Here is a 114,003-nt window from a genome sequence, read left to right on the forward strand (position 1 = left end):
GCGTAATCCGCGGCCAACGGTTCCGCGTACGCGGGCCGCTGCAGCAACGCATCCAGCGCCGGCGGCACGGCCACTGATTCGCCAATCAGCGGCTCCACCACTGCCTCGAACTTGGCCGGATGTGCGGTAGCCACCACCGCCCAGTCGCCCCTGGCTCCGCGCGCGCGCAGGTCCTGCAGCACCTTCACCGCCGTCGCCGTGTGCGGACAGAACAATTCACCACTGCTGGCGTGCGCCGCCGCAATCGTCGCGCGGATTGTCACGTCGTCCACCGCGAACGCGCGGAAGGCAGCGCGCAGCTCGGCGTCATCTCCTTGGTAAAGCCAGCGCAGGCGCTCGAAGTTGCTGGGCGCCCCTACGTCCATTGCGTTTGCAACGGTGGCCACGCTGGCCTGCGGCTGGTAGTCGCCACCATTGAAGTACGCCGGCAGCACCGCATTGGCATTGGTGGCCAGCACGATCTGCCCGATCGGCACGCCCAGCGCGCGCGCCAGCACGGCCGCCATCGCATTGCCAAGGTTGCCGGTCGGCACCACCAGGTTGAGCCGGCGACGGTGCGTCGCGTAATGGGACAACGCCGCATGCGCGTAATAACTCATCTGCGGCAGCAGGCGGCCGAGGCTGATGCTGTTGGCCGAACTCAACGGCACCTGCGCCTGCAGTTCGCGGTCGGCCAGCGCCTGCTTGACCATCGCCTGGCAGTCGTCGAAGGCACCGGCCACGCGTAGCGCCTGGATGTTGTCGCCGAAGCAACCGAGCTGGTGCGCCTGCCGCGGCGACACGCGGCCGTCCGGATACAGCACCACCACGCGCACGCCGGGCTGGCGATGGAAGGCCGCAGCAACGGCGGCGCCGGTATCGCCAGACGTGGCGACAACAATCGTCAGATCGCGGTCCTTGCCGGCCTGCAGCCGCGACAGTGTTCCGGCCAAGAAGCGCGCACCGATATCCTTGAACGCCGCCGTCGGCCCATGGAACAGCTCCAGCACATGGTCACCGTCGCCCAGTGGCCGCAGCGGCACCGGAAAGTCGAACGCCTCACGACAGATCGATGGCAGGGCTGCCTCCAAAGCATCACCGGCGAAGAACGGTGCCAGTAGATCCGCGGCCGTATCGGCCAACGTCGCACCGGCCCGCAGCTCACTGGCCGCGGGTAGCAACTCCGGTACATACAGTCCGCCGTCGGGCGCCAATCCTGCAGCGATCGCCGCACTGAGGCCAACAGCCGGGGACTGGCCACGGGTCGAAACAAATTGCATGGGTTGAGTATCCAGTAGAGGGGAAGGATTCAGCACAAGCGGGCTCCCGGTGCATCCAGCGGCGACACCCAGGCATCGCTGTCGAAACCGGCAGCGGCGAATGCCGCCTGCACCGGTGCGGCAGCGGCGCGGGCCTGGTCGGCATCCTCGAACCAGGCGAACACGCTCGGACCGGCACCGGAGATGCCTGCCCCCATTGCCTGTGCCGACAGCGCTGCATCGCGTGCTGCCTCGAAGCCCGCAATCAGTCCGGCCCGCCGTGGTTCCACCAGCACATCGCGTAGTCCAGCCCGCACCAGCGCCGCATCACTACGATGGCAACCACTGAGTACCAGCGCGAGGTTCGCACTCTGTGCCACGAATTCACCCAGCGCGTAGCTGCCCTGCAGCACCTGGCGTGCGCGGCGTGTTTCCAGCACCGCATGCGGATGCACCAGCAGGCTGTGCCAGGTTGCCGGCACCGGAATCGGCAGCAGGCGGTCGGCCGTGCACAGTGCAAGACCGCCCAGCAGCAGCGGCCCCACGTTGTCGCCGTGACGGCCACCGCTGGCCACAGCCTCGCCATCGAGCGCAAACGGGTACAGCGCTTCGCGCGACAGCGGCGTATCCAGCAGTGCGTTGGCGGCAACCAGCGCAGCGACGCACGACGCTGCCGAACCGCCCATGCCGGAACCGAACGGAATGCCCTTGTCGATCTCCACCGCGAAACCGAAGTCCAGGGCCAGCCCTGCGCGCAGCGACATCAATGCAGCACCCGCGGTGTTTCCAGCCGCATCCAGTGGCAGCTCGACGACGCTGCCGCGAATCGCTTCGATGCGCACCACCGGCTCATCGATGCGGCGCACGATCACGGTATCGCCAACACCGGCGATGGCATGACCAAGAATATCGAAGCCCACCGCCACGTTGGCCACCGAGGCGGGCGCGAACGCACGTGCGATCACAGGCGCGCTCCTTCGCCGGCAGCCACCCGCAGCAGGTCCGCGAACACGCCAGCCGCCGTGACTTCCGGGCCAGCCCCCGGCCCCTGCACCACCAGCGGGTTGTCGCAGTAACGGCGGGTGCGGAACTGCACCACGTTGTCGGTCAGCCGCAGGTTGGCGAAGGCGTGGTCGGCAGGCAGCTCCTGCAGGCCCACCGAGGCGCCGTCGGCACCCAGCTGTGCCACATAGCGCAGCACCGCACCACGGGCCCGCGCGTCCTGCAGGCGCTGCAGCAGGCTGGCATCGGACTCGCCCAGCCGCGCCATGAAGTCATCCACGCTGCCCTCGCGCAGCGGCGCCGGCACCAGGCTTTCCACCTGTACCTGTTCCAGGCTGAGCGCGTGGCCGGCCTCGCGGGCCAGGATCACCAGCTTGCGCGCCACGTCCACGCCCGAAAGATCATCGCGCGGGTCCGGCTCGGTGTAGCCCATCGACCGCGCCTGCGCGACCAGCTGCGAGAACGGCTGGCTGCCATCGAAGCGATTGAACAGCCAGGCCAGCGTGCCGGAGAAGATGCCTTCAATCGCCAGCACTTCATCACCGGTATCGACCAGATCACGCAGCGTGGTGATCACCGGCAGGCCTGCGCCCACCGTGGCCTCGTAGCGGAAACGCGCGCCACTGGCCGCCGCGGCGGCGCGGATGCGCTGATAGCGCGGCAGCGGCCCGGCGCCGGCCTGTTTGTTCGGGGTGACCACGTGGATGCCGGCCGCCAACCAGCCCTCGTAGCGCTCGGCCACATCGGCACTACCACTGCAGTCAATCACCACCGCATGCGGCAGGTGCGCGGCCAGCAGGTGTTCGGTGAAGCGATCCAGATCGCTGGACTCGCCCGCGTCCTGCAATGCCTCCCGCCAGTCGGCGTGCAGACCATCCACTTCCAGGCGCATGCGCGAACGCGAGGCCAGCGCGCGCAGGCGCAGATCCACATTGGCCTTGGCCAGCAGCTGCGGACGGGCCGCCAGCAGCTGGTCCAGCAGCGCGGCACCGACATTGCCCGGCCCGATCACACCGACCGCAAACGTCTGCGGCGACAGCCAGAAGCCTGCATGCGCCGCGCGCAGCGCACGGGTGGCATCGGCACTGTCCACCGCCACCGAGATGTTGCGTTCGGACGAACCCTGCGCGATCGCCAGGATGTTCACCTGCGCACGCCCCAGTGCCTCGAACAGGCGTGCGGCCACACCGGGCTGCCCGGCCATGCCGTCACCCACCGCCGCCAGGACGCTGACGCCCTCACCGACCTGGACGCGCTGCACTTGGCCCACCGACAACTCATGCGCGAACGCGTGCAGCAATGCCTCACGGCCGCGCGCTGCTTCGGCGGCGCGCACCACGCAGCAGATCGAATGTTCCGACGAACCCTGCGAGATCATCACCACCGACACCTGCGCCAGGCGCAGGGCGGCAAACACGCGCTCGGCGGTACCGGGAACGCCGATCAGGCCGGTGCCTTCCAGGTTCAGCAGAGCCAGACCGGGGCTCAGGGTCAGGCCCTTCACCGGCCCGCGCGGCGAGCGCTCGGCACTGATGCGCGTGCCCGGATGCGCCGGCTGGAAGGTATTGCGGATGAAGATCGGCAGGCCAAGGCGGATAGCCGGCGACATCGTCTGCGGGTGCACCACCTTGGCACCGAAGTAGGCCAGTTCGCAGGCCTCGTCGTAGCTCAGCGACTCCAGCTGCACCGCCTCAGGCACAAGCCGCGGATCGGCCGACAGCACGCCGTCGACGTCGGTCCAGATGTGCAGTTCATCGGCGTTGAACAGCGCGGCGAAGATCGCACCGGAGTAATCGCTGCCGTTGCGGCCGAGCGTGGTGATACGGTCATCGCGATCACGCGCGACGAATCCGGTGGCAACCAGGCGCGATTGCGGGTGCTGCAGGCGCCACTTGGCCAGGCGATCGGCACTGGCTTCCCAGTCGACATCCACGCCCAGTTCGCCATGCCCGACCACCAGCACATCGCGTGCGTCGAGCACCGCGCAGTCTTCGCCCAATGCACGCAGGTGGGTGCCAAGCAGCTGCGCGGAGAACACTTCGCCAAGCCCCTGCACGCGGTCCAGCACCTCGCGCGGCAGTTCACCGATCACCGCCAGCGCCGCCAGCACTTCGGCCAGCTGCTCGAAACGGGCGTCGATCCATTCCACGGTCTCGCCCACCTGCTCGCCCAACAGCGCCACGGCAGCGCCACGATGGCGCGCGCGCAGTGCATGCCAGGCCTCGCGCCAACTTTCGTCGCCCCTGGCCGCCAGCTGCGCCAGTTCAATCAGTGCGTCGGTGACGCCCTTCATCGCCGAGACGACAGTGACCTGCAGCGTTTCGGGACGGGCCCGCAGCAGGCGGGCAACATGGCGATATCGTTCGGCATCGGCCACCGAGGTGCCGCCGAACTTGTGCACGACAGTGGACGGCGCAGCCAGGTCGGCCGGGGCAACGGGATGAGCGGGGGCGTGGGAAGACATGCAGACCTCGGTAAGAGGCCCCGTCGCATGCAGGTGTCGAGTTTCCCCGCCACCTGTATGGTGCGGGGCCGTGGTTTTCGGGAGTTACACGAAGACGACGGGCCGCACCAGGGCAGTGGTGACGGTGGTGGTGGTAATGGTGGTGGTGGCGACCGGCGCAGTCGAACGGCCCGCGGTGGCGGGGGCGATCAGGCTGGCGTGGGCGGCATCAAGGACCATGACGCACAGAAAACACTGTGCGCCGGCCCGCTGTCAAGTGCTGCAATGCAAAAAATCATTGCCGCGATCATCGCCCAACGTGCCAGCATTTGGTTGCATCTGAGACCAAGCCGACATCAGCACGCTTGACGAGCGCATTCAGCCAGCATGTTCGGCGATCGCGCGCGGCGTGCGGTGCGCGTGCGCGCACATCATCACGCCGGCCACCAGGAACACGATCGCCAATGCTTCCAGCAGCGAAGGCCAGCGCTGTTGCCAGGCGAAGGCATACGCCAGCGCGAACAGCGTCTCGAACACGATCATCTGGCCCGTCAGGGTCAGCGGCAGGAGGCGGCTGGCGCGGTTCCAGAACGCAGTGCCAAGGATCGAGGCCACCACCGCCACGCCTGCACTGATCGCCCAGAAGCCCCCCCACTGTGCCGTCGTGTGGCTGCTGATGTGGCCGAAGAAGGCCATCGGCACCAGCAGCAGGGCCAGGCCGCCGGTGGTGACGCCGGTCAGCAGCGACCAGTCATAGCCGGACAGATCCGGCCGGCGCGCCAGCCAGCGGCTGTTGCCGATCGAGTACAGCGCCCACGAGAACAGCGCGCCGAATGCACACAGCAGGCCGATCAGGCGCTGCCGCCACGGGGTCGCCAGGTGCTCGGACATCAGCGCTTCCCAGCCAACCAGTGCCACGCCCAGCACGCACAGCCCAAGTGCCGGCAACAGCTGCTTCAGTGGTACAGCGCCCTGCTCGCGCACGCCAACCAGAGTGACCACCACCGGAATCAGGCCGACAATCAAGGACGCCGCCGCGCCACCGGCCCACTGCACCGCCGTCGCCAGCAGCAGGAAGTACACCAGATTCCCGGCCAGGCTCAACCACAGCAGGCCGATCCATTCGGCGCGGCCCAGCCGCGGGGCCAGCCGCTTCCAGCGCGGCAGCAGCAGGGCTACGGCGATCAGGCCGTAGACCAGATAGCGACCTGCTGACAGTTGCAGGGCATTGAACGACTGCAGCACGGCGGGCGCGAGGAAAACCACGCCCCACAGCGCGCCGGCGGCAACGCCATTGGCGATGCCCAGAGCCATCGGGTTGTTGCGCATTCGGGTTCTTCGGGGGGGAGAGAACGGGCCGCGCAGTGTAAGCGCTGGCCGACAGGCACTCTTGACCGAGGCTACTGCCCTGTCATCTCTGTAGAGCCGAGCCATGCTCGACTGCGATTGGCCACTGTGCAGACAAGGACAGCCGAGCGTGGGCTCGGCTCTACAAGTCAGCCGCCGCCCCTGCGCCACGCGGCCGGGGTCTGGCCACACTCGCGGCGCAGCGCGCGGGTCAGTGCGCTCTGCTCGGAATAGCCTGCGGCCAGCGCGATATCGCTGATCGGCGCCGTGCTGGTTCGCAGCTGATGCTTGGCCCAGCGTAACCGGCACGCGCTCAGCCAGGCCTGCGGGCTTAGCCCAAAATCACGCTGGAACAGCGCGTGCAACCGGCTCTCGCTGACCCCGACGAATCCGGCCATGCGCGCCACCGGCCACGCCTGGCCCGGATCTTTCTGCACCGCCGCGCACAGTCCCTGCATGCGCGCGCCACTGCCGGCCGGTGCAAACAGCTGCAGCAGCTGCGGCAACAGGGCCGGCACCGGCTGCCCAGCCTGCACCTCGGCCAGGCAGCGGCGCAGCCCCAGCGGCAGATGCAGCCAGCGCTGACGGCACAGATACTCCTGCGTGCCGTCATCAAGCACGCCCGGAGGACAGTCAACGATCACGAAACCATTGGGACCATCCGCCATCTGGTCATGCGCTTCGCCAGCGGCAACAAAAGCCCCCTGCAGCAGGTCCAGCCGACCACCGCGCCCTTCCATCTCGAACTGCAGCTCGCCCTGCAGCGGCAGCACCCATTGCGCATAGTCATGCCGGTCCAGGCCAGTGGCCTGTCCGTAGTGCCGCAGGTGGAAGATGGCGCCCATCCGGGCAGTGTGCGCGTGTAACAACGGCCGTGCAAACCGCTGCTATAGTCGATCCGTCATCCAACGCAGGGAGTGCAGGACATGACCCATCAGCACGTACTCGCGGTATTGGCCGCCAGCCTCGGCCTGGCGCTTGCTGTTCCGGCCCTGTCACAGGAACGCACCCCGCCCGCCCCGCACTGCATGGACGCGGTCGGCGTGCAGGAAGTGGAACAGGCCTCGCCGCGCTCGATCGCGCTGCGCGCGGCCTCCGGCCAGGCCTACCGCATCGACTTCAGCGAGGATTGCCCCGGTGTCCGCACTGCCACCACGCTGAAGCTGGAAGCACCCGCCGGCTGGGCCTGCGGTCGTCCCAGCGAGCGCGTGGTGGTCGATGGCCGCAGCTGCGCCGTCAGTGCGGTCACCCCGGTGCAGAACCGGGACTTCGCCGGCGTGGCCCGCGACAGTGACCGCCTGCGCACAGCCACCCTGCCCGCCGTGACCATCCGCGAACGCAAGGATATCCGCCGCGGCTTCGGCGGCTCGCCGTCGTACTGCTTCGCCACCCGCAACGTCCGCGCGTGGTCGTCCGACGCGCAGGGCATGCTGGTGGAGACCAATCCGCGCCGCAATGGTGGCCACCGCTACTACCGTGTCGAGCTCGGCAGCCACTGTCGCCAGCTTGATCGTGCGCCGCAGCTCAGCTTCCGCTCCGGCATGCAGAACGGCCTGATCTGTGGCAATGCCGGTGACCGCATCCTCACCGCCGATTTCGAGAACGGTGACCTGCGCAGCGATGGGCTGGCCCCGCTGCCGCAATACACGCGCGGCGCCTGCACGATCCAGGCGGTCTACCCGGCCTCCAGCCAGGCGTCGAATTAACCGTCGACGCCGAGGAAGGCAAAGGGTGCGCTGGGCACGAAGTGACCCAGCGCATCACCGGCAAAGGTGTTTCGCTGGTCCTTTCCAAGGTCGAGCTTGAGTACCTGCCCGCCGAAATCAACCTTGTTCAGGTCGACCCAGAAGGTGTTCGGGGTCAATGCCGATTCGAAGAAGTACAGCCGCCGCTTGTGGTCGGCCACGGTGCGCCAACGCGTGGATGAGATGTTCGGCTCACCTGGCGTGGTGATGCCGTACGGCACCGACGCGTTGCGGATCACGCTGAACACGCTGGCCAAGGCCTCCACCGGATCCTCGGCCTTGGGAATGGCGTTGATGTAGAACGACGCGCGCGCGAAGCGGTCGGACGAGCGGTTGGTACCCGGCAGCATCACCGTGCCACCGATCTGCTGCCAGTAGCTGTTGAGTGCCAGCTGCTGCTCGAAGATCGGCGAATTGGTCATCACCTGGTAGCGGCGGTCGTGATGGATCACCTGGCGGCCGCCGATGTATTCGACAATGGCGCTGTCGCCGGTCGCGTCGGACAGCGACAGATGCAGCGTTGCCTGCCGATCTTCGCCGGGCACCTTGTCGGTGACGATCGAGTATGGCTCACGCTTCAGCGCCGCCACCGCCTCGTCCACGGTCGCGAAATTATCCAGCACATACTGCGCCCACAGCGAGATCGCAAGGCCCGGCTTGTTGCCACGCTGCTGCGGATACTCCGATTCGACCAGCCACAGCAGGTTGGCCACTAGGCCCTTTTCGTTCATGCCATCGGTGGTAGACACGTCGTATCCGGTCGCCACCACGCTGCCATAGCGCGCGGTCCAGGCCAGCGACTTCGGACCGGCCTGGCCGGTGCGTGCAATACCACGCGGCAGCACGTAGAGGTTGGTCGCTACATCGACCTTCCAGTCCATCGAGCGCGCGGTGATCACATCACCGTTGTCGCCCAGGTACACCGCACGCGTGCAGGCCAGCGCCGGTGCTGCTGCGACCAGTGCAGCCGCAAGCAGTGCCATTTCCTTCCACTTCATCCGTGCCATGTCATTACGCTCCTTTCCCCGTGGTCCATGGATATGACCCCATGCGGGGTGACACAGCGGTGAAACCTCAGCGAAGCACGCGATCGTGGAGCCAGAAACCCGCAAGCATCGCCGGCACGAACCACAGCGCCTCGCGCGATCCCACCGCCAGCCCGGCGATGGCAGGGCCCGGACAATAGCCTGCCCATCCCCAGCCGATGCCGAACAACGCCGCGCCCAGCACCAGGCGCGGATCGATACCGCGCGCAGCTGGCAACTGGAAGCGCGTTGCGCACAACGGACGGGCGCGCCGCAGCACCCAGCGCTGGCCAACCGCGCTGACCAGCAGCGCAGCGGCCAGCACCCAGGCCAAAGTGGGGTCAAAATCGCCGGCGATGTCGAGGAAACCAAGGATGCGGCGAGGATCGGTCATGCCGGCCGACGCCAGGCCTGCGCCAAACAGTGCTCCTGCCGAGCCGGCAGCCACCGACACGCGGCTCATTCCAAGCCTCCACCGTGGCGGATCAGGAACGTGGTCAGCATCGCGCAGGCCATGAACACCAGCACCGCCAGCAGCGACCGCCTTGAGCCGCGGGCCAACCCGCAGACGCCGTGTCCACTGGTGCAACCATTACCCAACCGCGTACCGAAGCCGACCAGCAGGCCGGCGCCGACCAACTGCCACGCAGGCAAGGCGTCACGCAGCAGGACGCCGGGCGCTTGCCCTGGCGCGGCCTGCCACCACAGCACCAGCCCTGCAGCGGCAAGCAGGCCGAGCAGGAAGGCCCAGCGCCAACCACGCTCAGCCGGCGCGGCACGCACGCTGCCAGCGGCAATGCCACTGATGCCGGCCACCCGCCCGGTTGTGGCCAGCAACAGCACCGCCGCCGCACCGATCAACACGCCCCCCGCCACCGCGGCCCACGGCAGGGTCATGACCTGCCTCCGCCCGACGCGTTCATTCGTTTGCCTTTTGATTTAGTTTTTTCTAAATTAGCTTCTTCTAAATCAAAAGGCCAGCCATGGTCAGCACCGAGCTCGACAGCGCCGCGATGGCCGAGCATGCCGCCCAGGCCGCAGCGCTGCTCAAAAGCCTGGCCCATCCTGCGCGGCTGCGCGTGTTGTGCCGCCTTGTCGAAGGTGAGGCGCCGGTAGCGAAATTGCAGGAGTTGACCGCCCTGAGTGCATCGGCGCTTTCGCAGCATCTGGCGGTGCTGCGGGCGATGGAGATCGTTGCGACCCGGCGCGAAGCACAGGCGATCCACTACCGCGTGATTGAAGGCCCCGCACTGGGCGTGCTGCAGGCACTGCATGCCGCCTACTGCGGCCGCAGACCGCGTTGATGCTCAGCCAGCGTGCAGGAGTGGCTGCACGACGTTGTCGAGCAGATCCACCGGCGTCGGCGCTGACAGGTCCCCGTCCAACGCGCGGGTAAAACCCGACCAGTCGCTGGATGAGAGCTGGCGCAACAGCGCCTCTTCCACCGGCAACGCGCGCATCGACCAGTACGGAAACTGACGCTGACCGAGGCGGCCGCGTGCAAGCTCGATGATGTCGACATGACTGCCAGCCTGCAGGATGCGCTCGTAGACCGAGTCGATCCCGTCCGGCGGCCCCTCGATGTACTGCAGGAAACGTTCGCCGTCACACAGCAGCACGCCGGTCACGCCCGCCATCTTGTTGAAGCGGGCTGCATCTTCGACCAGCACCCGCAACCGTTCAGCGGAAAGATCCGGCAGCGCCTGGCTGACGTAGGCGATGGCGCGCAGTGGCATGGTGCTTCCTTGACAAGATGTACACCCACGGTAGCAGTTGCGGACGAGTCCGTCTCAGCACCCGCGGGCGTTTCCTGAAGAATTCAGGTTGCTGCTGCAGGCAGCCCCTCGACGCGCCTCGGCAGCAGGGCTTCGAAGACCACCTGCCCGGCCTCGTTGCGCGCGGCGATACGCCCCCCATGCGCGCGCACGAACTGATCGACGATGTACAGACCCAGCCCCAGGCCCTTGCTCTGGTGGAAGCTGGCCTTGAACGGCTCGAACAACCGCGGCAGCAGCGCGTCGTCGATCCGGCCGGCGTTGCTCACCCGCAGCAGCACGCTGCGGGGGTCGCGTCCGTCCACCTCCACCCTCGCCTCGCTGCCATGGGTAAGCGCGTTGCCGACCAGGTTGGCGGCAACCTGGCCGAGACGGTCCAGATCGCCCTGCAGCCGCGTATCACCATGCATGTCCAGGTGGATCCGGTCCGCCCCATGCGCGCTGCCCGCTTCGGCTACTACCGCGCGCGTCACGTCGGCCAGATCGCAGGCACTTGCCTCCAGCCTCAGGCCACCGCTGCGGATCCGCGAGAAATCGAGCAGCTGTTCAACCATCCGCGCCATCCGCAGGGTGCTGGCTTCCAGGTACTGAAGGGTCTGCTGCGCGCCTGCGTTGTCTTCCGGAAGCTCCAGCGCCAGCTTGTCGGTGCACAGCAGGATCGCCGACAGCGGCGTGCGCAGATCGTGGGTCAGCACCGCGGCCATTGTTTCGTTGAGTTTGAGCGCGCGTTCGAGCGCCTCGTTGCGCGCCTTCAGCAACTGCCGCTGCTGGTAAAGCTCGATGAAGACGTTGACCTTGCTCAGGATCACCTGCGGCGCCACCGGCTTGTGCAGGAAATCCACTGCACCGGTCTCGTAGCCTTTGAAGGCGCGCAGCGGATCGTCAGGCGAGGCGGTCAGGAAGATGATCGGCACGTCGCGGCTGCGATGGGAACCGCGCATCAGTTCGGCCAGGGTGAAACCATCGATCTCCGGCATGTGCACGTCAAGCAGGGCCAATGCCACCTCGTGCTCGAGCAGCAGCTCAAGCGCCTGAGCGCCGGAGCCGGCCAGCAGCAGGTTGACCCCTTCGCGCTGCAGCAGGGCCTGCATGGCTACCAGGTTCTGCGGCACGTCATCGACGATCAGCAGGTTGACCGGGGTCTGCGGCTGCGCAGGGTCCGGTGGCAACAGGTTCATGCAAACAACTCCTTCAGGCGGCGACACATCAGTTCAAGGGGCAGCACGGCATCGGCGCCGGCATGCTGCAGAGCGGAAGCCGGCATCATCGACGCCTCGGCCTCCTCGGGACATTGCAGCCAGGCACGGCCACCGGCGGCGCGCACCGCAGCCACGCCTTCACTGCCATCGCTGCTGGCACCGGTCAGCAGCAGGGCCAATACCTGCCCGCCGAACACTGCAGCAGCGGAGTCGAACAGTGGATCGATGGCCGGACGGGAAAACAGCACCGGCGCATCCACCGACAACGCCACCGATCCCTCGTCCTCCACCAGCAGGTGGTAATCCGGCGGCGCGAACGTCACCGTGCCCGGCTGCAACGGCTGCTTGTCTTCGGCTTCGCGCACCGGCAACGCGCAGTACGGCGCCAGCACCTCGGCGATGCGGCTGGCACGGTCACGCGGCAGGTGCAGCACGGCCAGTACCGGTACGGGCAGCGTACCCGGCAGTGCACCAAGTACCGCCTGCAAGGCGGCCACGCCACCGGCGGACGCGCCGATCACCAGCACGGCTGGACGCGCCGGCAACGCCATCAGGCCACCTTCCGGTACAGGCGATGCTCGCGCGAACAGACATCGAAGGCGTCATGGTGGCACCCGAACTGCAGCGACTCCTTGCTGCCCAGGCCAAGGAAGCCACGGTGCACCAGCGCTTCGCGGAACAGGCCGACGGCGCGGTCCTGCAGATCGCGGTTGAAATAGATCAGCACGTTGCGGCACGACACCAGGTGCACTTCGGAGAACACGGTATCGGTAGCCAGGCTGTGGTCGGCGAACACCACGTTGCGACGCAGCTGGCGGTCGAACACCGCACCATCGTAGGCGGTGGCGTAGTAGTCGGACAGCGACGCCGTGCCGCCGGCGGCCAGGTAGTTGCGGCTGAACTGGGCCATCCGGTCGATGCCATAGGCGCCCGCCTCGGCGGTGGCCAGCGCCGCCGGATTGATGTCGGTGGCATAGACGATGCTGCGATCAAGCAGGCCCTCTTCGTGCAGCAGGATCGCCAGCGACCACACTTCCTCACCGGTGCTGCAACCGGCCACCCACAACTTCACCGAGGGATAGGTACGCAGTACCGGCACCACCTGCTCACGCAGCTCACGGAAGTACGCGGGGTCACGGAACATCTCCGAGACCTGCACGGTGAAGAACTGCATGGCCTGGGCGAACAGTTCCGGCTCGTGCAGCAGCCGGTACTGCAGGTCGACCAGCCGTTCGCACTCGTAGCGCTGCATCGCCTGGCGCATGCGCCGGCGCAGCGATGACACCGCATAGCTGCGGAAATCGTAGTGGTAACGCTGGTACAGCGCCTCCAGCAGGACCTTCAGTTCCAGGTCGAACAGGGCCTGTTCGTTCATTGCCGCGAGCACCAGACCCGGCACAGCGAGACCAGCTTGTCGACGTCGATGGGCTTGGCGATGTAGTCGTTGGCACCGGCCTGCAGGCAGCGCTCACGATCATCGGGCATCGCCTTGGCAGTCAACGCGATGATCGGCAGGTCCTGCAGGTGACGCTGCGCGCGGATCTCGCGCATCGCGGCCAAGCCATCCTTCTCCGGCATCATGATGTCCATCAGCACGAGGTCGACCTCGCGCTCGGCCAGGCGGTCCACTGCCTCCTGTCCATTGCGCGCGATCTCCAGCGTCACGCCCAGCGGCTCGAGCACGCTGGACAGCGCGAAGATGTTGCGCACGTCGTCCTCGGCCAGCAGCACGGTGCGTCCATCGAGCACGGTGTCGCGCCGGCGCGCCTCGCGCAGCAGGCGCTGCTGGTCGGTCGGCAGGCTGGCCTCCACGCTGTGCAGGAACAGGGTCACCTCATCCAGCAGGCGCTCGGGCGAACGCGCGCCCTTGATGATGATGCTCTTGGAATAGCGGCGCAGGCGCTGTTCTTCCTCACGGCCGAGCGCGCGACCGGTATAGACGATCACCGGCGGGAAGCCCACATCATCGTTGCCGGCCATGTGTTCGAGCAGGTCGTAGCCGCTGCCGTCAGGGAGCGACAGGTCCATCACCATGCAGTCAAAGGTCACCGTGCTGAGCTGCTCCAGCGCGCCGGCAAGGGTTCCCACGGCGACGATCTGCAGCTGATCACGGCCCAGCAGCAATTCCAGGTTGTGGCGCAGTTCGCTGTCGTCCTCGACAATCAGCAGGCGCCGCACGTCGCGCTGGCTGGTCTGTTCCAGCTGCTCGATGGCGGACACCAGGCGCTCGCGCGTGGTCGGCTTGATCGCGAAACCGATCGCGCCAAGCTCACGCGCCACCTGGCTGCGGTCCATCGCCGAGACCACGTGCACCGGGATATGCCGGGTATCGGGGTTGCGCTTCAGGCGCTCCAGTACGCTCAGGCCGGACACGTCCGGCAGGCCGATATCGAGCAGGATGCCGTTCGGGCGCAGTTCGCTGGCCAGGGTCAGCGCCTCTTCGGCGGTCCCGGCCACCACGCAGTCAAAGTCCAGTTCATGGGCCAGGGCCACCAGTGCTTCGGCGAACGTGGCGTCGTCCTCAACGGCCAGGATCAAGCGGCCAGCGCGTTGGCGACGACCGCGGTCATCGGCCACGCTGGGCACCGTCGTGGTCGGCGCCACCGCGGCCGCTGCAGGTACCGGCATCGCCGGCACAGCGGCCGTGGCGGGCGCCGCCACGGGCGCCGCAGAGATGTCAGTGGCGTTCGATGCGGGCGCACCCTGCAACGGCAGTTCCAGGATGAAGCAGCTGCCGCGGCCCGGTTCACTGTCGACCTGGATGCTGCCGCCCATGCGCTCGGCCAGATCGCGCGAGATCGACAGCCCCAGGCCGGTGCCACCGTAGCGGCGGCGGGTGCTGCCATCGGCCTGGCGGAACGCCTCGAAGATGACCTGCAGCTGCTCGCGGGCAATGCCGATACCGCTGTCGCAGACCTCGAACCGGATGCGGCCCTGGCCGCCCGCACGCACGTGCAGGCTGACCTTTCCATGCTCGGTGAACTTCACCGCATTGGCCAGCAGGTTCTTCAGGATCTGCTGCAGGCGCTGGCTGTCGACCACCAGCTGGCTCGGCGCCAGCGCATCGGCCTCGATCTGCAGGGCCAGGCCCTTCTGCCGCGCCATCGGCTCGAAGGTCTCGCGCAGGCGCTGCAGCACGCTGTCCGTCACCACCACTTCATCGGCCAGCTCGACGTGGCCAGCCTCGATGCGCGACAGGTCCAGGATGTCATTGATCAGCGCCAGCAGGTCGTTGTTGGACGACAGGATCGCGCGCGCATACTTCACCTGTTCTTCGGTGAGCGTGCCGTCCTTGTTGTCGGCCAGCAGCTTGGCCAGGATCAGCGAGCTGTTCAGCGGCGTACGCAGTTCATGCGACATGTTGGCCAGGAACTCGGACTTGTAGCGCGAGGTTGCGGCCAGTTCGTTGCTGTTGCGCACCAGCTGGCTCTGCGCGACCAGCAGCGCCTGCTTCTGCGCCTCCAGCTCGTGGGTGCGCTCTTCCAGCTGGACGTTGCTCTGTTCCAGCTCGGCCTGCTGTTCTTCCAGATGGCTCTGCGACTGCAGCAGGCTGCGGCTCTGCTCTTCCAGTTCCTCATTGGCCACGCGCAGCTCTTCCTGCTGGGCCTGCAGCTCCTCGCCCTGGCGCTGGGATTCCTCCAGCAGCACCACCAACTGTGCGCGCAGCAGTGATGCGCGCAGCGCCATGCCGATGGTCTCTGCACAGCGCTCCAGCAGCTCGACATCGAGTCGATCCTGTTCGCCGGCGCGGGTGCGTCCCAGTTCAACGATGCCCACGACCGCACCATCGCTGCTGATCGGCGCCAGGATGCGCTCGCGCACCGGCAAGCGCCCCAGGCTGGTCTGCAGCTCAAGCACCGTATCGTGGCCGCCGTGCAGGTGACGGATGCGTTCATCCCGCGCCACCTGCCCGGCCACGCCTTCCTGCAATGCCAGCGACGCCGGCATGCCGGACGGCAACGCCAGGCCGCCGGTCAGCTGCAGTCGCCCGCCTTCCAGGCGGTAGACGGCGGCGACGTCTGCCTGCAGCTGGGCACCCAGGCTGGTTGCCGCCGCTTCGGCAATCTGCTCGGGACCCAGGTCACCGCGCAGGCTCGTGGCCACCGCGTTCTCCGCTTCCTGCAGCCACAGCGCCCGCATTGCTTCGCGACGTGCCTGGATGGCACGGGAGACGATCAGCGCAATCATCAGGAATGCGACGCCACCGATGCTGCGGTTGACGAACGAGAACGCCGAGTTGGAGCTGGCCGGCGCGACGTTGTAGCCAATGATCAGCAGGACGCAGGCAAGGACGGCCACGATGAACGGCGCCCGCGCACTGCGCTGGAACACGGTCACGCCCACGGCCAGGAAGTACGCCAGCCATACCGCATAGCCGAGCGGCACCACCAGCTCCAACGCGATGGTCGCGGCCAGCAGCACGGCGGAGGTCATCCAGATCCAGCGGTCACGCGTAGTCGCACCAGGACGCATGCAGGTCGGTTCCAGAACACAGAGGGTGGGTGATGGTACTCCGTGTCGTATTCAGCCGCACAGGACAAATGGCACGTGTCGCGCCTCCACGTTCCCTTCACACTTGAATGCCTAGTTTCACGTGCCTCTCAGGGGTAACACTTATTTTTACGTGGACGCTGCCGCCTCTACGACGTCCGTGCTGACGGACCCTTCCCGCCAACTGCGACTGCTGATCGACAGCGTGCGCGACCATGCGCTGTACCTGCTTGATCCTGATGGCATCGTCTGCAGCTGGAACCCCGGCGCGGAGCGCATCAAGGGCTATTCAGCCGATGAAGTGGTAGGCACCTACTTTGGTCGCTTTTACCTGGCCGCCGATCGCGAGGCCGGGGAACCACAACGCCTGCTCCGCCATGCAGCGCAGCATGGCCACGTTGCCAGTGAAGGCTGGCGGGTTCGGCGCGATGGCTCGTCCTTCCGTGCCAGTGTGGTGATCGAGCCGGTGGTTGAAGCGGGCGAGCTGCTCGGCTTCGTCAAGATCACCCGCGACATCACCGAGCAGTGGCAGGCACAGCGCCTGCTGCGTGATGCCCAGCGAGCACTGCGAAATACCCAGCAGTTCGAGACCGTCGGCCGTCTCAGCCGCGGCCTGTCGCACGAGTTCAACAACCTGCTGACCACCATCGGCAACGCACTGGACCTGCTGTCGCTGCGCGTGAACGGTGACGATGCGCGCGCCGCCGAACTGCTTGATGCGGCGCAGACCGCAACTGATCGCGGTGCGCTGCTGACCCGCCAGCTGCTGGCCTTCAGCACCGGCCAGACCCTGATCCGCGAGCCTCTGGACCTCAACGCGCTGATACAGCAATGGCTGCCAGGCCTGCAACGCGCCTGCCCGCCCACGGTGGTGCTGGATGCCCAGCTGGCGCCCGGCCTGCCGGCGATCAACACCGATGCGCTGCAGCTGCAGACGGCGCTGGCCAATCTGGTCGCCAATGCTGCCGACGCTACCCTCGAAGGCGGCCGCATCCTGATCGGCACCGCGCTGGAGCATCGCCTAGACCCGGATGCAGACTCCACGCTGCAACGTGGCTATGTCACCCTCAGCGTCTGCGATGAGGGCCACGGGATGGCGGCCGACATCGCAGAACGGGCGACCGAGCCGTTCTTCACCACCAAGGACATCGGCAAAGGCAGCGGCCTCGGCCTGAGCCAGGTGTTCGGATTCACTACCCAGAGCGGCGGCTTCGTCGACGTGTCCACCACGCCCGGTGTCGGCACCACGGTCAGCCTGCTGCTCCCCGCAATGGAGGACCCTGCCGATGACCGATGACCCGATCCGCGTATTGATGGTGGAAGACCAGACCGATCTGCGTGAAATGATCGGCCTGGCCCTGCGCGACCTCGGCATCGACGTGGCCACGACCGCCGATGGCCACGAGGCAGCGGAACTGCTCAAGGGCGAAGCCCGCTTCGACGTGGTGTTCAGCGACGTCAGCATGCCCAACGGCATGTCCGGCATCGAGCTGAGCGAGCATGTGGCGCGCGAACAGCCGCAGGCACGGATGATCCTGTCGTCCGGCTACGCCCGCTCGCAGCTGCCGCCGCTACCCGAGCAGGTCGAGTTCCTGCCCAAGCCTTATCGCCTGCGCCAGCTGGTGCAGCTGCTGAAGCAGGCGTAAGCCACGGCGCCCCGGCCAGGCGCGCCCTACGGTCAACCTTTCATCGCCCCCCGCTGGAACGAAGCCAGCAGCGTAGAGGCTGCCGCCGCCGGCGCCAGCCGACCACGTGCGAGTGACCAGGTAATGCCGTAGAAACAGGTCCAGTAGAAATCGGCCAGCCACACCGCACTGAACTCGACGTTGAACACGCCGGCCTTCTGGCCGCGCAGGAAAAAGGCCTCGAAACGCTCGCCGATCGGTGCCCAGCGTTCTGGCAGCAGATGCAGGTCACCCTGCCGCTGCTGCTCTTCCATCATCCGCGCGAACACCAGGGTCACCAGCTCCCAATCGGCGAGCAGCGTGGTGGTGACCTGCTCCAGCACATGCTGTGCATCCGCGCCATCGTCGAACCAACTGGCCGCTGCCTCCAAGCGCTCGAAGCCTGCGGCGAACAACGCCTCGTCGATCGCCTCGCGGGTCGGCGCGAACCGGTACAGGGTGGCGCGACTGATGCCGGCCCCCCGCGCCAGCTCACTGAGCGTGCAGCGCGGATGACTGACCAGGGTTGCCGCCAGGGCGTGGTGCAGGTCGCGGCGTGGGCGGGCGGTGGCGGGTCGCATGAAAGGGTCGGAAACCGGGGGTACGAACACGCTAGCATGAATCATCAATTAATAAACTGAATCAAAATTGATTCACCCGAATCAAAGATGCGCTACAACGGAGCTGCGTCCGGTGCACCCGGGTCGGTGCATGGCAGGGAACGCGTCACAGGCATCGAAGGAGAAAGGCCATGCTGCATCCACTGCGCGATATCGCTGTGCTGTTCGATGCCAGCGACACCGGACAACGCGTACTGAACATTGCCTCCCACCTGGCACAGGCACAGCAGGCACATCTGGTCGCAGTGTCCACTGCCCAGCATCCCACCGACATCGCCAACGGCTTCGCGCGTGGCGCCGGCATCGCCGCAGCGCTCGATCATGAAGCGCGCGCCGACGCGGCCTGTACCGCACAGTTGATGCAGAACCTGCGCGCACTGTCCGAACCACTGCAGATCAGCACCGAGCTACGCATCGTTTCGGATTATCTGGGCGGAGCCGACCTGGCCCTGCAATCGCTGTACTGCGACCTGATCATCGCCGGCTATCCGCGCACGCCCGGTGCCCCTTCTGGCTGGCACCCGCTGGGAACGCTGCGCCAGACCGGCGTGCCGATGCTGCTGGTACCGCCGCACTGGCAAGGCGATCAGGTCGGCCATCGCATCGTGGTGGCCTGGAACGCCAGCAAACAGGCGCGTCGCGCGGTGGCCGATGCGTTGCCATTGCTCGCGCGTGCACAGGCAGTGCACCTGCTGATGGTCGACACGCCCAAGGCCGAGGCCACACCCGGCGCAGAGATGGCCCAGCATCTGGCGCGGCACGGCGTTGAAGTGGAAATACAGGCGATCAACTCGAGCCAGGGCGGCATCGCCGCGACCATCCGCCAACACGTGCTGGACGCCGAAGCCGATCTGCTGGTTCTGGGCCCCTACAGCCGCAGCCGGGTGGTGGAGCGCGTGCTTGGCGGGGTCACCGAGGACCTGCTTGCCGAAGTGCCGGCGCCGCTGTTCGTATCGCACTAGTCCCACCCTGCCCCGCTCGGCGGTAGCCGGTCAGCGATTGACCGGTATGCCGCCGGAAATACCTGCACAGGTACGACGCATCCTCGAAACACAGGCGATCGGCAATGCGTCCGATCGGCAACTCGCTGTACGTGAGCAGCGCCTTGATCTCCAGCACCACCTGGCGGTCGATCAACGCCTTCGGCGTTTCATCGAAGCATTCGCGGGTGAGCTGCGAGAGATAGAACGGGGTAATGCACAGCGCCTCGGCGTAGGACTGCACGTCGCGCTGGCGCGTGCTGCGCTGGCCCACCAGCTCCCAGAAGTTCCAGGCCAGGCGCTCGCGTCGGCTGACCTGCGCGGGTACCCTCTTCTGCTTCGGCAGCAACGTGGCCATCTTCAGGAAGAAGCTCTGCAGCAGATTGCGCAGCATCACATGGCGGTGCCGTCCACCGTTGTGCTGCGCGTCCATCATCAGCTGCAGCCACCCCTGCAGCAACGGCACATCCAGCGGTGATGGCCTGCAGTGCGGCTGCTCGTGCAGGAACTGGAACAGCGCATTGGGCAACACATAGGCCACCTCCGATGCCAGCGCCTTGGGCATCAGGCAGACCATCGCCAGGAAGCCGCGTGAGCGTTGCCGCAGCAGTGCCAGCGTGTCCTCTGCCAACACCAGCACATCATGACGCTGCACCGCTACCTCGCGGAAGTTCAGCGCAAAGCGGGCGCGCCCCGAGACGCATACCAGTGCCGCCAGATAGGCGTGACCGAACGACAACGGGACGCCCTGCCCTTCGGCCAGCGTGCTGACCTCCATGCGCATGGATTCGTCCTGATCCAGAAGCTGGGGTACGCGGTCCATGGGCCGTTCCGGCTGGATTCCGGGCCCCAGCATACCCGGGCCTGACGGCGAGTTGTGAAAAGTACCGGAATCATCAAGGTCCCGCTCTGGGTGGGCCGGGCTTGGCGACCTAGCCTCTGCACTCTCCTTTTCCCATTGGAATCGACATGCAGCTGCACACCGAACGCTTGATCCTGCGCCCCTGGCGCGACACCGATGCCGCCGATCTGTACGAGTACGCCCTCGACCCGCGCGTGGGTCCGATCGCCGGTTGGCCGGTACACACCAGTGTCGAGGAAAGTACCGAAATCATCCGCACCGTCTTCAACCGGCCGGAGGTCTACGCACTGCAGAACCGCGAAGACGGCCGCGCCATCGGCTGTGTCGGGATCCTGATCGGCGCCGACAGCAACTTCGAGATCAGCGACCGCGAAGGCGAGATCGCCTACTGGATCGGCGTACCGTACTGGGGCCGCGGTTTGGTACCCGAAGCGGTGCGCGAAGTGATGCGGCATGCATTCATGCAGCTGGAGCTGGAAGCGCTGTGGTGCGGCTACTTCGCTGACAACCTGCAATCACTCACCGCGCAGAGCAAATGCGGTTTCCAGCATCACCATACCGAAGTGAACAAGTTCAACAGCTTCCTTGGCGATTACCGTACCGAGCACATCAGCCGCATCACCCGGGAGCAATGGTGTGCCCTGCAGGCCGCCACACCGGCTTGAACGGGATTCAGCCCGACCTGCGCTGCATGAACAGAAGTTCCGGCGTTGAGGACGCTTCAACCTGCTGGAAACCGAGATCGCGGTACAGGGCCACGGCGGCCGTGTTGTCACGATAGACGCGCAGGGTGAGCCGCTGGATACCGTCTTCGCGCAGCGCCTGTGCACTCAAGGCCTGCATGAGCAGCCGGCCAAGGCCGCGCCCGCGCGCCAGTGGGGAAACAATGATGCGGCCCAGGTGCGCGGTGCCGGCGTCGGTCATCCAGTACTGGCCAAAGCCTACACAAAGGTCCTGCTCGTCCAGCAGCGCCCAGCCCGGCCGCGACTCGAGTTCGAGCACCTGCGCGAACCGTTCCGGCGGCAAGGGAAACGGCACGCCTGGGCCCGCCCAGCGCTGGGTGGTTTCGGCGGATTCGGACCAGCGGGCGACGGCGGCGTAGTGGGAAGGCTGGACGGGGCGAAGGTTCGGTTGCATGACACTCATGGTGCGCCATTTGCACTGGGCAGACACGCTGCACGAGAAGGGTGCCATGGCCCTGTGGGCACGACTGGCGCCGGTGTGGTCTTTGTATGACCGGCTTGATGGGATTCGCGTCATGGCCTGCGCGGCGGCCCTGCTGGGGCTGTGCGGCCAGAACTGCCTGCCGCTGCCGTTGCAGGGGCTGCGGGGCGGTGAGCGCGAGGAGGTGGCAGCGGTGCTGGGGGGGCTGGGGTTGTTGTAGAAGCCCGGCGAGCGGTTGCCGTGCAGGTGGCGGGTGGTGACCCCGGCCCGATTCGAACGGGCGACCTTCCCCTTAGGAGGGGGACGCTCTATCCAGCTGAGCTACGGGGCCATTGGCAGCGGGAAAGGATACCGCGTCTGGCTGAATGGACCAAGCGGGCGTCGTTCTGCGCAGCCCACAAAGTGGATATGCTGCCCCGCCGCGACCCGTTGTGAACTGGATGTCCGACGTCTGGCGAACCCTCTCCGCCCTCGGCGACAGCCGCTGGCTGCTGCCGATGGCCCTGGTGCTGCTGATCACCCTGCCCCGCGCAGACGCACGCCTGAAATGGCGATGGCTGCTGGCCATCGCCGTCACCGCCGGCGTCACGCTTGCTTCGAAGCTGGCCTTCATGGGCTGGGGGATTGGCATCAAGAGCGTGCACTTCACCGGCTTCTCCGGGCACGCCGCGATGTCCAGCGTCATCTATCCGGTCGTTGGCGCGCTGCTGGCGGGGACCAGCAAGCTCCCCCGGAGAATCGGCCTGGTCATCGGCGTGCTGCTGGCCACCGCCATTGCCTGGTCACGAATCCCGTTGCATGCGCATAGCCTTTCGGAGGTCATTGCCGGGCTGATGCTTGGACTGGGCTGCAGCACGTGGGCAATGCACACCGCGGGCCCCTCGTCTCGTCCTAACGCAGTGGCAGCCGCTGCTGCCGTACTCGCGGGAATGGTCCTGCCCCTCGCCTTGCCCGATGTCCACACGCACCAACTCGTCATCGCGCTGGCAAAGCTCATCTCTGGCAGGGCCGAGATCTTCCAGCATTTCTGAGAACCGCCAACGCGACTGCACAATTTCTTCACGTTCCTTGACAGAGCAAATGAATAGCAGCCAACATAGCGGTGGAAAAATTTCCCTCACGGAGTAGGAGACCCCGTAGATGAAGAAGATGATTGCCGCCCTGGCCCTGCTGGGCCTGTCCTCGCCGGTGTTCGCCCAGGAAGCTCCTGTCGCCGCCGAAACCAGCGCCGAAGTTGCTGGTGCTGAAGCTGCTGGCGCTGCCGCCACCGGCACCCTGACCACGGTCGCTACCGTGGGCCTGGGCATTGCCGCTGCTGGCGTGCTGTACAGCGTTGCTGCGGACAGCAGCAAGGACGACGCGGGCAACAACGGCGGTACCGGCACCACCAACCCGCCGACCGGCACCACCGGTACGACCGGCACCACCGGCACCACCGGCACCAACTGATCGGTCCGCCGAAGCAGTAACCCCGCCCTCGCCGGGCGACGTTCGGCGAGGGCTTTTTCATGCCCGATCGGGCCAGGAACAGATTTCGATGGACTGCAAGCGTTTCGTAGCCACAATGACGGTGGCACTCACCCTGACCGGCTGCATGTGGGCGCCAGGCCAGCATCTTCGCTCGAGCACCTTCGCTCGCGATGATCAGCCCATTGGCAACGACCAGATCGAACTGATTCCGATCACGCCCAAGTTGATCGCCATGGAGCGCGCCACCCGCGATGTCGCGGCACTGCCCGCTGCCCTGACCCAGTATCAGCCGGGCCCCTACCGCATCGGTGCCGGCGACATTCTCTATATCACGGTCTGGGATCACCCCGAACTGACCGTGCCAGCGGGCCCGCAGCAGCAGCTGAACGCCGCAGGCCGCCTCGTGCAGTCCGACGGAACGCTGTTCTATCCCTACATCGGCAAGATCACCGCAACGGGCAAGACGCCCGGCGAACTGCGTGAAGAGATCTCCACCAAGCTGGCACGCTACATCGAAGCGCCGCAGGTGGACGTCTCCATGTTGACCTATGCCAGCCAGCGCGTCTGGGTCACCGGCGCCTCGCGCCAGGCCGCCACCGTTCCGCTGACGGTAACGCCGCTGACGATGGGCGATGCCATCAGCCAGGCAGGCCTTGACCCGGCACAGGCCGACCTCTCCGGCATTCGCCTGACACGTGATGGCACCACCTACACCATCGATCTCGATCGGCTGGGTCGCAGCGGCGGCGGTGACACCAATGTGTTCCTCAAGTCCGGCGATCACATCTACGTGCCCTATCTCGACCACAAGGAAGTATTCGTGGTTGGCGAGGTCAATCAGCCGGGTGCAATGAACTTCAAGACCGGCGAAATCTCCCTGAGCCAGGCCCTTGGACGTGCGCGCGGCCTGCTGCAGACCACGTCGAATGGCAACGCTGTCTACGTGATCCGCGGCTCGAACGACCTGCAGAGCACTCCGTCGCAGGTGTTCCATCTGGAAGCCAAGTCACCGACCGCATTTGCCGTGGCCAGCCAGTTCGACCTGCAGCCCGGCGATGTCGTGTTCGTCGGCGCCGCTGGCGTGACCCGCTGGAGCCGGTTCGTGAACCAGCTGCTGCCGTTCACCTCCATCATCAGCAACGCCGCCAGCGCGCGCAGCGACCTGGACAAGTAAGGTGGCCCGCACCATGAGCAGGATCGCTCAGGCCGCCACCCGACACGCAAACCGCCAGCGCCCCGTGGCGCTGGCCTTGCTAGTACTCATCACCGCAACCAGTTGCGGCGTTGTGGGCAAGACCAGCGTCAAGTCGGTCCAGATGGCGCTGCAGGGCAAGCCCGACGTGGAGCCCACGGCCGCCGAGGTGGCCGCCAATCGATTCCCGCAGATCAAGGTCACCGGTCCGGCAGGCGGCGCCGTCCTGGTGCTTGGCAACATCGACTCCGGCCGCCAGGCCTGGTACAGCTCCGAGCGAAGCATCGTCTTCCTCAGCGATGGTGTCGTCGTCGGAACCCACGGCAGCAGCCCGGAACTGCAGGACATGACGCTCGACGGGGACTCCCCCTTCCACGCGCTGCACCGGGTAGTAGACGGCACGACCGTGCAGCGCCGTTACGACGTCATGCCTGATTACCGGTATGGAATGAGCGTCACCGGCACTCTGACCACCCTGGGCAAAGAGAAGGTCCATATCCTGGAGAGCGAGCGCGAGCTGTTGCACGTGCGGGAGCGGCTTCAGGGCGACGGCTGGAAGCGCGACAACCACTACTGGGTCGATCCTGCCAACGGGTTCATCTGGAAGAGCATCCAGGCCATCGCACCCGACACCAGCCTTGAAGTTGTCCAGCTCAAGCCCTACTCGCAGGACCTGCAGAACCGATGACACTGCGACCGATCACCCTTGGGCTGGCACTGGCGCTGGCCTCCCATGCGCACGCCTCATCGCCGATTGGCGTCGAAGCGGTCGGCCATGTTCGCAATCCCGGCATGCACACGCTTCCCGCCGAGGCCCGCCTCAGCGCAGCCGCACTCGCTGCAGCGCCGGAAGAAGAAGCCTATATGCTGGGCGCCGCGCTTCTTCGGCAACGTGCACTGACGCCACAGACCCGCCTCAAAGCGGGCCTGCTCTTCGATCTTGAAACGCTCGCCTCTCAGCAGGACGCCCCGGAACTTGCCGACGCGGCCGCACAGCTGGCGCGCGAGCTCGGTGATCTGCCAGTGACCGGGCGCGAACCGCAGCTCCTTGATCCGCGGCGCCTGGAAGCCAGTGCATCGGAGAATCGGCCCGCGCTGGCGGGCGACCGCGTCGTCTACCCTGGCCGACCCGAAACCGTGCAGGTTGTTGGCGCAGTGGTACAGCCTTGCAAGCTGCAGCATCAAGCCACACTCGACGCACGAAGCTACCGCAACGCGTGTGCCTTGTTGCCAGCGGCGAGCCGAGATGATCTCTACGTCATCCAGCCCGACGGCAAAGTGCAGCAACTCGGCGTGGCCCTGTGGAACCGCAGCACGCCCGTGCACCTCGCTCCTGGGGCGGTGATTTACGTGCCGCTGGACGCCGCCAAGATCCGCACGATTGCCCCCGATGTCAACGAGGATGCCGCGCGCTTCCTTGCCACCCAGGTGCTGGATGCACCCGGAGTTTCATACTGATGCGCCATCGCTCCATGCCACTAGCACGTGCCAGCGTTGCCCTTCTCAGCCTGAGCATCAGCGCTGTATTACACGCACAAACAGCCCCTGCCCCCATCGCCAGCGATTGGGGCGGCGTTGGCCTGCTGCAGACCCCCACCGCACGCATGGCCGACGACGGCGAGGTAAGCTTCACCGCGAGCCATACCTCTCCCTACAGTCGCTACAACGTGGTGATGCAACCCCTGCCCTGGGTCGAAGGTGCATTCCGCTATGTATCGGTAGCGAACCGACGCTATGGCCCAGAATGGCTGAGCGGCAAGCAGAACTACAAGGACAAATCGATCGACCTGAAGGTTCGGCTGTGGCAGGAAAGTCGATGGGCGCCTGAGATCTCCGCAGGCTTCCGCGATATCGGCGGAACGGGCTTGTTTTCCAGCGAATACCTGGTTGCAAGCAAGCGGTTCGGGCCGATCGACGCCAGCGTTGGCCTAGCCACAGGCTACATTGGCAATCGCGGCGACTTTTCAAATCCCCTGAGGCTGATCAGTGATCGATTTGAAGAGCGGCCCCGCGTCAAGGGCACAGGAAACTTCAATAGCAAGGGAATGTTCCAGGGACCAGTCGGCATTTTCGGCGGCATCGCCTACCAGACCCCCTGGGAACCCCTACAGCTGAAGCTTGAGTACGATGGCAACGACTACAAGCGCGAACCACAGAACAACAATCAAACGCAGAAGAGCCCGATCAACCTGGGCGCAAGCTATGCCGTGAATCCCAACGTGCAACTGCATCTTGGCTGGGAGCGCGGCGACACAGCCATGTTCGGCATTACCCTGCGCGGCAATGTGGCACGAGCGAAATCCACGCCCAAGCTGCTGGATCCGCCCCCAGTTGCACGAGCATCCGCGGCACCCTCTGCGCAGTCAATCGATGACATCGACTGGCCCGCCTTGAGCCGGACCCTGGAAGAGAACGCCGGCCTTCGTGTCACGGGCATCAGCCGACGTGGATCGGAAGTCATCGTCAGCGGCGAACAGCGCCGGTTCTACTACCCGGCGCAGGGAGTTGGCCGTGCGGCGCGCATCCTGGATTCCGAACTGCCATCCGATACCACCTGGTTCACGATCGAGAATACCCGCTTGGGCGTACCTGTCGTGGAAAGCAGCATCGAGCGCAGCACCTTCAACAGCTACCTCGACAATCGTACCCCGCTGAGCGAACTGGCCGGCCACATCGAGCAGGCAGCACCTGCGCAGCGGCGCCGTGAGAGCCTTTATGCGGCGCCACTTCGGCGCTACGATGGCGCGTTCAATATTGGATACCAGCAGCAGTTGGGTGGACCGGATGGCTTCTTCCTATTCCAGGTCGCAGGCACCTACTCGGCCAACTTCCACTTCACGCGGAATACCTGGCTGAGTGGAACGGCCAGCTACAACGCATACAACAACTACGACCGCTTCCGCTACGACGCGCCAAGCAACCTGCCCCGGGTCCGCACCAACATCCGCAAGTACCTGACAACGGAAGACCTGACTCTGACCAACCTGCAGCTCACCAGCAATCATCAGCTGGGCAAGGACCTGTATGGTTCGGCCTACGCCGGCCTGTTCGAGGCCATGTACGGCGGTGTGGGTGGTGAGATCCTCTACCGCCCCCTCAATGAGCGCTGGGCCGTGGGTGCCGAGCTAAACTGGGTGAAGCAGCGCGATTTCGATCAACGCTTCAGCTTCCGCGACTACAGCAACACCACCGGCCACGCCAGCTTCTATTATCAGTGGGGCGATGAGCACAAGATCACCAGCATGATCAGCGCCGGTCGCTACCTGGCAAAGGACTGGGGCGCCACGGTCTCGGTCGCGCGCGCTTTCGACAATGGCGTCAACATGGGCGCATACGCCACCAAGACCGATGTTTCATCCAAGGACTTTGGCGAAGGCAGTTTCGACAAGGGCATCTTCATCTCGATCCCCTTCGACTTCCTGCTGCCACGCTCAACCCGCGCGCGTGCGACGTTCGCTTGGAATCCGCTGTATCGGGATGGTGGCGCGCGCCTGAGCCGGAGCTACGCGTTGTACCAACTAACTTCGGAGCGAGATCCAGACTTCTTCTATGACAGCATTGAAAAAATCGGCGATTAACTCATCACGGCAGAGCGACGCGATCAATGTGCGCAGTTCAGGACCCGGGACAACCCCCCAGGCGCAGATCTGATTACCATCAAGGCAACCGTCCTGAGGACGCATCGACGCGGCGTGAAATTTGACAAATCAAGCGGCGTTGCTCGAGCCGTCTCGTATTGCCGAATGCAGTAGCTCGCGACAGCCGCTTAGCTTGATCATGGAATGACGAAGCCTGTCATTGTACTCAGCACGGGCCGCTTGACTCCCCAGCAAAAGGTGAACCTGGGCAAGGACCTTTTCCTGATCAAACGAATTCACGTTGTGGACAAACTCGGGGATATCGAGATCTCCAAATGCACCAAAACCCTTTCTTTCGTAGGCAAGGTGCACTACATAGTGACCCGCAGCCAAGGCCATCAATGCCGCATGCAGACGCACGGCCACAACCACGCGCGGCTCTGCAGCACTACCCATCATCTCCGGACGAGGAATCAATCTGCGATAAGTAAGCTCACTCGTCGCCGGTCGGTCATCATTACTCCTCACCGTACTTTGAATATAGCTGTCATAGGTGCCGATCGAATTCGCAAGAGGTAGCAATCCTCCAGGCAAGCGACCATTGACATGGCGTACGGAAAGAACAGGCACATCAGCGACTGCCAGGCTCACTCCACGCTCAGACATACGACCGGCTGCCAGATCTGCAGCGCGAAGAGCATTTGGCAGGCCCATTTCCTTAATACTGCGGTCATCCCGAAGAAAAACCTTCTGCATTCGTCGAAGGACCCCGCGAAGAATCAGCCGAGAACCGAAATGTGCAGGACCAATACTTTGAGGCAGATATACCGCCCTCCTCGGTGCTCGCCAGGCAGCTGCAAGCAACTGGGGACCGTGCACCAACGCAGTCTTCAACGCCTCCTTCATTGATTTTGCCCGGAGATACCCCCCACCAACGGCGACAATCGCATCAAAGCGGTCCATTGACCAAAGAGCATGAAGATACTCACTCGGATAGCCGAAGCGACCCGGCTTCGATCTAACGAAGCGAACACCAGGAATCGACTCGAAGGACTCGGGGTAACTCGCCAAGACCACTGCCTCGATCGCTTCATCGTCGAATGCAGCTCTAACCGCCTTGAGAGTTTCAGCTACAAGCAGGCCATCACCCAGGTTTTCGGCACTGTAAGCGTGCAGGATCAGGACACTCTTCATTTAATCAACTCCCTATAGATATCCATATGCGCTGCAACGCTTGCGTCCCAGCTGAAGCGTGATGCCCAGCCGACACCATCCTTCGCACATCGTTTCAATTGGTCTCCATTTGAAAGTGCCTCTGTCAATCCTTGAAGTATACAATCCCGCCCGAGAGTATCATCGGGCAGTTTCAAGCTTGGCCCACCAACTTCTTTCAGCGATCCACGTTCAGACGTGAGCACGGCTGTACCGCTCGCCATTGCCTCAAGAACAGGAAACCCAAAACCCTCGTAAAGACTTGGAAACACGAATAGCTGCGCACGCTGCATAAGAGCGATCTTGTCTTCTTCACTGACAAACCCCACGTGAATTACATTCTTCGCGGCGCCTATCTGCTTCATCAATGTATCGAAGTTCCACGCAGGCTTTCCCGCGACAACCAGAGGCAACCCCAACTTTTTGAACTCGGCAGACTCAACCGCCTCCAGAAGCGGCTGGAGATTCTTTCTGGGCTCTATGTTCCCAACGTACAAAATGAACTCCGCCGGAATCATTGCTTGCAGGGAGTCAGAAAGATCTCGCGGACTAGAAAACTTGGCCACATCAATACCATGCGGAATCACCGAAATGCGATCCCGCTCGATTCCGAAGACTTCGCTTACATCATCCGCACTCGACCTCGACACTGTAATAACCCTATTCGTACTCGAGATCGCACGCTTCACGCGCGCACGCCAGACGGCTTCTTGGCGAGCAGTCCTTGCAGTTGATATCCAGCGACTGGCAACCCCATGTACCGTAACGACTGACGGAATACGGCTCACTTTGAATAGAGGCCCGGTATCGGCCGAATAGTGAATGACTGCCCCAACCCGCGCCAGAATTAATGGAGCAAGGGATTCCTTTGCCATTGTGAGGACGGGACTTTTAGAGTACGGAAGTACTCCAACCTCAACGCCTTGTAAAGTCAAACCTTCCGCGACTTTTCGGGTGTAGGTGGTATTCCCGCCTACGTGGCGCTCCAGAATGCGTCCCGGGAAGTAAACTTTCATTCGACCAGACTCCTATATGTATTAAGCAGAACCTTCCTCTGTTCCGCCCTGTTCATTCGCGCCAGCAACTCTGAGTTGGCACGCCTCAACCCCGCAATCTGTGCGGGATCCTCCGCGAGCCCCAGCAATAGTTGTACAGCGTCGCCAGTCCGATCCACCGCTAAAAACTGATCATCCTCAAAAGCGGGTATCTTGCGAACAATGATTGCGCAGCCGAGCGCAGCTGCATCCAGCACACTCAAGGGATAGCCCTCGTAGGCCGCACTATGAAGATATACTGAAGATGATTTCAACTCATCAAAAAGTCGGTCGGGTCCCAGCCAACCCGTAACACGAACACCAAGGCCCTCCAGTCGCCGCCGGTAATCCAGATCCCCGTCTCCGATCCAGACAAACTTGAACCGCTGATCGTTCCGCAACGCATCAGCAACTTCGGCAAAGAACAACGGATCCTTCTGGCGCGCAAGCCTACCAACCATAGAAACGGTAAACGGTATGGAATCCGTTCGCTCAGTTGGAGCGTGCAGTGAATCAGCAATCGTCGGTACATTCGGAAGATTGACGAGCTGCCCCTTCAAGCCGGCAGATTTAGCGAGGCGAACTTCATGATTGGTCAATGTTAGAACAACCTTGGAAGATCTGCTCAGAATACGCTCGGCAACCCTAAATACTGCCTTCGAAGCTCGGCCACGGTAGGGGTCGTCAAAAACGAAACAATGGGGTTGATATACAACCGGCGCCGGCATTGGAATAATTCGGGCAAACATTCCTGCCCAGCTCGAATGCGCGTGAATGACGTCTGGCATGTACTTCCGAGCAACCCTCGAAAGCTGAATCACTTTCGCGCACTTCCCTCCACGCAATTGTTCAGCCCCTGCAAAGCCAGAGCTAGCCGTAGGAGACTCCTCGCCGTCGAAAGCAAGAAAATGCTCATGCTCGGGGAGTAAGCCCGCAATCGACTCAATAGCCCGACTTACACCACCCGCGTAGCAATCAGCGACGTGAAGAACTCTCATCGCGCCCCTCCACTCAGCGCCACGATGTAGTTACGCACTTTGGGCCAATAGGCAAAAATGGAGAGTGCAGCAAACAGACCGGCGATGAAGTATGCCGCATAGCCAAGTCGATTTGAGAGAATCAAGTTGCCAAACATGAGGAAGAATAAAATAGCCGCGAGAATCTGAATATCAATAACTCTAAGAATCGCCTGCGGAATCTGTCCAAGCAACCTCGGCCCCGCGAGAGCAAGAAGGAGGACCGAGCCAAGCATCGCCAGCATATTTTTTATAGAGACCTCGCTACTAGCTACTCCACCGCCGCCACCATTGTAGAAGCCAACTTTAGTTTGAATGTTCTCCGCAAATATACCTGCATATCCGACCAGGGAGCCACTTGCCTCAACAACCTGTGACCCCAGGCTGAATCCCGTCAACATAGTTACAGGTGCCAGCAATAGTACAGCCATAAGCAGCTTTCGTCGGACTAAGAGACCGGGCTTCAAATACAGAAATGGCAACCAGAGAATGGATGTGATCTGACTAAAGAGCATTGCGACCGCAAAGAGTGCACGAGCGAGACGTGATCTTGATGTTGCCGCCAGAATGAAGAATTCCAGAGCAAAGGACTGCCGAAGCAGAAACGTGGTGATATCATGAAAGGACGGAATAAGAAATGAAACGAGCAGAATACAGGCAGGCACACGCCTAGAACGGGTCAATCCATAAAGCCGGTAGATAACCCAAAGCCACGATATACTCTTCAGGAAAACGAACTGAAAATAATTAAACCCAAGCTTCGACGACAAGTACATCAAAAGCGCGGAAACCACCTCCACACCAAAGGGCAGGTTGCTAAGCGAAATCGCATCATAACGCTCTCGATACATAATATTATCAAGCAGCATCGGCGTATTTTCCGCCGCCACCCATGAGACTCCAATGTACAGTGGCAGATAAAGAAGGAATAGCAGAAACCCCTCCCTAGCCGTGAATCTATACGGAATCTTCATTTTTCTATCCATCTCCTTACCAGCAGCCCACAACGTCGCGCCCAACCTCGCAGGTAGCGAACTGGATCTAGGAGCGGATTGTTCTCTGAGAAGTTCTGCCGCTCGCCCTCAATTGCACTTTCGAGCACCCTGTAGTCCTCAAGGACAACCAGTGGGTGGCAGTGCCTGACGAGCATGCCTTTGCTACTGAACATAGCCCAGTCATCAGCGGCCCCATCGATCGATGTGGTCGCCGCCCTCAGCCGCTGTGCGCCCTGGCGTGAGATCAGATAGGCTACCGCACCGCATGGCCATTGACGGAATGGCCTGCCAGTAAACGCACCGCTATTCAGACGACAATCGCGGGAGATTGGATTAAAAATTCCAATCCGAAACCGATCGCTCTGAGGGATCTTCGAGTAACCAATTACGACAATATCCGCGTCTTCTGCACCGCTACGCATCCGATCGGCGAGTTCCGCAACCACTGGAACGAACTCATCCATCAGATTCGCGTCATCTTCAAGCACAAGGGCCACATCATGCTCGGCAGCCAGCCCCGCGATCGCTCGATGACTCATTGCGCAACAGTATTCACCTGGAGTGAGCCTGCCGCGCCCCCCGATGAGTTCTCCCAGATCCGCGGGAGTGAGTGCATCGAATATTTGATAGGAAACCACACCATCCAGCCTCTCCCGGATGGATTTGCGCCGATCAATAGCACTCTTCAGGGAAAGCACATAAGTAGGCAGATTCGTGATCATTTGTTTATGCGCCTCCATGCACCAACTCTCGAGCTCATGACTACTAAAGTCACGAGCCCGATGAACTCACCCGCACCAACTGCCAGCATCGCCCCCCTATACCCATAGATCCCTGGCAGAACCGAAAGCAGCGCGAGGCAGATCACCGCAACCATCAAATTCGCTCGCAACGAATTACGCTCAAGGGAAAGAGGAACATTCACCTGGGTAGCAATGAAAACAGAACAAGAAATGAACCCCGCACTGGCTGCTACCAACAGCACATCAACCAGAGTGAACGCACCGGCAGCAGCGGAAAGAAGATTTAGAACTCCCGCCCCAAACATGATTCCAATCCCACCCATCACAGCCATGATGACCAAGAACCCGAGCAGACTTCGGCGGAACTGCTCGCCAGAAGACCCCCTAAGGACGGATCGAATTCCATTAGGAGTTTGATATCGACAGTACGCATTGGTAACTGCGCAAGCCATGTAGACGACCTGCTTGAGGATATTAAGCTTCGCAACGGCAACTTCACCAAGAGCGGCCTTGACGATCACCTGATCCAACTGCTGATAAGACGCTGCAACACTTCCACTCATAAGCAAGTGCCTAGCCTGGACGATCTGATTCCATGCGCCGGTAAGCCACACCTGCTCCGCCATCCAGCTTTGCTGACGACGCCACGCGATTACGAAGCCCATCACATTCGAAGCGATGAGAATCCCAGCCATGATGATGGCAAATCGACTAATCGCACCCTCTCCGATTACGAGAAGGTAGATCATCGCCAGGCCCACTCCCCGCACAACCGTATTACGAATCAAGATGGATCTATAGTCGTGCACCGCATAGAAGTACCAATCAACGTTCAAGCAAGAGCTTGCGAGCGCCAATGACAGCGGCCACGCCCCGACGATACGCCCTGTCGACATAACAAGCAGTAGAGCGCAATAGACCACCAGAGCACCGCAGACAAGTATCAACTGAGCCGCAAGGAGAGAGCGAAATACTGAGCGGACCCCTCCAGTCTCCTGAGCATGCACATAGGCGCGGCCGGCAAATGCCGAGAATGCAGTTATGGAAACAGTGAGCGAAACAGTGTAGGCAAGGAATGCACCCAGGTAAGACCCATAATCAGCCAGCGATGTCCGGCTGATTGCCAGTGGCAGTGCAACCAAGGGGAACGCCGCGACCACGAGATTGTAGAGCAGCGAATAGACAGCCTTTTTCATGCCGCCGCCATCTCATCGCTCCCGTACCAGGAATAGCTGGCCTGATGACATCGCACAAAACCGAGGGACGGATGTATCAACACCAATCAATTGCTCGACTTGTACTCGTAGTACCCGTAGCTGTAATAGCCCGTAGCGCGACGCTGTACCGCGTTGAAGATCGCACCCTTGATGCGCACGTTGTTCTGTTCAAAGCGGCGCTTGGCGAGCGCCAGCTCCTTCGCCTGGTTGAGGCCAAAGCGCGCCACCATCAGGCAGGTACCGGCGTGATGGGCAATGATCGCAGCATCGGTAACGGCCAGGATCGGCGGCGTATCCACAATGACCAGGTCGTACTGCGGTGCCAGCTCTTCCAGCAACGCGGTGAAGTTGGCGTGCATCAGCAGTTCCGACGGATTCGGCGGAACGTCGCCACGCGCGATGAAGCTCAGATTGTCCAAGCCCGGAAGGCTTCGCACCACCTGAGAACGATCAACCTTGCCCACCAGAAGGTCAGACAGGCCCGGGGTCTGCGCTGCACCCAACGCTTTGTGCAGGGTTCCCTTGCGCATGTCGGCGTCGATGATCAGCACGCGCTGCCCGGCCTGCGCGATCACCGCCGCGAGGTTGGAGGACACGAATGTCTTGCCGGCGTTGGGGCTCGCGCCAGAGATCAGCACGATGTTGTTCTTTGCTTCCAGGCGCGCGAAATGCAGGCTGGTACGCAGGCTTCGAACCGCCTCGATCGCAAGGTCAGCCGGATCCTTGACTGCCAACAGATGAAGCTTGCCGTCGGCGCGGAACTTACCGCGCACCGAATCGGTCTGCTGCTGCGAGCTCACCGGAATCGAGGCATAGACCGGCAGGCCAAGCTCTTCGATCTGCGAGGGATCTTCCACGCCGCGATTGAGCAGCTGCTTCAGCAGCACCAGCGCCACCGACAGGAACGCGCCCAGAACGGTACCGATCAGCACCACCACGGCCTTGCGCGGCTTGACCGGCGTAGTGGCATCGACTTCGGCAGCATCGACGATGCGCACATTGCCAACGGTGCCAGCACGGGCCACGTCCAGCTGCTGCGCCTGATTCAGCATGCCGGTATACATCTCATTGCTGACCTGCAGGTCGCGGGTCAGGCGCAGCAACTCCTGCTGCGCTTCCGGAAGCTGCTTGACCTGCCCCTGGAAGTTGCTCTTGCGTCCCTCAAGCTCGCCGATCTGGCGCATCAGCGCCTGGTAGGCCGGATGGTCGCGGGTGAACTTGCGGTCCATCTCCGCCTGCTGCAGGCGAAGCTGCTGGATGCTGGTTTCCACGGCCACCTCCTGATCCAGCAGACCCTTGGTCTGCAGGGTCAGATCCACGGAGTTGGCACGTGTCTGGTAGGCACTCAGCGCCTTCTGCGCAGCATCCACCTGATTGCGGACATTCGGCAACTGCTCCTTGACGAAGGTCAGCTGCGCAGAGGCCTCAGCCGAATTACGTTCGACATTCTGGCGGACGTAAGCCTGCGCCACCTGCTGCAGAAAGTTCTGCGCCAGGACCGGGTCGGCACTCTCATAGGCCAAGGTGAGGATGCCAGAGTCCTTGCCGGACTCGCTCACGGCAATGTCCTTCTGCAGATCATTGATGACCGTCAGATGGCGCTGGCGTGACACTTCGAAGCGCATGCCTGGATGCGCTCGCATCTCGGCAACCTGCGCGGTCACCCCCTTTCCGGTGGCGACCTTGCCAACCTGCCCCTTCAACAGCAGATTGTCCTCTTCGTCGAACAGTTCATAGCCGCTGTTCTCGCCGACGACCAGAGTCATCGGTCGTGCAAGCAACGCGCGCGGCACATCCAGCTGGAAGATCTCCAACTTCTCGCCGCCCCAGCCGAAACGGCTCATGCCAAAGCGCACGTCAGCCAAGGCGTCCGGATCGGCACGCTCCGCCTTGCGGGCAAAATAGCCGCCCAGCAGCGGGAATCGATTGGGTTCGATGGCGATATCCAGCTTCAGCGCGTCGACCGCACTGCCCACCACTGCACGTGAGGTGATCAATGCGATCTCGGTGGTTGCTTCTGCAGACCCCGTCCCCATGCCCAGCGACTGGCTGATATCGGACAGCCCCGGCAACGAAGGCACCTTCGATTCAACCTGGACGATTGCATCCGCACGATAGATCGGCGTGGCCAGCAACGCGTAGGCCACCGCAACCACGAAGAACAGCCCGGTAATGCCGACGATCCACCACTTGTAGTCGATCAAGGTTCCAAGCAGCTGGCGCAGATCGATCTCGTCGCTGTCTTCCGGTGTGGATGTACGGGCTTCAGTGGTCATGAATTAGGGATCTTCAATGCGGGAAAAGAGTTGCAGGACAGGACTTCGCAGCGGACTTCAGAGGTGCCGCGCCCAGCTCTCCACGCCCTCGGCCATCAACTTGTAAACATGCTCGAATGCCGGGCGTTGCTGGCGATAAGGATCGGGAATCTCCCGTTCCTGCTGCCATTTGCCAAGCAGGAAGGTCTTTCCGGACGCCTGGGGCGCGATCTCGGCGATGCGGCGCACGTGCTTGCGCTCCATGGTCAGCACCAGATCAGCAGCCCCCAGGATGGCGTCATCAATCTGGCGAGCGCGATGAGCCAAGCCATCCATGCCCTGCTCGACCAGCAACTCCTGCGCCGTAGCATCAATGCCATGTCCAACCAGCGCACCGAGACCAGCGGAGGACACCTGGATGCCCTTCCCCTCGACGGCCTGCCGCAGCATCACTTCTGCGGAGGGACTGCGGCAAATGTTGCCGACACATACAAATAGAACGTTCTTGAACACTGACCCGGATCCTGTGGCATTCCTTGCAGCACACCCGCCTAGCAATACAAAGGGCGGCGGCAGCCGCTCAGGATACCTTACAAATTCGTTACCAGCGATGAAATCGCCAGCAAATTCGTGGAATTACGTCTCACTTCCAACCTAAGAAGCTCAGTACGCTGACTTCTGTCCCAGCACCTTCAATGCCGTCAACACAATGATGCGAGCATCCAGCGTTGGGCTCCAACGCCTGATGTAGTCGATGTCGTATTGCACGCGCTTTTTCATCGAACGCAGCTCCGGCGTCTCGCCACGCAGGCCGTGTACCTGCGCCCAGCCGGTGATCCCGGGCTTGACATAATGACGATGCATGTACCGTTCGATCACCCGCTCGTAGTGGTTGTTGTGCTGGATCGCATGCGGTCTGGGCCCCACCACCGACATGTTTCCACCCAGCACATTGAAGAACTGCGGCAGTTCATCCAGGCTACTCCGTCGCAGGAAGGCACCAAACCGCGTCACACGCGGATCCCCACGCGTCGCCTGGGTAATCTGGCCCACGTCTTCAGCATGCACGCGCATGGAGCGGAACTTAAGCATCCAGAATTCCTTGCCACCCAACCCGTGACGCTTCTGGCGGAACAATACCGGCCCCGGCGAACTCAACTTCACGCCGATAGCCAATAGAACAAACAGCGGCGCCAACAGGATCACCGCCAGTCCCGCCACAACGATGTCCTCGATCCGCTTGAACAGGCGGAAGCGATGATCCGACAAGCCCTGGCGCACGCCGATCATCGGCACATCGCCCACCTGATGCACGCCAGGATTGAGCGCCCCCAGGCCAGTAGTGTCCGGAATCAGGCGCACCGGCACAGGAAAGCGCTCGATCTGCTTGAGCATGTCCTTGATCGCGGCCGCATGCCCCATCGGCATCGAAACCCAGACCTGGTCGAATTCGCCCCGGTGCTGATCCATGTACTGCGGAACTTCGGTCAGCTCGCCCAGCCGACAGGGCGCATCGCCACCGCGCCGGGTGGCAATATCACCCGCACTGGCGAAGTAGCCAACGACCTCCTTGCCAAGCTCCGGCTTGCCACGCAGAAGGCGATGCAGCTTCAGCGCTGGCGCACGCAGCCCGACCAGCAGGATGCGCTCACGATCCATCCCGCGCGAACGCAGGCGGTGAAGCTGCACCCTCAGCAGTACACGCAACAGGGTCATCGCAGCCAGCCCGAACGCGTACCACCCCACCAGCCAGCTGGAGGGAACCGCGTCGGCCACCCCGACGATTACCACATAGATCGAGAACAGAGCGAAAGTGGACGACCAAGCCAACAGCAGCAGCCAGAGATCTGCCAGGAGGCCTCTGATACGCCAGTTGCGATAGACCGGCGCTACCGAAAAGCAGACGATGGCGCTGAGGATCACCGCCCCGAACACGATTCGCTGGGACGAGTCCGGTGCGCCTGCGCCATAGAGCAGGATGTGAGAAAGCACTGCCATTCCTGGCAGTAGCAACAGATCACCCAGACGCAATCCCAGCTCGAGGGCTGCTCGGGCCTCGACACGACGGCGGCCAGCGCGGGCCCGCTCCGCGGGAAGGTCTTCTACTGATCCATGTAGCAAAAGGACTAAATAACAACGGAAAACTTATTTAAAGCATATAAATCAATTACTTATGCTTGAAATAAGACTTTCGACTTATGTGAGCCTTGTCAATTGATCCTCGAGACTCGCACTGCCTTTAGAGCCTTGCAGATCAGATCAGACACCTCAGCTGGAGAGACACCCAGCGCAGATGCCATTTGGCAGAATTCGAGAACGTCTAGACGACGTGATCCAGACTCTATTGAAGAAATGCGCTGTTGGGGCCACCCCAGATGGGCAGCAAGCTGAGTCTGACTGATGCCCAAGATCTCCCGATGCTCCCGAAGCTTTCCGACCAAACGGAGGTACGGGTTCTGATAGATCGTCTTCGTAGCCATCCGGTCCGCCTCAAGGAGCGGATGGAAATCTATGACCGGGGCACGGCATACATGAAAATCATGTAGACGACATCGTGCCGCCTTGGTAGCATCCGGACTGGTTAATTTGCCGGGGATCGAGTGATCTATGGCCGTAGCCAACAGACCCTCCTTCCTTCGTGGCCCGAGCTCGACTCACTTGTCGTATCGCTTGGTCCTTTCTACACCTGCGCCTGGTGTGCGCTTGAACGCTCCACTTCCGTTAGCGCGCCCGTTTCCTCAGACCCTGCTGTCGCCCAGCAACTCCTGCAATTCCTAAAAAGCGCAGGTGTTGTGACCGGTTCCAGTTCAGGCAACGGAGCCGTTAAGCGCTCTCTCTACGAACCGGTCAGTTGGTCCTACGTCGATGACCTGATTCTTCCTGATGACCTTGATGCAGCGCTCAAGGGGATGCTTGATGCTTGGCGCCCGACGCTTGATAAACACGCAAGACTTTGGATCTGGCGCCAGCTAGCGGATCGAGAGGCAAGCGCCTATCTCACATCATTGCTGCGCCGTCACCGTATCGGAGTGCACCGCGTAGATGAAATCCTGAGAAGTCAGGATGAGGAGTGGACTCGTCTGAGCCTGGGGCGGAAACGATACGTGCTCTGGTCATCTGTAAGGGGAGCAGCGAGCCAGTTCCTTAGTAGCGGTGGCAACGAGGACGCCGCACTAGAAGTGCTTTCCCGAGAGATGCGAAGGAGGACGCGCTGGCTGGTAGTAAAGGCGGCCGCGGGTGAACTTCGAAGAACCGACTATTGCTTCCTTCCTGACACAGGTTGGCGACGACCACTGATGATCGATGTAGCGCTGGAAAGCATACTGAAGATAGGCGATGACTACTGGCTTGCAGCTCCATCCTTGGGCGAAATCTAGTCAAAACAGAGGCCCTCGATTACCCACTTCCCTGGCTCAGCTGAACCAAGAATCACGAGACTTGATAGATGCGTCCAATCATTCTTGCACTGGACCTTGAGGGAACACTTATCTCCAATGCCGTCAGTCAAATACCCCGACCCGGCCTGATGGAGTTCCTAAACTATGCCAGCAGCACCTTCAATCGGATCGTCATGTTCACCTCTGTACCCCAAAAGGTTGTTGCAGAGATTACATCCCTCTTGGTGCTGGAGGGACGCGCTCCCGAATGGTCTCAACATCTCCCATACATCGAATGGGACGGTCCGACGAAGGACCTTCGATTCGTTTCGGCAGAACTTGGCGAGGCACTGTTGCTGGATGATCACGGGGCCTACGTGCATCCCGGCCAACACTTCCTCTGGATTGAAGCCCCTCTCTGCGCTGCACCATATTCTGATGGAGACGAGGGGCTGCAGCTGGTGATCCAGCGTCTTGAGGAGCGCCTCAATCCAGGCAGCACAAAGCCCAAGGCGCGGCCTTAGTGGATGGAGTGTGCCGTGGATGCAATCTTCGGACGCCGCAGTGAGACACCGCCAGCCCCCAATACTCGAGGATTCTGTGCACAGAACTAGCTTGTCTCATCCGTTGCAGATTGCGGGACTTTCCGTCGGTGCCAACGGAGGAACCATAGGCGTTACCTTTGCCCCCGGTAAGCATCAGAAAGTTGCAATGACGGGCTCGTGGTGTAGAGATCTCGAGCTCGATCTAGCGTCCGTCTCAGCTTGGGGATGTCGCCATCTGCTTTCCTTGATTGAACCGTGGGAGTTCGACGATCTCGGGATAGGGTCGCTACCCGAACGCGCGCGCGCTCATGGCCTGCACTGGCATGGTCTTCCGATTCGTGATGGAGAAGCGCCGGATCCTCAGTTCTTGGACGAGTGGACACGACTAGGCCCCGTCCTCACTGACGATTTGCTCCGCGGTGACAAAGTAGTCGTTCATTGCAAAGGAGGGCTTGGCAGAGCGGGCACCGTGGCTTCGATGCTACTGCTCGAGAGCAGATCATGCCTAAGCGCTGAAGAAGCTATGGCCAGAGTTCGGAGTGCTCGTCCCGGAGCCGTGGAAACGGCGGAGCAAGAGCGCTTCCTTCTTCACTGGGCTTCTCGGATGCTCTAGAACCGTGTGCGCTGAAGCATCCGTTCTGAACTCTTGACACGGCACTAATCACGTCCAGACCTGTGAACCTCCCAGTGCCGGATCAGCTTCGCCCCGGTGCTCATCGGTGAATCTGAGAACCCGCGGGGAGGTCAGCAATCAGAGGTTTGAGGGGATCTCCCCACGGCAGGCGTATAAGTAGGGAAGGATGAGGAGATCTCCACATGAATGATCTAGACGATTGGCTGTCCAGAGCCTCGGCAGCTACAAGGCCAGACGGCCATGATCGGGCCACCGATAGCCTGGTCCGACGCCTGTCCCAGGAAGCTTCCCCTTCGCAATGGGCCGGTAAGCGAGAGTTCCGCCGGGCACTCGCATGCGCGGCGCTCGCGGCGGTGCTTACCTGCGGAGGAGTAGGCTCCGCCTTCTTTGTCACCCAGGCACCCTCGCGCCCGACATGGGTCGCGGCCCCAGCTTCCATGTCCCCATACGCTCTACTGGTGGAACGCTGATGGCAATCGGACCCCTCATGAGGCTGCCGCTGGCAACAATCGCTGGCGCCATCATTGGCGTAGTGTGCGCGCTGGCTATCGGCTGGATCTGGCACTCGCTCAATCCTGGGCACAGCGATCTCCATGAACGCCTTCACGCCGTGGTGCCTCTGGACGACTCGGAGAAGCAGATCCTCCAGGCCAAGGAACAGCTGTTCGCAACAAGGCGAGGTGAGATCGAAGCGCGCCTGCGGATTGCCAACCGCCAGCTGGCGGACGCCATCGCGGCTGACCCCAAATGGAACCCCCAGGTGGAACGTGCAAGTCGTGAGGTGGAGCGGGCTGCGGGCGATCTCCAGCGCATCACGCTCGAGCATGTGTTCGAGATGCGCGAGGGCTTGAAACCCGAGCACCGGCCGGCCTACGACAAGGCACTCCTTGAAGCACTTCGCACCGACTCTCCCTGAGCCCCACAAACGTTGTGACCATCGAGGACGACAACAACTGGGCAGTTGAAGCTGCGGCGGGTGATGCTGAGGCCTTCGCTCGCCTGGTCCGCCGTCACTCGCCAGCAATCAAGCAGATGGTTCGAGGCATGGGTCTGCCCGAAACCGACGTCGATGATGTCGTGCAGGAGACATTCGTTGCCGCTTGGCGAGGCCTGTCAGAGTACGATCCGACGCGCTCGGTACTTCCTTGGCTGATGCGTATTGGAATCAACAAGGTTCGTGATACGCAACGGTTTCGACGCGTCCGCCACTTCCTGTTTCGGGCCAAGCCTTTGGATGATGAGGAAGGACGCGCCCTGCATTCCGAGCAGGCCGGGCCAGAGCAGGTTGCCGGTTCTCAGCTTGAGCTCGCAGAAGTAAGAAGGGTTCTCAACACGATCGACCCGAGCCTGCGTGAAGCTCTGGTTCTGACTGCCTTCGTCGGCCTTTCCCAGGTTGAAGCAGCTTCCGCCCTGGGTATCAGTCTCAAAACGATAGAGGGTCGCGTCCTGAGAGCGCGGGCCAAACTGACAGATGCACTGAGCCGCGGGAAATAAATTTTCGCCGGATTCGAGGGGAAGGCCGCGCAGGCCGCGTAGTGCAGAAAGACGGCCGAGATTGCGGCCCCACTGCACCGGATCCTCATGAAACCATCATTGCTTGCCCTGACGGTGATGCTGGCCCTGACCAGTATCTCTGCGGCCTATGCCTCGGACGCCCCGAACTTCAGCGCGTTGCTCGAGCAGAGCAGGGCCCAATCCCCCTTCCTTCAGGAAAAGGGGTTCGACACAGCTGCCGCTGCGGGCGAAGCCCGCCAAGCGCGAGCGCTACGTAACCCCACCATTGATGCCCTCGCAGAGAATCTCAACGCTCCCCCCAGCAATGGCGCGAGCCAGCGGCAGACGACCTACACCATCAGCCAGCCACTCGAGATCTTTGGCCAACGTGGGGCTCGAATCCAGGCGGGAGAGAAAGGGCTGCAGGCGGCCGAAGCTCGCCAGCACCAGGCGCAAGTCGAATTCGCCGCAGCCTTGGCTGTTGCCTACGCGTCTTCCGAAGCTGGGCTGATACGGCGCGACATTGCTGCCGAAGATGTTGATCGCGCCAGAGGCGACCTGAAGGCAGCTCAGGCGCTGGTTGACGCAGGAAAGGAGGCCAGCCTGCGCGTAGCACAAGCCCAGGCAGGCTTGAGCTCAGCAGAAGCGATTGCCGCCTCAAGAGAGGCAGAGGCGGCTGCAGCTCTCGAGCAACTGTCAGTACTGGCGGGAAGAGCGGAACCCTACTCAGGCACGTCCGAGTCACTCCTGGTGCGCGAGTGGGTTGCGCCCGCAATTGCGAACGTCGATTCGGCATCTGTCCTGTCTGCGAAGGCAGACGTCGACGCGAGCGATGCGGTTCTGCGCACTGAACGCTTCAAGCGGGCACCGGACCTGAACCTCACCGCAGGCCGTCGCAACTTCGCCGCCGGTGGGGACGCATTGGTCGTCGGCGTGTCTCTGAGCATCCCATTGTTTGACCGGAACAGTGGCGGGATCAGCGCGGCTCGAGCACGGAGCGACGCCGCCCGTGCTCGATTGGATGCCGCACGCCTCCAGAGCCAGGCGGACCGTGCGACTGCGCTTGCGCGTGTTGACGCCGCCAAGCGAGGACTGATCGCTGCCTCCAAGGGAGAGGAAGCAGCCACGGAAGCCTACCGAATGGCGCGCTTGGGATACGAGGCCGGTAGAACCCCACTGGTTGAGCTGCTGCTTAGCCGTCGCACGCTGACGGACGCGAGGCTGAGCGTGGTGGATGCACGACTCGCACGCGTTGCCGCCTACGCATCGCTCGCCGTGGCCAGCGGTCAGATTGCCTTTGGAGACATGTAGATGAAGAGAAGTATTCCGGCTGTTAACACCCTGACGATGATCGGCGTGGCTACCTTGGCGCTTGGCGCAGGATTTGGCATTGCACGCTTATCCGCCCCTTCAGAGACGGTGGTCGACCCCGCGAAAGACGAAGCCAGCGCCAGTGCGCCGGCGGAGGCGGCTCAGGAAGTCGCGATTCCCAAGGAGTATGTTGCCGCTGCGGGGATCTCGGTGGAGCCCGTCACTTCCGCTCAGGTAGCGGCGAACATCACCGCATCGGGTTCGGTCGTGGCAATCCCCGGTGGTGAGGCCGTCGTGGTGGCACGTGCGGCCGGTAACGTCACCGATGTCATCCGGCAGGTGGGCGACAAGGTGAAGAAGGGCGAAGTGCTGGCACGCGTAGCCAGCCCTGATGGGGCCCGTATTGCGGCTGACCTTCGTGTGGCCAGCGCCAGCCTCTCCCTCGCCGAAAAGAACGTCAAGCGCGATGAGTCGTTGCTCGCACAGGGCGTGTTGGCACGACAAGAGGCCGAGGCGAGTCGCGCCGCTTATCTCACAGCGCAAGCAGAAGCACAACGCGCTGCCCTGGTGGCACGCACCGCCAATGTGGATGGAGGAGGTAGCGTCAACGTCATCAGCCCTATCGATGGAACCATCAGCAGCTCGCAAGTGACTCTGGGCGCTTTCGTCGAGCCGCAGGCCTCCCTCTATAGGGTCACAGGTTCCAATGGCGTGGAGATTCAGGCCTCCGTTCGTGCGGGTGACACCGGTCGGATCAAGGCCGGCGACAGCGCGTCCATTACCCGCTCCGACGGAAGCGTCACCTCAGGCAAGGTCCGTTCAGTTGCTGCCGCCGTAGGTGGGCTGACAAGGGCTGCCACAGTCGTAATCACCCCGAGCGCAGAGGCGAACGGATTGGTTGTGGGTGACGGTGTGCAGGTCCGGCTGGTCACCGCTTCCGGATCGGGTGAGGGGCTGTCTGTCTCGGAAGAGGCGGTCCAGAACATCGACGGAAAAGACGTCCTCTTCGTCAGAACCAGTAAGGGGTTCACTGCACAGCCGGTCTTCATTGGCCTCCGTAGCGGTGGTATGGCGCAGATCCTTTCTGGCGTCACTGCGGGAACCCCGGTTGCTACCCGTAATGCGTTTCTGGTGAAGGCCGAGATGAAAAAGTCGGGCGGAGACGAGTAATGATCGAGCAAGTACTTACGGGTGCCGTACGGCACCGCTGGCTGGTTCTGTTCATCACACTGGTGATTGCGGTGATCGGCGGGTGGCAACTGAACCTGCTACCGATCGACGTGACTCCGGATATCACGAACAAGCAGGTCCAGATCAACACCGTCATCCCGACGCTGAGTCCAGTGGAGGTCGAGAAGCGCGTTACCTACCCGATCGAGACCGCGATGGCAGGACTTCGGGGCGTCGCGAACACCCGGTCGTTCTCGCGCAACGGCTTCAGCCAGGTCACGGTGATCTTCGATGAGAGCGCAGACCTCTACTTCATGCGCCAACAGGTCACCGAGCGACTGACTCAGGCTCGGCCCCAGTTGCCGGAGGGTGCCGAACCGCTGATGGGCCCGGTTTCGACCGGGTTGGGCGAAGTATTCCACTACAGCGTTGAATTCACCCACCCAGATGGCAAAGATGCCCCGCGAAATGATGGTAAGCCTGGCTGGCAAAGCGACGGTTCGTTCCTGACTGATCAGGGGGAACGGCTGACGGACAACATGGCACGTCTGGCCTACTTGCGCACAGTCCAGGACTGGATTGTGCGGCCTCAGCTGCGCACGACGCCGGGCGTAGCAGACGTCGACAGCCTCGGCGGCTACGTCAAGGAGTATGTCGTTGAGCCCAATGCGAGCAAGCTCGCAGAGTACGGGTTCTCCTATACCGACCTAGCCGACGCGTTGCAGGATGCCAACCTGTCGGTCGGAGCAGACTACATCCAGAGGTCGGGCGAGTCCTATCTGGTGCGCGCAGACGCCCGCATCCGCTCCGTGGACGAGATTGCCCGTGCCGTTGTGGGCAATCGCAACGGAGTTCCCGTAACAGTGGGAGACGTCGCACGTGTGGTCGTTGACGGTGAGCTCCGCCGCGGTGCCGCCAGCCGCAATGGCTACGAGACCGTCGTTGGCAGCGCACTCATGCTGGTTGGCGCCAACAGCCGAACTGTGGCGGCCGCAGTGGGTGACAAGCTGCAGGAGATCGGCAAGACCATGCCGCCGGGCGTGAGGATTGTTCCCACGCTGGACCGATCCCAGCTGGTTGTCGCAACGATCAAGACCGTCGCCAAGAACCTGGCCGAAGGCGCTCTTCTAGTCGTGGTCATCCTATTTGCATTGCTCGGAAACTGGCGAGCTGCTGTCATTGCTGCATTGGTGATTCCGTTGTCCCTGCTGATCACCGCGATCGGCATGAACAAGCTCGGGATCTCTGGCAACCTGATGAGTCTGGGTGCGCTCGACTTTGGCCTGATCATCGACGGCGCGGTCATCATCGTCGAGAACGCGCTGCGCCGTTTGGCAGAGCGACAGCATGCACTTGGGCGCCCACTCAATCTATCGGAGCGGCTGCATGAAACGATCGCCTCGTCCAAGGAGATGGTCCGCCCGACCGTGTATGGGCAGGCGGTCATCTTCCTGGTCTTCGTGCCATGCCTGACCTTCCAGGGCGTCGAGGGAAAGATGTTCTCCCCGATGGTAATTACCCTGATGCTGGCGCTGGCCTCTGCATTCGTGCTCTCCCTCACTTTCGTTCCGGCGATGGTGGCGGTCATGCTCAAGGGCCACATTTCCGAGAAAGAAGTACGGGTAGTCGCTGCCACCAAGAGCCGCTATCAGCCGATGCTTCGCAGCGCAATCCGCCAACCCATGCCCTACCTGGCCGGTGGTCTTGGCGTCCTGGTGGCCGGCGTTGTGGCCTTTGGCTTTGTGGGTCGGGAGTTCATGCCCACATTGGATGAGCAGAATCTCAACCTGTCCTCCGTTCGCATCCCGTCCACATCGATCGAGCAGTCCGTCGCCATCGACCTTCCTCTTGAGAAGGCACTGATGACGTTGCCGGAGGTACAGACGGTGTACTCCAAGGCCGGTACCGCAAGCCTGGCCGCAGATCCCATGCCGCCCAACGCGTCCGACAACTACGTGATCCTCAAGCCCAAGGACCAATGGCCGGATGGAGTGAAGACCAAAGAGCAGGTGATCGAGAGGATTCGAGAGAAGACAGCCTTTCTTGTTGGTAACAACTATGACGCCACCCAGCCCATCGAGATGCGCTTCAATGAGCTGATCGGCGGCGTTCGTAGCGACGTTGCAGTCAAGATCTATGGCGAAGACCTGACGGCGCTTGCCGGCAGCGCTGACAAGATTGCGAGCGTCCTCAAGAAGATTCCGGGCGCATCGGATGTCCGTGTGGCGCAAACGGGAGGCTTCCCGACCTTTGACATGGCATTCGACCGGGCCGCGATCGCCCGTTACGGACTGACCGTCAAGGAAGTGGCCGACACAGTGTCTGCTGCGCTGGCAGGTCGCATGGCGGGCCAGATCTTCGAAGGTGATCGGCGCTTCGACGTAGTGGTTCGTCTGCCCCGTGTGGACCGCAGCGATCTCGATGTACTGGGAGCCGTTCCGGTCATGCTGCCGCCAGGCAGTCAGGAAGGCCGTCAGTCTGTTCCGCTTCGTGAATTGGTCAGCTTCCGCTTCACGCAGGGTCTGAACGAAGTCAGCCGCGACAATGGCAAACGTCGAATCTATGTGGAAGCGAATGTGGTCGGGCGTGACCTGGGTAGCTTCGTTGACGACGCCAAGGCGGCTATTGGCCAGCAGGTGCAGTTGCCCACCGGTTCCTGGATCGAATGGGGCGGGCAGTTCCAAAATCTGCAGGCAGCAACGAAGCGACTGGCGATCATTGTGCCTCTCTGCTTCATCCTCATTGCGGCCGTCCTCTACATGGCGATTGGCAACGGTTTGCTGACAGGTACGGTACTGACTGCAGTGCCACTTGCTCTGGCCGGTGGATTCTTCGCATTGGCGTTGAGAGGAATCCCCTTCTCGATCTCAGCCGCTGTGGGCTTCATCGCGGTATCTGGTGTCGCGGTGCTCAACGGCCTGGTTCTGATCTCCGCGATCAAGAAACGCCTGCACGAGGGGCTTCCGCCAGATGAGGCGGTCGAACTGGGTGCAATGGAGCGCGTCAGACCGGTTCTTATGACCGCGCTGGTTGCCTCCCTGGGCTTCGTCCCGATGGCGATTGCAACGGGTACGGGCGCCGAAGTGCAGAAGCCACTGGCTACAGTGGTTATCGGGGGTCTTGCCACGGCAACCGTACTGACGCTGTTCGTGCTGCCTGCGCTGTGCGGGCTGGTACTCCGAAGAACTGCACGCAGGAAGGCCGCGGGCATTGAAGACCCCCTGCCGGTACCCGAAGTCGATTGAGCACAAGCCCCTTCCACGGCTTCACGTCCTGCCCTACGGATCGGATTACGATCCGCAGGGCAGCGGCGCTTTCCACTGTTCCATCTAGAGGTGAGCCATGATCGAGGTCCTACGCTTTCCAACATTCAGGAACCTGTTCGCTGCGCAGGTTATCGCGCTGATCGGCACGGGCTTGGCTACCGTGGCGCTCTCTCTTTTGGCCTATGACCTGGCGGGGGCTGAGGCGGGCGCTGTGCTAGGTACGGCTCTGGCAATCAAGATGATTGTCTACGTGCTGTTGGCCCCTCTGTCCGGAGCGATCGTCCCGGCAAATCTACGCAAACCGGTGCTTATTGCCCTCGACCTGGTGCGGGCGGGCGCGGCGCTTTGTCTGCCGTTCGTCAACCAGATCTGGCAGGTGTACCTGCTCATTGCCTTGCTGCAGTCGGCCTCGGCGTGCTTCACCCCTCTGTTCCAGTCGACGATCCCGGAAATCCTGAAGGAGGAACGCGACTACACCCGAGCACTGTCCCTGTCGCGCCTGGCCTATGACCTGGAGAGCCTGCTGAGTCCCGCGTTGGCCGCTGCTCTGCTGACGCTGATCAGCTTCCACGGCCTGTTCGCTGGTACGTCCGTAGGCTTCGTGATATCCGCCATGCTGGTGTTCTCAACTGCATTCCCCTTCGTTGCTCCTTCCCTGAGAAAGGACGGTCCCTACGCCCGCGCGATTCGAGGAATGCGGATCTACCTGAAGACGCCCAGGCTGAAAGGGTTGCTTGCCCTTAATCTGTGTGCGGCCGCCGGCGGCGCCATGGTGTTCGTGAACACTGTCGTCGTGGTGCGCAACGTTCTCGGCGGAGCAGAGTCACAGGTGGCATGGGCGCTGGCAGCTTTCGGTGGCGGTTCGATGCTGACGGCGCTTGTCCTCCCCAAGGTTCTCGATCGGGTGGCTGACAGGCGTGTGATGCTCTCCGCAGCCCTTGCAATGTGCATTGTACTTGTGACCCTCAGTCTTACCTGGCTGCTCTCGCCCTCCTCCATAGGTTGGCCCATCGTGCTCGCCGGCTGGGCATTGTTGGGGATGAGCTATGCGGGGCTGGTGACTCCTGGCGGCAGATTGCTGCGACGATCAGCGGAATCCACCGATCTGCCATTCCTGTTCGCAGCGCAGTTCTCTCTCTCCCACGTGTGTTGGCTGATTGCCTACCCTCTGGCGGGAACCGTGGGTGCGAAGTTTGGAATGCCAGTGGCGATCATGGCACTGGCAGTAGTCGGCATCGCCGGATTCGTGTTCGCCTGGAGAATCTGGCCCGCCCATGACCCGGACGAGATTTCCCACGGTCACGACGATCTGGCTGCGGACCATCCCCACTGGGCGGAACACGCCTCTTCCAACGGCAAGCATTCACATCGGTATGTCATCGACGACGTGCACCCTCGTTGGCCTGGATGACGGAAACTTGAACAAGGGGCGCGAGAGGGCATTTTCACCGCTCGCGCCCGACGTTGTCATATCGACTTTGCCAGAACAAGCCTCTAGTCTTTGCCCGTGCGATCCCTTCGTCTACCAACCAGCGTGCTGTTGCGCAGCTGCATCTTCATGATGCTGGTGGCGAGTCTGCTCGTGCGACCCGTCCTGAATCATCTGGGTGAGCTGCACGGCTTGCAGCACATCGTGCAGGCTGCGGTGGAACATGGTCACCCCCATGTTGGGGTGAGTGATGCCGCAGACCGTGATCTTGAACACGCGGTTGGATTGCACAGCCTGTTGCACCAGGCCGATCTGACGGCTTCTGTAGGCATCTTGGCCAGCCTTGCTGGACCCGCTCGAGTTGATCTGAGCGATATCCATCCCTGGCACCAGCCAGCGGCAGAGCTTCAGCATCATCGCTCATCCCTGTTCAGGCCTCCTATCGCCTGAGACCCAGGCCTCGTGCTCGCACTGAGCAGAGGCTTGGCAGCGCCCGTCCAGTCAATCCTTACTGGACGTTCGTCGCTGCAAGAAATTATTCATTCGTTCCCCGCCCGGACCCCGCTTACGCGCAGTGATCCGTGTGACGTGCCGTGCGCGCCTTCTGCGCACTCGTAGCACGTTGCGCCGGTTCCCAGTGTCGTAGCGGATAGCTTTGGCGGAGGTCCGCTGACCGCATTCGTAGATCCTCATCATGATCCCCAGTTCTGAATCCGGGACGCTCTCGCGCGTCCTTCTCCAACCCCCACTACTGTCGCACTGGCCGCGAACTCTACTCGCACTGCTTTCCCTGTTCATGCTGCTACTCACAGCTGACGGGGCGTTGGCTCACGCGATCGCCGAAGGCGACAAGGGCTACATCCAGGAAATATCTGGAGTAAATCTGATCGCATTCGCCTATCTGGGCGCGAAACACATGGCCACCGGCTATGACCACATCCTGTTCCTCCTGGGCGTGGTGTTCTTCCTGTACCGGATGAAGCATGTCGCGCTGTATGTGACGCTGTTCGCGATCGGGCACTCCACAACGATGCTGCTGGGTGTGCTGTTCAACGTGGGCATCAACAGCTACCTGATCGACGCAATCATTGGTCTGTCTGTGGTCTACAAGGCCTTGGACAATCTGGGCGCCTACCAGCGTTGGTTCGGCTTCCAGCCAAACACAAAGGTTGCGACGTTGATCTTCGGCCTGTTCCACGGCTTTGGTCTGTCAACCAAGATCATCGAGTACGACATCTCACCCGATGGTCTGTTGCCCAACCTGCTTGCGTTCAACGTCGGCGTGGAGATCGGCCAGATCCTCTCGCTTGGCGCGATTCTGATCGCAATGGGCTACTGGCGCCGCACGCCCAGCTTCTTCAAGCACGCCTACACCGCCAATGCCGCCATGCTCTGCGCCGGATTCATTCTGATCGGCATGCAGCTCACTGGCTACTTCGTTTCCTGACTTTCAAGAGAACTACATCATGTACAACAGTAAGCCCGCCGAAGGCGACCTTCCCACCAGCCGCCAGCTGGGACGCACCACCGCAATTGCCGCCGGCATCGCCATCATCCTCCTGGTTGGAGTGGTGATGCCATCTGAGTACGGAATCGATCCCACTGGTGTTGGTCGGGTACTTGGTCTGAAGGAAATGGGGGAGATCAAGGAACAGCTTGCCGAGGAAGCGGCAGCTGACGCTGCGATGGACGCAAAGGCCGCCGAAGACGAGGCAGCCGCCCTGCTGACGCAGGTGTCCACGCAGAACCGTAAGACCGTTGAAGTTGCTCAGAAGCCTGCCGCGAGTAATGCGGCCACCGCTGCCGAATGGCGGGACGAAGAACAGGTTGTCCTGACGCCGGGCCAGGGCACCGAGATCAAGCTCGTCATGAAGGCGGGCGAGCGCGCCAGCTACCAGTGGTCTGTTGAAGGCGGCGTCGTGAACTTCGACACCCACGGAGACGGCGGCGGTCGAGCGATCAGCTATGAGAAGGGTCGAGGGGAAGCCACCAAGCAGGGGGTGCTCCTGGCTGCCTTCGATGGCAACCACGGATGGTTCTGGCGCAACAGGGGCGAGGAGCCCGTAACGCTTCTGCTCCGCACCGGAGGGGAGTACGAGTTGATCAAGAAGATGTAAACCGCAGCGGTGAGCGGTGGCCGGGTGCGCTTAAGGCCCGGCCACCGCCCTATGTGGGGTATTTCCGATGGGCTGCGCCCAGTTTCGGCCCCTCGACAACCCCAGCCAGCCCCGCTTAAGCTAACCCATATGCGTCTTTCCGCCCGCCACGGCCTTGCCCTCAGGATCAGCTTCTTTGCGCTGATGCTGTTGAGTGTCGTTGCGCGGCCGATGGTGATCCAGCTCAGCGAACTGCACGGATTGGAACATGACATCGCAGCAGCGGTGGATCATGGCCATTCACATGCCGGCGGTGCGGGCGACAATCTGGACCCGGATCACGCCACTGGCGCTCATGCGGTACTGCATCAGGCAGACGCGAGTTTCGCTGGAAGCTTGTTCACGCCCCACGTCTACCTGGCTTCACTACCGCTGGCCGGTGAAGTCCATGCTCTGCGACTTCTGAGGGTGCCTGCAGGGCACCCGGCGTCACCCTTCCGACCTCCGATCGTCTGACGACCCTAGCTGCGCTCTAGCAGCCTGAGCGCGCCTCCCGTGTAGCGGGACGCGGCGCGTCGTTCTGACTTTCTTTCCGGAGGCTTCCGTGAAATTCCGTAGTGTGTGGGCGCTGGCTGTTGCCGGCGCCTGCGGTGTGGCCCTTCCTGGCCACGCCGCCGAAGTGCTGCGCCTGGAGGATGCGGTTGCCCGCGCCCTTGGCACTCACCCAAGCGTGCAGGCAGATGCCGCACAAATAGAGGCGACAAAGAACCGTGCGGCGCGAGAGGGCTTAGCAGCCCCGTTGGTGCTCGGCGGAGAACTGGAGAACGTGGCCGGTAGTGGCAGCGTGCGAGGTATGGACGCTGCCGAGGCAACGTTCCGGGTATCCAAGATTCTGGAACTGGGTGGCAAGCGGGCGGCCCGCCAAGCGCTTGGCGGCGCGGAGGTCGATGCAGCCCAGCGAGAGGCTGATGTGACCCGGGTGGCCATCGCCACACGCACCGCTGGTCGATTCATCGACGTGCTTGCGGCGCAGGAGCATGTCGAGCATGCGGAAGAGCGGATTCGTATGGCCCGCGCGCTCCAGCGAGAGGTGGCCCGCTGGGTCTCTGCGGCACGGAACCCGGACTCAGACCTGAGGGCCGCTGAAATCGCCCTGGCCGATGCAGAGCTCAAGCGTGATCAAGCAGTCCAGCGGTTGGAGGCATCGCGCATGGCGCTTGCGTCTTCCTGGGGCTCTTTCACCGCTGACTTCGACACCGTCGCCGGCGATACAAACATCCTCCCCCCGCTGGATGACTACCAGACGCTGTCCGAACGCCTTCAGAACGCGCCACAGCAACGTGCCTTCGATGCCCAGTCCAGAATTCTTGCCGCGCGCCGCGATGTCGCCGTTTCCAGCGCGAAGCCTGACGTGAGTGTTGGATTTGGACTTCGCCGTCTTGAAGCAACGAAGGACAGTGGCTTGGTCATGTCGATCTCGGTTCCCTTGGGAACCCGGCGTCGATCAGCCTACTCGGTATCCGAAGTCGACTACGAACTGAGTGCGCTCAAGTCACGCCGTGAAGCACAAATGTTGGAGCTCAACCAGGAGCTGTTCGGAGTCTATCAACAGCTGCGCCAAGCGCAGTTGGAGGTCACCTCCGTTCGTGAGCGGCAGCTCCCCAAGGCGGAGCAGGCGATGAATCAGAGCCGTCGTGGCTTCGAGGAGGGTCGATTCTCCTATCTCGCATTGAGCCAGGCGCAGAAGACGCTGTTCGACCTTCGTGAGCGCGAAGTCGAGTCCGCCGCACTCTATCTCCGATTGCTGGTCGAGGCAGATCGCCTCACCGCCTCCGCCCAGGATATCCGCCCATGAATCGTTACGCCCTTCTTATGTTGCTTCCGCTGGCACTGGCCGCCTGTGGCGGTGAAAAGCCGGTTGAGAAAGAAGCCGCAGAGTCCACCGCCGCGGCCGGCGACTACGAGCGCGGCCCCAACCGCGGTCGCATGCTCCGCGATGGTGATTTCGCACTTGAAGTCACCGTCTATGAAACCAACACGCCTCCTCAGTTCCGCCTCTACGCCTATCGAAATGACAAGCCGATCTCACCGAATGAGGTGAAGGCAACAATGCAGTTGAAGCGCCTCGACGGTGAGGTCAATGATTTCACTTTCACCGCCGAAAACGACTATCTCGTGGGGAACGGCGAGGTCGTGGAACCTCATTCTTTCGACGTGAAGGCAGACGCAGTGGTAGGAGGAAAGACACACACCTGGTCCTATCAGTCCTATGAGGGCCGTACCACCATCGAGCCAAGCGCTGCCAAGGATGCGGGTGTGGTGGTGGAAGAGGCTACCGCTGGCACTATCCGCGATACGGTCACGCTGATGGGGAACATCGCGGTCAACACTGGCCGCCAGGCCGCCGTCAAAGCACGATTCCCAGGTATTGTCCGCAGCGTGTCGGTCGAGATGGGCCAACGCGTTTCCGCAGGGCAGACGCTGGCGACGGTTGAAGGCAATGACAGCATGCGCACCTACGCGGTGATTGCTCCCTTCAGCGGCATCGTTCTTGCGCGCAACACCAGTGTTGGTGATGTGGCCGCCGACAACACACTGTTCGACGTTGCCGATCTGTCAGAGGTCTGGGTCGATCTACGAGCTCTGGGCACTGACGCCGAGCGTCTCGCTCCAGGTCAAGCAGTGCGGATCCGTTCCGCCACGGGTGCCTTGGAGACTGAAGGTAGGCTCCAAAGCCTGCTTCCGCTGGCAAGCAGCGGCCAAAGCGTGGTTGCGCGCGTGAGTATCCCCAATGGTGACGGCAAGTGGCGTCCAGGAATGGCTGTCTCGGCCGAGGTCATCATTGCCGAGACACCTGTTCCACTGGCCGTCAAAGAGTCAGGGCTCCAGCGATTTCGCGACTTTACCGTCGTATTTGCGCAGGTGGGCGATACCTATGAGGTGCGCATGCTTGAGCTTGGAAAGCGTGATGGCGAGTGGGCAGAGGTTCTTGGCGGACTGAAGCCCGGAACGCGGTACGTCGCCGAGCAGAGCTATCTGATCCGTGCAGACATCGAGAAGTCTGGCGCCAGCCACGACCACTAAGGATCCATCATGCTAGAGCGAATCATTCGCGCGTCCATCGCGCATAGATGGCTTGTGCTGCTTCTGGTCCTGGCGCTGTCAGGCTTGGGCATCTGGAACTACAGCAAGCTGCCAATCGACGCCGTCCCTGACATCACCAATGTCCAGGTCCAGATCAACACCGAAGCACCGGGCTACTCTCCACTGGAGGCAGAGCAGCGGGTAACGTTCCCCGTCGAGACAGCCTTGGCCGGCTTAGCCAAGCTGGAGTACACGCGGTCCATCTCGCGTTATGGTCTCTCCCAGGTCACCGTTGTATTCGAAGACGGTACCGACATCTACTTCGCGCGGCAGCAGGTGGCCGAGCGCTTGCAGCAAGCCGCATCCCAGCTCCCAACTGGGCTGAAGCCAACGCTGGGCCCGGTCGCCACCGGTCTCGGTGAGATCTTCATGTACACCGTGGAAGCCGAGAAGGGTGCTGAAGAGACCTGGACGCCGATGGCGCTTCGTACCCTCCAGGATTGGGTGGTACGCCCCCAGATGCGACATCTGAAAGGTGTTACAGAGGTCAACACCGTCGGTGGCTATGTGCGGCAGTTCCACATCACGCCTGACCCGCGCAAGCTTCAGGCGTACGAGCTGACCATGCAGGATGTGATGGAGGCCGTGGCGCGCAGCAATGCGAACGTGGGTGCCGGCTACATTGAAAAGAGTGGTGAACAGTACCTTGTGCGCGTTCCTGGCCAAGTGGCGGACATGGACGGCCTGCGCAAGATCGTGGTCGCCAATCGCGAGGGGCTGCCGCTTCGCGTCGGTGACCTCGCAGACGTTCACGAGGGCACCGAACTGCGAACGGGTGCAGCGACCAAAGATGGCAAGGAAGTGGTACTTGGTACTGCATTCATGCTCATTGGTGAGAACAGCCGCGAAGTCGCTCAGCGAACCGCTGCCAAGCTGAAGGAGATCGACGAGACGCTTCCAGAAGGTGTCCGCGCGCATGCGGTCTATGACCGTACGGAGCTGGTCGACCGCACCATTGAAACCGTCAAGAAGAACCTACTGGAAGGTGCCCTGCTGGTCATTGCGGTGCTGTTCCTTCTGCTCGGAAATCTTCGCGCCGCACTGATCACGGCCGCGGTCATTCCTTTGACCATGCTGCTGACCATCTCCGGCATGGTCCAGAACCGTGTCTCAGCAAATCTGATGAGCTTGGGTGCGCTGGACTTCGGTCTGATCGTCGACGGCGCGGTCATCATTGTTGAGAACTGTCTGCGCCGCTTCGGCGAGCGTCAGCACGCCCTGGGGCGTCTGTTGACCCGGGATGAGCGCTTTGCTTTGGCCGCCAGCGCCAGTGCCGAGGTGATCAAGCCCAGCTTGTTCGGCTTGTTCATCATTGCCGCCGTCTACATCCCGATCTTTGCGCTCTCCGGCGTGGAAGGAAAGATGTTCCACCCGATGGCCCTGACCGTCGTTATCGCGCTGACTGGTGCGATGGCATTGTCCCTCACGTTCGTTCCCGCTGCGGTTGCTCAGTTTGTCACGGGCAAGGTCTCGGAGAAGGAAACCAAGGCTATGCGGGGCGTAACCAAGCTGTATGGCCCGATGCTGGAGCGGGCAGTCAGTGCTCGCAAACTGGTTGTGGGTGGTGCAGCCGTCCTCACCGTACTGGCGGGTCTTCTGGCCAGTCGCATGGGCACTGAGTTCATTCCGAATCTGGACGAAGGTGATATTGCGCTTCACGCGCTGCGCATTCCCGGCACTAGTCTGACGCAAGCCATCGGCATGCAGCGCCAGCTTGAAGCGACCATCAAGAAGTTCCCCGAGGTGGATGAGGTTGTCGCAAAGATCGGCACAGCAGAGGTAGCGACCGACCCCATGCCACCGTCGGTCGCAGACACCTTCATCATGCTCAAGGATCGCGACCAATGGCCTGATCCCCGCAAGCCAAAGGCGCAGCTCATTGCTGAGCTGGAGAAGGCTGTCCGAGCAATTCCCGGCAACAACTACGAGTTCACCCAGCCCGTGCAGATGCGCATGAACGAGCTGATTGCCGGTGTACGCGCCGAGGTGGCGGTGAAGTTGTACGGTGACGACCTGGATCAGCTGGCGCAGATCGGCAGCCAGATCGAGGACGCCGCAGGTTCCATCCCAGGCGCCGCAGACGTGAAGTTAGAGCAGATCAGTGGTCTGCCTCTTATGACCATCACGCCTGACCTGGGTGCTTTGGCCCGCTATGGCGTTTCGATCGACGAGGTCCAGAAGACCATCTCTGTTGCGCTGGGCGGTGAGGCGGTCGGTCAGGTCTTTGAGGGTGATCGTCGCTTCGACATCGTCGTTCGTCTGCCCGAGAACCTGCGTCAGGACACCCGGACGCTCGCATCGCTACCGGTAGCCGTCGCCGTCGGGGCCAGTTCCGGCGAACAGAGAGCGTTCGTTCCGCTGGGGCAGCTGGCTAAAGTTGAAGTTGCGCCAGGCCCAAACCAGGTCAGTCGCGAGAACGGCAAGCGTCGCGTCGTCATCACCAGCAACGTACGTGGTCGCGACCTTGGTTCGTTCGTAGAGGAGCTGCGAGAGAAGGTTGGTCAGGAGGTGCAGTTGCCGGAAGGCTACTGGATTGAGTATGGCGGTACCTTCGAGCAGCTCATCTCTGCCAGCAAGCGGCTGTCCGTGGTCGTGCCGGTCGTCCTGGTGATGATCTTCGGCTTGCTCTTCATGGCGTTCGGCTCGGGCAAGGATGCTGCCATCGTGTTCAGCGGCGTTCCACTTGCGTTGACCGGTGGCGTGGTGGCTCTGTGGATGCGTGACATACCCCTGTCCATTTCTGCAGGCGTGGGGTTCATCGCGCTGTCGGGCGTCGCCGTGCTCAACGGCCTGGTCATGATCAGCTTCATCAAGAGCCTTAGGGAACAGGGCACTCCCCTGCACCAAGCGGTAACCGAAGGTGCACTGACCCGGCTGCGCCCCGTGCTGATGACGGCCCTGGTTGCCAGCCTGGGCTTCCTGCCAATGGCCCTAAACGTTGGGGCTGGCGCGGAAGTTCAGCGCCCGCTGGCGACGGTCGTTATCGGCGGAATCATCTCCTCCACGCTGCTGACCTTGCTGGTGTTGCCGGCGCTCTATCGCCTCATCCACCGTGAAGGGGATGAGCGGAAGGAGGACGCAGCGTGAACCCGTCCATCTCAACCCCTCCCAGGAACATGCAGTTGACCATTTCCAAACGAACCCAAGCGTGGCTCTACCTGCTTGCAGCCATCCTTCTGCCTTGCGTTGCTTGGGCGCATGGCGTCAGTGAAGGCGACCAGGCCTTCCTGGAAGACAGTACCGGCCTGCAGCTCATCGCGTTCACGTACCTCGGCGCCAAGCACATGGTGACTGGATACGACCACCTCCTGTTTCTGTTCGGGGTGATCTTCTTCCTGTACCGGATGCGTGATGTCAGCATCTACGTGACGTTGTTCGCGATCGGCCACAGCACCACCTTGCTGCTAGGTGTCCTGGGCGGATTGCATGTGAATGCGTACCTGGTCGACGCAATCATTGGCCTGTCGGTTGTCTACAAGGCGCTGGACAACATGGGCGCGTTCAAGCGCTGGTTTGGGGTACAGCCCAACACCAAAGCCGCCGTGCTGATCTTTGGCTTCTTCCATGGCTTTGGTCTAGCGACAAAGCTGCAGGATTTCTCGCTCTCACCTGACGGGCTTGTCCCAAACATGCTCGCCTTCAACGTGGGGGTCGAGATCGGACAGCTGCTCGCGCTCGCAGGCATCTTGATCGTGATGGGCTTCTGGCGCCGCTTGCCGTCATTCCATCGACAGGCGTACAGCATCAACACCGCCCTTATGTGCGCCGGCTTCGTGCTTGTTGGCATGCAGCTCACCGGCTACTTCGTTTCCTGAATCTACAGAGGTACTCATGTCCATCACGCTTTCCAATCAGCTGCCCAGCACTCGCAAGCTGCTGAAATCCACCGCCCTGGCCGCTGCCGTTGCAGGGGTGATTCTGCTCACCACCGTGCTTCCCGCGGAGTACGGAATCGACCCTACGGGCGTAGGTAAGGTTCTGGGTCTGGACGCCCTAGCCTCCACTGACCAGGTAGAGGCCGTAGCTCCCCCAGTTCCGGCATCTGCTGGCAGCGCCGAAGCCGTCTCGGCGCTGTTCGAGAAGGCCAAGGTTGCCTTCGGGAGCAATGGCAAGCAGGCCTTCGAACCCGCCGCTGTCTCTCTCGCCAGCACTCCTTTACGGCAGGACTCACTGACGATCGAGCTTGCCCCTGGTAAGGGCCAGGAGGTGAAGGCCCATATGGCTCAGGGCGCTGGGATGGTTTTCAGCTGGAAGGCCACGTCTGATGTTGCCGTGGACATGCACGGCGAGCGTCCCGACGTGAAGGGCCCCTGGACCAGCTACGCCGTTGAAGGCGCCCAGCGTCAGGCCGAGGGAACGTTCATTGCTCCCTTTGAAGGTACCCATGGGTGGTACTGGCAGAACCGCGGCAGCACCCCCGTGATCATCGAGGTGCAAATTACCGGCTACCAAGCCGACCTCTACCAGCCGTGACACCCGGCATAACGCCGAAATCAACCTAGGAGAAGCAACATGAAGAATCGTTTTGCCCTCATCAGCGTCCTTTTCGCTTCCATTGCAGCGTCCGCATCGGCCTTCGCACATGATCCGGCGCTTCATGCCGAGTCGGAAGTGAAGGAGGCGCCTAAGGCAAAGCCTGCTACGTGTGAACAGCTGGCTGACCGGACGAAGTTCAAGGTGGATCTTGCCGATCCTCAGACCAAGGCGCTGAAGGACAGGTGCGACGCTCAGGCGCAGTCGGCTGCGAAGAAGAAGTAATTGATTGCGGCGAATGGTCCGGCTTGGGTGAAGTCGGACCATTCGTCTTTACCCTTGAGCCAAGCGAATAGTGCCAGCGTCGTCCTACAAATAGACCTCGGTTAGACCCTCATTCTTCCAACAGGCTCGCTCTCGAATGCTAGCGTTTGACCGGAGGATTGCGATTAGAGCCGCACTCGGGCTTACATTCTCCAAACCCGAGTGCGGCAAAGTTCATTTGCAATCATCGACGTGATCGAACGTGCTGAACCGAACGCAATCTCCTGACCTGATCAACCCGCCTTAGAAGCGCGCGGTCGCGCCCACAAAGAGCGTGCGTGCGCCGCCGTCGTAATTATTGCCTTCTTCAAGCGTGGAAACATCACCCAAGTTCAGTACGCCGACGCGCAAGGTCAGGTTTTCGTTCACATCGAGAGCGGTGACCAGATCCACCGTGGTGTATGCCTTGGCGAAGGTAGGTCTGGACGAAGACACAAGCTGCTTCCCGATGTGTTGCGCGCTGAGGTTAAGCGACCATGCATCGGACACGCTCCAGTTCAGCGAAGTGTTGGCGGTGATCTTCGGCACCACTAGCAGGCTGGCGCCGGTGGTGCGGTTCTTCGATTCCAACATGCGTGTGGCGTTGGTGGTCCAGCTCAGTCGCTCGTGCAGCGGCACGGTCACACTGGCTTCCACGCCTCGCGTGCGAGCCTTCTGGATGTTCTGCGCCACCGTCCACCAGAAGCCGTTTACGAAGCTAGTGTTCTGGCCTGGGATCTCGCGCAGCGGCACCTGTTCGATCTTGTCGTCGAAGTTGGTCAGGAAGTAGGTGGCCGATGCGGACCAGCCGTTCTGGTCGAAGCCCACGCCAAGCTCATAGTTGGTGCTGGTTTCCGGTTTCAGGTTCGGGTTACCGGCCATGTAGCAGCCGGTCGTGCCGTCGGCGTTGATCAGCCGGCTGTTCCAGCCTTCCGGGGTCAGGCTGCCGCAGCCGCGTCCCAGAGACTGGGTGGCCGCACCAGCGGTGCCCTGCTTAAGATTGGGCGCGCGGAACCCTTTGGAGACACCGCCGCGTACTGTCCATGCGTCTGCCGGGTGCCACACGCCGTAGATGCGCGGGCTCACGTTGTCGTCGTAGTTGTCGGTGTTGTCCCAGCGCACGCCCAGAGTCAGCACGAAGCGCTCGTGCAGGGTGATGTGGTCTTCGGCGAACAAGGCCCATGAGTCCGCTTCACTGGTCGGGCTGATGCGGCTGCTGCCGGTCCAAGTCACAGGTACGGTACCGATGGTGTCGCTGTTTTCCAGCTGCTCGCGCTTCCACTGACCACCCACGTTCAGGCTGTGCTCGAAGCCCCAATGGAAAGCGGTGGTGAAGGCAGTATCGAACACCGTTTCCTTCGAATGGTTGCCCACCGCACTGCCCTTGTCTTGGTAGTCGTTCCGCACAAGGGTGGTCTTGGAGGTGGTGGAGTCGCCGTAACGGCCATCATGGCCCAGCACGTAACCGGTCTGTACCAGCTTGGACAGACCCCAGGCATATACATCACCGCTGCCGGTGTTGCGCTGCACGCCGCGCGACCCTTCTATGGTCAGTGCGTGGTCATCGTTGAGGCGCCAGTGGAACTGCAGGTTGGCATTCTCCGCCTTGCTGCCCGGAGTCTGGCCCTCAAGGCGATCGGACTTGCGGTCGGTCACGTTGGCCCCGATGCGGATCCCCAGGTTGTCGGTCAGTGGGCCGCTGAAAAGGGCACCCATCTGCGTGGTATCACCGCGGGTGGATGAATCGGGCACGCTGTGGTTCAAGGTGACCGAGCCGCCCCAGTGGTCGGAAATCTTGCGGGTAATGATGTTGATCACGCCGCCCATCGCATCCGAACCGTATAGCGACGACATCGGGCCGCGCACCACTTCTATTCGTTCGATCATGTCCGGCGACAGCCAGTTCAGATCCTGCGGACCCAGGTCGTCGCGGTAGTTCACGCCGGAGGAGTTGCCCTGGCGGCGGCCGTCGATCAGGATCAGCGTGTACTGCTCGGGCAGTCCACGCAGGCGGATCTTCGACTGCGCTCCGGACAGTGCATAGCCACCGGTCACTCCAGGGACGGTACTCAGCAGCTGGCCGATGCTGGTGACCGGCTTACGCTCGATCTCCTCGCGGCTGATAACGCTAATGCTGGCTGGCGCATCCCTGATCCACTGCTGGGCACCGGTGGCGGTAACGACCAAGGTGTCCAACTGCTTGACGGAGGAGGCATGCGTCAAAGCTTCAGCGCTGGCATGCGAAGAAAGGGCCAGACCAATAGCAACTGTCAGCGTGGGAAGAGCAAGTCGTGACTTCAGGTATGTGTGCGACATCTCGGGGTAATCCGGTAACGGGCATTATTGCTGGGGAATGGCTGCCTCGCTTGATTCCGGAAAACGCCCATATCGGGTCGAGGGCTGGCTTGCGTCTTGAGGTCAGGTATCAAACTGTGGCCGACCGATGCTGTCTGGGCAGCACCTCAGCTGGACTGGCTCATGCTCCAAGTCGTCCATACGCCGGTCCGCAAGGTCCGCGGTTGCTGCAAGCAATAGACAATCTGCGAGGCTACATCCTGCGCGGCCATGAATTCGCTCAAACGGGGATCGTCGGCCGTGCGACCGTGACCCACGGCAAAAGATGTATGAGTACCTGCGGGGCAGATGGCACTCACGCGAATCCCATCTTTCCTTACTTCTCGGTCCAAGCCGCCCGCAAAAATGAGCTGGGCGGCCTTGGTACCTGCGTAGACGGCTTCGTCCGCCCCACTGCGATGAGCTGCGACGCTCGATACGATCAAAATATCCCCGCCACCAACGCTACGAAGATGAGGGAGGAAAGCACGTACCGTGAGGACCGTTCCGAGATAGTTGATTTCACACATTTCGATGACTTGATCATCGCTTGCGTCAGCGACTCCGCCGTAGTAGCCAACCCCGGCGTTGGCCACTACCGAATGTACGCTTCCAAAGTGATCAATGCCGCAAGATGCGAAGGCACCCACGCTATCCGGATCGCGCACATCCAGACGCATCCAGTAGGCGCGATCAGCGCCGAACTCATCCTGTAGCCGCTTGAAGTCACCTAAACGCCTGGATCCTCCAAGAACGCTTCCACCACTGCGTAAGATCATCTCCGCCGTTGCCAGTCCGATCCCCGAACCGGCGCCAGTAATGGCAACGCAGCGGTTTCTAAGGCTGTAACTTGCTTCTGTCAAGGTCTATCTCCTACGTTCGTTGGCGACCAGGTGTAGTTGAGTCATGAAAGGAGTTGGGGTCGTCTGTGACGCAAGTTAGGGGCGTGCAGCGCCACCTTCGGCCCCATACACCTGGCCGTTCGCATAACTGGCGTCGCTTGCCGCAAGTTGGACGAAGATTGAACCCAGCTCAGCAGGCTGACCTGCGCGTCCTAGCGGCTTGTCCCCCCCGAAGTTCGGAATCTTCTCGGATGCAGTCCCGCCACTGATCTGCAACGGAGTCCAGATAGGACCTGGAGCAACTCCGTTTACCCGAATCCCCTTAGGGCCAAGCTGCTTAGCCATCGAGCGAACGTAGCTAACCTGCGCACTCTTCGTCATCGCATAGTCGACCAGGTAGGGGGACGGATCGTAGCCCTGCTCAGACGTAGTAACGATGATGACGCTTCCAGGCGGAAGAGACACACGCAGTGCCTCTTGGGTCATCCATACCATTGCATTGATGTTGGTAAGGAAGGTGTTCTCGAGGTGTTCGTCGGTAATCTTTAGAATGTCCGGCTCCTGCTGCTGATACGCCGCGTTCAGCACCAAGGTGTCGATCGAGCCCAACGCCGATGCCGCCTTGCGCACAAGATCCAGGCAAAAGTCTTTGCTGCGAATATCACCAGGTAAAGCGTATGCCTGACGGCCGGTTGCGCGTATCAGCGCAATAACTTCACGCGCATCTTCCTCTTCTTCAGGCAAATAGTTGATGGCCACATCGGCACCCTCGCGGGCGTATGCAATGGCAGCGGCCCGACCGATTCCTGAGTCTCCTCCCGTAATCAGTGCCTTGCGGCCTTCAAGGCGCCGATTGCCTCGATAGGTTTTCTCACCGTGGTCCGGCAGCGGACGCATCTTCGACGCAAGCCCCGGCCAAGGCTGTTCTTGGCGCGGGTAGGGTGGCCGAGGATATGCCTGCCGAGGGTCGATCAGGCCGGCTCGCGGGCGGCCCTGACCCTGCGCCTCCGAGAGTACCGCAGCGGGCACAGCACCGAATGCCGAGGAAGCAGCAATTCCGCTGGCGATGGCCACACTGCTTCCCGCAATAAACTGTCTGCGGCCGATGACCGGCGTGGCTTCATCGTCGTGCTCAGGCAAATCACTATTCGAATTTGACATGTTCATCCCAGTTGATTGGTCACTCTGGCCCAAGCAAATTTGAGTACAGCGACCGTGGAGGAGACGCAACTTTACTGCGGCGAACATGCGCAAGTAGCAATTTTATTGCTGAAGTTCTTTCAATTCAGAAATGATCGAAAGCGTCGACGGCGCAGCTTCTTGCCATGCCATCCTCGGCGATAATGGGGAAGCATCTGCACTGCGTTCGATCCATAAATCATGCTTTGTGCGGCGGATCATTGGCACGTTTAGTAATCGATACCCGGGTGAAGTGTCTTGAAAGGTGATCTAGAGAGAATAAGCATTTCAGATCTAGCTGCGTTCATCGAGATCGCTCGGCATGGATCAATGCGCGCCGCCGCCCTCGAACTTGGCTTATCTGCCTCAGCTCTAAGTCACGCCTTAAAGCGGCTGGAAGATCGACTGGGTGTGCGTCTCGTTAATCGTACGACCCGTGCGCTTTCGATCACCGTTGAAGGACGCGAACTGGAACGCTATGCAGCCACTGGCCTAGATACAATTGGAGAGGGTCTAGCCGCGATTCGGGCTCGGAAGCAGTCAGAGATCCAGATGCTCAAGATCTCGCTATCACACGATGCGGCGCGCCTCCTACTCTGGCCAGTGCTGTGGAGCTTTCAGCAACGCTGGCCTAACGTCCATCTTGATCTAGTGATAGAAGAACGCCTGGTGGACTTAGTAGCGGAAGGCTTTGACGGCGGCATTCGATACGGTGACCGAGTGCCAGAGGGGATGGTTGGTCTGGAGCTTACACATCCGCTTAAGTGGGTGGTCGTGGCAGCGCCCAGCTATCTGCAACATGCTGGGAGACCTGAGAATCCAAGCGATCTGCGGCGGCATGTTTGTATTGAGAACAGAATCGGCGACGGCTCAATCTATCGCTGGGAACTTGGCGACGGTGATCGTATGGTCAAGGTAATTCCCAGCGGAATGCTGAGGGTGAGCAGCACCGACTCTCTGCTCGCTGCAACGTTGCAGGGATTGGGGTTGGCATACTGTCTGGAACTCAGAGTGCAGGACGAAATCTCGTCCGGCGCACTTGAAGTTGTGATGCCAGACTGGGCATCAATGGGCGCACCATTCATGCTGTACTACCCCACTCGTCGCCAATCCCTGCCCGGCCTCAAGGGGCTAGCGGAGGTAATTCGGACACAGATGATCGATGCATGCTAAAACATGCTCCAAACTATGGAGTTGGGATCGACATGAATGGTCTGCCAACGTACTCCATCACCAGTTCGATACCGGAGTGCTCTCCAGACTCTCCCTCTGGATCACATATGTAGGTTGCTGTGAGGCAATGAGAGCGCTTCTTGCCACCGGCATCAGACAGAGCCAGTCCGGAGGACTCCGAGAATGGATGCCCTGGACTCGCTAGTTCCATAAGCACCTCGTCCATATGAGTGGGTATCGGAATGCAGTCCCTTCATATGGAAGCGTTCAATTGCCAACCACTGTTGAGGCGCTGAAGTTGCGGTCCTCCGCTGTGGTTGGCTTTAACATTCCTAAACGCGGATGAGACCAAAAACCCTACCTTCAATACTGCCACATCAGCACGAGTTCGAAGCCGAATTTACTGAAGAATGATTGGCACTGCCACGACGAGGCGTTGAGCGGGCTCGGACAGATCTCACCTCTTGGACCATCAGACTGAATCCGCACAAACTTCAAAAGAAGAACTTAATTGGACGCTGCGATTGGCCAATTCCATCTGATTTGAACCTACACTCTGTTCGAGAGCATTCAGAGGGAGTTGCAATGCAGTTCATCGTCGACGGGCCAGACATCCCAGAAGCACTTCTACAGGCACACGAAGAAGGACGAGTAGTCTTCTTCTGCGGCGCCGGAGTCTCCTACCCGTCAGGACTACCTGGTTTCAAAGGACTGGTTGAGCAAATCTATGCGTCGAATGGGACATCATTCACGGACATCGAGCGTGCCGCCTTCGATCATTCAAAGTTCGACGCGACTCTCGATCTACTTGAAAGGCGACTGCCTGGGCAGCGATTGGCGGTTCGGCGCGCCCTAGCGAAATCGTTGAGACCCAAGCTTCGTCGGAAGGGAGCAATTGACACCCAAGCAGCGCTTCTTCGGTTAGCACGAAGCCGGGATGGCGCGTTGCGGTTGGTGACTACCAACTTCGATCGAACCTTCCACGCGGCGGCGAAGCGCATGGGCCAACCATTTCCGGCCTATCCCGCTCCAATGCTGCCGATCCCTAAGAGCAGCCGCTGGGATGGGCTTGTCTTTCTGCATGGCCTGCTTCCGGAGAGTGAGGATGATGCAGCACTCCATCGACTAGTGGCCACCAGTGGTGACTTCGGCTTGGCTTACTTGACCGAACGCTGGGCCGCGCGGTTCGTCAGCGAACTTTTTCGCAACTATGTCGTTTGCTTCATTGGATACAGCATTGACGATCCGGTCCTCCGGTACATGATGGACGCATTAGCAGCAGATCGAATGCTCGGTGAGGTTACCCCGCAGGCGTGGGCGTTCGGAGATTGCGAAGCCGGGAAAGAGCATCTGAAGACTATTGAATGGGAAGCTAAGGGCGTTAGACCTATCCTCTACAGGGTTCAGCCTGCTACCCATGACCACTCTGCGTTGCACGACACAATCAGGACTTGGGCAGATGTCTATCGCGATGGAGTTCAAGGTAAAGAGGCCATTGTTGCGAAGCACGCCATGGCCCAACCTCAGGACAGCACGCTCCAGGACGATTTTGTTGGACGAATGCTGTGGGCTCTTTCAGACAAGTCAGGCCTCCCCGCGAAGCGCTTCGCGGAGTTCAATCCAGTTCCCCCGCTTGAGTGGCTCCTCGAGGCATTTTCCCATGAGCGATTCTTGCAGAGGGATCTAGCCCGCTTTGGCTTCTCCTCGGTTAAGGAGGAGGATGCAGAACTCAGATTCAGCTTGGTTCGTAGGCCTGCGCCTTATGATCACGCTCCTCCTATGACACTGGCGTCTTCTGGAAGTATGGCCAGCCGATGGGATGGATTGATGTTCCAGCTCGCACGCTGGCTTGTGCGTCATCTGGACGATCCACGATTGATCATATGGATTGCAGAGCGTGGCGGGCAGATGGATAGTCGCTGGATCTCTCTAGTCGACTCCGAACTTGAGCGTCTGGCCACACTGGAACGGGATGGCAAAGTCTCGGAGCTGGATCTTATTCGCCTGGACGCCCCAAAGGGTGTGCCCGATCCAAAGATGCGAACTCTTTGGAGAATCGTGCTCGGTGGCCGACTCAAGACCCCACTGTCAGGGGGGCTGCTATATCGTTGGATCAAGCGTCTTAGACGTGAGGGACTGAACACGTCTCTTCGGATGGAACTTCGTAGCCTTCTCAGCCCAAAGATCACACTAAGGCGTCCATTTGTTTGGGACGGCGAAGTGGCCGATGGTGCAGACGAGACAGTGCGAATTAAGCAGTTGGTTGACTGGGACCTTGTGCTTGCGGAGGACAATGTACATGCGGTCCTCCAGGATCAGTCTAAGGGTGAGTGGGAGAAGGCACTCCCGCTCCTGCATTCGGACCTACAGCAACTGCTCTGTGACGCGCTGGGCCTTCTTCGAGATCTAGGAGAGGCAGATGACCTTGTCGATAGATCCTACTGGGACCTTCCATCAATCACGCCCCATTGGCAGAACCGGTCCTTCCGAGACTGGGTTAGCCTGATTGAACTGCTACGCGACGCTTGGTTAGCAGTTCGAGCTACGGATGAGTCGAGATCCACGCTCATGGCTCAGGCATGGTTCGAGATCCCGTATCCCACATTCAAGCGGCTGGCATTGTTTGCGGCCAGCCAGGACAATTGCATCGAGCAGGAGCAGTGGGTCGATTGGCTGCTACTGGATGAGGGGCGGTGGCTGTGGTCGCAGTGCACCGCACGCGAAGTGCTGAGGCTTCTTGTTCTCCAGGGGAGAATTCTAGACAACGCGTCTCAAGCACGCTTGGAGAATGTCATCTTGGCAGGACCTCCCCGCGAGATGTATCGCGATGATCTGGAGTCCGAACGCTGGGATCGCCTGGTTGCTCGCGCAGTATGGATTCGTCTAGCGAAGCTGGAGTCCTCGGGCCTACATCTTGGTGTGTCTGCAGCAAGGCGCCTAGCGGAGATATCCATCGCGCATCCTGAGTTGAGATTGGACCCTAACGAGAAGGACGAATTCTCACACTGGATGAGCGGCACCGGAGATCCGGATTTCGAGGACGGCAGAGAGGTCGATGTCGCCCCTCGCACTCGCAAGGAGCTAGTTGAATGGCTTGAATCGCCGAGGCCTGCCCATAGACCGTTCTATGAGGACACTTGGCGGGATGTCTGCCGTACTCGCTTCTTCCATAGCCTTGCCGCGCTCTGCGACCTCGCTCACCAAGACGTCTGGCCCGCAGTTCGATGGCGCGAGGCGCTTCAGGTTTGGTCGGACGATTCAATGGCAGCCCGCTCCTGGCAGTACGCATCGCCTTTGGTACTGCTAATGCCTGATGAAGTTCTGTCCGAGATCGCACCTGCAGTAGCGTGGTGGATGGAGGCCACTTCAAGAAGCGGCGCGAATCGCGAGAACCTCCTATTGACTCTCGCCGGTCGAGTGCTTGCGCTTCCGATCCCCTTGAGTAGTGGCATGACAAGGAACGGCGAGCCAATCGATAACCCTGTCTCGGAGGCGATTAATCACCCCATTGGGCATGCCACGCGCGCCTTGCTCAATCTATGGTTCAAGAGGGCGCCCAACGATGGAGACCTACTTCCCCCTGAACTTAAGGCGGCATTTTCCGCCATATGCGATGTTGAAGTAGATCGATTCCGCCATGGCAGGGTGTTGCTCGCATCTAGACTCATCGCCCTGTATCGCGTAGACCGGGCGTGGACCGAAGCGACGCTACTACCGCTCTTCGATTGGTCCAACCCTGTCGAAGCGAAAGCAGCCTGGGAAGGATTTCTTTGGTCACCGCGACTGTACCAGCCATTGATGGTGGCATTGAAGTCGCAGTTCCTATTGACGGCCGGTCACTACGCCGACCTTGGTGAACACCGAGGACAGTTCTCTGCTTTCCTAACGCACTCAGCCCTAGGGCAATTGGAAGGCTACTCTCGGGACGACTTTAGATCTGCATTGGGCAAGCTTCCACAGGATGGACTGGAGAAGTCCGCACAATCGCTCTCCCAAGCACTGGAGGCCGCAGGCGATCAACGCGAAGACTTCTGGAGAAATCGAGTCCAACCCTTCTGGCAGGAGATTTGGCCAAAATCGCGCAATCTAGCTACACCCAGCATTGCTGCCTCCTTAGCTCGACTCGCCATCGCGGCCCGGGTTGAGTTCCCTTCCGCATTGAAGGCGGTACGTGACTGGCTTCAGCCGGTAGCGAATTCGGACTACATCGTCCATCTTCTACTAGAATCTGGCCTTTGTAGCCAGTCGCCAACTGAGGCTTTAGATTTGCTGGGTGCCGTTGTTGGATCCCAACAATGGGCGCCTCTAGGACTGAATGAATGCCTAGCTCAAGTAAGGGCCGCCGCTCCCGACCTAGAGCGAAACAACCAGTTTCATCGACTTGAGGAGCTGGTGCGAACGCGCTCCTAAGAGTTCTGGCGGGGCATCATTCGAAGCTTGCGAGATGCCCTATTACGAACTCGCTTTTCTCCTTCTCCCGCTCTCGATTCCAACCACCCTTGAGCCCGCCTCGCGCTGCTTCTTGATCTGTGACTTCAGCTCAGAAATCTCCTTCTTCAAGGCGGCGATCTTTGCATCTCGCTGCACCACCTCGATCGAGTACATGTTCTTGAACTGCGCAGAAATACCGTCGTACCTCTCTTTCCATCCCAGCCTTTGTGAGTAGGACTTTCGTCTGGCGGCCTTCACGCTCGTAGGAACGTCCACTCGAAGTTTCGTGAGCCAGGCCTGCACCTCGAGCTTTGTGGTGCCGGCATGCTTCTCTCCGTGCAGCGATACCGCTGTTACCTTTGCCCGCCGACACAGCTCTGCAACATTCAGCCGACCAGAGTTCCGTGGATACACTCCGTCGTTCTCCGATATCTCCCTGTCAATCTCGGCCATAGTTGATCGAAGGCGTGCAACGAACGCCTCCGTCCGCTCCTTTCCAAGCTCGGCAAGACTCTTCTTTTGTCTCATTTCAGAAGTACCACATTGGGTACGAGGCGCGTCAGCAAACTGCTCTTCGAGAAGTATTCGTCCACCTTCTTCCACCTGCCGAGCACGGACTTGATCTGCCCCCGGAACTGAGCAATGAGCATAACGTCATCATCCACGAAAGCGTGCTCTAGCAACTCAAGATTGTACTGAACTGTCTCGATGGCCTGAACAACGCTTCTGGACGCCTTATCCTCGTCGTCAGGGAGAATCAACTGATTCTCACATGCAGGATGACAGTAGTGTGGATTAGCCTGACCATGCCCCTTGTTGCAAAGGCCTCCATCGGTGAAGTTCGTACACACTATTCCTGGTGCGACAACTGCCCAAGAAGAGCCCTCAGCAGTCATCGCGCGGGCGAACTCCCTGATGTTCTGCGGATCAAGGGCGGACTTACCCAGCCGGCGCGCGAACAGCGCCACACGCCCCCGTAGCTTCTCTGCGCCGGCCCCCTGAACCTCATCAGCCTTATTGATCGCCTCCACTCCCTTTAGAATAAGCATCTCACGTACAACTTGCTGTACTTCGGAAAGAATTCCTGGATCCGAAAGTATGTAGCGCATGATTGTCATTTGTTCATCCCTGTGCCCAAAGACATCCATCAAAATCTTTGGCGCATGGACAAGCGCTAGAGCAACAATTCGAGCGAGGGTCTTTCGGAATCGATGCGGGTTCATACCACCATCGGTGAGCCAGCGCTCCAGGCCAAGTATCTCCACGAAGCTATTGAACACATGCGCAAGGCTCGGCACCTTATCTGGATATCTTGGGGAAACCCACAGGCCGTTCCCCTTTAGGCCGTGGTGCCGTCGAAAAATGTTCGCTAGGCGCTCTTGCTGCAGAATCGCTTGAATGGCAATTGACGGCGCTGGCGCTTCACTCTGCCTCCCTCCGGGATTCTCAAACTTCCAGGTTCTGAACTCGTAAACACTGGAACCACCTCGCTTGCCAAGCGAGCCGATCTGCATCGTTAGCAGTTCACCATGTCGGGGACCGCCAGAAAGAGCCACCGGAAAAGCGTGTGCACCCTGTAGAACCACTATCAGGCGCAAGGCCTGGGGTAACGTCCGAGGCGGCCATGCGACGGTTTTTCCACTTCGCCCGGATTTCATCGAAAATTGAAGCGGGGCATCCCTAAGCGGCTCCCCGTCAGGCCCCCGCCATTCCCATGACCGGATCACAGCATTGCTTACGCGAGCAGCTCGGCGACTGGGAGATGGCGAGGGACCGTCTTTCAGATCACGAGTAGTTTCAGTAGCGGCGAGTGCGGCCTCTACGGCATCCAACAAAGTAGGACCAACGACTTCGATCATCACCAGTGCCATCGAGCCTGCTTCAGAGACGAACTCATCTGAGTATGGCTGATGAGGTTTCGCTATGCTGACCGGGATTGTATGCTCAGGTTCACCCGTTCGATCTCGCGCAGCCTTCATTCCATGAACCGTTGGACGCATGGGCGCGGGGCCATCGGGAAGACACCCCAGTCGGTGGTAGTACTCAACCACCCCAAGGCAGTCAGAGTACTTCTGCGTCAGGCCAGCGCGTTCGACCAGGCTCCAGAGTCTCTTGGAGCTTGGACGTACATTTGTACGCTGGATCGCCCTCTTAAGATTGGCAATGAGCGTCCGGATCGTTGTGTATCTATACACCTTCCCGGTTTTGCCTGGAATTATCGCCATCGTGATCGCCAGCCTCATAAGCTCTCGAACTACGAAGGGTGAGTGCTTCCCCTTGCACGTCTTGCCCCTTCCAGAATAGAGCCTTAGATCGAGATCAGAGGTCCGTAGGCCAGACTGATGTTCGTCGTCAATACGAAGAACGCCCCAGTTGTCCCCCATTCCAACAAGCTTCTGAAGCTGCTTCAGCTTTGCCTCCGGCGCCAACCTCAGCTCATTCGGACTAATCGACAGTAGCGACACCTCCACGTCAGGAGCTAGGAGTTCATGGTTGCCTGCTACTAGAGACCGGTTGACCATTTTCATCAGTGCTGCCCTGCGAAGTAGATTGGCATGTGCTCACCGGAGGCTATCCTTGCCGCCCACTTATCAATGGCGAACTTCACTGCATCTGCTGGCCATTGAAGAACGGTTAGGCGAAGCCGCGCCAGGTCACTTGCATCTGATCCAGCATCGAACCGAACCATTCCTACGGAGGTCCGAACTGCCTCTAGCTCTGCCACACGCCGGCAGATGAAGTCCAGGCTGTCCGTGAACACAAAACAGTTGGGGCAGCCGCTGGAAGCACACCTATGCTGCTGGACGCATAGAGTGCATCCATCTCTCGGATTGCCTGGATCAATGACTGCTGGCGGGCTGTAAGGATCTGCACATCCGCTTCCGTCGTAGGTCTTATGACGGCGTGCTTGATTCAGCTTTTCGATCTCGGCTTCACTGACGTCCAACTTTGCGAGCTTCGCCCTCGTCAAGGCTACGTCGAACACACGATTGACCCGAAGCTGGGAGAACAAGTCATCAATCACTTCGGACACAAGCGAGAAGGATTCCTCAAAAGAAGATCTTCGGTAGCCATAGTGCCTAGTGGTCATGAGGTTCTTGTGACCAAGTAGTACCATCATTACCCAGTTCGAGTATTGAGAATCCTTGAAGATCGCAGCCGCGGCGACATCTCTGAACTGTCCAATTGACATGGTCTCGGAAGCTGTACGGGTGCCGTCATCGAGTTGCTCTATCAGAGAGGCGAGCCAGTTGTTTGCAGTTCGAGTTGTGCGGGGATTTACTACATACACCCCTTGTCGCCGTCCGCGCACTGTTACGCCCACCCATGGACTACGAGCGACAACGTCTGGGAGAGGGCACAGGCGCGGGTTTCTTTCGATATGGCCTCGAAGCCCTTCTGTCCGCTTCAGAAGAAGCTCAACTAACGAATGACAGCCCGTCGCATCGCCTACCCGTGACACAGTCCATTGCGCGGTCCCTTTGGCCCGGTCCTTAGGCGCATAGATCCATGCATGCTGCTCATCATAGACTGCCGTCCAGTCGCTCAAGTTCATGGATGCTGCGGTTGCGGGGTTCCAGGCGCTCCGCGCTACAAAGAGCAGGAAGAAAATTGAGACATCTGCGCTAGTAGGATAGGTTCCGGCAACCAGATCGTGCCAGCCGACCTCGCTTCCTGATCGTTCGTGGTCATCGGGGTAGTGCGCCCACCAGCTTGGGAGTCTTTTGATGCGCTTGCCGAAGATCGCCAACAACTGAGATCGCCGAGGCACTGGATTTCCCGTCAGCCTTATGAGCGCGCGATAGGTCGCGTGCGCATCCGCTTCCGTACATACGAAGTCGGGGGCATTCATGAACTCAGGATTCTCTCTGTACAACTCGATCAGATCGCGTCCTTGAGGAATGAGTCTGTCCGTTCTCCTCCACCGCTGTAGAACCTTCAGTGCCTCCGCTCGTAGCAGCCTAATGACGGCCAATCCGTGCTCTTCGGATGGGGTCTCGCGGCGATTCGAGGCTATCCTGAAAACTGGAAGTACTAGCTCTGGAAGTTCATGGTAGCTAATCGCGGTCTTTATAATCGCGCGGACGACGGCAGCTCTGCTGTCCATAGTGGCATCCCATGCACCCTCCGGACCCGGGCTTGTGTAGAGGGCAACGTGCCGGGATGTCAGATCGCGAAGTCTAACCACCCGTTTGAATGGAATTCCATTTGAGGCCATGTATCCCTCAAGTGCATCGAGGAATCTCCAGAAGGACACCAGTGCCCCCCTTCTTGCAGCTGCACCGTCTGATGCGATGCCTTCAATACTCGCGCTCAGCGTAGGCCATAGATCGCGCAGCAGCTCCGGCCTACCAGTGAATCCCCCCTTCCAGGAATGCCTGACTGCGGCAATGGGCGGGGCATCACTTGCACCAGTCGCCAGAATCGAGAAGTCATAGATCTTCCCCGTGCTAATGAGGTCCGGATGTGTACAGGGCACCACCCATTTCCCAGGCATTCCCCCTGTATCTTCACGCGCTCTCACGTCAATGCCTCGTCGATGATCGCATTCCAACGAATTGCTGGATGCCCTCGATCACGACCAATTTTGGCTACCGCAGCGCGCAAGTATTGCATCGTCGTGCGCTCATCAACGTGCCCCATAAGCGGACTGAGAAGCATCTTTACCTGTCCGGCCATGAGCCCATGCAACCAACCGAAGTCAGCACCACTCAGCTCTGAGTTGCCTGCGAGGGCCAACTGCGCCCGCGTCAGGGCGCAGATCTTCTCCACCGCAAAATGGTGCCTTCCTGTATGAGGGTGCCATCCTTTGGGACAATGCCGATCGGAAGTCCAAATCCGGCGAAGCATCTCATTGCTCACAGGTCGGTTCACACCTTCTCCAAGCCACAGACGATCTGTCCGCTTGGTGTGTTTCCTATCACCAATGTGATATCTCGTCAGCTGGGTCGGTCGAATCACCGAAATGTAGTGCCAGATCCTTTCGGCAAGATCTAGTGGCACAAATACCGTACGCCATCTTGTGCCAAGGTCTGACCCAGGACTGACCTTGCCTCCCTTAGTGCCATACTTGAGCACTAGCGGAACCTCACCAGCCAATATCCAGTCGGGTTGCCAGTTGGTTCTCTCGCTCGTTCTTTTTGCTGGAAAACAGGTGACCCGTAGTTGATTGGCTTCCGAGATCCTGAGGCCAGAACGGATGATCAGCTCGAAGATCAGAATTTTTACGGGCGCACGCACCGAAATCGACTTCAACCACATCTCAACCTCCCTGTCAGGAGGGAGGATGATCGGAGCTTCCGGCGCAGTTAGAGACCCGATCCGCACAGTCTTTGAGCGCAGTGTTCCGCTTTGCGAGCTTGTGGGCGATATGTAGGTGTATGCAACTTTTCTTACAGGTATCTGCATGGGCAGGCGATAGCCGCGCTCGCTGGCCCAGGTCAGAAATAGACACGCCTCATTGACGTAGAGGTTAACTGTAGCGGGATCCAACTGCCTCCCACTCGGGGAGCCGTCTCCACTCAGGAGTGCCGGCTGATACTGATGAAGGATATTCTCGTTGTAGGAAATTTCTCGCCAATCAGTGGCTTGGTCTATGCACCATTCGAGAAAAATAGAAAGCCTTGCGGCCATGTTTCTTCGCGAGCGCAAGGTTGGGATGGGCCCGTAAAAGAGCTCACTCTCAGCTTTTGCTTTTGATCGGTCGCGAGGAAGTTGCCATTCCCCGTTGCTGCGCTCATCGAGGTAGCGGTTGGCTTCAATTGGGTATGAGCCATCGTCACCGATCAGAATCGGTACATGCTGCAACTTAGGCGCGTGTGCAAAGGCTCCCTCAGGGGGCATAACCACTTGCATCGGATTGACTCCGAGCTGACCTGCAGCGGACGGTACGCCCGCTGTTCGCCAAGGTCAATAGGCCACTTAAGCCTTTGAAGGGGTTGAACTTAGCACTTCTCCAGTATCCGCTCGACACGACTCCGAAGGATTCGGCGTCACGTGCATGGGCTCCCCAGCCAGCACGGCATTGTCCGGACAACGTCAATTAAATGTGGAGGAATTGTGAATGAAGTCCAGACCAAAAGATAGGAACCTCAAGTCGGGAGAATCCCTACTCAACCTCGGGAGAATCACCTAAGTAATTAGAATTATTACGAATTTTAATTGTATCAAAATGCATCAAAAAAAATCATTTTGAGTCATACATCAGACTTGTCGACACTCCCTGAGCATCATGGATCCCTCAGCACTGATAGACTTTCGTGCAGTTTTCGCAACAAGGACGATGCGTGTCGGACATCCTCATCTGCGGCGGCGCCGGCTACATCGGCAGCCACATGGCCCAGTATCTGGCCGAAGCCGGCCACTCCGTAACCGTGCTCGACAACTTGTCTACTGGTCACCGCGATGCCGTCCGCTGGGGTGAACTGCTGGAAGCCGATCTACTGGCCCCCGAAACACTCGAGCGCGCCCTCCAAGGCCGTCACTTTGACGCCGTGATGCACTTCGCCGCACGTTCGCTGGTGGGCGAATCGGTTTCCGCTCCTTATACCTACTACGCCAACAACGTCACCGGCACGTTGAACCTGCTGGAGGCCATGCGCCGCCACGACATTGATCGCATCGTGTTCTCCTCCACCGCTGCGGTATTCGGTAATCCACAGTCGGATGTGATCGACGAGGACCACCCCAAGGCGCCGATCAACCCCTACGGCGCCAGCAAGCTGATGGCAGAGCGGATCCTCGCTGACGCAGCCACAGCCTACGGCCTGCGCTCGACCTGCCTGCGCTACTTCAATGCCGCTGGCGCCCTGCCCGACCACGGCATTGGCGAGGCCCATGCCTGCGAAACCCACCTGATCCCCAATGTCCTGCGTGCCGCATTGGGCATCGGCAACGCCATGAAGGTGTTCGGCGATGACTACGCCACGCCCGATGGCACCTGCGTGCGCGACTATGTACATGTGCAGGACCTGGCCCAGGCCCACGCGCTCGCTCTTGAGTACATGGACCACACGCCCGGCGCGCATGCATTCAATCTCGGCAATGGCCAGGGCTTCTCTGTCCGCGAAGTCATCGCCGCTGCAGCAGAGGTGAGCGGCCGCAGCATTCCATTTGAGTTGGCAGAACGCCGGCCGGGCGATCCAGCCAGCCTCGTCGCCTCCTCCACCCGCGCTCGCCAATTGCTGGGGTGGCACCCCAAATGGACCGAGCTGGCACCGATCATCGAGAGCGCGTGGCAGTGGCATCGCAACCCGCCCGCATGGTCGCCACAGCCGGCCATTCCTGACACCGCGCGCAGCCTGGACGAAGCCCTGCCAGCCTGAACAGGCACCCCGTACAGGGATGGCCTATCGGTGCGGTTCCACCCCGCACCGCACCAAAGCCCAACCACCTCCCTCTGCTACCATCGGCGGTTCTGTTCATCGCGTCCCCCACCTGCCCGCGATGGCGCCAAACAACGTAACGAAACACAGGAGTCTGCATGTCTTCCGAGCTGCTCAAGTCCCTTGGCCTCGACGCGATCAACGCTGGCACGTACCTGGGCAACGGGGAGTGGTCGAGCGCGACCAGCGGTGAGCTGATCACCCCGGTCAACCCGACCACCGGCGAGCCGATCGCGCAGGTCCGCGCGACCACCGAGGCCGAGTACGAGACCGTCGTCGCCCGCGCCCAGGAAGCCTTCAAGATCTGGCGTACCACGCCGGCCCCGCGCCGCGGTGAAGCCGTGCGCCTGTGCGGCGAAGCACTGCGCAAGCACAAGGACGCCCTGGGTTCGCTGGTCGCCCTGGAAATGGGCAAGAGCAAGCCGGAAGGCGATGGCGAAGTGCAGGAGATGATCGACATCGCCGATTTCGCCGTGGGCCAGAGCCGCATGCTGTACGGCTACACCATGCATTCCGAGCGCCCCGGCCACCGCATGTACGAGCAGTACCACCCGCTGGGCCTGGTCGGCATCATCTCGGCCTTCAACTTCCCGGTCGCGGTGTGGAGCTGGAATTCGTTCCTGGCCGCCATCTGCGGCGACGTGTGCATCTGGAAGCCGTCCAACAAGACGCCGCTGACCGCCATCGCCTCGCTGAAGATCTGCAACGACGCCCTGCGCGAAGCCGGCTTCCCGGACATCTTCTTCCTGATCAACGATGCCGGCACTGCGCTGTCGGAAAAGATGGTCGATGACCGTCGCGTGCCGCTGATCAGCTTCACCGGCTCGACCCAGGTCGGCCGCACCGTCAACGAGAAGGTCGCACGCCGCCTCGGCCGCTGCCTGCTGGAGCTGGGTGGCAACAACGCCATCATCCTGGACGAAACCGCCGACCTGAAGCTGGCCGTGCCGGGCATCGTGTTCGGCGCGGTCGGTACCGCCGGCCAGCGCTGCACCACCACCCGCCGCCTGATCGTGCACCGCTCGATCTACGCCGACGTGCTGGCCACCCTGGTCAAGGCCTACAAGCAGGTGGAAGGCAAGATCGGCGACCCGACCGATGCCGCCAACCTGATGGGCCCGCTGAACAGCGACGGCGCCGTGCAGCAGTTCCTCGATGCCATCGCCCAGGCCAAGGCCGCCGGCGGCACCATCGAAACCGGTGGCACCCGCATCGACCGCGCAGGCAACTTCGTACTGCCGGCGATTGTCTCGGGCCTGAAGAACAGCGACGCCGTGGTCCAGCATGAGACCTTCGCGCCGATCCTGTATGTGATGCCATACGACAGCATCGACGAAGCCATCGATATGCAGAACGGCGTGCCGCAGGGCCTGTCGTCCTCGATCTTCACCCAGAACCTGAAGACCGCCGAGAAGTTCCTGTCGGCCGCCGGCAGCGACTGCGGCATCGCCAACATCAACATCGGCACGTCCGGTGCGGAGATCGGCGGCGCCTTCGGTGGCGAGAAGGACACCGGCGGTGGCCGCGAGTCCGGCTCGGATGCGTGGAAGGTCTACATGCGCCGCCAGACCAACACCATCAACTATTCGGATTCGCTGCCGCTGGCCCAGGGCATCAAGTTCGACCTGTAACGCTATCTGTCTATCTGTAGTGCCGAGCCATGCTCGGCAGGGATGCGCCATGAACACCGCAGGAAATGCAGCCGCGCATGGCTCGGCGCTACAGGCTGGCAAGCCGGTGATTGATTTCACCGGCCGCCGCGTGTTGATTGCCGGCGGCAGCAAGGGCATTGGCCGTGAAATGGCGCTGGCGTTTGCCGGCGCCGGTGCGCAGGTCTCGGTCTGCGCGCGCGGCCAGGCCGGTCTGGATGCCCTGCGTGCCGATGCACGGGTGCAGGGCTTCGAACTGCACACATTCTCCGCCGATCTGGCCGATCCCGGCCAGATCCAGGCCTGGCTGCAGGCAGCCGCCGATGCACTTGGTGGCATCGATGTGCTGGTCAACAACGCCACTGGCTACGGCATGGCAGACGACGAGGACGGCTGGGCCGCCAGCCTGCAGATCGATCTGATGGCCGCCGTGCGTGCCTCGCGTCTGGCCCTGCCCTGGCTGCGTGCGTCCAGTGACGCCTGCATTCTCAATCTCTCTTCGATCGCCGCGCAGCAGCCGCGCCCCGGTGGTGCCCCCTACGCCGCCGCCAAGGCCGCGCTTTCGCACTACACCACCTCGCAGGCCCTTGCGTTGGCCAAGAACAGGATCCGGGTCAATGCCATCGCACCGGGCTCGATCGAGTTCGATGACGGCCTCTGGGACCGCCGCCGCACCGAAGACCCGGCCCTGTACCACGGCACCCTGGCGAAGATCCCTTTCGGCCGCTTCGGCCACCCGCGCGAGATCGCCGATGCCGCCCTGTTCCTGTGCTCGCCGCTGGCGCGCTGGGTCACCGGCAGCGTGCTCAACGTGGACGGCGGCCAGGTGTTGATGGGCTGACACCGGCACTCCGGTAGCTGCCAACCTTGGTTGGCATGCCTTTCGTCGACCAAGGTCGACGCCTACCCTGGCTGAAATGCCCTTCGTCGACCAAGGTCGACGCCTGCCATCGCATCCGCCGGGCATGGGATTGCCAGGGCAGAGGCACTATCATGTGCACACTGCCAAGGAGGACCCCGATGAGCGTGGCACCCCGACAGACAAGCGCCCTGGCCGTGGTGAGCCTGGTCATGGGCATCGCCAGCTGGACCGTTCTGCCCTTCGTGGCCAGCATCGTCGCCATCATCACCGGCCACATGGCCCGCGCCGAAATCCGCCGCCGCCCGCATGAACTGGAAGGCGATGGCTTGGCCGTCACCGGACTGGTGCTGGGCTGGGTGATGGTCGGCGCCGTGATCGCCGCCATCCTGGTCTTCATCCTGTTCTTCGGCGGCCTGGCCTGGCTCGCTGCTATGTCGAACTGACTGCCATGACCACCTCCGACAGCACTGAACGCTTCAGCAGCCGCGTCGCAGATTACGTCCGCTATCGACCCGATTACCCGCCGGCCCTGCTGGACTGGCTGCACGGTCCGATGGGCGTCAGCCACGAGGCTCTGGTCGCCGATATCGGCGCCGGCACCGGCATCTCCAGCCGTCAGTTTCTGGCCAGCGGTCATCCCGTTGTTGCGGTTGAGCCAAATGCGGCCATGCGAGGCGCCGCCGAACAGTGGCTGGCGCCACAGTATCCGGACTTTTCCGCCGTCGACGGCCGCGCAGAAGCCACCGGACTGGCCGACGCCAGCATTGATCTGGTCAGCGTCGCACAGGCCTTCCATTGGTTCGATACCGTGGCGGTGCGCGCCGAATGGCAGCGAATCCTGCGCCCCGGTGGCCTGGCACTGATCTACTGGAACTCGCGCCTGCTCGATGCCAGCCCGTTCCTGGTCGGCTACGAACAGCTGCTGCTGGACTACGGTACCGACTACACCGCCGTGGCCGAGCGCTACCAGGACGATGCCACCATGCAGGCCTGGTTCGGCCCCGGTCTGCGCGGCAGGGTGGAGCTGCCAAACGTACAGCATCTGGATTTCGATGCCCTGCGCGGGCGCCTGCTGTCCTCCTCCTATGCCCCGCAATCTGGTCATCCGCGCCACGCGCTGATGATCGACGCTCTGCAGGACCTGTTCGCCGCCCACGCGGTCGACGGCCAGGTCGCTTTTGAATATCGAACCCGAGCCTTCCTCGGCACGCTGGACTGAAACCTACGCATGTATTCGCTTGCCCGCCCCTTCCTGTTCTCGCTCGACGCCGAGCGCGCCCACGGCCTCGGCCTGTCCGCACTGGACCTGGCCTATCGCACCGGCACCACGCCGCTGCTGGCCGCACGCATCGCGCCGATGCCCAGCACGGTGTTCGGGCTGACCTTCCCCAATCCGGTCGGCCTGGCCGCCGGCCTGGACAAGAATGGCGAGCACATCGATGCATTGTTCGCGCTGGGTTTCGGCTTCGTCGAGATCGGCACCATCACCCCGCGCCCGCAGGCGGGCAACCCGCAGCCACGGCTGTTCCGCCTGCCGGCGCACAATGCGATCATCAACCGCATGGGCTTCAACAATGCGGGCGTGGATGCGCTGGTGCGCAACGTCGAGCGCGTGCGCAACCGTCGCGGCATGCTCGGCATCAACATCGGCAAGAACAAGGACACCCCCAACGAACAGGCCGTGGACGATTACATCGCCTGCCTGGACAAGGTCTATCCGCTGGCCGACTACATCACCGTCAACATCTCCTCGCCCAACACCGCCGGCCTGCGTGAACTGCAGGAAGAGACCGCACTGCGCCAGCTGGTCAGCCAGCTGCGTGACCGCCAGGAAGACCTTGCTGCCCGCCACGGCCGCCGCGTGCCGATGCTGGTGAAGGTGGCGCCGGACCTCAGCGAGCGCGACATCGACGCCGCTGCCCGCGTGCTGGGCGAGCTGCAGGTGGACGGCGTGATCGCCACCAATACCACCATCGACCACAGCAAGGTGGCCGGCGATCCGCTGGCCAACGAGGCCGGTGGCCTGTCCGGCGCGCCGGTGCTGGAGCAGTCCACGCTGGTGCTGCGCCGCCTGCGTTCGCGCCTGCCCGAATCGGTGCCGCTGATCGGCGTCGGCGGCATCCTGTCCGGTGCAGATGCGGCGGCCAAGATGGCGGCCGGTGCCGCGCTGGTGCAGTGTTACAGCGGCCTGATCTTCCGTGGCCCAGCCCTGGTCTCCGAATGCGTGGAGGCGATCCGCCGCCGCCGCGAAGCGCCGAGCCGCGGCGCGGTGGCCCCACTGTGAGCGCGCCCATGGATACCGTCGACGGCAACGCCCCGCTGCGCTGGACGCTCACCCGCAATGCGCCGCTGCAGGCGCTGAACACCTTCCATGTGCAGGCCAGCGCAGCCCAGCTGCTGGAACTGCACGATGCCGCACTGCTGCCGGAAGTGCTCGCGCTGCCCGACGTGGCCAGTGGCCCGCTGCTGGTGCTGGGCAGCGGCAGCAACGTCCTGATCGCCGAAGACCTGCCGGGCACCGTGCTGGTGTTCGGCAACCGTGACATCAGTTTCCTGGAACACCGCGCCGACCATGCGGTGATCCGCGCCGGCGCCGGCGTGCCGTGGCATGGCCTGGTGATGTGGTCGCTGCAGGAAGGCCTGTCCGGCCTGGAAAACCTGGCGTTGATTCCCGGCACCGCCGGTGCCGCGCCGATCCAGAACATCGGTGCCTACGGTGCGCAGGTCGGCGAGTTCATCCAGGCCGTTGAAGCCTGGGACTGCCAGGAGCAGGCCTGGGTGCGGCTGGACAACGAACAGTGTGGCTTCGCCTACCGCGACAGCGTGTTCAAGCAGCAGCCGGATCGCTACCTGATCACCGCCATCGAGCTCAAGCTGCCGCTGCTGCACGATCTGCGCATGGACTACGCCGGCATCCGCGAGGAGCTGCAGGCACAGGGCGTGGAGCTGCCGAGCGCAGTGGACGTGGCCAACGCGGTGATTGCGATCCGCCGCCGCAAGCTGCCCGACCCGGATGTGCTGGGCAACGCCGGCAGCTTCTTCAAGAACCCGGTGCTGCCGCTGGAACAGGTCGACGTGCTGCTGCAGCACTTCCCCGAACTGCCGGTGTTCCCGGCAGACCGCGAGGACAAGCGCAAGGTCTCGGCGGCATGGATGATCGAGTCCTGCGGCTGGAAGGGTTTCCGCGAAGGCGATGCCGGTGTTGCACCGAGCCACGCACTGGTGCTGGTCAACCACGGCAACGCCACCGGCGCTGAGCTGCTGGCGCTGGCGCGCCGCATTTCCGCTTCGGTGCTGGAAAAGTTCGGCGTGCCCATCGAACCGGAGCCCCGCCTGCTCGGCGCACAGTGGTGAACACCCCCGCCTTTTCCCCCAGCGCCACCCCGATGCGGGCGGCGCTGCTGATGCTCGGCAGCACCATGGCATTCGGCCTGATGGCGGTGGCCATCCGCTATGCCACGCGCTACGTGCCGACCCAGGAAGTGGCGTTCTTCCGCAATGCCTTCGGTCTGCTCGCGTTGCTGCCGATGTTGCTGCGTCCCGGCCACGCGCCGCTGAAGACCCGGCAGCTGCCGCGCTATTTCGTGCGCAGTGCGATCGGCCTGGGCTCGATGCTGTGCGCGTTCTGGGCACTGGGCCACCTGCCGTTGGCGCAGGCGGTTTCGCTCTCGTACTCCACGCCGCTGTTCGTCACCATCGCCGCCGTGCTGTGGCTGGGCGAGACCGTGCGCGTGCGCCGCTGGGCCGCAGTCGTGGTCGGCTTCATCGGTGTACTGGTGATCGTCCGCCCCGGCACTGCCGGCTTCACGGCCGGCAGCCTGGTCGCTGTCGGTGCGGCCGTGCTCAGCTCGCTGGTGGCGATCCAGATCAAGCAGCTGACCCGTATCGACAGCGCGGACACCGTGGTGCTCTATACCTACGTGTTCTGGGTACCGCTGTCGCTGGTCCCGGCATTGTTCGTCTGGGTCTGGCCCACCGGCATGGCGTGGCTGTGGCTGCTGGCCACCGGCGTGCTCGGCACCGTCGGTCAGCTGTTGTGGACGCGTGCGCTGCGGCTGGGCGAAGTCTCGGCGCTGACCCCGATCAGCTTCCTGCAGCTGCCGCTGGTCACGCTATGCGGCTGGCTGCTGTTCAACGAAACGGTGGACCGCTGGACGATCATCGGTGCCGGCATCATCCTCGCCGCCAACGCGTACATCGCCCATCGCGAGGCCGTGTTGTCGCGCCGCGCCGCAAGTGCTGCTGCCTCGGCAGCAGCCAAGCCCGCAGAATGAAAACCATCTGCATGGACAAGCCATGGGGCCTGCACGGGCAAGCCACGGGTCGTGCATGGACAGGCCACGGGTCGTGCATGGACAGGCCATGGGTAGAGTCGACTGTTAGTCGACTGCTTTTCGTTCGGAGCAGGCAGAAACCGCGCTGCGCGCGATAGTCGACTAACAGTCGACTCTACCCGGGACGATGCTGGCAACGGCCCAGAACCTAATCCAGCGCGCGATACACCCGCTCCGCCGCATCGAACACATTGCCCGGTGCGAACTGCTCCCCCAGGTAATGCAATGACTGCCGGCGCAACTGCGGCGAACGCTCCTCCCCATCGCTGCCCAGCAGCACCTGCTGGAACTCGATCAGGTCCTGCAGAATGCGCCAATGCCGGTACCAGGCGATCCAGCGCGGGTCGCCGCGGTCGCTGCCGTAGCCCTCCTCGAAGCCCAGCGGATTCTCGCGCCCCCAGCGCCCACCAACGGCAGCACCGATGAACATCAGGTCGCGCTCACGCGGTGCCAGCGACAGGCCATCCCAGTCGATCAGGTGCAGGCCACCGTCATTGCCCATCAGCAGGTTGCCGGCATGCAGATCGGTGTGGCACAGATACAGGTCTACCGGCACGTCCTGCAATGCCGCGAGCAGTTCCCGTGCCTGCGCATGCAGCGCCGCGATGCGCGCATGCTGCTGGTCCCATACCGAAACGAATGCGCGGCCCAGCCCGTCCTTCGCGGCCGCCAGGTCTTCGCCGGCCAACCATTGCCCGACGGTCTCCAGTGCCGCAGTTTCCAGCCGGACGATCGGCAGCGTCCGCTGCAGTTCCACCGGCAGCTGTGCGCCGTGCAGGTGCCGCAGCACCTCCCCCAGCCGTTTCCACTGCGTGCGGCTCAACGCCGCCTCGAACCCGGACTGGCCTTCCACATAAGGGAACAGGGTGAACTGCAATCCCCAGCGCTGCACCGACGCACCACCGGTCAGTGCCGGCCACGGCGCGACGATCTCATCGATCCCCAGCGTGCCGCGCAACCAATGCAGGCTGTCCCACACGGCCGGGTCGACCTGGTAGGTGCGGCATTTCAACCACCACTGCCCGTGTCGCGCATCGACGCGATACACGCTGGCATTGGCGTCGGCGCCCACCGGGCGTGGCACCACGGCGGTGGGGGTGATGCCATAGGATTGTTGCAGGACTTCGCCGAGATGCTGCGCCGAAGCGAATGACATGGATGCAAGCGGAAAGTGTTACCTGCCACCACTATCGCAGATGCGCTCGCCACGACACAGACATGTCCGTCACAACATCGCCTCGGCAGGACCGGAGAACTAGCCTGCGATGCGCCGCATCACCGTCTCCAGCGGGCCGCGTGCGAACTGCCACGACCACAGCCAGGCCGCGCCGGTCGCCAGCATCAGGAACAGCAGTGCCCAGAGCAGCACCGACGCGAGCGATGCACTGCCGTCGAGCAGGCCCAGGCTTTCCAGCGTACCCATGCCCAGCAGGATGTGGCCGACGTACAGGGTCAGGGTCATGCGCCCGGCCGCGGTGAACGGTTCCAGCCAGTCACCCGGTCGCACACGTGTCAGCCACAGGCAGGCGGCAATGACACTGCACGCCGCGCCCGCACCGGTGAGTACATAGGCGGGCCCCGGCGGCATCGGCTGCGTTCCCAACCACACCTGCCAGGGCGTTCCCTGCGCAAGCTGCTGCACGCCATGTCCAGCCGCGATCAGCAGCAGGCCCAGCACCAGCAGCGCGCGCTGGACCCGCGGTTGCGACAGCTGCAGGCGTGCCAGCAACATCCCCAGCAGGAAGAAGCACAGCCACGGCAGCAGAGGATGGAAGCCATTGAACAGCAGGTTGCGGGCCGCGCCCGGCCAGTGCCACAGACCGGCGTACTCCAGCGTCTGCCAGTTCCACCCCTGGCTGTAGTCCCAGTGCAGCAACGCCCAGAACGAACCGGCCGCCAGAGCGATGATGCTGGCCAGCAACACCCGCGGCGAGGCCCGCAGCCACAGCACCGCCAACCCGAAATACACCGCGTAGTAGTGCAGGATATCGGCCGGGAACAGGGTCAGGTTGAGCAGGCCCAGCACCAGCAGGAACAGTGCGCGCCGCCAGGTCTGCACACTGGCCGGCCAGCAACCCTGCCGCTGCGTGGCCAGCACCAGGCCAAGACCGGCCAGGGTGACGAAGGTCGCCGAGGCCTTGCCTTCCAGCAGATGGAAGAACCCTGCCAGCCAACCCTCTCCCTCTGCGGGCACGGCCATCGCCAGGCGGAAGTTGACCAGCACCATGCCGGCCAGCGCCAGGTAGCGCGCCAGATCAAGGCCGTGCAATCGCCGGTCAACGGTGCTCATGCTCGCGCCCCGAGCAGCAGCGCGAGCAGGTCTGGATCCAGCGAAGCCTCATCGCTGCCATCGGCTTCGCCCAGCCCTCGACGCAGCGCATCGCTTTCGATGGCATCCAGCAGCACCTGCGCCTGCAGTGCCGGGGCCAGCACGGGACGCCGACGTTCGCGCTGAGCCACCTGCTGCAGGGCTTCGGCCAGGGTCGCCTGCAATTGCCTGCGATTGGCCGCAAACGCCTTGGCAACGGCCGGATTGCGTGCGCTCTCGGCCAGCACTTCGACGGCGAGCGTCGCCCAGTCCGGCTGCCGGCACAGTGCGTGGAAGTCCCGAAGGAACACCAGCACCTGTGCGCGCTCGCCATCGGACGTGGCCAGTCGCTGCAGCAACGGTGCCAGTTCTTCGCTCTCGGCCACCGCCACCGCAAGGATGATCGCTTCCTTGCCCGGGAAGTGGTTGTAGAGATTGCCCAGGCTGACACCGGCCGCCTGCGCGATGTCACGCATGCTGGTCTGGTGGAATCCCTTTGCGAGGAAGCACTGCAGGGCGGCCTGCAGAATCTGCGCAATGCGTTGCTCGTTGCGGCCGGCTCGGTTCATGGCGTAAATAGTGAACGAACGTTCGTCCACTTAGAAGGCAGCAACCCGATCACCATCGGGCTCCGTTCAGCCAGCCTTGACCTCAACTGCGGTTGAGGCCCGATGCTGCGCGGCCTGTCCCACGCTCAACCCGGAGTTCCTGCATGCCACGGATGATCACCCCCCTGCTCGACAGCCGCATGCTGTGGTTCCTCGCCCGACTGCTGCTGGCCGTGGTGTTCGTGTCCTCGGGCCTGGCCAAGCTGCTGGCGTGGGACAACAGCGTGGCCGAAATGCAGGCGGCCGGGCTGCAACCGCCTGTGCTGTTCAACCTCGCCAGCGCCGTGGTGCTGCTGGGTGGCTCACTGTGCCTGCTGCTTGATCGCCTGCTCTGGCTGGGCGCCGGCGCGCTGGCGGTGTTCCTGCTGCTGACCATCGTCATCGTGCATACCTTCTGGACCAAGCACGGTGCGGAACAGCAACTGGCCCTGTTCTTCGCGCTGGAGCACCTGAGCGTGGTCGGCGGCCTGATCTGCGCGGCCATCGCCAGCCATGCGCGGGCTCAGAAGAACTCGTCGAGCAACCGGTAGAACGCGAGCCGGCGCTCGTCGGCCACCGCGCCGTAGCGCTGGAACAACGGCGCGACCCAACGCGTGTCGCCGAAGTTGTGGACCAGGCTGCGCGCGGCCAGCGCCAGGTCCTGGTAGCGGTCGGCCACGCCCAGTCGCCCACAGTCGATGAAACCGCTGAAACGCCCCTCGGCCACCATCAGGTTCGGCAGGCACGCATCGCCATGGCTGACCACCAGATCTTCATGATCGGGCCGGGTGCTGCACAGTTCGGCGAAGACCTGCTGTGCGCTCTGCCCCAGGCGCTCGTCATCGAAGTCATCGGCGTCGACCAGGCCCGCCTCCACCCTTGCCTGCGCGGCCTGCAGGCGCGAGGCCAGTCGCTGGTCGAACGGACAGGCTGCCACCGGCAACGCGTGCAGCCCACGCAGCGCGTCGGCCAGCAGTTCCACCAACTGCTGCGGCGCAAGTTCCGGCGACGAGGCCAGGTCGCGGCCGGGCAGCGCGCTCATCAGCAACCAGCGCCGGCCCGCTTCTTCGGCGGTGGCAATCACCGTTGGCGCCGGCAGTCCCTGTGCCTGCAGCCAGCGCAGGCGCGTGATCTCATCGCCCAGCTCACTGAAGGCGTCGATCACTTCCGACTTCACGAAGGCATCGGGCTGGCCTGGCTGCTGCACACGAGCAACATCCGCACGCGACACGCCGATCGACTGCCGCTCGATGCGCGCATCGGCCAACGCTTCCTGCCACGCCCGCGGCAGCGGCAGGCCATCAGTGAAGGGATCGGGTGCTCCCATGTCGGGATGCTCCTGTTGCTGGGGACCCTACGGATTCTCGCCGATCCCGAAGCACACCGCCCAGCAGAGCGCGCAATGGAAGGAAGCAACATGAAATTGATGGTCATCGGCGCCAGCAGGGGCCTGGGTCGGGCGTTTGTGGAAGGCCTGATCAGTGCGGGCGACACCGTCATCGGCGTTTCGCGCAGCCGTCCGCGCGATCTTGAATGCCCCGAGGGCGTCACCCTGCAGTGGATCGAAGCCGATCTGTCCCAACCTACCTTGGCTGCCAATCACATCGCAGCGCAGGCACCGGCCGATCTGGATGTGCTGATCCACAACCTGGGCATCTGGGAAGAGACCGCCTTCAGCGACGAGTACGCCTTCCTCGACGAGAGCGATGCCGCGCTCACCCAACTGGTCGACGTCAACATCACCGCCACCCTGGTGCTGCTGCAGCGCCTGCTGCCGCGAGTGCTCGGCGCACCACGCCCGCAGCTGGTGCTGACCGGATCAACCTCGGCACTGCCGCGCAGTGGCCGCCCGGAAGTGGCGTTCGGCGCATCCAAGTTCGCACTCAACGGCATCGCCGATGCACTGCGCGAGGGTTTCCGCGATCGCCGCCTGGCGGTGACCAGCCTGCAGCTGGGCTACCTCAACACCGACGATGCACTGTCGGTGCCAGCTGCAGAGGCCGCAGCGCGCGGCGACGGCGAGCTGGTGCCGGTGCACGACGTCGTTGCAATGGTGCGCGCGTTGCTGCAGTTGTCACCGTCCGGCTTCGTGCGCGAACTGGTGCTGCCGGCCATCGCCGACCCGCGCTACTGATTGTAGAGGCCTCGGCCCGGGGCCCTTGGTGGCCGCTCGGGCGCCTGTGGTTTACCCTGCTCCTCACTGGCCGTCGGTCACAGGCGGGAACCTGCTATGGATGCGCTTTCACGGGTCTCGGCCCAGGTCCTGGACAGCGCCCTGCCCAGCCTGCCGCTGTATCTGCTGCAGGCCACGGCGGTGATCGGCATGATCGGCGTGCTGCTGATCGCCACCCGTCGCGCTGGCCATGCCATTGAAGGCCGCCGCCTGTACGTGGGCGTGGCGCTGGGCCTGATCTACCTGTTCAACGCCTGGTTCGTAGCCCGCTACACCCAGGGCGTGGTCAAGCTGCACCTCGGCTTCGACATCCTGCTGGTCAGCGGACTGCTCGGCGGCTGGCGCGGCGGCCTGGCCTGCCTGGGTGCCAGCCTGCTGGCCCGATACCAGTTCGCCGGCACCCAGTATTTTCTACCAGCCGGCCTCGAGGCCACGCTGCAGATGCTGGCAGGCGTCTGGCTGCGCAGGCGCCTGCACCCGCGCATGCTCAATGAACTCTCGCTGCGCATGATCCTGCAGGCCTGGGGCGTGCGTATCGTCGTCACTGCGTTGGGCCTGGCACTGGGCGTCGCAATCATCGGCGCCAATCAGCTACCCGTGGAGGAGTTGGCAATCCAGCGCCTGCTGGCACTGCCACTATCGCTGCTGATGCTGGGCGCGGTGTTCGCACTGGTCTACAACGATGCGCAGATCGATGCACAGCGTCAGCGCGAACACGCCTGGCTGCGCATCGATCCGATCAGTGGCCTGCCCAACATGCGCGCGCTCGGCGAACGCCTGCAGCATTACTGGCGCGACAACGACGGTATCGGCAAGGCCTGCCTGATCGTGGCCGAGATGGGCAACCTGCGCGACCTGCGCCTGCGCTACGGTCCGCTGCAGGACAACGGCCTGTGGCAGCGCGACAGCACCGAAGAGGTGCATCGGCTGCTGCCCTCGCTGCCGGCCGGGCAACTGGAGATATACCAGTTCGGCGATGCCGCGCTGGCGATCCTGGTGCGCGACCTGACCTTGTCCGAACTGCGCACGCAACCGCAGATCACCGAGCTGGCCAGCAACCTGGCCGATCAGGTCGGCCGCGATTGGCCCGGCTTCCGGCCGCTGTTCCGCTGCGCGGTAGTCGAGCTGAAGCCACCGGCCGCCGCAGATGATGGCTACCTGCCTTTCCGGGCAATCACCGTGGCGCTGAGTGCGATCGAATCCGGCGTCGTGTTCTTCGACGACCCGATCCAGCGCGACAGCGAGATCGACGCCCTGATCGAAGTCGCTCTCGAACGTTGGCTGCAGCAGGGCGACGCACCGCTGTGCTACCAGCCCAAGCATCGCCTGCAGGATCGCCAACTGGTCGGCGCCGAAGCACTGCTGCGCATGCGCGACGGCGAGGGCCGGCTGATCGCGCCGATGCGGGTGATCTCCCTGCTGCGCCGGCAGGGACGGCTGGCTGAACTGGAATGGGCCACGCTGCAGTCGGCCATCCATTTCATACAGCAGTGCCGACGCGATGGCACGCAACTGAAGATCGCCGTGAACGTCTCGGCCGAGTCACTGCGCCTGCCCGACTTCGGCCTGCGCCTGCAGGAACTGCTGCAGCTGCACGATGTGCCCGGCGTGATGCTGCGCCTGGAGATCGTCGAATGGACCGAAATCGTCGAGCGCGACGTCGTCGATGCCAACATCGCGCAATTGCTGGCGGCCGAGGTCACCCTGTCGCTGGACGATTTCGGTGCCGGCTATTCAACCCTGATCCTGCTCTCGCAGCTGGCCATCGCCGAGGTCAAGATCGAGCAGGCGCTGATCGCCACGCTGTCCGACGCCAAGTCGCAGTCGATCGTGCGCTTCATCGTCGAAGTCGCGCACCGCTGCGGCGCCATCGTGGTGGCCGAAGGTACCGAAACCCTGGCGCAGGAACAGCAACTGCGCGCACTGGGCGTGGATGTCGGCCAGGGCTATCTGTACTCGGCGGCGCTGCCGGCCGACGAGTTCCGCCGCTTCGCCGCCAGCTAGACCGCGTAGAACCCCAGGAACATCGCCACCGCCGATTCGGCCACGCGTGCACGCTCCTGTGCGTTCAACGGCGCCTGCCCCATCGTCACCTGTGGCCAGAACGCAAAGCTCTTCACCAGCCCGTGCAGCTGGTGGCCGGCGAACTCCGGATCGACCTCGCGCAGTCGACCATCGGCGATGGCCGCGCGGATCCAGGCACTCTCGCCGCTTTCCTTTTCACCCATGCGGCAGACGATGGCCTGCGCACGCTCCGGTGAGTGGATGATCTCCGCCATCGCCACCCGCGCCAGGTCGATGAAGTTGGCATCGCTGAGCAGTTCCAGCTTCTGGCCCAGCAACTGCAGCAGCTGCGCCTGCAGCGGCTGGTCGGCGCGGTACGGCAATGCATCACTGGCCACGCTGCGTTCCCACAGTTCCTCCAGGATCATCGAGAACAACGCTTCCTTGCTCGGGAAGTGGTTGTAGACGGTGCGCTTGGAGACCCCGGCCGCCTCTGCAATGCGGTCCATGCTGGTCGCCTCGTAGCCCGATGCACGGAACTCCTCCACCGCCGCGCGCACGATGGCATCGCGTTTACGGTCGGTCAGGCGTTGTGGGGCACGGGGCATGGCGGGAACCGGATAACTGAACGGACGCCACCATTTTACACCCATCAGTGTACTTTTGAAGAAGACGAAACTACACTGTGCAGTGTACCCAGCGGACGTCACCCATGAAGCGCCTGCTCCTTGTCCTCCTGCTTGGAATCCTCGCCGTGACCGCCTACACCTTCTGCAAGTCCTGGTCCCTCCCCGACTTCCCCGATTCGCCGCAGTACCGTGATGGCAAGTTCCGCAATGCCCTGCCCCGTCCGGCGATGGGCCTGCGCGTCGGTGCGGAGATCTGGTGGACGTTCCTGTTCAACAAGCCCAAGGGCACCGTCCCGGCCCACCCCATTCCGGTGCAGCCGCTGGACCGCGCTACCCTCGACGCTGCGCCGGACCGCAGTCTGTTCCGGCTGGGGCACTCCACGATCCTGCTGAAGCTGCGCGGCCAGTACTGGCTGACCGATCCGGTGTTCTCCGAGCGCGCCTCGCCGGTGCAGTGGATGGGCCCGGCCCGCTTCCATGCGCCACCGATCAGCATCGACGATCTGCCGCCGATCGCCGGCGTGATCCTCTCGCACAATCACTACGACCACCTCGACCACGCTGCGGTGATGCAGCTGGCTGGCAAGACCGCGCGCTTCATTGCACCGCTCGGCGTCGGCGACCAGCTGATCGCCTGGGGTGTGGACGCCAGCAAGGTCGAACAGCTGGACTGGTGGCAATCGACCGAAGCCAACGGCCTGCGCATGACCGCCACCCCGGGCCAGCATTTCTCTGGCCGCGGACTGGGCGACAGTGATCGCAGCCTGTGGGCGTCGTGGGTGATCCAGGACGGTGACTTCCGCATCTTCTTCAGCGGCGACACCGGCTACTTCGACGGCTTCAAGGCCATCGGCGAAAAGTATGGTCCGTTCGACCTGACCATGATCGAGACCGGTGCATACGATCCGCGCTGGGCGTTCGTGCACATGCAGCCGGAACAGACGCTACAGGCGCACCTGGACCTGCGCGGCAAGTGGCTGCTGCCGATCCACAACGGCACCTTCGACCTGGCCCTGCACGCATGGCAGCAGCCGTTCGAGCGCATCACCGCATTGGCGGCCGCAAAGAATGTGCCGGTGGCCACGCCGATGATGGGCGAAGCACTGGACATGCAGGCGCCGCAGGCGGGTACGCGCTGGTGGGAGACGGTGGAGCTGTAGCGTGCGGTGCGCTTGACCCGCCGGAAACCATGTGGAGCCGAGCCATGCTCGGCTGCGTCAACCACAGAAGCGGCCTGCGGCGCTGCAGTGCGTCATGTAACCGATTACATCCCTTGCTAGCGTAGCGCTCGCCCGATTCCGGTCGAACCTGCGAGGCTGTCCGTAATGACGTTGCGCGCCGAACGCTCCAAGGTCTCCACACCGCATTTCTCGTTGCGCCCTGCCGCTGCCCTGCTGTTGGCCGCCCTGGCCTCCAGCGCACAGGCACAGACCCTCCCCCCGCGCAGCCAATGGCAGGCCAGCAGTTCCTCGCAGCAGGTACCGGCGATGGCGATCAGCCACCTGATCGACGGCGACCCGAAGACCGTCACCGGCGGCGCCTTCAGCCCCGGCCACTGGTTCCAGATCGATCTGGGGGCCCCCGCGATGATGGCCGGCGTACGCCTCACCTGGGATGTCTCCAACCCGGAAGGCTATTCGCTGCAGACCTCGCTGGACGGCCAGCAGTGGCAGACCGCGTACACCATGGCCGATTCGCTGGGCGATGTGGAAACGCTGTACTTCGCGCCGCGGCAGGCGCGCTACCTGCGGCTGGCCAGCCCGCAGCGCACCTCCGACTGGGGCGTGTCGATCTTCGAGATGGAGCCGTTGGACAGCACGCTCAGCGCACGCATCAGCGGTATCGATGCAACGCAGGCAGCGGCGCTCTGGCAAGGGAGTGGCACGGTCGCAATGCCGGCCGGAAAGGGAGGCGCTCACGCGTTTGAGATCACCCTGCCCCGCGCGCAGTCCACGGCTGGCCTGGTAGTGGAATGGGCGGATGGTGCGCGCGGCGCTGCTCGATTGCAGGCGCAGGACGCGCAAGGCCGCTGGCAGGATCTCGCACACGATGCACAGGCGGCCAGCCATCGGCAAAGCTGGTTGGCCGCCACTGCAGCACAACCCTTGCGTGCATTGCGCCTGAGCGTGGACGGCGCCGCACCGCAGATCGCGCGACTGCGCCTGCTCGGCCCGAAAGCCGTGATGACACCGATGAAGCAGTACCAGATCGCCGCCAGCGGCGCGCAGCGCGCGTTGTTCCCGGCGTCGCTGCAGATGCAGCAGACCTATTGGACCGCAGTGGGCGTGCATGCGGGCCGACAGAAATCGATCTTCGACGAATACGGCAATCTGGAAGCCTTCAAGGGCGCGCCACTGGTGCAGCCGATCTGGCGAAGTGCTGACGGCCGCGCCGCTGGCGCGGCAGGACAGCCGATACAGCACGCGCTGCGGGATGGCTGGAAGCCGATGCCCTCCGCTACGTGGTCACCGCAGCCCGGGCTGGAGTTGCGCAGCGAGGTATTCGCCATCGAGCGCAACGGCCAGCCGGTAACGTTCCTGCGTCATCGCCTGCACAACACCGGAAAAACCGGGATCGACGGCACACTCAGCCTGGTCGTGCGCCCGATGCAGATGAATCCGCCGTGGCAGAACGGCGGGCTGTCACCCATTCGCGATGTGGCGATCGATGGACAGGCTGTGCGCATCAACGGGCGCACGCTGCTGCGGTCGCTCACGCCGGTGGCTGCGTCTGGTACGGCGCCGTTCGGCACGGATGGCGCCACGGAAATCACCGCGAACATTGCTGCCGGCCAACTGCCTTCCGCGCAACGGGCGCACGATGACCAGGGTCTTGCCTCGGCTGCGTTGAACTACCGCGTCTCGTTGGCGCCGGGCGCCAGCGATGCCATCGTGGTCGCGTTCCCCTTGGGTACTGCCGCCGCCGATACCAAGGGCGCGCTGCCCGAAGCGCCTGCGCTCGATCTGGCCACGCTGCCCCGCGATGCCAATGCGGCGTTCGATTGCCTGGCCACGCAGGCCTCCGCCGACTGGCAGGCACGGCTGGGTCAGGTCGGCCTGCGCCTGCCCGATCCCTCACTGGTCGACATGCTGCGCGCGCAGGCCGCCTACATGCTGATCAACCAGACCGGCCCGGCGATGCAGCCCGGTCCGCGCAACTACAACCGCTCCTTCATCCGCGACGGCATGGCCACCTCGGCGGTGCTGCTGCGCATGGGCGAAGCCCGCGTCGCGCGCGACTACCTGGCCTGGTACAGCGAACACGGTGTGCATGCCAACGGTCTGGTCTCGCCGATCCTCAACGACGATGGCACTGTCAACACCGGCTTCGGTTCGGACATCGAGTACGACAGCCAAGGCCAGTACGTGGCACTGGTGGCCGATGTCGCGCGCCTGGATGGCGGACCCGAGTCGGTACGTGCCTATCTGCCGAAAGTGAAAGCGGCGCTGCGTTTCCTGCAGGAACTGCGCGAACGCACGCTGGTGCCCGGCTACAAGGCCGACCAGCCGGCGCCGGAGCGCTTCGCCGGCATCCTTGCGCCGTCGATCAGCCATGAGGGCTATCCGTCCCCTACCCACAGCTACTGGGATGACTACTGGGGCCTGAAGGGCTGGCATGACGGTGCGTGGCTGGCCGAATCGCTGGGCGACCACGAGACCGCAATGTGGGCACGCGAGCAGTACAAGCTGCTCTACGACGCGCTGCACGCCTCGATCCGGGCGACGATGGCGTGGAAGGGCATCGACTTCATTCCCTCTTCGGCCGACCTGGGCGATGGCGATCCAACCGGCGTATCGATCGCACTGGACCCCACCGGTGCGCAGAGCGTGCTGCCGCCCGAGGCGTTGCGCACCACCTTTGCCCGATATCTGGACGACGTGCGCAAGCGCAGCCAGCCAGGCGCGCTGTACGCCTATACGCCGTATGAGATCCGCAACGTGCTGAGCTATGTGCACCTGGGCCAGCCGCAGGTGGCCGATGAGCTGCTGCAGGGGCTGCTGCATGACCGGCGCCCGCTTGAGTGGCAGGTGCTGGCCGAGGTCGTGCACTCGCGCCTGCGTTTCCCGCGCTACCTGGGCGACATGCCGCACACCTGGATCGGCGCCGAGTACGGCCGCACGCTGTTCGGCATGCTGATGCGCGAGGACGATGATGCGCTGTCGCTGCTGCCAGGTACGCCACCGTCGTGGGTGGCTGGCGATGGGCTGGCGGTGGAACGCCTGCCGACGGCGTACGGCACGCTGCAGATGCAGGCGCGGCAGCGCGAAGGGGTGCTGACGGTCACGCTGGGCAAGGGGTTGCGCAGCGGGACGGCGGTGAAGGTCTGGTGGCCGGCGCGCACGATGCCGAAGACGGTACGTGTGGATGGGCGTAGCGTTTCAAACTTCGATGCCGAGGGGGTGCGTTTGGCAAAGCCGTTCAAAACGCTGGAGGCGCGTTGGTAGAGGCGAGCTTGCTCGACTGCATGTCGCCGATCACCATGCGCCAGTCGAGCAAGCTCGACTCTACAGGGGCCCTCCGGGCCACGCCCGGTGTCATTGCAGCGTCGGCAATCCCGGCGGATTGGTCTGCGACTGCGGCACCGCCTCCTCGGCCACGTTCCATCGTTCCAGCGCCTGTGCGTAAGTGCCGCTGCCGATCTGGGTGTTCAATGCCTGCGTCACCGCATCGGCCAGGCCGCTGCCCTTACGGGTGGTCACCGAGATCGCCGCGGCGTTCGGCCAGCCGCCAGGGAACAGGCCCACACGCCGCACCTTGCCATCGCGTGCCGAATAAGCGCCGGTGGCATTGGGCTCGAACGAGACATCGGCGCGGCCGGTGATCACCGCCAAGCGGCCGACCACCGCGTCGTCGAAGTACTGGTACTCCACCGGCTTCAGGCCGGCAGCGATGTTCTGCTGGTCCCACTGGCGCAGGATCTGGTCCTGGTTGGTGCTGGCGCCCACCACCACCTTCAGCCCGGCGACGTCGGCGGGCTTTTCGATCTTCTGTATCGGCCCATCGGCGCGCGTGTAGATGCCCAGCAGGTCGTAACGATAACTGGAGAAATCGAACTTCTTCTTGCGCTCCTCGGTGACCGTCACATTGGAGAGCACCGCATCGTACTTGCCCGATTCCAGCCCCAGCGGCCAGTCAGGCCAGGCCACCGGTACGATCACCAGCTTCAGGCCCAGCCCATCGGCGATCAGCCGCGCGATGTCGGGCTCGATGCCGACAACGTCCTTGCTGTCGGCACCATAGTCGGCCAGCGGCAGCTGTCCCGGATGAGTGGCCACGGTGAATGTGCCGGGGGTGACGAAGCGATAGTCGGCCGGGATCAACGCCTGAGCCTTCGGGTCAAACGTACCCTTCAGCACGGCCGTGTTCGCACCGGCCAGGCTGGTCGCGGCCACGGCGCCGGCATCCGGTGCCTGGCGTACGCGCGAATAGACGATGCCGGCGATGCCGACGACCAGCACGCCCACGATCAACAGGTTGCTGCGCGAGGGACGACGCGGTGCTGCAGGGCTCATGATGTTCCTACCGGGGTTACAGGGTCTTGGCCAGGAATTCGGCGGTGCGTTGCTGGCGCGGGCGTTCGAACAACGCCTCGGGCGTGCCCTGCTCGATCACCCGCCCCTGGTCCATCATCACCACGTGGTCGGCCACGCGACGGGCGAAACTCAGTTCATGGGTGACGATCACCAGCGTGGTGCCGGAACGGGCCAGCTCCTCGATCACGCTGAGTACTTCAGCCACCAGTTCCGGGTCCAGTGCCGAGGTCGGTTCATCGAACAGCAGCACCTTCGGTTGCAGCGCCAGTGCGCGGGCGATCGCGATGCGCTGCTGCTGGCCACCGGACAGCTGGCGCGGGAACGCATCGGCCTTGTCGGCCAGGCCAACCCGCTCCAGCAGCGTCCGCGCCTGCTGCTCGGCCTGCGCACGCGGCACGCCGCGCACCGCCATTGGTGCCTCGATGATGTTTTCCAGCGCGGTCAGGTGCGGGAACAGGTTGAATCCCTGGAACACCATGCCCACTTCCGCACGACGGCGGCGGATCTCACGCTCGGGCAGTTCGTACAACGTGTCATCCTCGCGGCGGTAGCCGATCAGCTGGCCGCCGACAGTCACGTAACCGCCGTCGGCGCGTTCGAGGTGGTTGATCAGCCGCAGCAGCGTGGACTTGCCGGCGCCGGACGGGCCGATCAGCACCGTCACGCTGCCTGCGCGCAGGTCCAGGTTCACGTCTTCCAGCACCGGCTGGTCGCCGAACACCTTGCCTACGCCGTGCAGCGACACCGCAGCTCCCTCGCCCGCTTCCACCTGCGTGGCGATGCGCGGGCGGCTTGCCACGCGCGGCGCGGCTTCGCTCTGCACACGCGGGGGCGATGACACCCGCGACACCGAGCGCTCGCGCTGCAGCTGGCCACGCGCGAAGCGTTGCTCCACGCGCCGCTGCAACAGCGACAGCACGGTAAGGATTACCAGGTACCAGACCGTGGCCACCATCAGCAGCGGCACCACCTCCAGATTGCGGCGGTAGATTACCTGCACGGTGTAGAACAGTTCCGGCAGCGCCAGCACGTAGACCACCGAAGTGCTCTTGGCCAGGCCAATCACATCGTTGAAGGCGGCCGGCAGGATCGAGCGCATCGCCTGCGGCAGGATGATGCGGCGCACCTGGCGGCTACGCGGCAGGCCAAGCGCGGCGGCCGCTTCGTACTGTCCGTGGTCCACCGACAGAATCCCGCCGCGGATCACCTCGGCCGAGAACGCCGCCTGGTTCAAGGTAAGACCCAGCACCGCCGCAGTGAACACACCAATCAGCTGCGTGGTCGGGTAGGAGAACAGGCTGATGCCGGTGAAGGGAACGCCCAGTTCGATGGTGCTGTACAGATAGCCCAGGTTGTTCAGCAGCAGCAACAGCACCAGCAGCGGAATCGAACGGAACAACCACACGTAGCCCCACGACACCGCCGACAGCAGCGGCGAGCCGGACACCCGGGCCAACGCCAGCAAGGTACCCAGCGCGAAGCCGAGGCCGGTGCCGAGTGCAGTCAGCAGCAGCGTGCGGCCCAGGCCTTCCAGCACCGGGCGTGCGAAGAACCACTCGGCGAAGGTGCCCCAGCCCCAGCGCGGATTGCCCAGCACGGACTGCAGCCCGATCAGGATCAGCGCCAGTGCCAATACTGTGCCGAACACCTGCAGCGGATGCCGGGCGGGCACGATCTTCAGCGCAGGTGCTGGCGCAGGACGGGCGGCAATGCCATCCAATGCAGTCGAAGGCGTGCTCATGCGTGGGCTCCGTGCAACACGGTCTGCGTAGGCGCAACAACAGGCGCCGGCGCACGTAGATGCTTCTCGAACGGCAGATGCGCGATGGTTTCCGGGTCGGCCTCCAGATCGAACAGCGCGGTGTAGCCATGGCTGAGGTACAGGCCAACCGCTTCAGGCTGGCGGAAGCCGGTGGTCAGGAACACGCGCCGATAGCCTTGGCGCGCCGCCTGGTCTTCCAGTTCCTGAAGCACGCGACGCGCGATGCCCTGCCGGCGCAGCCCGGGCAGCGTCCAGATGCGTTTGAATTCGGCGGTTTCCGGATCGCGGTGCGGCATGAAGGCGCCGCCGGAGATCGCCACGCCGTCTCGCAGCAGCAGTACGAACGCCCCTACCGGGGCAGCAAAGGCCTGCGCCGGGTAGCGCTGCAGCTCCTCCCGGGCGCTGCCACCGATGCGTCGGCGCACGTCGGCGTAGCGGCTGTCGTACTCCTGTTCCAGGCCATCGAACAGAGGCCGTGCCAGCGGATCATCCACCGAGGTATAGAGGAAGCGTTCGTTGCTGCTCATGCCACGTCCTTCACCAGATAGTCTTCGGCCAGCCGCGCCCAAAGGCTGGCGGCCGGTGCGATGGCCGCGTCGTTGAACACGTAGCGCGGGCTGTGCAGCGGCGCACTGTCGCCGTTGCCAACGAACACGAAGCTGCCCGGCCGCGCCTGCAGCAGGAACGCGAAGTCCTCACTGGCAGTGCGCGGTGCGAATTCGGGCACCACCTGCCCGGCACCGAATCCCTGCACAGCGACCTCGCGGATGTAGGCAGTCTGCTGCGGGTGGTTGATCACGCTGGGGAAGCCGCGCGGGAACTCGATCTCGGCACGCGCACCGAACGCGGCGGCGGTCTGCTCGGCAATCCTGGTGACCCGGCGCCGCAGGGTGTCGCGTACCTCGGGCAGGTAGGCGCGCACGGTCAGCTTCAGCTCGACCACGTCCGGAATCACATTGGCGGCCTGGCCGCCGTGGATCGAACCGACAGTGACTACGCCCATCTGCCGCGGGTCGACATTGCGTGACACCACGCTCTGCAACGCGGTAACGATGTGCGCCGCCGCCAGGATTGGGTCAACGCTACCCTGCGGCTCGGCGCCGTGACCGCCCTTGCCGATCACCTTCAGCCGCGCCCAGTCCACCGACGCCATCGCCGGGCCATCGACGAAGCCGAAGTGGCCCACCGGCACGCCCGGCCAGTTATGCAGGCCATAGATTGCATCCACCGGGAAGCGCTCGAACAGGCCATCTGCAATCATCTTCGAAGCACCCGAACCGGTTTCCTCGGCCGGCTGGAACACCAGCTGCAGGGTGCCGTCGATAGCACCATGATGAGCCAGGTAATGCGCTGCCGACAGCAGGATGGCGGTGTGACCATCGTGGCCGCAGGCATGCATCAGCCCCTCGGTCTGGCTGGCATAGGCCAGGCCGGAGTCCTCGTGGATCGGCAGTGCATCGATGTCGGCGCGCAGACCAAGACGACGGCTGCCCTGCCCTCGCTGCAGCGTGCCGACGACGCCGGTGCCACCGAGGCCGGTGGTCACCTCATAGCCCCACTGCTGCAGCAGTTCGGCCACTCGGGCGCTGGTGCGGTGCTCCTCAAAGGCCAGCTCCGGGTACCGGTGCAGGTCATGACGGATCGCAATGGCGGCCTCGGCGCGTGCTGCGATTTCGGGCAGCACGCCGATGGACGCAGGATCTCGCCGGGCATGGCCCAGCGCTACCGAATTCTCTCCGCTCATCGCCCTACCCCACCTTCCGCGCCGGTTCGGCATCGGTCGCATGACGGCTGGCCTTGTACGGCAGGCCCAAGTGCTCGCGCAGGGTCTGCCCTTCCAGCTCGCGCTGGTGGTAGCCGCGCGCCTGCAGGATCGGCAGCACCTGGGTCACGAAATCGTCCAGGCCTTCGCGCTGTGCGGCGAAGCCGAGAATGAAACCGTCGCTGGCACCGGCGTCGAACCAGCGGATCAGCTCATCGGCCACGTGCTCCGGCGTGCCGATGAAGTTCGGTCGCGGGCTCACCGCTTCAAGCGCCACCTGGCGCAGGCTCAGGCCCTTCTCACGCGCATCCCGCTTGATGCGGTCGGTGGTGGAACGGAACGAATTGCTGCCGATGTCACCCAGCTCCGGGAACGGTGCATCCGGGTCGTACTGGCTGAAATCGTGGTGGTCGAAGAAGCGGCCGAGATAGGCCAGTGCGTCCTCCAGCGTGGCCAGTGCGGCGATTGCCTGGTACTTGGCTTCGGCCTCTTCGGCAGTGCGGCCGACGATGGGGCCGATACCCGGGAAGATCTTCACGTCATTGCCGCTGCGGCCGTGCGCGATCGCCGAATTCTTCACCTTCTGGGTGAATGCGCGGGTTTCTTCCAGCGACGGCGAATGGGTGAACACCGCATCGGCGTACTTGCCAGCCAACGCAATGCCATCATCGGAAGAACCCGCCTGGAAAATCACCGGCTGGCCCTGTGGCGAACGCTGGATGTTGAGCGGACCTTCCACCTGGAAGAAGCGCCCCTTGTGATCGAGCCGGCGGAACTTCTCCGGTGCAAAGAACGTGCCGCTGTCGCGCTCGCGCACGAAGGCGTCGTCGTCCCAGGAATCCCACAGTCCCTGCACCACCTCCAGGTACTCGTCGGCGATCTGGTAGCGCAGCGCGTGCTCCGGGTGCGGCCGGCCGTAGTTGCGGCCAGAGCCCTCCAACGGCGAGGTCACCACGTTCCAGCCAGCGCGGCCGCCGCTGAGCAGATCCAGCGAGGCGAACTGCCGGGCCACCGTGAACGGGTCGCTGTAGGAGGTCGACAGCGTACCGGCCAGGCCGATCTTCTTCGTCGCCGTCGCCAGTGCCGACAGCAGCGAGATCGGCTCGAAGCGGTTGAGGAAGTGCGGAATCGACTTCTCGTTGATGTACAGGCCATCGGCCACGAAGCCGAAGGCGATGCCGTTGTCCTCGGCAGTGCGCGCGATGTCGATGTAGAACTGCAGGTTGACGCTGGCATCGGCCGGGTTGGATGGATGCTTCCAGGCATGCATGTGACTGCCGGGGCCCTGCAGCATGATGCCGAACGGAATGTGGCGCGGGGTCGTGCTCATGGGAATCGCTCCTGCAGGTCAGGCCACCGCCGCGCGCGGCGCGGGCGACAGCAGTTCAAGGGATGTCAGGCGTGCGTCGAGGTCGGCCACCGGCGCATCGAGAATGAACTCGCCCACGCCGAAGCGCCGGTGCAGCGCATCCAGTTCGTCACGCACGTGCTGCGCATCGCCAGACAACACGCTCGGGCGGGTTTCCTCGATGCGGAAGTCGGCCACGCCCACCTGGCGCGCGTACTCGGCAGCCGCCTCCGGGCTGGGCAGGTTCACCGCTTGCCCGGGACCGAGGTGCAGCTTGTAGACCCGCAGCGCACCGATGTGACGCGCTGCGGCTTCAGCAGTCGGTGCGGCGAAGGCCACCGTGGCCAGCAGCGGTGGCTGCGAGGAGACGCTGCGATAGGCATCGAACGCAGCCTCGATGTGTTTCGGGTCGCCATCAAAGTGCGCGGCGTAGACGAAGCGCCAGCCCAGCTCGGCCGCCTGCTTGGCGCTCTGCGGGCTGGCACCGAGCAGAAAGCGCTCCGGCGCCTGCTGCGGGATCGGGCGCGCCTGCGCCTCGGCGTCGGTACCCGACAGGTAGCCCTCCAGGTCGCGCAGCTGCTGGTCGAAATCGGCAAACGCCGGCCGCCCCGCTGCCAATGCAGCCGTAGAGGCCGGCAGGCCACCGGGGGCCTTGCCCACGCCGAGGTCAACACGCCCCGGCGCCAGCGCCGACAGCAGGTTGAAGTTCTCCGCGACCTTGTACGGCGCATAGTGGCGCAGCATCACCCCACCGCTGCCGATGCGGATGCGCCGGGTCTGCGCCAGTACCCAGGCCGCGAGCACTTCCGGTGCGGGGCTGGCCAAGGTCGGCGCGGCATGGTGCTCGGCAAACCAGTACCGGTGGTAACCCAACTGCTCGGCACGCTGTGCCAGCTGCAGGCTGTTGCGCAGCGCCTGCTCCGGTGAGGCGCCCTCGGCCACCGGGCTCTTGTCCAACACGCTGATCTGATAACTCATGGTCGCGTCCTCGCTCAGGGGTGGGCCACGGGAATGCCAAGCAACCCGTTCAGCGCAGCCAGGATCGGTTCGGCACCGGAGATGTACTGGCGATCCTGGTGCGCGCCACTGGCCAGGTCGCTGTGCACGCCCTGCGGCAGCACCAGCTTCGGCAGCGACTGGTCCTTCTCGCCGATCTCGGCGATCACCTCGTGGCGCGGCCGCGCAAAACCGATGCGGCGCACGTCCAGCTGCGCGTCCAGGCCGTCGATGCTCGACAGCGCCCCTTCCAGCAACAGGCTGTGCCGGCAGAAGAAGCGCTGGCCGGGAATCTGTCCGTCCTCGAACTCACGGTCGAGCAGGAACAGGATGGGCTTATCGTTTGCGTCCAGACTCACGGGGTCGTCCTCATCGGGGGCGGCCATGCGATGCCGCGTCGATATCGATGCTAGAGATGACAGCCGTCGGCACGGCGATGCCAGGCGACAATCGGCGGTCAGATCCGGCCATGCAGATGCGCCTTGGCCATAAGCAAAGCGCCGCCGGTTATGGCGTCAGGCGATGCGTCGCAGCGGCGCCGCTACCGCCAGCGACTGCGTGGCCAGATGCCCGGCCGCACGCTCGGTCGCCAGCGCGATGCGCGCCTGCAAGGCCACACTGGTGATGTGCTCACCGTCGAAGTCGGCCGGCGTGGCGTACACCCCGATCGGCAGCGTGTGCGCCTGCAGGAAACTGAACAACGGCCGCAGCTGGTGATCGATCACCAGCGCATGGCGCTCACTGCCACCGGTTGCCGCCAGCAGTACCGGCGTATCCACCAGCGCTTCCAGTTCGATGAAGTCGACCAGGTGCTTGAACAGGCCCGGATACGATCCACGGTGCACGGGCGCTGCCACCACGAGTAGTTCGGCGGTCTCGATGGTCCGCAGCGCCTGTTCCACTGCCGGTTCCACTTCACCCCGCGACAGTGACTGGCCCAGCGAGCGTGCAATCGGCGCCAGCTCCACCCGCTCCACGCTGGCATGCACCCGCTCCTGCAGAGACGCCAGCAGATACCGCACCAGCAGCAACGTACGCGACGTCGCCGAACTGGTCGGCGACCCCACCAATGCAACCACCTTCAATGCAGAAGACATGAACTGCTCCTCGATGATGCCGGACTACGTCCGGCCGCCCTTTGCCTTTTATAGAGTCGAGCCATGCTCGACTGCTCCAGATCAGAACCGGTAACTGACCCGCCCGTACCAGTACGCCCCAACGTTGCTCAGCACATCGCCGTTGTCCCAGGTCGTCTCGATACTGGCCACATCAGTGGCGCTGCGCGCGTACTCGGGCACCTTGCGCGTGCGCTTGTAGAACACGTTGTTGATGCCCAGCGCCGCGCTCCAGCCCGCCCCCAGCTCCACGCCACCGGACAGGTTGGTCACCAGCACCGGCGGCTGCTTGTACTCCACGCCGTTGTTCAGGCGCTTGATCGGGCCGTAGTAGGTGAAGTCCAGGTTCGAGCGCCAGCGCCCGTTCTGCCAGCCCAGCCCGGCCACCTGGGTGTAGCTGGGCGTGCGGAAGCGCAGCGCGTACTCGCTGGACCTGGTCAGCAGGTTGATGTTCGGCAGCCCCTGCAGCGCCGCCGGAATGTCGCTGACCTTCTGGATGGTGGTACGGCCGACGTTGGCCGCGTAGCTCCAGCGCAGCTTGCCCCACGTGGTTTCCTGATTCGCCTCCAGCGTCAGCTCGACACCGCGTGTACGCGTGTTGCCCACGTTGGTGAAGTAGCTGGCATAGAACGCATCACCCGGCAGAATGCTGATGCCGGCCGAGCCCAGCAGCGCATCGATGGTGCTCTTCTGCGCCGCACTCAGCACCGTGCCGCTGTTGTCGGTGACGCGCGCCGGATCCTGCGCGTTGTAACCGATCTGGCTTGACTGACCGAGCTGGCCGCGGATGTCGATCTGATAGGCATCCACTGCCAGGTGGAACGCCGGGCTCGGGTCCCAGGTCACGCCCAGGCTGTAGTTGGTGGCTTTCTCGGGCTTCAGCGGCGTGGCACCCAGTGCGATCGCCGCCGGCGAAGACACCTGTGCCACCAGCGTGGTCCCGCACGGGCAGCTGCCAGTGGCCTGGTAGAACTGCGCGCCCAGGCTGGGGGCGTGGAAGCCGTTGCTGACCGTGGCGCGCACCCCCAGCGCATCGGTGAAGTCGAAGCGCGTGGTCAGGCGGCCGGTGGAGACGCTGCCGAAGTCGGAATGGTCTTCCCAGCGCGCGGCCGCATCCAGATACCAGCGCGAGGTGATGTTGGTGGCCGCACCCACGTACACCGCCTTGCTGTTGCGGGTCGCCTTCACCGCATCGGCGGTGGAATAGCCGACGAACGCTGCGGCACCGAAGCCGGTGTACGACTCCCACTGCCCTGCCCCGCGTTCGTACTGTTCGTGCTGGTACTCGGCGCCCGCGCTCACTTCCAGTGGCGAGGCGAACGCTGCGACCTCGAAGCCACGCCGCAGGTCCAGGTTGGCGATGCCCTGCTGGTAGTCCAGCTTGCCGTCATAGAAATCAGTGGGCGAGCCGGGGTATGGCAGCGAGTAGTTCACCGAGTTGCGCGTATAGGTACGCACTGTGCTGCGGTTGCCGGTCAGGCTGGCGTCGTAGTCCCAGCCCGCGACCTGGCCTTTCACGCCTGCGGTGCCCGTGTACTGCTTTTCCTTGGTTTCCAGCACCGGAAGGAAGCCATCGGGAAACACGCTCAGCACGCCGGGTGCCTTGTAGGTAGTGAAGATGGTCGCCGGCAGGCGGAAGTTCTGGATCGCCTGCGCGGTGCGGTCGCTGGCGGTGGCATTGGCGTAGAACTGTGCGCTGTCGCCCAGGCCATGGCCCACGTTCACCGCGAAGGCCTTCAGCGCATACGACGGCGAGCTGAGGATGGTATTGGCCTCGGCATTGCGGCTGGCTTCAGCCGGGTTCGGCGTTGCGCCGGCCGGCAACCGGTTGTTCGGACGCAGCGCCACCCGATTGCCATTCGCATCCACGGCCGGGTAACTCAAGTAGCCATCGATGTAGCGGCGGGTACGAATCGCATGATGCTGGCGGGTGGTCTCGCCGGACAGGTTGATGAACCCATCCTGGCCCCACGGCAGGCCGACATTGGCGCGCGCGCTGGTACGCGAACCATCGCCATCGATGCTCTGTCCGCTTTCCACGGCAAACTCGCCACCGTGCGCCTGCGATTTCAGGATCACATTGACCACGCCAGTGATCGCGTCAGAACCGTAGATCGCCGAAGCGCCATCGCGCAGCACTTCCACATGGTCGATGGCCGAGACCGGAATCAGTGCCAGGTCTGCCCAGGCGTGCCCTGGGAAGCCGCCACCATTCGCCCCGCTCACATAGGCGCTGGCATTGCGGCGCTTGCCGTTGACCAGCACCAAGGTGTAGCCGGGCGACAGGTTGCGCAGTTGGTAGCCGCGGATCAGGCTCTCCTGGTCGCTCTGGTAGCCGCCGATCTGGCTCAGTGACGGCAGCGCACGCTGCAGCGCTTCCAGCAGGTTGGCCTGGCCGGTGGAGGCAAGGTCCTCGGCGGAGATCACATCGATAGGCGTGGAGCTGTTCTTCACCGTACGCGTGCTGGTGCGCGAGCCGGTCACCACCACCGCATCCAGCGTGGATGCCGCGACATTGGCGGAGGCTGCCGTGGTGGCAGGATCCGCATCGGCTTCAGCGGCATGGCTGGACGACGCGGCAAGGACGGCTGTGATCAGAACAGCGAGAGAGCTCAGGACAGGGGCGTGGGCGGCAGGCATGGGGGCTCGTGGGGGTGGGCCGGAAACACGCTTCCATTCAAGGGCCAGTTCACCCACGGCAACAGGCGGGATCGCGTCACCCAACCGTCATATCCGGCCACCCACATGACTGCTGGTAATGAGGTTAGGTGGCATTGCCGGTGCACTGCTGTCTGTAGAGCCGAGCCCACGCTCGGCTGCTCTTCGTGACGGCGTCAGATGCATCCACTTCTGCCAATTTTGAGCCGAGCGTGGGCTCGGCTCTACAGGAAGGGATCCGACCCCGGGGCCGCACATGCTCCACAGGCATCACCTCATGCCCGCGCAGCACTCTGCGGCGCACATCACCACCCGTAGCATCAAGCCATGCCCAGTCCATCCGCCGATCCCAACGCGCCGCTCGTCGCCATCGTCGCCTGCCACGGCCAGGGGCTGTTCGAGTTCGGCTGTGCGGTGGGCCTGTTCGCGCCGGTACGGCCAGAACTCGGCGTGGCCTGGTACCGCACCCAGCTCTGCGCAGGCGAGCCCGGCGCACTGCGCATGCTCGGTAGTACCCAGGTGCAGCTGCCCTACGCGCTCGATGCCGTCGACGACGCCGACATCATCGTCATCCCCGGTTGGCGCGAACCCAGCGAGCGCCCACCGCAGGCACTGCTCGATGCACTCATCCGTGCCCACGCACGCGGCGCGCGCATCGCCTCGATCTGCTCCGGTGCCTTCGTGCTGGCCTGGGCCGGGCTGCTCGATGGCCGCCAGGCCACCACCCACTGGCGCCTCACCGAAGCGCTGGCACGCGACTTCCCGCGCATTGATGTGCGCGAGGATGTGCTCTATGTGGATACTGGCAGCATCATCACCTCGGCCGGCTCAGCCACCGGCATGGACATGATGCTGCACATGGTCCGCAAGGATTACGGCGCACGCGTGGCCAACCTGGTCGCCGAGCGGCTGGTGCTGGCACCGTGGCGCGATGCCGGGCGCAGCCAGCGCGTCAGCCGCGCGATCCCCAACGGGGAACCGACGCGTCTGGCGAAACTCATGGAGTGGATGCGCCGCAACCTGCGCGAGCCCCATTCACTGGGCAGTCTCGCCGAGCAGGCTGCACTCAGCCAACGCACCTTGCAGCGGCAGTTTCTGGAAGCCACGGGCCTGTCGCCGATCGACTGGCTGATCCGCGAGCGCGTGGCCTTCGCCCGCGAACTGCTGGAAACCACCGACCGGCCATTGCAGTGGATTGCAGAACAGGCCGGTTTTGGTTCGCAGGAATCCTTCCGACGGCACTTCCGAGGTCAGGTCGATGCGAGCCCTACCGAGTACCGCAGCCAGCATCGCGGCGGTATTGGCGCGGATCGGTTGGTGGGCTGCTGATCCAACTCAGCGCTCTCCAGCGCCACGTGAGAAAAGGCTCACGGCGGACGGTGGAGACCCACGTATAGTGATGGGCGTCACACGAAGCCCCTTCCATGCTCCACGCATTTGCTTACTCCAGCCACATGTCGGCTGGGCTTTCCGATGAAACCCTCCGCCAGATCGTCTCGGGCTCTGCCGCGTTCAATCGCCGGGTGGACGTCACCGGAGCGCTGCTCGTCGACGGGCAGCGGTTTTTCCAGTACATCGAAGGCCCGCCCGACGGCCTGGAGGCGGTCAGGCGCCGCATCCATGACAGCCGTTCGCATGCTGCCGTGTTGCCGGTACTGGACATGGCGATCAGTACCCGTGCCGTTCCCTACTGGGCCATGACCCACATCGAGACCGGGCAGATCGTGGTGTCCGGCCTGGTCAATGCGCGATGGGACGAGTTTGGCCACTCCGTTCCCGGCATGGATCAGCTCGTCGGCCTGCTGCGTCCGCACTTTCCGCGCATCGGCACCGCCGGTGCACGACGCGCGACCGCCGGATGCACCTGAACCGCCGCCGCGCGCGCGCTGGCCCGCGCGGCCATGTGACTCCTGCGGCCGTCATCATTCAAAGCGTCTTCCCCACGGTCTTCTCCACGCCCACAGCATGTCTCCACCCGCTCATTCATCAACGGACGCAAGCGCATTGCCCGCTGACCTGTTCGAAATCGTCGTCATGCGTGCAGGCACGGCCCTGTTCGCGATCGACGTGCGGGCAGCCATCGAAATACGCGGCCCGGAGAGGTTCGGCCCGGTAGATCATCCGGGCAGGCCGACCCTGGAGGTGCGCGGGCAAGCGTTGCCGGTGGCCGACCTGTGCAGCATGAGCGGTCAACCGGCATTCGAGGGTGGATGCCCGGCCATGCTGTTGATCAAGGCAGGCACTTCAACGCTGGCACTGGCTGTTGACGAGGTGCTGCAGATCGAGACGCCAGATGCATCTCCAGACGTATCCGCGCCTGCCCAAGGTCGATCGTTCAACTTCTGCAGCCGACACGTCCAGATCGATTCCGCACGTTCGGCTGCGCTGATCGAACCGCAGTCGCTGCTGGCTGCACTCGCGGTGCGGGACTGAGGCGCATCTGCTCAAGTTCGCCTGCAAACCGCCTGAAACCGCATGCGCCAGCACTGCGCGGCAAAGCCGATCACAAACGCCACCGTCAATCCCAGCAGCGTCTGCAGCACCACCGGGGACATCGGCGCCGCAGCAATCGGATGCGCTGCCGGCAAGCGGGTCAACGTTTCATTGACGCCGGGTACCAACGACAGCAGGAAGCTGAAAGACAGCGCGAACGTTGACAGGTAACGCGCTGCGCGCCCCAGCCAGCGCAGCCGGGCGGCCAGCACGCCGCCGAATGCCACCAGCAGCACGATCACCCCGAATGCGTGGCCGGGGTTGATCCCGCCCGTGCTGGACACGGTGAACGACGTGGCCACCGACAGCACCAGTCCGAGCAGGTACAACTTGCCGGAACGTGTGGCTGGGTCGATCGCGCGATGGCGAATGAAGGCATACAGGCCGGCGAACAGCGGTACCAGGCTGACTGCCGTGTGGATCACGCCCAGGGGGGACAGAGAGTGCGACATGGAACATCTCCAGAGTTAAATGTACCTACTAGTAGGTAGACTAATGGTTCAAAAAGAAGGCCCACGTCGCCGCAGGCCCCACCACAGTCATGTCAGGCAGTCGCGCTCACCCGCGCAATGGCCAATCGCGCCAGTGCCGCGAACGTCGCCGCATCACCGAAACCGCGCGCGGCCAGCATCGCACCATGCACCGACGACATGAACGCCTTGGCCTCGTCTGCAGGGGAACCCTGCAGGCGCAACTGGCCCTGCGCCGCGCCCTTCTCCAGCGTCACCGTCAGCCACCCGCTCAGATCCTCGAAATGCCCGCGCACCTCATCGGCAATCTCAGCAGGGATCATCGGTGCCTCTGCCGCCAGCATCGCGCAGATGCAGAACGACGACGTGCCGCCCGCAATACAGCTGGACCAGTAATCCACATAGGCGTTGAGCTCCTGCAGCGGGTCGGCCAGCTGCCGGTCCAGCAGGGCCAGGCCTTCGCGCGCCTCGGCCCGGTACAGTTCAACCACCGTGCGCACCAGGTCTGCCTTGCTGGGGAAGTGGTGATGGATGCTGGCCTTGCTGATGTTCACCCGCACCGACACGTCCGCATAGCTGAAGCCGTTGTAGCCACCGGCCTCCAGCAGCGTACGGGCGTGGGCCAGGATCTCCTGGGCCTTGGGCGAGAGCGACTCTTTCATGCAGCCAACCTACTAGTAGATTGGCTCGCTGTCAACTTCACCCTGCTGGGCTCGCCGGGCATGGCCCGGCGCTACCCGCGCCCCGCTCAGTTCTCCTGCACCAGCTTGAACTCGCGCAGCAGCCCGCCGATCTGGGTCTTGTCCAGCTTGTTCATCAGCAGGTTGCGCAGGAACGCTGGCCCGGGAATGTCCAGTTCCTTGCCATCACGCAGGCGTCCGCTCGCGGCCAGCAGCGAGCGCACGTCATACGTGGAATTGAACACCTCCGGCACGCCACGCTCGATCCCCAGCAAGGTGTACACCGCTTCCATCGGCGTGCGCACCGAGTACTCGGTGGTGAAGATGCAGTCGCGCTGTTTCGATTCGGCGAACTGACCGATGAAGGCGAAGTTCACCGCACCTTCCGGCACCACGTCCGGGCGGTCACCGGCCTGGCGCGGCATGAAGAACGCGGTGATGTACGGCATCATCACCGGTACCGTCTTCGCACCGGTCGCGGCCAGCTCGTCGATCTCGTCCACCGGCACGCCCAGGTGGTACAGCCACTCGCGGGTGATCTCCTCGCCGGTGCAGTCCTGCATCGGCTTTTTCACGTAGTCGCCGGGCGTATCCACAAACAGCGAATACACCCAGACCACGATCTGGTCCTTGGGCTGGTTCTTGAAATGTGGCTGCCGGTTCACCGTCCAGCTCATCAGCCAGCGCGAGTCACGCACGCTGACGATGCCGCCGGTCACCACCTTGCCGCTGAAGGGATCGCGCTTGGCGATCTTCTGGATGTAGGCCGGAATGCGCGCATCCAGCGTGGTCACCGTCGCCGATTCCCACTTGGTTTCCGGGATGTGCGCGCCGAACACATCCGGGCGGCCGAACGCGGCATCCTTCGCGGCAATGCGTCGCCACAGGTCCCAGGCAGGCGCCGGGCCTCCGTTCAGGCGCGCTGCGGTGTGGTGATCGCCGTTGTCCGAATTCTCGGTCAGCGAACCGATGGTCATGAACAGCAGATCATCCTTGCCGAGATCCACGCCACCGGCTACACCGTCATGCATCCAATGGATGCGCGTCGCCTGCTTGCGGTCCGGCTGCAGATCGAAGTCGACGTCGGTCACTTCGGTGCCGTACTGGAACACCACGCCCTGCTCCTGCAACCATTTCACCAACGGTAGCACCAGCGATTCGTACTGGTTGTACCTGGTGAACTTCAACGCCGAGAAATCCGGCAGGCCGCCGATGTGGTGGATGAAGCGATGCAGGTACAGCTTCATCTCCAGCGCTGAATGCCATTCCTCGAACGCGAACATGGTGCGCCAGTACAGCCAGAAATTGCTGTCCAGGAAGTCGCGGCCCAGCACTTCGTTGATGCGCTTGTTCTCCATCTCCTGCCGGGTGGCCAGGAACAGCGCGATGATGTCCTTCTGTGCCTGTTCGCTCAGGGTAAACAACCCATCGGTGTGTGCATCTTCGCCGCGATTGATGGTGGCGCGCTGCAGCGAATAGTTCGGGTCGTCCTTGTTCAACCAGTAGAACTCGTCCAGCACGCTGGCATCTTCAATCTCCAGCGATGGAATCGAGCGAAACAGGTCCCACAGGCACTCGAAATGATCTTCCATCTCGCGGCCGCCGCGGATCACAAAGCCTTTTTCCGGCACCTTCAGGCCATCCAGCGCGCCGCCGGGAATCTGCTGCTGTTCAAGAATGGTGATGCGCTCACCGGCCATGCGCCCATCACGCACCAGGAACGCGGCGCCAGCCAGCGAGGCCAGACCCGAACCGACGAACCATGCGCGCTTGTCATCGACACCGGCGGGCTTGCGCGGGCGCGCGAAGGCTTCGTAATTGCCACTGCTGTAATACATGCGCTGCTCCTTCCTGGAGGGGGATCGTTCCCACTCTAGCGCCGAACCGATGTACCGCATGCTTCAGCCCGCCTGCGACCCAGTGACGCAGGCGCGTGGAGACTCCATGCTTCGAGCGGTCATCAACCGCTTGGCGCATCCCTTTCGGTAATGAACCAGCGCTGGAACCCCTCGATGGCATCGGGCATCAACGCGCGGGCGCGTTCGCAGACCACCGCTTCGGCATCGTGCATCGCGCTGATCGCATCCGGCCGCGCGCATAACGCCATCGCCACGTCCGACGCGTCCAGCATCGCCAGGTTCACGCCCACGCCCACCGGCGGCATCAGATGCGCCGCATCGCCGATCAGGGTCACACCATCGCGCGGGGGCCAGTGGAAATCCGCCGGCAGGCTGTAGATCGGGCGCCGCACGAAGTCCGTGCAAGCCTCCAGCACGCGCCGAAGGTTCGGGGCCCACCCGGCATAGCGGCCTGTCACCAGCGTCCGCATCCCGTGCTCCGCGATCTGCGCATCGAGCCACTCGGAAGAGCACTTCAGCGCCGCATAGACGCAGAGTCGATCGCGGCTGTTGCGTTGCACGAACAGGGCCTCCTCGCCGCCAAAGCAGAACAGGCTGCCCTGCCCGACCATCGCTGCGATGTCTGCTGCTGGCCGCTCGATCCAACCCTCGAAAAAGGTAATGCCGGTTGGCAGCGGCTGGCACGCACTCAAGGCCGCGCGCACTTTCGACCACGCGCCATCGGCACCGATCACGATGTCCGCCTCGCGCTGCACGCCGTTGGCGAAACGCAGGCTGTGGCCGTTCGTCTGCGCAGGGACCAGCTCGGTCAGGCTGTGGCCCCACTGCACCGTTTCCGCCGGCAGCGCGTCCAGCAGCAACTGGCGCAGGTCGCCGCGGTCGATCTCCGGCTTGTCCTTGCTCCCTTCCGGCCCGAACCCGCCGGTGGTGATCTCCCCGGACCACGGGTCGCCCATCCGCACCTCCTGCCCCTCATGGCGCGCGACCGCGCGGAAGGCCTCCAGCAGGCCCGCGCGCTGCAGCGCCACCTGCCCGGAATCGTCGTGTAGATCCAGCGTACCGCCTTGCGTGCGCTGCTGCCCGGATGCTTCGCCCTCGTACACGCTCACGCGGTGACCGTCGCGATGCAGGATGAGCGCAGCGGTCAGGCCAGCGGGGCCTGCGCCGATGACGGCGATGCGGGGAGGGTGCTGCATAGCGCGATCCAGATGAGTTGACATATCAACCGTAGGCCCTGCGAGTTGACATGTCAACCATGTGCCGGCAACGTTGGGCCATGACCTCCTCCAGCATCACACCCGACGAATGGGCCGCTTGGCGCGGCTTCCGGCGAATGGCCGAGATCACCTCCGGCCGCATCGTCCAGGACATCACCCGCAGCACCGGGCTCTCAAGGGCCGACTTCATCGTGCTGATGGAGCTAAACCAGTCCAAGGATCGCTGCCGCCGTCAGCGCGAACTGCTGGACTACCTGGAATGGGACAAGACGCGCCTCTCGCACCAGCTGACCCGCATGGCCGGCCGTGGCCTGATCGAACGCGATACCGACAGCGAAAACGTCGTAGTGATCCGCATGACCGCAGAAGGTCACGCGCAGCTGGGCGCGGCGCGGCCGGTGCACGCTGCCGGTGTCCGCCGGTATTTTCTCGACCATCTCTCCGCCGATGATCGTGCCGCACTGCAGCGGATCACCGACAAACTGCATGCCGCCCTTCAGGACGCGGAGAATTGAAGCATCGCCCCACCGGGAAGCCGGCCAGCGGCCGGCACTACCAAACCCGGGCATTCGTGGCGAGATTTGACATGCAGGCATTTGCCTGCATATAGTCCACTCAAGGGCGGCGCCTGCCTGCCCATCGCGAGGAACCTGCAATGGTGGATATCGCACACAGGGTCGGCATCAAGGCCCCCGCAAGCCAGGTGTACC

At 62.8% G+C, this 114,003-nt stretch carries 104 protein-coding genes and 1 tRNA gene (1 of these 105 only partly in view); 51 read left to right on the forward strand and 54 right to left on the reverse strand.

Going from position 1 to position 114,003, the window contains the following annotated elements; all coding sequences use genetic code 11:
- The 6 genes from thrC to N5J73_RS00030 form a co-directional block, all read right to left on the reverse strand.
- On the reverse strand, positions 1–1,259 hold a 1,259-nt coding region (gene thrC / locus N5J73_RS00005), incomplete at its 3' end, for a threonine synthase (protein ID WP_279940467.1).
- A 29-nt stretch (positions 1,260–1,288) separates the two neighbouring features.
- Positions 1,289–2,203 carry a homoserine kinase gene (locus N5J73_RS00010; RefSeq protein WP_049449124.1) on the reverse strand — a complete coding sequence of 305 codons (915 nt, stop codon included), beginning with the start codon at positions 2,201–2,203 and terminating at the stop codon, positions 1,289–1,291.
- Positions 2,200–4,704 (reverse strand): bifunctional aspartate kinase/homoserine dehydrogenase I, encoded by a 2,505-nt coding sequence (gene thrA / locus N5J73_RS00015; RefSeq protein WP_049449126.1) that lies wholly within the window; start codon positions 4,702–4,704, stop codon positions 2,200–2,202. Before thrA ends, N5J73_RS00010 begins: the two co-directional genes overlap by 4 nt.
- 84 nt (positions 4,705–4,788) lie before the next feature.
- Positions 4,789–4,923, reverse strand: a complete 135-nt coding sequence (locus tag N5J73_RS00020; RefSeq protein WP_005413160.1) for a hypothetical protein — start codon at positions 4,921–4,923, stop codon at positions 4,789–4,791.
- 138 nt (positions 4,924–5,061) lie between these two features.
- The gene (locus tag N5J73_RS00025) at positions 5,062–6,012 is read right to left on the reverse strand and encodes a DMT family transporter (protein ID WP_049449128.1); all 951 of its coding nucleotides are present in this window, start codon (positions 6,010–6,012) and stop codon (positions 5,062–5,064) included.
- 167 nt (positions 6,013–6,179) lie between these two features.
- A complete protein-coding gene (locus N5J73_RS00030; protein ID WP_049449130.1) occupies positions 6,180–6,875 on the reverse strand; it encodes an AraC family transcriptional regulator in 696 nt (231 codons plus the stop codon).
- Between the two features lie 81 nt (positions 6,876–6,956).
- Between N5J73_RS00030 and N5J73_RS00035 the strand changes: the two genes are divergently transcribed.
- Positions 6,957–7,736, forward strand: a complete 780-nt coding sequence (locus tag N5J73_RS00035) for a DUF6491 family protein (protein ID WP_049449132.1) — start codon at positions 6,957–6,959, stop codon at positions 7,734–7,736.
- Here the strand turns inward: N5J73_RS00035 and N5J73_RS00040 are convergent.
- The 3 genes from N5J73_RS00040 to N5J73_RS00050 all read right to left on the reverse strand — a co-directional run bounded on the left by N5J73_RS00040 (position 7,733) and on the right by N5J73_RS00050 (position 9,697).
- Positions 7,733–8,782 (reverse strand): linear amide C-N hydrolase, encoded by a 1,050-nt coding sequence (locus tag N5J73_RS00040; RefSeq protein WP_049449134.1) that lies wholly within the window; start codon positions 8,780–8,782, stop codon positions 7,733–7,735. The genes N5J73_RS00035 and N5J73_RS00040 overlap by 4 nt on opposite strands.
- A gap of 67 nt (positions 8,783–8,849) precedes the next feature.
- Positions 8,850–9,263, reverse strand: coding sequence for a DUF6691 family protein (locus N5J73_RS00045; protein ID WP_049449136.1), 414 nt, complete (start codon positions 9,261–9,263; stop codon positions 8,850–8,852).
- On the reverse strand, positions 9,260–9,697 hold the full coding sequence (locus tag N5J73_RS00050; protein WP_049449137.1) for a YeeE/YedE family protein: 438 nt from the start codon (positions 9,695–9,697) through the stop codon (positions 9,260–9,262). The genes N5J73_RS00045 and N5J73_RS00050 overlap by 4 nt, the downstream gene beginning before the upstream one ends.
- A gap of 86 nt (positions 9,698–9,783) precedes the next feature.
- Between N5J73_RS00050 and N5J73_RS00055 the strand changes: the two genes are divergently transcribed.
- The gene (locus tag N5J73_RS00055; RefSeq protein ID WP_049449139.1) at positions 9,784–10,104 is read left to right on the forward strand and encodes a metalloregulator ArsR/SmtB family transcription factor; all 321 of its coding nucleotides are present in this window, start codon (positions 9,784–9,786) and stop codon (positions 10,102–10,104) included.
- A 3-nt stretch (positions 10,105–10,107) separates the two neighbouring features.
- On the opposite strand, the gene N5J73_RS00060 is transcribed toward N5J73_RS00055, so the two are convergent.
- The 5 genes from N5J73_RS00060 to N5J73_RS00080 form a co-directional block, all read right to left on the reverse strand.
- Positions 10,108–10,536: a BLUF domain-containing protein gene (locus N5J73_RS00060; RefSeq protein WP_049449141.1), complete on the reverse strand. Its 429-nt coding sequence runs from the start codon at positions 10,534–10,536 to the stop codon at positions 10,108–10,110.
- Between the two features lie 83 nt (positions 10,537–10,619).
- Positions 10,620–11,753, reverse strand: a complete 1,134-nt coding sequence (locus tag N5J73_RS00065) for a hybrid sensor histidine kinase/response regulator (RefSeq protein WP_049449143.1) — start codon at positions 11,751–11,753, stop codon at positions 10,620–10,622.
- On the reverse strand, positions 11,750–12,325 hold the full coding sequence (locus tag N5J73_RS00070; protein WP_049449145.1) for a chemotaxis protein CheB: 576 nt from the start codon (positions 12,323–12,325) through the stop codon (positions 11,750–11,752). The genes N5J73_RS00065 and N5J73_RS00070 overlap by 4 nt, the downstream gene beginning before the upstream one ends.
- Positions 12,325–13,149 (reverse strand): CheR family methyltransferase, encoded by an 825-nt coding sequence (locus N5J73_RS00075; protein WP_010482611.1) that lies wholly within the window; start codon positions 13,147–13,149, stop codon positions 12,325–12,327. Before N5J73_RS00075 ends, N5J73_RS00070 begins: the two co-directional genes overlap by 1 nt.
- Positions 13,146–16,247: a response regulator gene (locus tag N5J73_RS00080; protein ID WP_049449146.1), complete on the reverse strand. Its 3,102-nt coding sequence runs from the start codon at positions 16,245–16,247 to the stop codon at positions 13,146–13,148. Before N5J73_RS00080 ends, N5J73_RS00075 begins: the two co-directional genes overlap by 4 nt.
- 178 nt (positions 16,248–16,425) lie before the next feature.
- Between N5J73_RS00080 and N5J73_RS00085 the strand changes: the two genes are divergently transcribed.
- Both N5J73_RS00085 and N5J73_RS00090 read left to right on the forward strand, forming a co-directional pair.
- Positions 16,426–17,562, forward strand: coding sequence for a PAS domain-containing sensor histidine kinase (locus tag N5J73_RS00085; RefSeq protein ID WP_049449147.1), 1,137 nt, complete (start codon positions 16,426–16,428; stop codon positions 17,560–17,562).
- Positions 17,552–17,911, forward strand: coding sequence for a response regulator (locus N5J73_RS00090; protein WP_049449148.1), 360 nt, complete (start codon positions 17,552–17,554; stop codon positions 17,909–17,911). Before N5J73_RS00085 ends, N5J73_RS00090 begins: the two co-directional genes overlap by 11 nt.
- A gap of 32 nt (positions 17,912–17,943) precedes the next feature.
- Here the strand turns inward: N5J73_RS00090 and N5J73_RS00095 are convergent, their stop codons facing one another.
- On the reverse strand, positions 17,944–18,510 hold the full coding sequence (locus N5J73_RS00095) for a transcriptional regulator (RefSeq protein ID WP_049449149.1): 567 nt from the start codon (positions 18,508–18,510) through the stop codon (positions 17,944–17,946).
- A 170-nt stretch (positions 18,511–18,680) separates the two neighbouring features.
- Between N5J73_RS00095 and N5J73_RS00100 the strand changes: the two genes are divergently transcribed.
- Complete coding sequence (locus N5J73_RS00100) at positions 18,681–19,511, forward strand: universal stress protein (RefSeq protein WP_049449151.1); 831 nt, start codon at positions 18,681–18,683, stop codon at positions 19,509–19,511.
- Here the strand turns inward: N5J73_RS00100 and N5J73_RS00105 are convergent.
- Positions 19,459–20,352, reverse strand: coding sequence for a helix-turn-helix domain-containing protein (locus N5J73_RS00105; protein WP_049449152.1), 894 nt, complete (start codon positions 20,350–20,352; stop codon positions 19,459–19,461). The two genes, N5J73_RS00100 and N5J73_RS00105, sit on opposite strands and share 53 nt — an antisense overlap.
- A gap of 146 nt (positions 20,353–20,498) precedes the next feature.
- On the opposite strand from N5J73_RS00105, the gene N5J73_RS00110 reads away from it, so the two are divergent.
- Entirely contained in the window at positions 20,499–21,056 is a 558-nt protein-coding gene (locus N5J73_RS00110; RefSeq protein WP_049449154.1) for a GNAT family N-acetyltransferase, read from the forward strand.
- 7 nt (positions 21,057–21,063) lie between these two features.
- Here N5J73_RS00110 and N5J73_RS00115 read toward each other — a convergent pair whose 3' ends face one another.
- Entirely contained in the window at positions 21,064–21,528 is a 465-nt protein-coding gene (locus tag N5J73_RS00115; RefSeq protein ID WP_049449156.1) for a GNAT family N-acetyltransferase, read from the reverse strand.
- Between N5J73_RS00115 and N5J73_RS00120 the strand changes: the two genes are divergently transcribed.
- Positions 21,527–21,775, forward strand: coding sequence for a hypothetical protein (locus tag N5J73_RS00120; protein ID WP_049449158.1), 249 nt, complete (start codon positions 21,527–21,529; stop codon positions 21,773–21,775). The two genes, N5J73_RS00115 and N5J73_RS00120, sit on opposite strands and share 2 nt — an antisense overlap.
- Before the next feature lie 34 nt (positions 21,776–21,809).
- Here N5J73_RS00120 and N5J73_RS00125 read toward each other — a convergent pair.
- A tRNA-Arg gene (locus tag N5J73_RS00125) sits at positions 21,810–21,886 on the reverse strand.
- A 109-nt stretch (positions 21,887–21,995) separates the two neighbouring features.
- On the opposite strand from N5J73_RS00125, the gene N5J73_RS00130 reads away from it, so the two are divergent.
- The 6 genes from N5J73_RS00130 (at position 21,996) to N5J73_RS00155 (ending at position 27,795) form a co-directional block, all read left to right on the forward strand.
- A complete protein-coding gene (locus N5J73_RS00130; protein WP_010484750.1) occupies positions 21,996–22,586 on the forward strand; it encodes a phosphatase PAP2 family protein in 591 nt (196 codons plus the stop codon).
- Positions 22,587–22,695: 109 nt separating this feature from the next.
- The gene (locus N5J73_RS00135) at positions 22,696–23,004 is read left to right on the forward strand and encodes a hypothetical protein (protein WP_010484749.1); all 309 of its coding nucleotides are present in this window, start codon (positions 22,696–22,698) and stop codon (positions 23,002–23,004) included.
- Between the two features lie 88 nt (positions 23,005–23,092).
- Positions 23,093–24,199: a polysaccharide biosynthesis/export family protein gene (locus tag N5J73_RS00140; RefSeq protein ID WP_010484747.1), complete on the forward strand. Its 1,107-nt coding sequence runs from the start codon at positions 23,093–23,095 to the stop codon at positions 24,197–24,199.
- A 13-nt stretch (positions 24,200–24,212) separates the two neighbouring features.
- Positions 24,213–24,905 (forward strand): YjbF family lipoprotein, encoded by a 693-nt coding sequence (locus tag N5J73_RS00145; protein ID WP_164078607.1) that lies wholly within the window; start codon positions 24,213–24,215, stop codon positions 24,903–24,905.
- Positions 24,902–25,675, forward strand: coding sequence for a capsule biosynthesis GfcC family protein (locus N5J73_RS00150; RefSeq protein WP_164078608.1), 774 nt, complete (start codon positions 24,902–24,904; stop codon positions 25,673–25,675). Before N5J73_RS00145 ends, N5J73_RS00150 begins: the two co-directional genes overlap by 4 nt.
- Positions 25,675–27,795: a YjbH domain-containing protein gene (locus N5J73_RS00155; RefSeq protein ID WP_164078609.1), complete on the forward strand. Its 2,121-nt coding sequence runs from the start codon at positions 25,675–25,677 to the stop codon at positions 27,793–27,795. The genes N5J73_RS00150 and N5J73_RS00155 overlap by 1 nt, the downstream gene beginning before the upstream one ends.
- Before the next feature lie 129 nt (positions 27,796–27,924).
- On the opposite strand, the gene N5J73_RS00160 is transcribed toward N5J73_RS00155, so the two are convergent.
- The 10 genes from N5J73_RS00160 to N5J73_RS00205 form a co-directional block, all read right to left on the reverse strand.
- Entirely contained in the window at positions 27,925–28,989 is a 1,065-nt protein-coding gene (locus N5J73_RS00160; protein ID WP_164078610.1) for a polysaccharide pyruvyl transferase family protein, read from the reverse strand.
- On the reverse strand, positions 28,986–30,023 hold the full coding sequence (locus tag N5J73_RS00165) for a glycosyltransferase family 1 protein (RefSeq protein ID WP_143994461.1): 1,038 nt from the start codon (positions 30,021–30,023) through the stop codon (positions 28,986–28,988). The genes N5J73_RS00160 and N5J73_RS00165 overlap by 4 nt, the downstream gene beginning before the upstream one ends.
- Entirely contained in the window at positions 30,020–31,039 is a 1,020-nt protein-coding gene (locus tag N5J73_RS00170) for a glycosyltransferase (RefSeq protein WP_143994460.1), read from the reverse strand. The genes N5J73_RS00165 and N5J73_RS00170 overlap by 4 nt, the downstream gene beginning before the upstream one ends.
- Positions 31,036–32,031 carry an EpsG family protein gene (locus N5J73_RS00175; protein ID WP_143994459.1) on the reverse strand — a complete coding sequence of 332 codons (996 nt, stop codon included), beginning with the start codon at positions 32,029–32,031 and terminating at the stop codon, positions 31,036–31,038. The genes N5J73_RS00170 and N5J73_RS00175 overlap by 4 nt, the downstream gene beginning before the upstream one ends.
- Positions 32,028–32,774, reverse strand: a complete 747-nt coding sequence (locus N5J73_RS00180) for a glycosyltransferase family 25 protein (protein ID WP_164078611.1) — start codon at positions 32,772–32,774, stop codon at positions 32,028–32,030. The genes N5J73_RS00175 and N5J73_RS00180 overlap by 4 nt, the downstream gene beginning before the upstream one ends.
- A complete protein-coding gene (locus N5J73_RS00185; RefSeq protein WP_143994457.1) occupies positions 32,771–33,991 on the reverse strand; it encodes a hypothetical protein in 1,221 nt (406 codons plus the stop codon). Before N5J73_RS00185 ends, N5J73_RS00180 begins: the two co-directional genes overlap by 4 nt.
- Positions 33,992–34,077: 86 nt before the next feature.
- Complete coding sequence (locus N5J73_RS00190) at positions 34,078–36,288, reverse strand: polysaccharide biosynthesis tyrosine autokinase (RefSeq protein WP_164078612.1); 2,211 nt, start codon at positions 36,286–36,288, stop codon at positions 34,078–34,080.
- A gap of 57 nt (positions 36,289–36,345) precedes the next feature.
- Positions 36,346–36,780: a low molecular weight protein-tyrosine-phosphatase gene (locus tag N5J73_RS00195; protein WP_164078613.1), complete on the reverse strand. Its 435-nt coding sequence runs from the start codon at positions 36,778–36,780 to the stop codon at positions 36,346–36,348.
- 150 nt (positions 36,781–36,930) lie between these two features.
- Positions 36,931–38,388, reverse strand: coding sequence for an undecaprenyl-phosphate glucose phosphotransferase (locus tag N5J73_RS00200; protein WP_099589758.1), 1,458 nt, complete (start codon positions 38,386–38,388; stop codon positions 36,931–36,933).
- A gap of 89 nt (positions 38,389–38,477) precedes the next feature.
- On the reverse strand, positions 38,478–38,747 hold the full coding sequence (locus N5J73_RS00205; RefSeq protein WP_075075810.1) for a helix-turn-helix transcriptional regulator: 270 nt from the start codon (positions 38,745–38,747) through the stop codon (positions 38,478–38,480).
- Positions 38,748–38,867: 120 nt separating this feature from the next.
- Here N5J73_RS00205 and N5J73_RS00210 point away from each other — a divergent pair, with 120 nt between their 5' ends.
- From N5J73_RS00210 to N5J73_RS00250, 9 genes are all read left to right on the forward strand, one after another.
- Entirely contained in the window at positions 38,868–39,644 is a 777-nt protein-coding gene (locus N5J73_RS00210) for a hypothetical protein (RefSeq protein WP_125899104.1), read from the forward strand.
- 68 nt (positions 39,645–39,712) lie between these two features.
- The gene (locus N5J73_RS00215) at positions 39,713–40,168 is read left to right on the forward strand and encodes an NIF family HAD-type phosphatase (protein WP_279940468.1); all 456 of its coding nucleotides are present in this window, start codon (positions 39,713–39,715) and stop codon (positions 40,166–40,168) included.
- 187 nt (positions 40,169–40,355) lie between these two features.
- A complete protein-coding gene (locus N5J73_RS00220) occupies positions 40,356–40,802 on the forward strand; it encodes a cyclin-dependent kinase inhibitor 3 family protein (protein ID WP_226053690.1) in 447 nt (148 codons plus the stop codon).
- Positions 40,803–41,310: 508 nt separating this feature from the next.
- On the forward strand, positions 41,311–41,739 hold the full coding sequence (locus tag N5J73_RS00225; RefSeq protein WP_087786541.1) for a periplasmic heavy metal sensor: 429 nt from the start codon (positions 41,311–41,313) through the stop codon (positions 41,737–41,739).
- A 14-nt stretch (positions 41,740–41,753) separates the two neighbouring features.
- Positions 41,754–42,317 carry a sigma-70 family RNA polymerase sigma factor gene (locus tag N5J73_RS00230; protein WP_049400889.1) on the forward strand — a complete coding sequence of 188 codons (564 nt, stop codon included), beginning with the start codon at positions 41,754–41,756 and terminating at the stop codon, positions 42,315–42,317.
- A gap of 87 nt (positions 42,318–42,404) precedes the next feature.
- Positions 42,405–43,628: a TolC family protein gene (locus N5J73_RS00235; protein WP_008266451.1), complete on the forward strand. Its 1,224-nt coding sequence runs from the start codon at positions 42,405–42,407 to the stop codon at positions 43,626–43,628.
- Positions 43,629–44,798 carry an efflux RND transporter periplasmic adaptor subunit gene (locus N5J73_RS00240; protein ID WP_032961315.1) on the forward strand — a complete coding sequence of 390 codons (1,170 nt, stop codon included), beginning with the start codon at positions 43,629–43,631 and terminating at the stop codon, positions 44,796–44,798.
- The gene (locus tag N5J73_RS00245) at positions 44,798–48,043 is read left to right on the forward strand and encodes a CusA/CzcA family heavy metal efflux RND transporter (RefSeq protein WP_008266162.1); all 3,246 of its coding nucleotides are present in this window, start codon (positions 44,798–44,800) and stop codon (positions 48,041–48,043) included. The genes N5J73_RS00240 and N5J73_RS00245 overlap by 1 nt, the downstream gene beginning before the upstream one ends.
- Positions 48,044–48,140: 97 nt before the next feature.
- Positions 48,141–49,475, forward strand: coding sequence for an MFS transporter (locus N5J73_RS00250; RefSeq protein WP_008267238.1), 1,335 nt, complete (start codon positions 48,141–48,143; stop codon positions 49,473–49,475).
- Between the two features lie 111 nt (positions 49,476–49,586).
- Here N5J73_RS00250 and N5J73_RS00255 read toward each other — a convergent pair whose 3' ends face one another.
- Entirely contained in the window at positions 49,587–49,910 is a 324-nt protein-coding gene (locus N5J73_RS00255) for a hypothetical protein (protein ID WP_008264507.1), read from the reverse strand.
- Positions 49,911–50,289: 379 nt separating this feature from the next.
- Between N5J73_RS00255 and N5J73_RS00260 the strand changes: the two genes are divergently transcribed.
- From N5J73_RS00260 to N5J73_RS00300, 9 genes are all read left to right on the forward strand, one after another.
- The gene (locus N5J73_RS00260; protein ID WP_223224807.1) at positions 50,290–50,940 is read left to right on the forward strand and encodes a HupE/UreJ family protein; all 651 of its coding nucleotides are present in this window, start codon (positions 50,290–50,292) and stop codon (positions 50,938–50,940) included.
- A 19-nt stretch (positions 50,941–50,959) separates the two neighbouring features.
- Complete coding sequence (locus N5J73_RS00265; RefSeq protein ID WP_008264806.1) at positions 50,960–51,610, forward strand: hypothetical protein; 651 nt, start codon at positions 50,960–50,962, stop codon at positions 51,608–51,610.
- 129 nt (positions 51,611–51,739) lie between these two features.
- The gene (locus N5J73_RS00270) at positions 51,740–52,105 is read left to right on the forward strand and encodes a hypothetical protein (RefSeq protein ID WP_075075811.1); all 366 of its coding nucleotides are present in this window, start codon (positions 51,740–51,742) and stop codon (positions 52,103–52,105) included.
- Between the two features lie 88 nt (positions 52,106–52,193).
- Positions 52,194–53,444 carry a TolC family protein gene (locus N5J73_RS00275; protein WP_075075812.1) on the forward strand — a complete coding sequence of 417 codons (1,251 nt, stop codon included), beginning with the start codon at positions 52,194–52,196 and terminating at the stop codon, positions 53,442–53,444.
- Complete coding sequence (locus N5J73_RS00280) at positions 53,441–54,673, forward strand: efflux RND transporter periplasmic adaptor subunit (protein WP_040006894.1); 1,233 nt, start codon at positions 53,441–53,443, stop codon at positions 54,671–54,673. Before N5J73_RS00275 ends, N5J73_RS00280 begins: the two co-directional genes overlap by 4 nt.
- 9 nt (positions 54,674–54,682) lie before the next feature.
- Positions 54,683–57,820 carry a CusA/CzcA family heavy metal efflux RND transporter gene (locus N5J73_RS00285; protein WP_032961302.1) on the forward strand — a complete coding sequence of 1,046 codons (3,138 nt, stop codon included), beginning with the start codon at positions 54,683–54,685 and terminating at the stop codon, positions 57,818–57,820.
- Positions 57,821–57,849: 29 nt separating this feature from the next.
- The gene (locus tag N5J73_RS00290) at positions 57,850–58,548 is read left to right on the forward strand and encodes a HupE/UreJ family protein (protein ID WP_008264906.1); all 699 of its coding nucleotides are present in this window, start codon (positions 57,850–57,852) and stop codon (positions 58,546–58,548) included.
- Between the two features lie 16 nt (positions 58,549–58,564).
- Complete coding sequence (locus N5J73_RS00295) at positions 58,565–59,206, forward strand: hypothetical protein (protein ID WP_032961297.1); 642 nt, start codon at positions 58,565–58,567, stop codon at positions 59,204–59,206.
- 39 nt (positions 59,207–59,245) lie between these two features.
- Entirely contained in the window at positions 59,246–59,491 is a 246-nt protein-coding gene (locus tag N5J73_RS00300; protein WP_008267212.1) for a hypothetical protein, read from the forward strand.
- A 282-nt stretch (positions 59,492–59,773) separates the two neighbouring features.
- On the opposite strand, the gene N5J73_RS00305 is transcribed toward N5J73_RS00300, so the two are convergent.
- The 3 genes from N5J73_RS00305 to N5J73_RS00315 form a co-directional block, all read right to left on the reverse strand.
- The gene (locus N5J73_RS00305; RefSeq protein WP_226053493.1) at positions 59,774–61,696 is read right to left on the reverse strand and encodes a TonB-dependent receptor; all 1,923 of its coding nucleotides are present in this window, start codon (positions 61,694–61,696) and stop codon (positions 59,774–59,776) included.
- Between the two features lie 275 nt (positions 61,697–61,971).
- Positions 61,972–62,706: an SDR family NAD(P)-dependent oxidoreductase gene (locus tag N5J73_RS00310; protein WP_075075813.1), complete on the reverse strand. Its 735-nt coding sequence runs from the start codon at positions 62,704–62,706 to the stop codon at positions 61,972–61,974.
- A 75-nt stretch (positions 62,707–62,781) separates the two neighbouring features.
- Positions 62,782–63,846, reverse strand: a complete 1,065-nt coding sequence (locus N5J73_RS00315; RefSeq protein ID WP_008266446.1) for an SDR family oxidoreductase — start codon at positions 63,844–63,846, stop codon at positions 62,782–62,784.
- Positions 63,847–64,122: 276 nt separating this feature from the next.
- Here N5J73_RS00315 and N5J73_RS00320 point away from each other — a divergent pair, with 276 nt between their 5' ends.
- Both N5J73_RS00320 and dsr1 read left to right on the forward strand, forming a co-directional pair.
- The gene (locus tag N5J73_RS00320) at positions 64,123–65,037 is read left to right on the forward strand and encodes a LysR family transcriptional regulator (protein WP_032962204.1); all 915 of its coding nucleotides are present in this window, start codon (positions 64,123–64,125) and stop codon (positions 65,035–65,037) included.
- Between the two features lie 585 nt (positions 65,038–65,622).
- Positions 65,623–69,447 carry an anti-phage defense-associated sirtuin Dsr1 gene (gene dsr1 / locus N5J73_RS00325; protein WP_049403663.1) on the forward strand — a complete coding sequence of 1,275 codons (3,825 nt, stop codon included), beginning with the start codon at positions 65,623–65,625 and terminating at the stop codon, positions 69,445–69,447.
- 42 nt (positions 69,448–69,489) lie between these two features.
- Here the strand turns inward: dsr1 and N5J73_RS00330 are convergent, their stop codons facing one another.
- The 4 genes from N5J73_RS00330 to N5J73_RS00345 are packed head-to-tail and all read right to left on the reverse strand — an operon-like array spanning position 69,490 to position 75,324.
- Positions 69,490–69,996: a hypothetical protein gene (locus N5J73_RS00330; protein ID WP_049459868.1), complete on the reverse strand. Its 507-nt coding sequence runs from the start codon at positions 69,994–69,996 to the stop codon at positions 69,490–69,492.
- On the reverse strand, positions 69,993–71,996 hold the full coding sequence (locus N5J73_RS00335) for a hypothetical protein (protein ID WP_125899103.1): 2,004 nt from the start codon (positions 71,994–71,996) through the stop codon (positions 69,993–69,995). The genes N5J73_RS00330 and N5J73_RS00335 overlap by 4 nt, the downstream gene beginning before the upstream one ends.
- Complete coding sequence (locus N5J73_RS00340) at positions 71,996–73,993, reverse strand: hypothetical protein (protein ID WP_125899102.1); 1,998 nt, start codon at positions 73,991–73,993, stop codon at positions 71,996–71,998. Before N5J73_RS00340 ends, N5J73_RS00335 begins: the two co-directional genes overlap by 1 nt.
- Complete coding sequence (locus N5J73_RS00345) at positions 73,990–75,324, reverse strand: site-specific integrase (protein WP_125899101.1); 1,335 nt, start codon at positions 75,322–75,324, stop codon at positions 73,990–73,992. Before N5J73_RS00345 ends, N5J73_RS00340 begins: the two co-directional genes overlap by 4 nt.
- 431 nt (positions 75,325–75,755) lie before the next feature.
- Between N5J73_RS00345 and galE the strand changes: the two genes are divergently transcribed.
- The 8 genes from galE (at position 75,756) to N5J73_RS00385 (ending at position 83,638) form a co-directional block, all read left to right on the forward strand.
- Positions 75,756–76,793, forward strand: coding sequence for a UDP-glucose 4-epimerase GalE (galE, locus tag N5J73_RS00350; RefSeq protein ID WP_049449613.1), 1,038 nt, complete (start codon positions 75,756–75,758; stop codon positions 76,791–76,793).
- A 158-nt stretch (positions 76,794–76,951) separates the two neighbouring features.
- Positions 76,952–78,484, forward strand: a complete 1,533-nt coding sequence (locus N5J73_RS00355; RefSeq protein ID WP_032127496.1) for an aldehyde dehydrogenase family protein — start codon at positions 76,952–76,954, stop codon at positions 78,482–78,484.
- Positions 78,485–78,533: 49 nt separating this feature from the next.
- A complete protein-coding gene (locus N5J73_RS00360; protein WP_049449617.1) occupies positions 78,534–79,343 on the forward strand; it encodes an SDR family oxidoreductase in 810 nt (269 codons plus the stop codon).
- 179 nt (positions 79,344–79,522) lie between these two features.
- Complete coding sequence (locus tag N5J73_RS00365; RefSeq protein ID WP_010484694.1) at positions 79,523–79,807, forward strand: DUF4190 domain-containing protein; 285 nt, start codon at positions 79,523–79,525, stop codon at positions 79,805–79,807.
- Between the two features lie 5 nt (positions 79,808–79,812).
- Positions 79,813–80,583, forward strand: a complete 771-nt coding sequence (locus N5J73_RS00370) for a class I SAM-dependent methyltransferase (protein WP_049449619.1) — start codon at positions 79,813–79,815, stop codon at positions 80,581–80,583.
- Between the two features lie 9 nt (positions 80,584–80,592).
- Positions 80,593–81,648, forward strand: a complete 1,056-nt coding sequence (locus tag N5J73_RS00375; protein WP_049449620.1) for a quinone-dependent dihydroorotate dehydrogenase — start codon at positions 80,593–80,595, stop codon at positions 81,646–81,648.
- Between the two features lie 8 nt (positions 81,649–81,656).
- Positions 81,657–82,718, forward strand: a complete 1,062-nt coding sequence (gene murB / locus N5J73_RS00380) for a UDP-N-acetylmuramate dehydrogenase (protein ID WP_049449686.1) — start codon at positions 81,657–81,659, stop codon at positions 82,716–82,718.
- 32 nt (positions 82,719–82,750) lie between these two features.
- On the forward strand, positions 82,751–83,638 hold the full coding sequence (locus tag N5J73_RS00385) for a DMT family transporter (protein WP_049449687.1): 888 nt from the start codon (positions 82,751–82,753) through the stop codon (positions 83,636–83,638).
- Positions 83,639–83,846: 208 nt separating this feature from the next.
- Here the strand turns inward: N5J73_RS00385 and N5J73_RS00390 are convergent, their stop codons facing one another.
- The 3 genes from N5J73_RS00390 to N5J73_RS00400 form a co-directional block, all read right to left on the reverse strand.
- A complete protein-coding gene (locus N5J73_RS00390; protein WP_049449622.1) occupies positions 83,847–84,854 on the reverse strand; it encodes an aminoglycoside phosphotransferase family protein in 1,008 nt (335 codons plus the stop codon).
- 99 nt (positions 84,855–84,953) lie between these two features.
- Positions 84,954–85,988: a heparan-alpha-glucosaminide N-acetyltransferase domain-containing protein gene (locus N5J73_RS00395; protein ID WP_049449625.1), complete on the reverse strand. Its 1,035-nt coding sequence runs from the start codon at positions 85,986–85,988 to the stop codon at positions 84,954–84,956.
- Positions 85,985–86,575 carry a TetR/AcrR family transcriptional regulator gene (locus tag N5J73_RS00400; protein ID WP_049449688.1) on the reverse strand — a complete coding sequence of 197 codons (591 nt, stop codon included), beginning with the start codon at positions 86,573–86,575 and terminating at the stop codon, positions 85,985–85,987. Before N5J73_RS00400 ends, N5J73_RS00395 begins: the two co-directional genes overlap by 4 nt.
- A 143-nt stretch (positions 86,576–86,718) precedes the next feature.
- Between N5J73_RS00400 and N5J73_RS00405 the strand changes: the two genes are divergently transcribed.
- Positions 86,719–87,144 carry a DoxX family protein gene (locus N5J73_RS00405; protein ID WP_049449627.1) on the forward strand — a complete coding sequence of 142 codons (426 nt, stop codon included), beginning with the start codon at positions 86,719–86,721 and terminating at the stop codon, positions 87,142–87,144.
- Here N5J73_RS00405 and N5J73_RS00410 read toward each other — a convergent pair.
- Positions 87,117–87,920 (reverse strand): APH(3')-II family aminoglycoside O-phosphotransferase, encoded by an 804-nt coding sequence (locus N5J73_RS00410; protein ID WP_049449629.1) that lies wholly within the window; start codon positions 87,918–87,920, stop codon positions 87,117–87,119. The two genes, N5J73_RS00405 and N5J73_RS00410, sit on opposite strands and share 28 nt — an antisense overlap.
- Before the next feature lie 90 nt (positions 87,921–88,010).
- Between N5J73_RS00410 and N5J73_RS00415 the strand changes: the two genes are divergently transcribed.
- Both N5J73_RS00415 and N5J73_RS00420 read left to right on the forward strand, forming a co-directional pair.
- A complete protein-coding gene (locus N5J73_RS00415; protein WP_049449631.1) occupies positions 88,011–88,727 on the forward strand; it encodes an SDR family oxidoreductase in 717 nt (238 codons plus the stop codon).
- A 96-nt stretch (positions 88,728–88,823) separates the two neighbouring features.
- The gene (locus tag N5J73_RS00420; RefSeq protein ID WP_049449633.1) at positions 88,824–90,770 is read left to right on the forward strand and encodes an EAL domain-containing protein; all 1,947 of its coding nucleotides are present in this window, start codon (positions 88,824–88,826) and stop codon (positions 90,768–90,770) included.
- Here the strand turns inward: N5J73_RS00420 and N5J73_RS00425 are convergent.
- Entirely contained in the window at positions 90,767–91,378 is a 612-nt protein-coding gene (locus N5J73_RS00425; RefSeq protein WP_049449635.1) for a TetR/AcrR family transcriptional regulator, read from the reverse strand. The two genes, N5J73_RS00420 and N5J73_RS00425, sit on opposite strands and share 4 nt — an antisense overlap.
- 104 nt (positions 91,379–91,482) lie before the next feature.
- On the opposite strand from N5J73_RS00425, the gene N5J73_RS00430 reads away from it, so the two are divergent.
- Positions 91,483–92,559 (forward strand): MBL fold metallo-hydrolase, encoded by a 1,077-nt coding sequence (locus tag N5J73_RS00430; protein ID WP_049449637.1) that lies wholly within the window; start codon positions 91,483–91,485, stop codon positions 92,557–92,559.
- Between the two features lie 165 nt (positions 92,560–92,724).
- Positions 92,725–95,844 (forward strand): discoidin domain-containing protein, encoded by a 3,120-nt coding sequence (locus tag N5J73_RS00435; protein ID WP_049449639.1) that lies wholly within the window; start codon positions 92,725–92,727, stop codon positions 95,842–95,844.
- A gap of 90 nt (positions 95,845–95,934) precedes the next feature.
- On the opposite strand, the gene N5J73_RS00440 is transcribed toward N5J73_RS00435, so the two are convergent.
- The 9 genes from N5J73_RS00440 to N5J73_RS00480 all read right to left on the reverse strand — a co-directional run bounded on the left by N5J73_RS00440 (position 95,935) and on the right by N5J73_RS00480 (position 106,556).
- A complete protein-coding gene (locus N5J73_RS00440) occupies positions 95,935–96,912 on the reverse strand; it encodes an ABC transporter substrate-binding protein (protein WP_049449640.1) in 978 nt (325 codons plus the stop codon).
- A 16-nt stretch (positions 96,913–96,928) separates the two neighbouring features.
- Positions 96,929–98,674, reverse strand: a complete 1,746-nt coding sequence (locus N5J73_RS00445) for an amino acid ABC transporter permease/ATP-binding protein (RefSeq protein ID WP_080354955.1) — start codon at positions 98,672–98,674, stop codon at positions 96,929–96,931.
- On the reverse strand, positions 98,671–99,222 hold the full coding sequence (locus tag N5J73_RS00450; RefSeq protein WP_049449642.1) for a GNAT family N-acetyltransferase: 552 nt from the start codon (positions 99,220–99,222) through the stop codon (positions 98,671–98,673). The genes N5J73_RS00445 and N5J73_RS00450 overlap by 4 nt, the downstream gene beginning before the upstream one ends.
- Positions 99,219–100,439 carry a M20 aminoacylase family protein gene (locus N5J73_RS00455; protein ID WP_049449644.1) on the reverse strand — a complete coding sequence of 407 codons (1,221 nt, stop codon included), beginning with the start codon at positions 100,437–100,439 and terminating at the stop codon, positions 99,219–99,221. Before N5J73_RS00455 ends, N5J73_RS00450 begins: the two co-directional genes overlap by 4 nt.
- 4 nt (positions 100,440–100,443) lie before the next feature.
- A complete protein-coding gene (locus N5J73_RS00460; RefSeq protein WP_049449646.1) occupies positions 100,444–101,787 on the reverse strand; it encodes an LLM class flavin-dependent oxidoreductase in 1,344 nt (447 codons plus the stop codon).
- 18 nt (positions 101,788–101,805) lie between these two features.
- Positions 101,806–102,783 carry an MsnO8 family LLM class oxidoreductase gene (locus N5J73_RS00465; RefSeq protein ID WP_049449648.1) on the reverse strand — a complete coding sequence of 326 codons (978 nt, stop codon included), beginning with the start codon at positions 102,781–102,783 and terminating at the stop codon, positions 101,806–101,808.
- A 14-nt stretch (positions 102,784–102,797) separates the two neighbouring features.
- Positions 102,798–103,160 carry a DUF3088 family protein gene (locus N5J73_RS00470; RefSeq protein WP_049449692.1) on the reverse strand — a complete coding sequence of 121 codons (363 nt, stop codon included), beginning with the start codon at positions 103,158–103,160 and terminating at the stop codon, positions 102,798–102,800.
- A gap of 156 nt (positions 103,161–103,316) precedes the next feature.
- Positions 103,317–103,898: an FMN reductase gene (gene msuE, locus N5J73_RS00475; protein WP_049449650.1), complete on the reverse strand. Its 582-nt coding sequence runs from the start codon at positions 103,896–103,898 to the stop codon at positions 103,317–103,319.
- Between the two features lie 81 nt (positions 103,899–103,979).
- Complete coding sequence (locus tag N5J73_RS00480; protein ID WP_164078615.1) at positions 103,980–106,556, reverse strand: TonB-dependent receptor; 2,577 nt, start codon at positions 106,554–106,556, stop codon at positions 103,980–103,982.
- Between the two features lie 345 nt (positions 106,557–106,901).
- Here N5J73_RS00480 and ftrA point away from each other — a divergent pair, with 345 nt between their 5' ends.
- The 3 genes from ftrA to N5J73_RS00495 all read left to right on the forward strand — a co-directional run bounded on the left by ftrA (position 106,902) and on the right by N5J73_RS00495 (position 109,007).
- Positions 106,902–107,903 carry a transcriptional regulator FtrA gene (gene ftrA, locus N5J73_RS00485; RefSeq protein ID WP_049449654.1) on the forward strand — a complete coding sequence of 334 codons (1,002 nt, stop codon included), beginning with the start codon at positions 106,902–106,904 and terminating at the stop codon, positions 107,901–107,903.
- A gap of 95 nt (positions 107,904–107,998) precedes the next feature.
- Positions 107,999–108,442, forward strand: coding sequence for a BLUF domain-containing protein (locus N5J73_RS00490; protein WP_049449656.1), 444 nt, complete (start codon positions 107,999–108,001; stop codon positions 108,440–108,442).
- Between the two features lie 136 nt (positions 108,443–108,578).
- Entirely contained in the window at positions 108,579–109,007 is a 429-nt protein-coding gene (locus N5J73_RS00495; RefSeq protein ID WP_232015540.1) for a chemotaxis protein CheW, read from the forward strand.
- Positions 109,008–109,018: 11 nt separating this feature from the next.
- Here N5J73_RS00495 and N5J73_RS00500 read toward each other — a convergent pair whose 3' ends face one another.
- From N5J73_RS00500 to N5J73_RS00515, 4 genes are all read right to left on the reverse strand, one after another.
- Positions 109,019–109,519, reverse strand: a complete 501-nt coding sequence (locus N5J73_RS00500; protein WP_049449660.1) for a hypothetical protein — start codon at positions 109,517–109,519, stop codon at positions 109,019–109,021.
- A 92-nt stretch (positions 109,520–109,611) separates the two neighbouring features.
- On the reverse strand, positions 109,612–110,199 hold the full coding sequence (locus N5J73_RS00505) for a TetR/AcrR family transcriptional regulator (protein ID WP_049449662.1): 588 nt from the start codon (positions 110,197–110,199) through the stop codon (positions 109,612–109,614).
- 86 nt (positions 110,200–110,285) lie between these two features.
- Positions 110,286–112,055 (reverse strand): oleate hydratase, encoded by a 1,770-nt coding sequence (locus N5J73_RS00510; protein WP_049449663.1) that lies wholly within the window; start codon positions 112,053–112,055, stop codon positions 110,286–110,288.
- A 122-nt stretch (positions 112,056–112,177) separates the two neighbouring features.
- The gene (locus N5J73_RS00515; protein WP_329767412.1) at positions 112,178–113,296 is read right to left on the reverse strand and encodes an NAD(P)/FAD-dependent oxidoreductase; all 1,119 of its coding nucleotides are present in this window, start codon (positions 113,294–113,296) and stop codon (positions 112,178–112,180) included.
- A 56-nt stretch (positions 113,297–113,352) separates the two neighbouring features.
- Between N5J73_RS00515 and N5J73_RS00520 the strand changes: the two genes are divergently transcribed.
- Both N5J73_RS00520 and N5J73_RS00525 read left to right on the forward strand, forming a co-directional pair.
- The gene (locus N5J73_RS00520; protein WP_049449667.1) at positions 113,353–113,808 is read left to right on the forward strand and encodes a MarR family transcriptional regulator; all 456 of its coding nucleotides are present in this window, start codon (positions 113,353–113,355) and stop codon (positions 113,806–113,808) included.
- Between the two features lie 140 nt (positions 113,809–113,948).
- Positions 113,949–114,003, forward strand: the start of a protein-coding gene (locus N5J73_RS00525) for an SRPBCC domain-containing protein (RefSeq protein ID WP_049449669.1). The gene runs 401 nt beyond the window's last position; the window shows 55 of its 456 coding nt (coding positions 1–55); the start codon lies at positions 113,949–113,951; the stop codon falls past the right edge of the window.

Origin of the sequence: Stenotrophomonas sp. GD03654 (assembly GCF_029845105.1) — a bacterium.
Lineage (GTDB): Bacteria > Pseudomonadota > Gammaproteobacteria > Xanthomonadales > Xanthomonadaceae > Stenotrophomonas > Stenotrophomonas africana.

What these genes read in the sequence shown, in the direction of transcription:
- thrA (WP_049449126.1), bottom strand. Translation starts at nt 4,704, where the DNA reads ATGTCTTCCCACGCCCCCGCTCATCCCGTTGCCCCGGCCGACCTGGCT.
- N5J73_RS00020 (WP_005413160.1), bottom strand. Translation starts at nt 4,923, where the DNA reads ATGGTCCTTGATGCCGCCCACGCCAGCCTGATCGCCCCCGCCACCGCG.
- N5J73_RS00025 (WP_049449128.1), bottom strand. Translation starts at nt 6,012, where the DNA reads ATGCGCAACAACCCGATGGCTCTGGGCATCGCCAATGGCGTTGCCGCC.
- N5J73_RS00030 (WP_049449130.1), bottom strand. Translation starts at nt 6,875, where the DNA reads ATGGGCGCCATCTTCCACCTGCGGCACTACGGACAGGCCACTGGCCTG.
- N5J73_RS00035 (WP_049449132.1), top strand. Translation starts at nt 6,957, where the DNA reads ATGACCCATCAGCACGTACTCGCGGTATTGGCCGCCAGCCTCGGCCTG.
- N5J73_RS00040 (WP_049449134.1), bottom strand. Translation starts at nt 8,782, where the DNA reads ATGGCACGGATGAAGTGGAAGGAAATGGCACTGCTTGCGGCTGCACTG.
- N5J73_RS00045 (WP_049449136.1), bottom strand. Translation starts at nt 9,263, where the DNA reads ATGAGCCGCGTGTCGGTGGCTGCCGGCTCGGCAGGAGCACTGTTTGGC.
- N5J73_RS00050 (WP_049449137.1), bottom strand. Translation starts at nt 9,697, where the DNA reads ATGACCCTGCCGTGGGCCGCGGTGGCGGGGGGCGTGTTGATCGGTGCG.
- N5J73_RS00055 (WP_049449139.1), top strand. Translation starts at nt 9,784, where the DNA reads ATGGTCAGCACCGAGCTCGACAGCGCCGCGATGGCCGAGCATGCCGCC.
- N5J73_RS00060 (WP_049449141.1), bottom strand. Translation starts at nt 10,536, where the DNA reads ATGCCACTGCGCGCCATCGCCTACGTCAGCCAGGCGCTGCCGGATCTT.
- N5J73_RS00065 (WP_049449143.1), bottom strand. Translation starts at nt 11,753, where the DNA reads ATGAACCTGTTGCCACCGGACCCTGCGCAGCCGCAGACCCCGGTCAAC.
- N5J73_RS00070 (WP_049449145.1), bottom strand. Translation starts at nt 12,325, where the DNA reads ATGGCGTTGCCGGCGCGTCCAGCCGTGCTGGTGATCGGCGCGTCCGCC.
- N5J73_RS00075 (WP_010482611.1), bottom strand. Translation starts at nt 13,149, where the DNA reads ATGAACGAACAGGCCCTGTTCGACCTGGAACTGAAGGTCCTGCTGGAG.
- N5J73_RS00080 (WP_049449146.1), bottom strand. Translation starts at nt 16,247, where the DNA reads ATGCGTCCTGGTGCGACTACGCGTGACCGCTGGATCTGGATGACCTCC.
- N5J73_RS00090 (WP_049449148.1), top strand. Translation starts at nt 17,552, where the DNA reads ATGACCGATGACCCGATCCGCGTATTGATGGTGGAAGACCAGACCGAT.
- N5J73_RS00095 (WP_049449149.1), bottom strand. Translation starts at nt 18,510, where the DNA reads ATGCGACCCGCCACCGCCCGCCCACGCCGCGACCTGCACCACGCCCTG.
- N5J73_RS00100 (WP_049449151.1), top strand. Translation starts at nt 18,681, where the DNA reads ATGCTGCATCCACTGCGCGATATCGCTGTGCTGTTCGATGCCAGCGAC.
- N5J73_RS00105 (WP_049449152.1), bottom strand. Translation starts at nt 20,352, where the DNA reads ATGGACCGCGTACCCCAGCTTCTGGATCAGGACGAATCCATGCGCATG.
- N5J73_RS00110 (WP_049449154.1), top strand. Translation starts at nt 20,499, where the DNA reads ATGCAGCTGCACACCGAACGCTTGATCCTGCGCCCCTGGCGCGACACC.
- N5J73_RS00120 (WP_049449158.1), top strand. Translation starts at nt 21,527, where the DNA reads ATGACACTCATGGTGCGCCATTTGCACTGGGCAGACACGCTGCACGAG.
- N5J73_RS00115 (WP_049449156.1), bottom strand. Translation starts at nt 21,528, where the DNA reads ATGCAACCGAACCTTCGCCCCGTCCAGCCTTCCCACTACGCCGCCGTC.
- N5J73_RS00130 (WP_010484750.1), top strand. Translation starts at nt 21,996, where the DNA reads ATGTCCGACGTCTGGCGAACCCTCTCCGCCCTCGGCGACAGCCGCTGG.
- N5J73_RS00135 (WP_010484749.1), top strand. Translation starts at nt 22,696, where the DNA reads ATGAAGAAGATGATTGCCGCCCTGGCCCTGCTGGGCCTGTCCTCGCCG.
- N5J73_RS00140 (WP_010484747.1), top strand. Translation starts at nt 23,093, where the DNA reads ATGGACTGCAAGCGTTTCGTAGCCACAATGACGGTGGCACTCACCCTG.
- N5J73_RS00145 (WP_164078607.1), top strand. Translation starts at nt 24,213, where the DNA reads ATGAGCAGGATCGCTCAGGCCGCCACCCGACACGCAAACCGCCAGCGC.
- N5J73_RS00150 (WP_164078608.1), top strand. Translation starts at nt 24,902, where the DNA reads ATGACACTGCGACCGATCACCCTTGGGCTGGCACTGGCGCTGGCCTCC.
- N5J73_RS00155 (WP_164078609.1), top strand. Translation starts at nt 25,675, where the DNA reads ATGCGCCATCGCTCCATGCCACTAGCACGTGCCAGCGTTGCCCTTCTC.
- N5J73_RS00160 (WP_164078610.1), bottom strand. Translation starts at nt 28,989, where the DNA reads ATGAAGAGTGTCCTGATCCTGCACGCTTACAGTGCCGAAAACCTGGGT.
- N5J73_RS00165 (WP_143994461.1), bottom strand. Translation starts at nt 30,023, where the DNA reads ATGAAAGTTTACTTCCCGGGACGCATTCTGGAGCGCCACGTAGGCGGG.
- N5J73_RS00170 (WP_143994460.1), bottom strand. Translation starts at nt 31,039, where the DNA reads ATGAGAGTTCTTCACGTCGCTGATTGCTACGCGGGTGGTGTAAGTCGG.
- N5J73_RS00175 (WP_143994459.1), bottom strand. Translation starts at nt 32,031, where the DNA reads ATGAAGATTCCGTATAGATTCACGGCTAGGGAGGGGTTTCTGCTATTC.
- N5J73_RS00180 (WP_164078611.1), bottom strand. Translation starts at nt 32,774, where the DNA reads ATGATCACGAATCTGCCTACTTATGTGCTTTCCCTGAAGAGTGCTATT.
- N5J73_RS00185 (WP_143994457.1), bottom strand. Translation starts at nt 33,991, where the DNA reads ATGAAAAAGGCTGTCTATTCGCTGCTCTACAATCTCGTGGTCGCGGCG.
- N5J73_RS00190 (WP_164078612.1), bottom strand. Translation starts at nt 36,288, where the DNA reads ATGACCACTGAAGCCCGTACATCCACACCGGAAGACAGCGACGAGATC.
- N5J73_RS00205 (WP_075075810.1), bottom strand. Translation starts at nt 38,747, where the DNA reads ATGGCTACGAAGACGATCTATCAGAACCCGTACCTCCGTTTGGTCGGA.
- N5J73_RS00215 (WP_279940468.1), top strand. Translation starts at nt 39,713, where the DNA reads ATGCGTCCAATCATTCTTGCACTGGACCTTGAGGGAACACTTATCTCC.
- N5J73_RS00220 (WP_226053690.1), top strand. Translation starts at nt 40,356, where the DNA reads ATGACGGGCTCGTGGTGTAGAGATCTCGAGCTCGATCTAGCGTCCGTC.
- N5J73_RS00225 (WP_087786541.1), top strand. Translation starts at nt 41,311, where the DNA reads ATGAGGCTGCCGCTGGCAACAATCGCTGGCGCCATCATTGGCGTAGTG.
- N5J73_RS00235 (WP_008266451.1), top strand. Translation starts at nt 42,405, where the DNA reads ATGAAACCATCATTGCTTGCCCTGACGGTGATGCTGGCCCTGACCAGT.
- N5J73_RS00240 (WP_032961315.1), top strand. Translation starts at nt 43,629, where the DNA reads ATGAAGAGAAGTATTCCGGCTGTTAACACCCTGACGATGATCGGCGTG.
- N5J73_RS00245 (WP_008266162.1), top strand. Translation starts at nt 44,798, where the DNA reads ATGATCGAGCAAGTACTTACGGGTGCCGTACGGCACCGCTGGCTGGTT.
- N5J73_RS00250 (WP_008267238.1), top strand. Translation starts at nt 48,141, where the DNA reads ATGATCGAGGTCCTACGCTTTCCAACATTCAGGAACCTGTTCGCTGCG.
- N5J73_RS00255 (WP_008264507.1), bottom strand. Translation starts at nt 49,910, where the DNA reads ATGATGCTGAAGCTCTGCCGCTGGCTGGTGCCAGGGATGGATATCGCT.
- N5J73_RS00260 (WP_223224807.1), top strand. Translation starts at nt 50,290, where the DNA reads ATGCTGCTACTCACAGCTGACGGGGCGTTGGCTCACGCGATCGCCGAA.
- N5J73_RS00265 (WP_008264806.1), top strand. Translation starts at nt 50,960, where the DNA reads ATGTACAACAGTAAGCCCGCCGAAGGCGACCTTCCCACCAGCCGCCAG.
- N5J73_RS00270 (WP_075075811.1), top strand. Translation starts at nt 51,740, where the DNA reads ATGCGTCTTTCCGCCCGCCACGGCCTTGCCCTCAGGATCAGCTTCTTT.
- N5J73_RS00280 (WP_040006894.1), top strand. Translation starts at nt 53,441, where the DNA reads ATGAATCGTTACGCCCTTCTTATGTTGCTTCCGCTGGCACTGGCCGCC.
- N5J73_RS00285 (WP_032961302.1), top strand. Translation starts at nt 54,683, where the DNA reads ATGCTAGAGCGAATCATTCGCGCGTCCATCGCGCATAGATGGCTTGTG.
- N5J73_RS00290 (WP_008264906.1), top strand. Translation starts at nt 57,850, where the DNA reads ATGCAGTTGACCATTTCCAAACGAACCCAAGCGTGGCTCTACCTGCTT.
- N5J73_RS00295 (WP_032961297.1), top strand. Translation starts at nt 58,565, where the DNA reads ATGTCCATCACGCTTTCCAATCAGCTGCCCAGCACTCGCAAGCTGCTG.
- N5J73_RS00300 (WP_008267212.1), top strand. Translation starts at nt 59,246, where the DNA reads ATGAAGAATCGTTTTGCCCTCATCAGCGTCCTTTTCGCTTCCATTGCA.
- N5J73_RS00315 (WP_008266446.1), bottom strand. Translation starts at nt 63,846, where the DNA reads ATGTCAAATTCGAATAGTGATTTGCCTGAGCACGACGATGAAGCCACG.
- dsr1 (WP_049403663.1), top strand. Translation starts at nt 65,623, where the DNA reads ATGCAGTTCATCGTCGACGGGCCAGACATCCCAGAAGCACTTCTACAG.
- N5J73_RS00330 (WP_049459868.1), bottom strand. Translation starts at nt 69,996, where the DNA reads ATGAGACAAAAGAAGAGTCTTGCCGAGCTTGGAAAGGAGCGGACGGAG.
- N5J73_RS00335 (WP_125899103.1), bottom strand. Translation starts at nt 71,996, where the DNA reads ATGAAAATGGTCAACCGGTCTCTAGTAGCAGGCAACCATGAACTCCTA.
- N5J73_RS00345 (WP_125899101.1), bottom strand. Translation starts at nt 75,324, where the DNA reads ATGCAAGTGGTTATGCCCCCTGAGGGAGCCTTTGCACACGCGCCTAAG.
- N5J73_RS00355 (WP_032127496.1), top strand. Translation starts at nt 76,952, where the DNA reads ATGTCTTCCGAGCTGCTCAAGTCCCTTGGCCTCGACGCGATCAACGCT.
- N5J73_RS00360 (WP_049449617.1), top strand. Translation starts at nt 78,534, where the DNA reads ATGAACACCGCAGGAAATGCAGCCGCGCATGGCTCGGCGCTACAGGCT.
- N5J73_RS00365 (WP_010484694.1), top strand. Translation starts at nt 79,523, where the DNA reads ATGAGCGTGGCACCCCGACAGACAAGCGCCCTGGCCGTGGTGAGCCTG.
- N5J73_RS00370 (WP_049449619.1), top strand. Translation starts at nt 79,813, where the DNA reads ATGACCACCTCCGACAGCACTGAACGCTTCAGCAGCCGCGTCGCAGAT.
- N5J73_RS00375 (WP_049449620.1), top strand. Translation starts at nt 80,593, where the DNA reads ATGTATTCGCTTGCCCGCCCCTTCCTGTTCTCGCTCGACGCCGAGCGC.
- murB (WP_049449686.1), top strand. Translation starts at nt 81,657, where the DNA reads ATGGATACCGTCGACGGCAACGCCCCGCTGCGCTGGACGCTCACCCGC.
- N5J73_RS00385 (WP_049449687.1), top strand. Translation starts at nt 82,751, where the DNA reads ATGCGGGCGGCGCTGCTGATGCTCGGCAGCACCATGGCATTCGGCCTG.
- N5J73_RS00390 (WP_049449622.1), bottom strand. Translation starts at nt 84,854, where the DNA reads ATGTCATTCGCTTCGGCGCAGCATCTCGGCGAAGTCCTGCAACAATCC.
- N5J73_RS00395 (WP_049449625.1), bottom strand. Translation starts at nt 85,988, where the DNA reads ATGAGCACCGTTGACCGGCGATTGCACGGCCTTGATCTGGCGCGCTAC.
- N5J73_RS00400 (WP_049449688.1), bottom strand. Translation starts at nt 86,575, where the DNA reads ATGAACCGAGCCGGCCGCAACGAGCAACGCATTGCGCAGATTCTGCAG.
- N5J73_RS00405 (WP_049449627.1), top strand. Translation starts at nt 86,719, where the DNA reads ATGCCACGGATGATCACCCCCCTGCTCGACAGCCGCATGCTGTGGTTC.
- N5J73_RS00410 (WP_049449629.1), bottom strand. Translation starts at nt 87,920, where the DNA reads ATGGGAGCACCCGATCCCTTCACTGATGGCCTGCCGCTGCCGCGGGCG.
- N5J73_RS00415 (WP_049449631.1), top strand. Translation starts at nt 88,011, where the DNA reads ATGAAATTGATGGTCATCGGCGCCAGCAGGGGCCTGGGTCGGGCGTTT.
- N5J73_RS00420 (WP_049449633.1), top strand. Translation starts at nt 88,824, where the DNA reads ATGGATGCGCTTTCACGGGTCTCGGCCCAGGTCCTGGACAGCGCCCTG.
- N5J73_RS00425 (WP_049449635.1), bottom strand. Translation starts at nt 91,378, where the DNA reads ATGCCCCGTGCCCCACAACGCCTGACCGACCGTAAACGCGATGCCATC.
- N5J73_RS00430 (WP_049449637.1), top strand. Translation starts at nt 91,483, where the DNA reads ATGAAGCGCCTGCTCCTTGTCCTCCTGCTTGGAATCCTCGCCGTGACC.
- N5J73_RS00435 (WP_049449639.1), top strand. Translation starts at nt 92,725, where the DNA reads ATGACGTTGCGCGCCGAACGCTCCAAGGTCTCCACACCGCATTTCTCG.
- N5J73_RS00440 (WP_049449640.1), bottom strand. Translation starts at nt 96,912, where the DNA reads ATGAGCCCTGCAGCACCGCGTCGTCCCTCGCGCAGCAACCTGTTGATC.
- N5J73_RS00445 (WP_080354955.1), bottom strand. Translation starts at nt 98,674, where the DNA reads ATGAGCACGCCTTCGACTGCATTGGATGGCATTGCCGCCCGTCCTGCG.
- N5J73_RS00450 (WP_049449642.1), bottom strand. Translation starts at nt 99,222, where the DNA reads ATGAGCAGCAACGAACGCTTCCTCTATACCTCGGTGGATGATCCGCTG.
- N5J73_RS00455 (WP_049449644.1), bottom strand. Translation starts at nt 100,439, where the DNA reads ATGAGCGGAGAGAATTCGGTAGCGCTGGGCCATGCCCGGCGAGATCCT.
- N5J73_RS00460 (WP_049449646.1), bottom strand. Translation starts at nt 101,787, where the DNA reads ATGAGCACGACCCCGCGCCACATTCCGTTCGGCATCATGCTGCAGGGC.
- N5J73_RS00465 (WP_049449648.1), bottom strand. Translation starts at nt 102,783, where the DNA reads ATGAGTTATCAGATCAGCGTGTTGGACAAGAGCCCGGTGGCCGAGGGC.
- msuE (WP_049449650.1), bottom strand. Translation starts at nt 103,898, where the DNA reads ATGTCTTCTGCATTGAAGGTGGTTGCATTGGTGGGGTCGCCGACCAGT.
- N5J73_RS00480 (WP_164078615.1), bottom strand. Translation starts at nt 106,556, where the DNA reads ATGCCTGCCGCCCACGCCCCTGTCCTGAGCTCTCTCGCTGTTCTGATC.
- ftrA (WP_049449654.1), top strand. Translation starts at nt 106,902, where the DNA reads ATGCCCAGTCCATCCGCCGATCCCAACGCGCCGCTCGTCGCCATCGTC.
- N5J73_RS00490 (WP_049449656.1), top strand. Translation starts at nt 107,999, where the DNA reads ATGCTCCACGCATTTGCTTACTCCAGCCACATGTCGGCTGGGCTTTCC.
- N5J73_RS00500 (WP_049449660.1), bottom strand. Translation starts at nt 109,519, where the DNA reads ATGTCGCACTCTCTGTCCCCCCTGGGCGTGATCCACACGGCAGTCAGC.
- N5J73_RS00505 (WP_049449662.1), bottom strand. Translation starts at nt 110,199, where the DNA reads ATGAAAGAGTCGCTCTCGCCCAAGGCCCAGGAGATCCTGGCCCACGCC.
- N5J73_RS00510 (WP_049449663.1), bottom strand. Translation starts at nt 112,055, where the DNA reads ATGTATTACAGCAGTGGCAATTACGAAGCCTTCGCGCGCCCGCGCAAG.
- N5J73_RS00515 (WP_329767412.1), bottom strand. Translation starts at nt 113,296, where the DNA reads ATGTCAACTCATCTGGATCGCGCTATGCAGCACCCTCCCCGCATCGCC.
- N5J73_RS00520 (WP_049449667.1), top strand. Translation starts at nt 113,353, where the DNA reads ATGACCTCCTCCAGCATCACACCCGACGAATGGGCCGCTTGGCGCGGC.